We start from the raw sequence: 111,746 nt of genomic DNA, 5'->3' as shown, positions 1-111,746 counted from the left end.
CCCGTACTCGCCTTCGCCGGCATCACGGTCGCCGTGATGCAGACCCTGCTCGTGCCGGTCATCAAGGACCTGCCGACGCTGCTCAGCACCTCCCCGTCCAACGCCACCTGGGTCATGACGTCGACCCTGCTCGCCGGCGCCGTGGCCACCCCGATCATGGGCCGGCTCGGTGATCTGTACGGCAAGCGCCGCATGCTCCTTGCCAGCCTCGCCATCATGGTGCTCGGCTCGCTGATCGCCGGTTTCACCAGCCAGCTCCTCGTGATGATCGCCGGACGCGCCCTCCAGGGCTTCGCCATGGGCGCGATCCCGCTCGGCATCGGCCTGATGCGGGACGAGCTGCCCCGGGAGAAGCTCGGCTCGGCGATGGCCCTGATGAGCTCGTCCATAGGTGTGGGCGGCGGGCTCGCGCTGCCGCTCGCCGCCCTGGTCGCCCAGCACACCGACTGGCACGCGCTGTTCTTCGGCTCGGCGGGCCTCGGCGTGGTGGCCATGGCGCTCACCCTCGTGTTCGTACCCGAGAGCAAGGTCAAGGCGGAGGGCACCTTCGACGTGCTGGGGGCGCTCGGCCTCTCCGCGGGTCTGGTTCTGCTGCTGCTCCCCATCACCAAGGGCAGCGACTGGGGCTGGGGGTCGGCCACCACGCTCGGCCTGCTCGGCGCCTCGCTCGTCGTCCTGGTCCTGTGGGGTCTGATGGAGCTGCGCGTCAAGGCGCCGCTGGTGAACCTGCGGACCAGCGCCCGGCGCGAGGTGCTGCTCACCAACCTCGCCTCCACCATGGTCGGCGTGGCCTTCTACGCCATCTCGCTCGTCCTGCCCCAGCTGTTGCAGCTGCCCGCCGCCACCGGGTACGGCCTCGGCCAGTCGATGGTCGTCGCGGGTCTGTGCGTGGCGCCGCTCGGCCTGACCATGATGCTCACCGCCCCCGTCTATGCCCGGCTGTCGGCCAAGTACGGCCCGAAGACCACCCTCATCCTCGGCATGCTGATCATCGCGATCGGATACGGGGCGGGGCTCGGCCTGATGGACGCGGCCTGGCAGACCATCGTCATCTCGGTGATCGTCGGCGCGGGCATCGGCCTCGCCTACTCCTCGCTCCCGGCGCTGATCATCGGCGCCGTCGACCCGTCCGAGACGGGCGCGGCCAACGGTCTCAACACCCTGATGCGGTCGATCGGCACGTCCGTCTCCAGCGCCGTCATCGGCATGGTGCTCGCCAACACCTCGAAGAACTTCGGCCCCGTCGCCCTTCCCACCATGCACGGCTTCCGCGTCTCGTTCCTGATCGCCACGGGTGCGGTCGCCGGTGGTCTCGCGCTCGCCCTCTTCCTGCCCAGGGGCCGTCCGGCCGGCAAGCCGCAGCTGCGCGCCAGCAGCGAGGAGGACGCGGTCCTCGAGCGCGTCACCGAAGCGCTGGCCGCCTTCCACGGCCGGATCGTGGGCGCGTCCGGCGCGCCGGTGGCCCACGCCAAGGTCACGTTGATCGACCGCCATGGCCGCCAGGCGGGCTCCGCCCACACCGACGAGAGCGGCCGGTACGCGGTCCAGGTCCCCCAGGGCGGGGCCTACGTCCTGGCCGCGACCGCCGCGGGCCACGCGCCGCTGGCCTCCGCGGCCACGCACCACGGGGGCGAAGGCGCGGTGACCGTGGATCTCGCGCTGCCCGTACCCGTCCAGTAACGGCGCGAACCGACGCACAGCGGCCGTCAACTCCCCTGAGATTCCAGGGAAGTTGACGGCCGTTTTGCGCACCTGGCGACGGGGTGCCCGGCGCGTTCGCGCTCGTCCTCGCGGACGCGGTGGCTAAGTCACCGCGAGGGCGAGGCACTTGGGGTCGTGTAGTGGCAGACGCCCCCCTCGACCATCTTCAGGTGGGCGGCCACGACCGGCCGCGCGTCCTTGGCGGCCGCCTTGATCTGCGCGTCCTTGCCCGACTTCAGCTCCTCGTCGATCAGCTTGAGCGCCTGCTGATGACCGGTGCTCTGGACCTGGAGCCAGGCCGTGTCGTACGCCTTCGTGCCGTTCTTCGGCTTCAGCGCGGACAGGCTCTTCTGCTGGTCGGCGCTGCTGTCCTTCGGCAGCGTGATGTTCTTGCTCTTGGCGAGGGTCGCGCCCTTGGCGTCCAGAGCGGTGTGATCACGCACCAGGACGTCGCCGACCTGTTTCACACAACTGCCGTAGGCGTGGGCGCGGGCGTCCTTGCCCGCGGCGATCTCCGCCAGGTTGGCCTGGTGGATGGCCTTGAGGAACGCCGCGTCGGAGCCGGCGGCGGCACTGGGGGTGGGGCTGGCGGCGGCGAACGCGGGCGCCGCGCCGGTGAGGGCGAGGGCCGCGACGGCGGCCGCTGTGGCACAGGTGTGGGTGAGACGCATGGAACCTCCACGTGTCCGTGGACCGGATGAGGGTCGCTTCGTCGTCCGGACGGCACGGAGCGTGTCCGTCGGACTTGGCTCAACGCGAATCATCCTAGGTCCGCGCCACCGAGCCCGCCTGTTCACATCACTCTCCGTGACAAGCGTGGCGGGCCCCTTGGTGTCTTCGGCGGCGCGGGCGCGGTCAGGTGGCGGGGTACGGGGCCGCCTTGAGGCGCCGGGCGAGGTGGCTGGCGTTCGCCGCGAGCGTCGCGGTGGCGGCGGCCGTGGCCTTGGGGGTGCTGTCGAGATCGCGGTAGTCGCTGCCCTGCATGGCCTCGCCCACCCAGTAGGTGACCGCCTGGGGCGCCAGGGAGAAACCGATGTCGTTGAGTCCCTGGAAGACGTCCGCGCTCACCTTGTGCGCACCGTCCTCGTTGCCCACCACGCAGAGCGCCGCGACCTTCCCGAAGACGAGCGGCCTGCCCTCGTCGTCGGTCTCGGACATCTCCGCGTTCAGCCGCTCCATCACCTTCTGCGCCACGCTTGAGGGGTGACCGAGCCAGATCGGTGTGGAGATCAGGAGGATGTCCGCGTCGAGGACGCTGTCGCGGATCTCGGGCCAGGCGTCCCCGTCACCCATGTCGGTCTTCACCCCCGGCTTCACGTCGTGGTCCACGACCCGGATGACCTTCCCGGTCACCCCGTGCTCGGCGAGCGACTTCATGGTCTGCTCGGCCAGGAGCTGAGAACTCGATTCGGCGGGGGACGGGGAGAGGGTGCACACGAGCGCGACGGCGCTCAGCGGGGCGTTGGCGGAGGCATCGGCGTGGGTCTGCTGCGTATCCATGACTGAGCTCCTGCCCCACCACCCGGCGTCCTATCGGGTCGAAAGTACCGAATCCGCGCTCGGCCCCACGACCCGAACGGGCAGGTCACGCCCGGGCTCAGCCGACGCCCGCCGGACGCTGGCTGGGCTTGGCCATGGGCGGCCACCATTCGATGAGGAGCAGGGTGGCGTCGTCCCGCAGGTCGCTGTCCTCGGCGTCGAGGATGGAGTGGATGAGGCGGCGCAGCGACTCGGCGGGCAGCTCGCCGGCGGCGGTGGCCAGGATGATGGAGTCCGTGAAGCGGTCCATGCCGAATTCACCGCCGCAGGAGGTGCGGGCCTCGGTGACACCGTCGGTGTAGAGCAGCACGCGGTCGCCTGGCCGCAGCGCGAGTTCGTGGATGGCTCTCGGATCGTCGCTGAACCTGGCCGGCAGGCCCATGGGGGGCTGCGCGGCCCGTTCCAGCGCGCCGTCCACGACGCGGCCGTCGCGGATCAGGACCGGCGGCGGGTGCCCGCAGTTGCACCAGCTGAACACTCCCGACGCGAGGTCGAGCTGGGTGAGGATGCCAGTGCAGTACTGGTCGGGCAGCCACTGGGCGAGCGCCTGGTCGATGGTCTCGACGAGATCGAGCAGGCCCGCGCCCGCCCGGCGCGCGTTGCGGCAGCCGGCCAGGGCGACCGAGGTCGTCAGGCCCGAGGCGAGGTCGTGGCCCATGGCGTCGAGAATCGTCGCGTGCAGGGTGGACTGGGTGAGTGAATGGTCGAAGGCGTCGCCGCCGATCTCGTACGCCGGTTCCAGGACGGCGGTGGAGATGACGTGGGCGTTGCCGATGGTGCGCGGCGGGAGGAAGGCGCGCAGCATTTCGGCGGGCAGTCGCATGCGCTCGGTCCGTGCCCGGCGGGCGAAGCTGTCGCTGTAGGCGCGCTTGGAGGTGATGGCCATGGCGACGATTCCGGTCAGCATCCGGCAGCGTCGCAGCCGTACGGCGTCCACCGAGCGGGTGCGTACGCCGAGCACCCCCAGGCGTTCGGCTCCGTCCACGACGGGCAGCCACACGCGCAGCTGGCCGGTCCGCACGTCCTCGATGCGCTGGGAGACGTTGCGGTAGCACCAGCCGGCGACGGATGTGTCGATGTCCAGGGTCTCGAGACCGTCGGTGAGCCCGACCAGGCACCGCTGCTGGAGGTCGGTCAGATAGATGGCGACGTCCCCCAGGCCGAACGCCTCCGCGCAGCGGTTGACCAGGATCGGGAGGTCCATCGGCGTCGCGCTGTGCGCCTGGGCCAGCAGCTCCTCCAGCAGCCGCTCCCCGCAACCGGAATCCCAGGAGTCATCCACGCTCATGGCCGACCGCCTCCTCTCGTGAGGCAGTCTCACACCCCCTCCGGCGCCCCGCCTGCCGTGGAGCGCCCGTGGCCTGCGGCTCTCGCGGGGCGACGGCATGAGGCGGGGCGGCCGCCAGGGCCGCCCCGCCTCATGTGGTCGCGTGGGTTCAGATGTTCTCGGCCTGGAACATCCAGGCGTGCTTCTCCAGCTCGGCGGTCAGCCCGATGAGCAGGTCCTGCGTCACCGGGTCCGGCTCGTCGGTGGCCGCGATGCGCTCACGCATCCGCTCCACCACCCGGCCGAGCGCCACGACCAGGACCTCCACTGCCTCGGTGTCCTTGATCCAGCCCTCCGGCACCACGTCGAGCACACTGCTCTCGGCGACCGTGGACGCGCGCCCGTCCGGGTTCAGGCCGAGGGCCGAGGCCCGCTCGGCCACCGTGTCCGAGTACTGGCGCGCCGTGGTGACCACGTCGTCCAGCTGGAGGTGTACGGAGCGGAAACGCGGGCCGACCACGTTCCAGTGCACCTGCTTGGCCGCGAGCGACAGGTCGACCAGATCGACCAGGGCACCCTGAAGGGCCGAGCCGACCACCTTCAGCTGCGCATCGGACAACGAGCTCTTCACGACAGACACTGCTTGCTCCTTCACTGATTTCTTGGTGCCATCCGCCTGGGCCGTCAACGACGGGGTCAGCGGCCCGAGGCTCCGTAGTAGCGGCCGACCAGGTCGCGGTAGGAGGGATCGTCGAGGTGGGTGGCCGGTTCGAACTCCGGCGAGTCCTTGACCTGGTCCCGGGTGAGGGCGACGTGGATCTTCTTGTCGTCCTGGTCGAGCCGGGTGACGGTGCCGGCCGGCAGCAGGACGCGCTTGCCGAAGATCCACGGTCCGGTGTCCACCACGAGGTGCGATGAGCCGACCTCGTCGGAGTGGGTGTCGACCTTCCCGATGCTCCCGTCGGCCGCCTCGACCTTCCAGCCGCGCAGGTCGACGCCGGCGAGGTGGCCGCTGGTGTCCTTGTAACCCCACAGATCGCTGTTCATCACAGGGATGTCCTCTTTCCGTTCGTGGTCGCGCCGTTCGTGGCCGCGGCGGACTCCAGCCGCGGTGTTCGTGTCGGTTGGGACCTGTCACGCTCCGGTCCCGGGGCCTTCTGGAGCGGGAGCTCCCGGGCGTCGAACGCCCGATCAGCGGTGGAAGGCCTCGTTGGCCTTCTCCTTCGCCTCGCGGGTCTCGCCCTTGACCTGGTCGATGCGTCCTTCGGCGGTGAGCCGTTCGTTCCCGGTCAGGCGGCCGATCGCTTCCTTGGCCCTGCCCTTGGCCTGCTCGGCCTTCGCCTCGGCCTTCTTGTCGGCGGACATCTCTTCGCCTCCAGCCTCTGTAGCCCGTATCAATCGCTGTGGACGTCAGTACGCCTGGCCGCTGTGGAGGATTTCAAACGGGCCCGCCCCCGGTGAGGGGGCTTTGGACGGGCCGGTTCGCCGGGTCCGCGCGGCGCTCAGCCCGCGGTCAGGACCTCGGTGAGGAAGGCGTCCATGTCGATCTGTTCCTGCCCGGCCGGCACGACCTCGTAGGTCTTGTCGAGGAAGTGGCGCAGAGCCGGCTCCCACGCGGAGAACACCGCGCGTCCCCACGCTCCGTCCAGGCCGCATCCGGCGAGTTCGATACGCGTCTCGCGGCGGCCTTCGACGGCTTGCGGCGCCACCCGTACGTCCCCGTCGCCGACCGCGCGACGCAAGCCCTGGGCCAGCAGGTCGCGTTCGATCGTCCACACGACGGCGATGTCTTCCTGCAACTCGAAGCAGAGGCCGACCGCGAAGGGGTCGTCCGCCCGGTAGGTCAGCCGTGTGACCACCGGGACGCGCCCGGCCCCGTCGGCCTCCAGGTTCATGAACACGGTCTCGCGCAGGGAACTCAAGGATCGCCTCCAGCATCCGGGCCCGGGCAGGCGTCGGTTCGCGCGGCGAGTGATGAAGCGGCGGCGGGGCCCCGGCCCGCATCGGGGTCCCGCCGCAGGGAGCTCTGGCGCCGGCTCAGACGCGCGCGGTGTTGTCCTCGGACATTCCGGCACGCAGCTTGGTCAAGATGCGCGACAGCAGCCGCGAGACCTGCATCTGCGAGACGCCGAGTTCCGCTCCGATCTCGGACTGCGTCATCTCCAGGCCGAAGCGCATGCTCACGATCCGGCGCTCCCGCTCACTCAGGTCGCCCATCAGCGGCGCGAGCGACTGAAGGTTCTCCACCTTCTCCATGCCCGGGTCGTCCTCACCGAGGAAGTCCACGAGCGTGCGGCTGCGGGCTCCGGCGGCGCTTCCGGCGTCCTCGGAGTCGGCGGACATGTCGAGCGAGCCCGCCGTGTATCCGTTCGCCGCGACCAGGCCTTCGACGACTTCTTCCTCGTCCAGGTCCAAGTGGGCGGCGAGTTCGCGCACCGTCGGGTCGCGGTCGAGGTCGACGGACAGCTTCTCCTTGGCCTTGGCGAGGTCCACGCGCAGTTCCTGGAGGCGGCGCGGCACGTGCACCGCCCAGGTCGTGTCGCGGAAGAACCGCTTGATCTCGCCCACGATGTAGGGCACGGCGAAGGAGGTGAACTCGACCTCGCGCGACAGCTCGAACCGGTCGATCGCCTTGATCAGGCCGATGGTGCCGACCTGGATGACGTCCTCCATCTCGCCGCTGCCCCGGTTGCGGAAGCGGCCGGCGGCGAAGCGCACCAGCGACAGGTTCATCTCGATAAGGGTGTTGCGGGCGTACTGGTAATCCGCCGTGCCCTCTTCGAGCACCTGGAGCCGTTCGAAGAAGACCTTGGACAGTTCGCGCGCGTCCTTCGGCGCCACCTTGCCCGCGTCCTCGATCCAGGGCAGCTCGCCGACACCGGGCTCCGTGGTCGTGGCCGTCGGCCGGTCGGTCAGCTCGCGTTCCGTCGCCTGCGCCGCTGCCATGAGGACAACCTCCCTAGTCGCCAAAACTTTGTCCGTCGAAGCAAGCGCCTGCCCCCGCCGAACCGGATCATGCGTGTCCACATCCAACTGGGTGAAACGGGTTGGATGCGACCGGTCCTCGCGGGGTGCTTTTAGCCGTTTTCGTCCGCTTTCGTGCTGGGGACGTCACGCGCGGGGCAGGGCGACGCAGATGTTCTTGCCGCCGTCGGCGATCGGCGTTATGGCGACGCTCCGGGCCAGATGGCACACCAGGAGCCAGCCGAAGCCGCCCTCGTATCCCCGCAGGTCAGGGACCCGCTCCTGCGGCGGGACGGGGCTGGGGTCGCGCACGCTGACGCGCAGGGTACTTTGGTCGGCTGCCAGTCGCAGCGCGGTGGCACCGCCCGCGTGGCGCAGGGCGTTGGTGACGAGCTCGGAGACGACGAGCACGACGTTCTCGATGGTTTCCTTCGACGGCCTCGGCACCAGCGTGGCCAGGAAGGCGCGAGCGGTGTCACGCGCCTCGGCGGCCGTGGCCGGCCCCGTGTCGGGTGCGACGAGGCCGGGTGGAGGGCCAGTGTTGGCAGGCGGGCGAGCCATGGTCGAAACCCCCAAATGATGGGCTCGTAAAAGTGTGTGCTGATGCTTCTGCCCGCAATCTCCCTGGCCGAACGGTCCCCGTGACGTCCGGTTTCGACCGGTTGTGGATCACCCGGTCCCGCTGGCGGCGCCGGGGTCGGCCTCGGCGGCCTTGGCCACATTGCGGGCCATGCCGCCGAATACGACGGCGTGGAAGGGGGACACGCTCCACCAGTAGGCGTGGCCGAGCAGCCCGCGCGGATGGAAGACCGCCTTCTGCCGGTAGCGGCTGCGCCCGTGCCCGTCCGGTTCCGTACGCATCTCGAGCCACGCGAGTCCCGGCAGCCGCATCTCCGCGCGCAGGCGCAGGAGGCGCCCGGGGACGATCTCCTCGACGCGCCAGAAGTCCAGCGAGTCCCCCACCCGCAGCCGGTGCGCGTCGCGCCGGCCGCGCCCGAGGCCGACGCCGCCCATCAGCCGGTCGAGCCATCCCCGCACCGCCCAGGCGAGCGGGAAGGAGTACCAGCCGTGCTCGCCGCCGATGCCTTCCACCACGCGCCACAGGGTGTCGCTCGGCGCGTTCACGGCGCGCTGCCGGACGTCGGTGTAGAGGCTGCCGCCCGCCCAGTCCGGGTCGGTGGGCAGCGGGTCGCTGGGGACGCCGGGCAAGGAGGCGTTGGACCAGCGGGTGGCGACTTCGGCCTCGCGTACGCGCCGCAGGGCCAGCTCCAGAGCCTGGTCGAAGCCGAGCGGGGCGCCCGGCTCGTCGGGCACGTACCGCGTGATGTCGTGTTCGCCGCAGACCACCTCGTGGCGCAGGGACTCCGCGAGGGGACGGGCGATGGCGCGGGGGACGGGGGTGACCAGGCCGATCCAGTGGCTGGAGAGCCGGGGGCTGAGCATGGGCACGGGCAGGATCAGCCGGTGGGGCAGGCCCGCGACCTTGGCGTACCGCTCCATCATGGCGCGGTAGGTCATGACGTCGGGGCCGGCGATGTCGAAGGTCCGGTTGACGTCCTCCGGCATGCCGGCGCTCGCGACCAAGTAGCGCAGCACGTCCCGGATGGCGATGGGCTGGATCCGCGTGCCGACCCAGCTGGGGGTCACCATGACCGGCAGGCGTTCGGTGAGATAGCGCAGCATCTCGAACGAGGCGGAGCCCGAGCCGATGACCACGGCGGCGCGCAGCACGGTGGCCGGTACGTCGCCGGCCAGGAAGATCCGGCCCACCTCGGCGCGGGAGCGCAGGTGCGGCGAGAGGTCACCCACCGGTACGCCGGCGGGGGTGAGCCCGCCGAGGTAGACGATCCGGCGGACGCCGGCGGCGGCCGCGCCGTCGGCGAAGGTGTGGGCCGCCTCGCGGTCGGTCTTCTCGAAGCCCGCGCCGGAGCCGAGCGCGTGCACCAGGTAGTACGCGACGTCGATGCCGTCGAGCGCGCCGCGCACGGAGGCGGGGTCGGTGACATCGCCCCGCACCACTTCGACCTGGTCGGCCCAGGGCTGGTCGCGCAGCTTCTGGGGGGACCGCGCCAGACAGCGCACCCGGTGTCCGGCCTTCAGGAGCTCGGGCACCAGCCTGCCGCCGATGTAGCCGGTGGCGCCGGTCACCAGACATCTGAGGGGCCGCGCCGCGCCGTGCGCCGTCTCGTCTCCTGAAGCCACCGGGCACCCGCTCTCTGTGCTCGCGCGCCCCCGGCGGGGGCCCGGCTCGTCCGCCGGGTGCCGGGGCGCGTTGTCGACGGGTACACGGTGGCATTCCGGGTCGGGACATCCGCGGACATCGCGTCGTGCGGCGTGCCACCGTGCCCCTCCCTGTCGCCCCGGGTGCCGGGTCAGGGCACGACGACGCGTTCCACCAGGAGCCGTACGGCCGCCGCGATCGACTCGGCGTCGATGCCCGCGAGCCGCAGCTGTTCCTCGGGGCTCGCGGAGGCCGGCATGGTGCGCACCCCGAGCCGCACCAGGCGCGGCACCGGACGGCCGTCGGCGAACGCCTCCGCGACCGCGTCCCCGATGCCGCCCTCGGTCCGGTGGTCCTCCACCGTGACCAGGCAGCCCGTCGCCTCGGCCGCCTCCTGGAGCGTCGCCGTGTCGACGGGCTTGACCGAGTACAGGTCGATGACCCGTACGGCGATGCCCTCCCGGTCCAGGAGTTCACCCGCGCGCAGCGCCTCCTGGACCGTGACGCCCGCCGCGACGACGGTCACCCGGTCCTCGTCGCCGGAGCGCAGCACCTTCGAGCCGCCGGGAGCGAACCGTTCGTCGGGGCCGTAGATGACCGGCGCCTCGCCCCGGCTGGTGCGCAGGTAGCGCACACCGGGCAGGTCGGCCATGGCGGCGACCAGCTGGGCGGTCTGGTTGGCGTCGCACGGATAGAGGACCGTGCTGCCGTGCACCGAGCGGAACATCGCCAGGTCCTCGAGACCCATCTGGGACGGGCCGTCCTGGCCGATGGAGACCCCGGCGTGCGAGCCGACGAGGTTGATCCCCGCCTGGCTGACGGCGGCCATGCGGATGAAGTCGTGGGCGCGGGTGAGGAAGGCGGCGAACGACGACGCGAAGGGGACATATCCACGGGTGGACAGGCCCACGGCGGCCGCGACGAGCTGCTGTTCGGCGATGTAGCACTCGAAGTACCGCTCGGGGTGGGCCTTGCCGAAGGCCTCCGTACGCGTGGAGTCGCCCACCTCGCCGTCGAGGGCCACCACGTCCTCGCGCGCCGAGCCGAGCGCCGCCAGCGCCTTGCCGAACGCGTCACGGGTGGCCACCGAGTCGCCGACGTCGAAGCGCGGCAGGTCGAGAGGGCCGGTGTTCGGATCGTGCCGCTCGGGGGCGGAGGGCGGCGCGGAGACCTCCACGCGGACGAACCGGGGGCCGCCCAGCTCCTCGATCGCCGCGTCGGCGTCCGGCAGCGGCTTTCCGTGGTGGCCTTCGCGGTCCTCGACCTCGGCCACCCCGCGCCCCTTCATGGTGTGCGCGATGACGGCGGTGGGCTGCGAGGCCGTGGAGGCGGCCTCGGCGAACGCCGCGTCCACCGCGTCGATGTCGTGTCCGTCGATCTCGATGGTGTGCCAGCCGAAGGCCTTGAGGCGACGGGCGTAGGCGTCGAGGTCCCAGCCGTGCCGGGTGGGGCCGCGCTGGCCGAGCCGGTTCACGTCGATGATCAGCGTCAGGTTGTCCAGGTTCTCGTACGCCGCGTGCTCGGCGGCCTCCCAGACGGAACCCTCGGCCATCTCGCTGTCACCGGACAGCACCCACACCCGGTAGGGGGCGTGTTCGAGCCGCCGGCCCGCGAGGGCCATGCCGACACCGACCGGCAGCCCCTGCCCGAGGGAGCCGGTCGCCACGTCCACCCAGGGCAGCCGGGGCGTGGGGTGGCCCTCGAAGAGGCTGCCCCGGCTGCGGAACGACAGCAGCTGCTCGTCGTCGATCACGCCCGCCGCGCGGTACATGGCGTACAGGAGCGGGGAGGCGTGGCCCTTGGAGAGGATGAACCGGTCGTTGCCCGGGTGGCCGGGGTTGTCGAAGTCGTAGCGCAGATGCTGGGCGAGCAGGACCGCCGCCAGGTCGGCTGCGGACATGGACGACGTGGGGTGGCCGGAGTTCGCCGCGGCGGCCGCGCGCACGGCGTCCACCCTCAGCTGCTGCCCCAGGTCGGCGAGTTCCAGCGCGGCTTCGCGTTGCATGTCACTCCTTGCGTTCGGCGGCCCGGCGGGCGGACCGGTCGGTTGCGATGGGGATGGCCGGGGAACGGGGACGGCCGGCTCACCCGGCCCCCGGGCGCGCCTTTCGCGGCCGCGCGCGCCGAAGACCCTGTGCCGGGCCGGGTATCCCCGTGCGGCGAGCCCAAACAGTCACATAGTGCCGTCAACCGGAGCGCGCCGCCGGAGCGCGGCCCATCCCCCGCCGCGCCCGCGCGCCCTCACGCATACGGCGGCCGGTGTCCAGGAGGATCGGGTCGGCGGGTCCCGGCCGTCGGGCCCGCCGCCCGCGACCCGCCGCGCCGGCCACCGCGCCGACCCGCCGCGTCCCGCCCCCCGTGGCCGCCCGACCCCCGAGGAGCCGACTCCGTGACCGTGTCCGTCGCCCTGTTCACGTCCGATCTGCGGTTGCACGACAACCCGGTGCTGTCCGCCGCCGTGCGCGGAGCCGATCAGGTGGTCCCGCTGTTCGTGCGGGACGAGGGGGTGCGGGCTGCCGGGTTCGACGCGCCCAACCGCCGGGCGTTCCTGGCCGACTGTCTGGCCGACCTGGACGCCGCTCTGCGCGAGCGCGGCGGCCATCTGGTGGTGCGCGAGGGCGACCTCGTGGCGGAGGTCTGCGCGGTCGTACGGTCGTCGGGGGCCGAACGGGTCCATCTGGCGGGCGGGGTCAGCCGGTACGCCGCCCGGCGCGAGGAGCGGCTGCGCGCGGCGCTCGACACGATCGGCTGCGCCCTGTCGGTGCACGACGCGGTGGTGACGGTGCTCGCGCCGGGCGCCGTCACCCCGTCGGGCGGCGATCACTACACCGTGTTCACGCCGTACTTCCGGCGCTGGTCCCAGCAGGGCGTACGCGACGTGGTGGCGGCGCCGCGCCAGATCTCGGTGCCCCCGATCGCGGCCGGCGATCTGCCTCGGCGCGCCGGGACGGACGGAGTGTCGCCGGGCGTCATGGCGGGCGGCGAGCGCGCGGGCAGGCGGCGGGTGCGGCAGTGGCTCGCGAACGACGTCGCCACGTACGAGGACGACCATGACGACCTGGCGGGCGACGCCACCTCGCGGCTGTCCCCCTTCCTCCACTTCGGCGCGCTGTCCCCGGCCGAACTCGTGCACCTGGCGCGGCGCGAGGGGTCTTCGGGCGCGGAGGCGTTCGTGCGCCAGCTCGCCTGGCGGGACTTCCACTACCAGGTGCTCGCGGCCCGCCCGCGCGCCGCGCATGAGGACTACCGGGCGCGCGGCGACCGCTGGCGCGCCGACGAGCGGGAGATCACCGCCTGGCGCCAGGGACGCACCGGCTATCCGCTGGTGGACGCGGCGATGCGCCAGCTCGCCCACGAGGGGTGGATGCACAACCGGGGCCGGATGCTGGTGGCGAGCTTCCTCACCAAGACCCTGTACGTCGACTGGCGGGTCGGCGCCCGCCACTTCCTCGAACTCCTGGTGGACGGCGACATCGCCAACAACCAGCTCAACTGGCAGTGGGTGGCGGGAACCGGCACCGACACCCGGCCCAACCGGGTCCTCAACCCGGTGATCCAGAGCAAGCGCTTCGATCCGCAGGGCACTTATGTGACGCGCTGGGTGCCCGAACTCGCGGGCCTGGAGCGGGCGTTCATCCATGAGCCCTGGAAGATGAAGGCCGCCGACCGCGCGGCCCTGGACTATCCGCAGCCGGTCGTGGACCTCGCCGAGGGACGCGCCCGCTTCGAGCAGGCACGCGGCGCCTGACCCCGCAGGACCGGGGAAGGACGGGGCCGAAGAGGTGTGGCGCGGGTCACACGCATGGGCCCGCGCGATGGGGGCACTCGCGGCGTAGGCCTTCTCGCGGCCAGGCGCCCCCCGGCCTGGCCCGGCCACGCGGCCCCGCCATTCTCTCCCCCCTCCCGAATGCGCGGGGCCGCCCCCTGTCCGGCGCGAGGGGGTGCGCGCGCCGCGCTGCCCAAACGCCCGCTAGCGCACCGTGACCCCGATGAGGCACGTGTCGTCGTCGGTGTCGGCGTTGGTGTACCGCAGCAGATGGTCGAGCTGGTGCTCCAGCTGGCTGCCCCGGCCCAACTGGCGGGCGCCCTGGGCCACTTGGAGCAGGTTGTCGAGGGAGTCCTGCACCGAGCGGTCGCGGCGCTCGATCAGGCCGTCGGTGTACATCATCAGGGTGTCGCCGGTCTCCAGCTGGGTCCTGCCCTCCTCGTACCGCGCCTGGCCGGTGGCGCCGAGGAGGATGCCGCCGAGCTGGGGCAGCGCGCCCGCCTTGCCGTCGCGTACCAGGACGGGCGGCAGATGGCCGGCGCGGGCCCAGCGCAGTTCGCGCGAGGCGGGATCGTACAGACCGCACACCGCCGTCGCCGTCACGTTGTCGGTGAGGTGGTGGGTGACGGTGTTGAGCCAGGCCAGGAGCTGGGCGGGTCCCGCGCCTGTGGTGGCGAGGCCCCGCAGGGCGTTGCGCAGGGCGACCATGCCGGTGGCCGCCTCGATGCCGTGCCCGGCCACGTCGCCCACGCACAGCAGGACGTGGCCCGAGGGCAGCGCCGCGGCGTCGTACCAGTCGCCGCCGACGAGGTGGTCCTTCTCGGCGGGCCGGTAGCGCACGGCCACGCTCAGGTTGTGCAGGTCCACAGGCCCGTGGTTGGGCGGCATGATGGCCTGCTGCAACCGCAGCGCGAGCCGGTTGCGTTCGGCGGTCTCCTGCTGGCTCTGGGCGAGCTGGTCGCGGGTGGCCGCGAGGGCGACCTCGGTCCAGTGCTGGGCGGAGACGTCCTGGTAGGCGCCGCGTACCGCGACGACGCGGATGTTCTCGTCGAGTACGGGTTCGGCGACCACGCGGATGTGCCGGGCCACGCTGTCGGCGCGCTGGAGCCGGAAGGCGGCGGACGCGGGCCGCTGGTGGTGCAGCAGCGCCCGCAGGAACCGGCCGATGGAGTGGGCGTCGTCGGGGTGGACGTGGGCGGCGAGCTGTTCGAGGGGGATCGGCTCGGAGGTGAGCGGCAGCCCGTGGAGTTCGAAGAGGGAGTCGTTCCAGGCGATCTCGCCGGACAGCAGGTTCTCCTCGAACCCGCCGATGCGGCCCAGGCGTTGGGCGTGCTGGAGCAGGTTCGCCACCCGGGGCGCGCCGTCGTCCAGGCGCCACACCACGAGGACATGGGTGCCCTGGCGGCTGATGCTGACCTGGGCCTGCGTGGTCAGCGCGACGGTGTCGACCACGGCGGCCAGGCGCATGTTCTCGGCGCGGAAGGGCTCCCCGGTGGCGAGGACGTGCTCGATCTTCTCGAAGAGACCGCCCGCCTCGGCGGCAAGTGGGTACGCGTCGAGGAGGCGGGCTCCGGCGATCGCGTTGCGCGGCCTGCCCGCGAAGTCGACGAAGCTCGGATTGACGTGCCGGATCAGGAAGTCGGCGGGGGTGTCCGCGACGTCGAGGAGCGGTTCGAGCACCAGGCACGGGTCGAGCAGACCGTCGGTCAGGTCGAGGAGTTCGCTCACCCTGGCGTCGGCGGGCTGGCGCGGCGAAAGGTCGGAGTCGGGGACGGGGTGGCTCTCCAGGGCGAGCGCGCACAGCTCGGCCAGCACCTGCACCTGACGTTCGATGGACTGGGACTGAAGGGGCAGCCGGCCGGCCCAGCAGATCTCGAGGACGCCGATGATGCGCCCGCCCGTGCCGGCCGGTACCGCTATGCGTCCGCCTCCGAATTCCTGTAGCCCGATGGAGGGCAGGGCCACATCGGCGAGGGCTTCGTACGTCGTGGCGGTCCGGTTGCCGAGCGCCTGCCGTGCCGGGGTGGGGACGCCGGGCGGCACATGGCGCCAGCGCGCCGGTTCCTCGTCGGTGAAGCCCGCGCTGCCGGCCAGGGTCAGGGACTGGTCGGCGTGGGCCGCCCAGATGGCCACGGCGCCGGCGCCGAGCGGTTCCAGGGCGTGCTGAAGGATCGACTGCGCGACGGACTGGGCGTCCCCTGCGGCGAGGGCGCCTGCCTCGGCGCTGCGCAGGCGCAGGCCCACGGAGGCGGTGGGCGGCTGGGTGGCCTCGGCGAGGAAGTCACGCGCCACGTCGGCGATCTTGTCGCGGGTGGCCTGGTTGACGAGGTCAGCCGCCAGTTCGAGCGTGGAGACGCCGGCCTGCGCGGCCAGGCTGTCCAGCTGGGCCGCCGCCTCGACCGGGCTGCACGTCAGGCGCTCGACCAGGATGCCGCTTGCGAGGTCGACGAGCGCGCGGCCCTCCGCCTCGGCCTGGGCGCGCCGCAGCTGGTGGCGCAGCCGCTGGACGGTGTCCGCGAGCCGCCCCACGGCGCTGCCTTCGCCTTCGGGGCCGGCCGCCGGGTGCGGGGCCGACGCGTCGTCTGTCTGCCGGGGGACGGCGGGGCGCAGCTCCGTCCCGGCCGGCGCGGGGTCCGGCCGGGCGGCCCGGCCGTCGCCGTGCTCGTCCCCGGGCTGGTGGGACTTGGACACGAGCTCACTCCTCACGGATCAGGAGGTGGACTTTACGGTGACGACGTGGCGGAAGCGGTGCGGGGCGCGTCAGGCGTGCAACTGCCGCTTGATCCGGGCAATCAGCTCGCCCGCGTCCACGGGCTTGGTGACGTAGTCGCTCGCGCCGGAGGCCAGGCTCTTCTCCCGGTCACCGATCATGGCCTTGGCGGTGACGGCGATGATGGGCAGCTCGATGTGGTCGGGCATCGCGCGGATGGCGGCGGTGGCAGCGTACCCGTCCATCTCCGGCATCATCACGTCCATCAGGATGAGATCGATCGCGGGGTGCGCGGCCAGGGTGTCCAGGGCGATCCTGCCGTTCTCCGCCTGGAGCACCGTCATGCCGTGCACTTCGAGGATTCCCGTGATGGCGTACAGGTTGCGGTCGTCGTCGTCGACCACGAGGACGGTGCGCCCGGCGAGCGACTTGTCGGCGTGCTGGCTCACCACGACCGGCTCGTCGGCCCGCACCAGCGGGAGTACGTCGCCGGGCTGGTCGGCGCTCAGGTGCAGCGCGATGCGCTCGCGCAGTTCGTCGAGGCTGGAGATGAGCTCCAACGGCTGGGTGGCCGCCCGCTTCTGCAGGACCCGCTCCTGGTCGGTGCCCAGGCGCCGGTTGTTGTGCGCGAGCACCGGGACGCCGCGCAGCGCCGCGTCGCGCCCCATGTCCTCGAGGAAGCGCAGGGCCGCGTCGTCCGGCAGGTCGAGTTCGAGCACGACGCAGTGGCACGGCGTGGCGGCCAGCGCCTCGGCGGCCTCGTGCACCCCGACGGCGGCGGTGATCTCCACGGTGCCGCGCGGGTCACCGGGATCGGGGTGGGCGGCGAGGTCGCCGACGGCGCTCTCGGCGACCAGCGACAGCAGGCCGCGCGAGCGCTCCTCGACGACCAGGAGCCGCTTGGGCTGTACGGGTTCGGGGGCGGGGGCCGCCGCGTGCCGCGCGTCGGGCTCCTCGACGGGTTCCACGTGCGGCTCGGCCGCCGGCAGGGCCGGGCGGCCGATCTGTACGTTGAGTTCGGCGTAGTCGGGGCGGGCGACCGGCAGATAGAGCGTGAACGTGCTGCCCTGGCCCAGGGTGCTCTCGGCGGTGATCGCGCCGCCGAGCAGGAAGGCGATCTCGCGGCTGATCGAGAGACCGAGGCCGGTGCCGCCGTACTTGCGGCTGGTCGTCCCGTCGGCCTGCTGGAAGGCGCCGAAGACGGTTTCCAGGTGCTGCGGCGCGATGCCGATCCCGGTGTCCACCACATGGAAGGCGATCACCGGGCCGCCGCGCCGGGCGGCCTCGGGGGCGAGCTGTTCGTCCAGGACCTCGATCCGCAGCTCGACGCCGCCCTTCTCGGTGAACTTGACGGCGTTGGACAGCAGGTTGCGCAGCACCTGACGGAGCCGGTAGTCGTCGGTGAGCAGTTCGGTGGGCAGGGTCGCGGGCGTCTTCACGGTGAACGTCAGGCTCTTCTGGCTGGTCACCGGCCGGAAGGTGACCTCGATGTAGTCGAGGAGCTTGCGCAGCGAGATCCGTTCGGGGCTGACGTCCATCTTGCCCGCCTCGACCTTGGACAGGTCGAGGATGTCGTTGATGAGCTGGAGCAGGTCCGAACCCGCCGAGTGGATGATGCCCGCGTACTCGACCTGCTTGGCGGTGAGGTTGCGGCTGGGGTTCTGGGCGAGCAACTGGGCCAGGATGAGCAGGCTGTTGAGCGGGGTGCGCAGCTCATGGCTCATGTTGGCCAGGAACTCCGACTTGTACTTGGACGCGAGCGACAGCTGGTGCGCGCGGTCCTCCAGCTCCTGGCGGGCCCGCTCGATCTCCAGGTTCTTGGTCTCGATGTCGCGGTTCTGCGCGACGAGCAGTTCGGCCTTCTCCTCCAACTCGGCGTTGGAGGACTGCAATTCCTCCTGCCGGGACTGCAACTCCTGGGAGCGGACCTGGAGTTCGGCCGTCAGACGCTGCGACTCGCCGAGCAGTTCGTCGGTACGGGCGTTGGCCGTGATGGTGTTGACATTGACCCCGATCGCTTCCATCAGCTGTTCCAGGAAGTCCCGGTGGATGGGGGTGAAGGCGTGCACGGCCGCGAGTTCGATGACGCCGAGCACCTGCTCCTCGACCACGATGGGCAGCACCATCAGGCAGACGGGCTCGGTGCTGCCCAGGCCCGAGGAGACGGTCACATAGCCGGACGGCAGGTCGTCGACGGCGATGGTGCGCTTGCTGCGCGCCGCCTGCCCGACGAAGGACTCACCGAGCCTGAAGCGGGAGCCCGGCGCGTCGGCGGGGCGGGCGTAGGAGCCGACCAGGTTGAGGTGGGTCCCCTCGCTCGTCTCCTCGGCGAGGTAGAAGGCGCCGTACTGGGCGGAGACCAGCGGGGTGAGTTCGTCCATGATGAGCTCGGCGACGATCGCGAGGTCGCGGCGTCCCTGCATCAGTCCGGAGATCCGCGCCAGGTTGGACTTGAGCCAGTCCTGTTCCTCGTTGGCCCGGGTGGTCTCGCGCAGGGACTCCACCATGAAGTTGATGTTGTCCTTGAGGTCGGCGACCTCACCGGAGGCGTCGACGGTGATGGACCGGGTCAGGTCGCCCTCGGCGACGGCGCCGGTGACCTCGGCGATGGCGCGGACCTGGCGGGTCAGGTTCCCGGCGAGTTCGTTGACGTTCTCGGTGAGCCGCTTCCAGGTGCCGGACACGCCTTCGACCTCGGCCTGCCCGCCGAGCCGTCCTTCGCTGCCGACCTCGCGGGCGACGCGGGTGACTTCGGCGGCGAACGAGGAGAGCTGGTCGACCATCGTGTTGATGGTCGTCTTGAGCTCCAGGATCTCGCCCCGCGCGTCCACGTCGATCTTGCGGGTCAGATCGCCCTGGGCGACCGCCGTGGTGACCTGGGCGATGTTGCGGACCTGGCTCGTCAGGTTGTGGGCCATGAAGTTGACGTTGTCGGTGAGGTCCTTCCACGTACCGGCGACGTTGGGTACGCGGGCCTGGCCGCCCAGGGTGCCCTCGGTGCCCACTTCGCGGGCCACCCGGGTCACCTCGTCCGCGAACGCGGAGAGGGTGTCCACCATGGTGTTGATGACCCCTGCGAGCGCGGCGACCTCGCCCTTGGCCTCGACGTTGATCTTCTGCGAGAGGTCGCCCTTGGCCACGGCGGTGGCGACCTGCGCGATCGAACGGACCTGGCCGGTCAGGTTGGACGCCATCACGTTGACGTTGTCGGTGAGGTCCTTCCAGGTGCCCGACACACCCCGGACGGTGGCCTGGCCCCCGAGGTTGCCCTCGGTGCCGACCTCGCGGGCCACCCGGGTCACCTCGTCGGCGAAGGCGCCGAGCTGGTCGACCATCGTGTTGATGGTCTCCTTGAGTTCCAGGATCTCGCCGCGCGCGTCGACCCGGATCTTCTGCGACAGGTCGCCCTTGGCGACCGCCGTCGTCACCTCGGCGATCGAGCGGACCTGCGCGGTCAGGTTGTCGGCCATGACGTTGACAGACTCGGTCAGGTCGCGCCAGGTGCCCGACACATCACGCACATCGGCCTGACCGCCGAGCCGCCCTTCGGTGCCGACCTCGCGCGCCACCCGGGTCACCTCGCCCGCGAAGGAGGAGAGCTGGTCGACCATCGTGTTGATGGTGTCCTTCAGCTCAAGCACCTCGCCGCGCGCGGTGACCGTGATCTTCTGCGACAGGTCGCCCTTGGCCACGGCGGTGGCGACCTGGGCGATCGAACGGACCTGGGCGGTGAGGTTGCCGGCCATGCCATTGACGGAGTCGGTCAGGTCACGCCAGGTGCCGGATACGCCCTTCACATCCGCCTGGCCGCCGAGGATGCCCTCGGTGCCGACCTCCCGCGCCATGCGGGTGACCTCGTCGGCGAACGCGGAGAGCTGGTCCACCATCGTGTTCACGGTGTTCTTCAGCTCAAGGATCTCGCCCCGGGCATCGACGGTGATCTTCTGCGACAGGTCGCCGCGCGCCACGGCGGTGGTCACCTGGGCGATGTTGCGGACCTGGTCCGTCAGGTTGCCGGCCATGAAGTTGACCGAGTCGGTCAGGTCGCGCCAGGTGCCGCCCACGCCGGGCACCTGGGCCTGGCCGCCCAGGCGGCCCTCGCTGCCCACCTCGCGGGCCACCCGGGTGACTTCGTCGGCGAACGCGGAGAGCTGGTCCACCATCGTGTTCACGGTGTTCTTCAGCTCAAGGATCTCGCCCCGGGCCGCCACGTCGATCTTCTGCGACAGGTCGCCCTTGGCCACGGCGGTGGCGACCTGCGCGATGTCACGGACCTGGCTCGTGAGGTTGCCCGCCATCGCGTTGACCGAGTCGGTCAGGTCCTTCCACGTGCCCGAGACCCCGGGCACATCGGCCTGGCCGCCGAGCCGGCCGTCGGTGCCGACCTCGCGGGCGACGCGGGTCACCTCGGAGGTGAAGAGCGAGAGCTGGTCGACCATGCCGTTGAACACGGTGGCGATCTCGCCGAGCAGGCCGTCGGCCTCGCCGGGCAGCCTCGTACCGAAGTCACCGTCGCGCACGGCGGTCAGACCCGCGAGGAGCTGGCGCAGTTCCGGTTCACCGACCTGGGCGGCGGGGCTTGCCCCGGCGGTGCGCTGCTGAACAACGTCGGACTTCGTTGAGCCAGTCATCGATCATCGCCTCCGTCATACGCCGGGCCCGCGGCCCGTCTCTCCCGCCCAGTCGGTGGGCCGTTGCCACGAAGACCTCACTGGATCCCCACCGCACGTACACGCACCGCCGAGGAGGTTATCCCACTGTTCGGACCGCCCGGGCCGGGGCGTACGAACTGCGGGATCCGGGGCGTCACCTGCGAGTGCGCCGCAGCCGAGGGGGCCATCGTCAACTCCCTTGCCCACGGCGGCTCGCGCGCGCCTCGCGGGGGTGACCCGCCCGTGACCCCGATGTGAGCGGGGGAACGGTCCGGGGTAACTTGAACACGTTCAAATTCGGATCCCGCACCGGCCGGCGCACGCCGCCTCGACGGGATCCCGTCACCGACCGCTCCGAAGGCGAGTACGCAGATGGTCATGGGCACGTTGCTCGTATTGCTGATCCCGGGTGTCCTCCCCCTCTGCCTGATCGGCCTGATCGTGGTCATTTTCGCCGTCGCGGCGTCCTTCTTCCTCGTGAGCAAGGAGAGGAGGGCGGGGTGCTTGTTGTTGTCCATCACCGTCCTGGTGGTGCTCTTCCTCTTCCCCGCAGGGGCGATCTGGGCGTCGGCTTCGTGAGCCGGCCCGACGGAGAGTGGCGAGAACACGCCCGTGCGATGAACCTCTTGTCGACTCTTCCCTGAGCCGAATGAGGGAGAGCTCACCGGTCCGTTCGCGCGGGGGCGCATGCGCCGTCATCACTGACGGTGTGTCAGATTCAGTATTTGGTCACGTGTGGGGTTTTTCCACCCCGGCGGCACAAGCGCAGGCCAGAGTGTGTGCGTCCGGCCGAACCAGCGCCGGGCATCCGCACGATTGGCGCCACCACGCTCCTGTGGAGGGCGCCGCGAATCAGGGGTTCACATGTCTCCTCGTTCCATCAGCCGTGTAGCCGCACTCACCCTGGCCGCCGCCGGCCTCGCCGCGACAGCGGTTGTTCCGGCCACCGCGGCGGCCAGGCCGACTCCGCACTCGCCCGTCGTTCTGGGAGCGATCCAGTACGACAGCCCCGGGCGTGACGACCGCTCCCAGAAGAGCCTCAACGCCGAGTGGGTCACCGTCACCAACAAGGGCCGCCACGCCGTGAACCTGAAGGGCTGGACCCTGACCGAGCGGCGCTCCCACCTGACGTACACGTTCCGCGACCTGCGTCTCGGCGGCCACCAGTCGGTGCGGGTCCACACCGGCAGGGGTCACAACACCGGGCGCGACGTCTACCAGGGGCGCCGCGACTACATGTGGGACAACAACACGGACAGCGCCGTCCTGCGTGACGCCCACAAGCGCACGGTGGACGTCAAGTCCTGGCGTCACCGCTGATCCGCTGATCGCTCCACACCAGTGGTGACGGGCCGGTGCCCGGCGTCCCGCGAGGGGTGCCGGGCACCGCGCTACCACTGGCGGCCGCGCTGATCGTGTGGAACGCGGCGCCCGCCGGCGGCCGGGCCGGAGCGCGGCCCGCCGGTCCGGCCCGGCCCGCCGGTACGGCATCGACGTCCGGGGCGCGACCGGCGTGGCAGCAGCAGGCTCGGGCGGCACCGGAGACCGGGGCGCGGTGCGCGGGAGAACCGGCGCTGCCGGCACACGGCCGGGCCGGCTCGCGCCCGCGTTCCGCCGGCCGTGAACACGCGTCCGGTGCGGCTCCCCCGATCCCTAGAGTCGCCCGCATGACGATCACGGAACGCGGCGCTACAGGGAGTGCGGTGACGACACATGCGGAGGTGACCACACGTACGGTCGTCTACGCGGCCGACGGCCTCACGATGACCGCACATCTCGCGCTCCCGGCCGGTACGGGGCGCGGGCCTGCGGTCCTGGTGGGACCCGAGGGAATGGGGCTGAGCGACGTCGAGCGCCGCCGGGCCGACGCGCTCGCCGAGCTGGGATACGTGGCGCTCGCCTTCGACCTCCACGGCGGTCGCTATCTGAGCGACCCCGAGGAGATGCGGGCGCGTTGCCTGCCCATGCTCGCCGACCCCGACCGGTTGCGGGACATCGGCCACGCGGCCCTGGACGTGCTGCGCGCCGAGCCCCGGACCGACCCCGACCGGATCGCTGCCATCGGTTACGGCACCGGCGGCGCGATCGCGCTGGAACTGGGGCGCGACGGAGCGGGCCTGCGTGCGATCGGCACGGTCAACGCCCTCACCACCGGCCGGCCCGGCGAAGCGGCGCGCATCGACTGTCCGGTGTGGACCGGCGTCGGTTCGGAAGACCCGATCATGCCGCCCGCCCAACGGGACGCGTTCGCCGCCGAGATGCAGGCGGGGGGTGTGGACTGGCGTCTCACCGTGTACGGCGGCGCCCTGCACGCCTTCCACCACCCGCCGGTCGACCACCCCGCACCCGCGGGCGTAGGCCACCACCCTCTGCACGCACGGCGCGCCTGGCGTGACGTCCTGGATCTGCTGGCGGAATGCGTACCGACGACGGACACGACCCTGGGCGCCGAACGGGCCGACGGGAAGGGCGAGTTGGGAGTCGCCCCATCATGCCCCGTCGCCCACTGAGCGACCCGGCCGCACCTTTCGAGTGCGGGCCGGGTGTGGCCGGTCGCGCAGTTCCCCGCGCCCCCTGAATGGCGTGGTGTTCGGGTGCGGGTCGTGGTCGCTTCTCGCGCAGTTCCCCGCGCCCCTGACAGCGCTCCTGCTGAGGCATACCCAGCCTGTCATGGGGGTCCCCCCTGGCCCTGAGACCTTGGGGGAGTTTGAGGACGAGCGCCCTTCAGGCGCGAACGGGCTCTGGGGCGGAGCCCCGGGCGGGGCCTGAGGCGGAGCCCCGGGGCTGTTCCTTCCACCCCCGGAGGGTTAGGGAAGGGGCGGGGAGGGGCCAGAACCGGGGTCGGGGCGGAGCCCCGGGGGCGCCGGCTCGGCGGGGTCTACACGTGGCCCCGCGCCATGGCGATCAAGCGGTCCACGACCTGCCGGCCCGACGCCCGCAACCCGTCGTGCTCCCACTCATTGGTCACCCACGCCCGCACCGAACCCACCGCGTCAACCGTGGCCAGCGAGTCAGCCGTGTCGACGTACATGTCGTCGTGGTAGACGGCGGCGAACACCGGAACCCGGTTGGCCGCGAGGACGTCAGGGGCGTACAGGTCCGGCCAGTCCGTGCGCCGGGCCAGCAGGTCGGCCGTCTCGCGCAGCGGGCGCAGCGCCGGGTCCGTGTCGTACATCCAGGGGTAGATCATCTCCCCGGTGAACAGCACGGGGGCGCCGTCCGCGAGGGCCTTGGCGGCGTCGAACTCGGGGAACTCCGCGCGCACCCGCTCGGCGGCCCAGCCGGTCGGGCCCGGATCCACCGACCGCTGCCCGTAGATGGTTTCCTGGAGCACCGCGTAGAGAGGGCCATCGGCGAAGGAGAGCTTCGCCTGGGCGCCGGCCAGGAAGGTGTCGGAGAGCTCAGGGCCCGCGCTGCCCTGGATCCAGGCGTCCTCCAGCAGGTAGTGCAGAAGGTGGGAGCCGTTGCCGCTGCCCAGCACGATGCCCAGTGCCTGGAAGGCCTCGACGGTCAGGGTGCCGCCGTCGGGCAGGCGGGCCGGCGCCTCGATCAGGTGCTCGGCGATCCGGCGGACGGCTTCGACGTCCTCGGGGTAGCGCGCGTAATGGGCGGCGTTCTTGCGGGCCACCCGCGGGTAGGCCGCCCGGTAGACGTCCGTCGCGCTGCTGCGCAGTCCCGCGAGTCCGCCGGTGATCAGCGCCTCGCGCAGCCCTTCGGGGGCGAGCGAGAGGTAGGTGAGCGTGCAGAACCCGCCGAAGCTCTGCGCGAGCAGCGTCCACCGGCCCTCCTCACCGAGCAGCCGGCGCCTGATCAGTTCGGCGTCGCGGACGATCGAGTCGGCGCGGAAATGGCAGAGATAGTCGGCCTGTTGGGCCGCGCCGCCGCGCAGGGGAAGCGTCTGCCGGTTGGCCGGGGTGGAACGCCCGGTGCCACGCTGGTCGAGGAGCAGGACGCGGTAGTCCTCCAAGGCCCGGTCGAGCCAGCTGTCCCGGCCCACCGGCCGCCCCGCGCGCCCGCCGGGGCCGCCCTGGAGGTAGAGCAGCCACGGCAGTTCGGCGTTCTCCTGGCCGGCCGCGACCACCTCGCGCGCGTAGACCTCGATCTGCTCGCCCTGTGGCGCGTCGTGGTCCAGCGGCACCTGGAAGAAGTGGTCGGTCAGGACGGTACCCGGCTGTCGGATCACGACGGACATGAGACTCCCTTGTCTACGGTCTGCACTGGCGCGGCTGGCACGGCTCGTGGGCGTACGCCCTGGTGACCGCGTACGCCTCGGTGTCCACCCGCGTACCGTAATTGACGCTGGGCCCCTGGTGTCAGGGGGTGGCGGGGACGGGCTCCGGCGGGGGCCTGCGGCCATCGCGAGGTTCGGTGCTTCACGAAGTGCGAAGCGCTGTGATTTACGGAGTGCGACGCCCCATTCTGTACGAACTGTACGAAGCGCGGCGCCCCCTTGTGCACGGACTGCGGCGCCCCGTGGTGTACGAAGTGCTACGTGACCGAAGAGAACCAGCCACCCACCGTCCGCGTCTTCATAGCGCTCGCCCCGCCCGACGAGGCGAAGGCCGAGCTGGCTCGCGCCCTCGCGCCCGCGTATGAGGCCTATGCGCGGCTGCGCTGGAACCGCGTCGAGGACTGGCACATCACGTTGGCGTTCCTCGGGGAGCTCCCGGCCACGACCGTCCCGCTGCTGCGCCGGCCGCTCGCGGCACTCGCGGCGACGCGGCCCGCCCTGCGGCTGTCGCTGCGCGGCGGCGGGCACTTCGACGAGCGGGTGCTGTGGAGCGGGATCGAGGGGGAGGTGGACGGGCTGCACCGGCTGACGGCCGAAGTGCGCGGCGTGGTCAAGGAGTGCGGCGTCGTCTTCGAGGACCGTCCGCTGCGGCCGCATCTGACGCTGGCCCGCGCCCGCCGCGACGATCTCTCGAGCGTGGTGAAGGCCGCCGACGGCCTCGCTTCCTTCGCCGGCCGGCCGTGGGCGGCCGAGCGTCTGCACCTGGTCGCCAGCAATGTGGGCCGGGGCCCGGGGCCGATCCGCTACCGGGACATCGCGGCGTGGCGCTTCGGCGGCGAGCGCTGAGCCGTACGCGGCGTCATGCGACGGGTACTTGGCGGACGCCGAGCAGGTGGTCCATGGCCAGCTGGTCGAGGTGTTCGAAGGCCATGCCCCGCTCCCCCGCCGCCTCCACGTCGAAGTCCTCGAAGGCGGTGCGGTCGCCGAGCAGGCCCGCCAGGCCGTCCTCGGCGGTGGGCCGGGCCAGGTCGTCCAGGCGTGCGGCGCGCAGCGCCTCGGCCACCTCGGGGTCGGCGCGGAACGCGGCCGAACGCTCCTTCAGGATGAGGTAGTTACGCATGTTGGCGGCCGCCGACGCCCACACGCCGTCGATGTCCTCGGTGCGCGGCGGTTTGAAGTCGAAGTGCCTCGGCCCCTCGTAGCCGGCCGATTCGAGCAGGTCCACCAGCCAGAAGGCGTCGCGCAGGTTGCCCGAGCCGAAGCGCAGGTCCTGGTCGTACTTGATGCCGGACTGGCCGTTGAGGTCGATGTGGAAGAGTTTGCCGGCCCACAGGGCCTGCGCGATGCCGTGGGTGAAGTTGAGACCGGCCATCTGCTCGTGGCCCGTCTCGGGGTTGACGCCGACCAGGTCGGGACGTTCCAGGCGTTCGATGAAGGCCAGGGCGTGTCCGATGGTGGGCAGCAGGATGTCACCGCGCGGCTCATTGGGCTTGGGCTCGATGGCGAAGCGCAGGTCATAGCCTTGTTCGGTGACGTACTGGCCCAGCAGGTCGAACGCTTCCCTCATCCGGTCGAGGGCGAGGCGCACGTCCTTGGCCGCGCCGCTCTCGGCGCCCTCCCTGCCGCCCCAGGCGACGTAGGTGTGCGCGCCCAGCTCCACGGCCAGGTCGATGTTGCGCAGGGTCTTGCGCAGCGCGTACCGGCGGATGTCGCGGTCGTTGGCGGTGAACGCCCCGTCCTTGAAGACGGGATGGGTGAAGAGGTTGGTGGTGGCCATCGGCACGACCATGCCGGTGGCGTCGAGGGCCTGCCGGAAGCGTTTGACGTGCGCCGCGCGCTCGGTGTCCGAGGAGCCGAAGGGGATCAGGTCGTCGTCGTGGAAGGTCACGCCGTACGCGCCGAGCCCCGCGAGGCGGCGTACGGATTCGGCGGGGTCGAGGGCCGGGCGGGTCGCGTCGCCGAACGGGTCCCGGCCCTGCCAGCCCACGGTCCACAGCCCGAAGGAGAACTTGTCCTCGGGGGTCGGAGTGAAGCGTTCCGTCATCTTCCTCGCCGCCTTCGCGCGGGCCGTCCGACGATCGTCCGGCTATTTGTTTTCTGACTTACCAAATAGTGCATGATCGCCCTCCCTTCCGTAACCCCACCCCTTCCCCTAATTTGGTTGTCCTGTTTTGTTGGACAGCCATGCAAATGGCCGTCCGGTGGCTCCGCACCCCCGTCGGATCCCCTTCCTTCCCACTCAAGTCCGCCCAAGACCGCACGAGACCGCACGAGCCCCCACGAGAGGTGCCCCCGGATGCCGCACAGCCCGGTCGTCATCGGTGTCGACAGCTCCACCCAGTCCACCAAGGCACTGTTCGCCGACGCCGTCACGGGCAGGACGCTCGCGGTGGGACGGGCCCCGCACCGCGTCACCGGCACCGCGGGCGCCCGGGAGGGCGATCCGCTGGAGTGGTGGCAGGCGCTGCGTTCGGCCGTCGCGGCGGGCCTGAAGGAGTCGGGCGCCCCCGCGTCCGCCGTCACCGGCATCGCGGTCGCGGGCCAGCAGCACGGCCTGGTGGTCCTCGGCCCCGACCGCCGGCCGCTGCGCCCTGCCCTGCTGTGGAACGACACCCGCTCGGCCCCGCAGGCCCGCGCCCTGGTGGACGCGCTCGGCGGCCCCGGCGTCTGGATTGGGCGCACCGGCTCCGTGCCGGTGGCCGCGGTGACCGCCGCCAAGTGGCAGTGGCTGCGCGAGAACGAGCCCCGGGCCGCCGAGCGCTGCACGGCGGTCCGGCTGCCGCACGACTTCCTCACCGAGCGGCTGGCCGGCGTCGCCGCGACCGACCCCGGCGACGCGTCGGGCACCGGCTGGTATGCGGCCGCGACCGGTGCGTACGACCGGGAGATCCTTCAACTCCTGGCACTGGAGGAAGAGTTGCTGCCGGTGGTCGCCGCGACAGGTGGCACCCGGGTCGGCTCCCTCACCGCGCGCGCCGCCGACGAGCTCGGCCTTGCGGCCGGTGTCGCGGTGGCCGCGGGGACCGGCGACAACATGAGCGCCGCCGTGGGTCTCGGACTCGGCGGCGCCGGGCTCCTCGACCACCCCGTCCTGAGCCTCGGCACCTCCGGCACGGTCTTCGCGGCGACGCGCGCCACGCCCGCCGATCCCGCGCTCAGCGGCTTCGCCGCGGCCGACGGCGGATACCTGCCCTTGGCGTGCACGCTGAACTGCACGCTCGCCGTCGACCGGATCGCCACACTGCTGGGGCTCGGCCGCGACGAGGCGGAGCCCGGCGGCGAGGCGGTGCTGCTGCCCTACCTCGACGGCGAACGCACCCCCGACCTTCCTGGCGCCTCCGGACTGCTCACCGGTCTGCGCCATGCCACCACCTCTCGGCAACTCCTGGGCGCGGCCTACGAAGGCGCCACCGTCACCGTGCTGCGCGCGCTGGACCACGTCCTGCGCGCCTGCGGCCTCGACCCGGCCTCCCCCGCCGTCGCGGCCCGCCCCCTGCGACTCATCGGCGGCGGGGCCAGGGGGCGCGCCTGGGTCGAGACGGTGCGCCGGCTCTCGGGGCGCCCGCTGATCGTCCCGGCCGCCACGGAGCTGGTGGCCATCGGCGCGGCCGCGCTCGCCGCGGCGGCCGCCTCCGGTGACGACCCGGTGGCCGTCGCCCGCGCGTGGGGAACGGGCGAGGGCACGGAACTGCCGCCTCTGGAGCGGGACTTGGCGACCTGGGACCGCGTCGTCACCGTGCTCGACGGCGCGGCGGCCACGCTGCTCGACCGCCCGCGTCCCCGGCGTACGGAATGAGCGCGCGCCTTCGGCGAACGCCCGGCCCGTACGGGCTCACGACCCGGCGCCCCGGCCCGCGCGCATCCGATCCGGCCACGCGCGGGCCGGGACAGAAGGTGACACGTCAGCGGCGGCGCCGGGGCGCGGGGGCGGGCCACCGCGATCCTGGCCGATCAGCCCGTCGCGGCCACCTCCAACCGCCGCGGCACACCTTGTCCGAAACTCGCACCATTACGGAACGTCACAGAAGTGCGATCATCGATTCGGCGGGGCATGAGGACTACCAGGGGGTTTTCCATACGCTCCCACTTCGCGCCCCTGCAAGAGGGTCACGGAGAGTGATAATCCTCCGAGTGTCGACGACGTGGCGCGCACTCGGGACACAAGAGACAGGCAGGCACGACGTGGGCGCAGACGAACTCGCCTTCTGGCTGCGGGCGCGCACCGTGGGCAGCACCATCATCATCGAACTGCACGGCGAGCTGGACATGCTGGCGCACAGGGAACTCGGCCCGCGCATCCGCACGTTGGTGTGCCGGGGGGACGCCGACGTGGTCGTGGACCTGACGGCCGTGACCTTCCTGGACGCCGGCGGCATCCGGCTCCTCCTCGCCATCCGCGACCAGGTGGCGCGGCGAGACGGTGTCCTGCGGCTGATACGCGGCACCCCGCGCATCTCCTGCATACTGCGGATCGTCCGGCTCGACGCCGCCTTCACCATGCTCGACGCGCTCCCGCACGCCCTGGCCGAAGACGCGGACGCGGACGCCGTGGGCGGAGGAAGACCCATCGGGTAACGCGCGGTACTGCTCGCACCGCGCGCGCTCGGCACGACACGGCTCCTGCCCCGGGGGGCACAGGGGCCCGTGCCCCGGGCGCCCGTGGGTTAACGCGGTACCGCGCACTCGGCACGACGGCAAGGGCCACACCCTCCCGGGGCACGCGCCGGCGCATGCCCTGGGCGCCCCCTCGGCTAACGCGGTCCCGCGCGCCCAGCACGACGGCACGAGCCACACCCGCCCCGGCCGCACACCGGCGCATGCGCGCCCTACCCGCCGACCGGGCCACACCCCGGCGCGTGCCACGCCACGACGTGCCCCCGCGCCGCACAATCCTCGGTTCGCCTACGCCGTGGACCCCGCGCGGCCCCCGGCGCGGTCGGACGCGCGGACCGCCCGTACCAGATCGGCCACCAGGGCGGCCCGCTCGGCCATGGTGTCCACCACCACGTATTCGTGGTCGGCATGGGCGCCGCCGCCCACCGCCCCCAGTCCGTCGAGGGTGGGCACCCCGAGGGCCGCCGTGAAGTTGCCGTCGCTGCCGCCGCCGACCGCCCTGCCTTCGAGTCCGGGAGCGAGCCGCTGGGCCAGCGCGAACAGTTCCTCCGACGCGGACTCGGGCATCGGGGGCCGGCCCACGGACCCCTCGACCCTGATCTCCGCCTCCGCCAGACGCGGGACGAGCCCCGCGAAGGCGGCCTCGATCCGCTCCTTCTCCTCGGCCGACTCGACCCGGACGTCGACCACGACAGTGGCTCGCGCGGGCACCACGTTGTCCAGCGTTCCCGAGGACGCGACGGTCGGAGTGACGGTCGTGCCGATCTCGGGCCGTCCGAGCGCCGCGATGTCCAGGATCTGGTGGGCCGCCTCCACCAGGGCGTTGACCCCGGCCGCCGGTTCGAGGCCCGCGTGCGACGCCCGGCCGGTGATGATGACCTGGAAGGTGCCGCAGCCCTTGCGGCCGGTCTTGACGCCGCCCCCGTCGGCGGCGCCCTCGCACACGAGCACCGCGCCGCAGGCAAGAGCGCGTTCCTCGATGAGGGCGCGCGACGAGTGGGACCCGACCTCCTCGTCGGCCGTCACCAGGATCTCGACCCCGGCGCGGTCATCCAGCGCCGCCACCGCGTGAACGGCCTGCACGAGACCGCCCAGCATGTCGAAGACGCCCGGGCCGGTCGCGTGTCCGTCCCTCACCCGGAACGGACGGCGCTCCAGGGTGCCGATCGGGAAGACGGTGTCGTGATGACCGAGGATCAGTACGCGTGGCTCGCCACCACCGGACCAGTGCACATGGGGTCCCGCCTCGCCCTCCACGAGCCGCGCCCTGCCGCCGAGCCGGTTCTCGATGACGGCGGCGACCGTGGCGGCCGAGGCAGCGAGGGCGCCCTGATCGCGCGAGGGGGACTCGACCTCGACCAGCGTCCTCAAATCCTCGATCATCGCGTCCACACTCACCGGAACAGCCCTGTGCATCGTCATGCGGCCAGGCTAATGGGCACTCGGATCGCGTCCCCGAGCGCCCGTCGCGCCCCACTCACTCGAATGAGGATTTGTCGATAGGGGGCGGCCATGGGGGTACTCGTCCAATGAGGCCCCAAGCGGCGACGTACGGCATGCAGAGGTGAGTGATGTGACCGCACCCGAGGACCGGAGCACACCCGAGACCGGGCCGGAGCAGGACGACCGGACCACGTTGATCGGCGTCCGGACCCGAGGCGATGCGGACCTGGCGCTGAAATACCTCACGACGCGGCCCGAGACGCCCGCCCAGTTCGCGCTGGGCGCGGCCGCCGCCTACCGCTGGTCCCTCGGCCACTCCGACCGCGCGCCCGTCACCGGCTCGGCGGCGAGGGACCTGCCGGACCTGACGCTCCTGACCGCCGAAGTGGACGCGGCCGTCGTCCAGCTCGAAGACCCCACGTCTGAGGGCGGCGTCCGTGACTTCACCCAGGGCGTGCACGACGCGCTCGCCTGGCTGTGCGGCTACAGCGACCAGCGGATCTGAGAGGCCCGCCGGGCCTCCCCCGGCGGGCCCACCCACCCGGGTGCCGGGCGCGGGCGGCGCGCCGGCTCAGGACGCGTCGGTGCGCGAGAACACATGCTCGTCCAGGATCAGCCCGATCGCGACGGCCACCGGGATGGCGACCAGCGCGCCGACGATGCCGAGCAGCGCGCCCCCGAACAGCACGCCCACCACGGTGACCAGCGGATGGACGTCGACGGCGAAGCGCATCACGCGGGGCACGATCAGATAGTCCTCGGCGACCCGGAACGCGACATAGAAACCGGCGGTCGCCAGCGCCACCGGCAGCGAAACGGAGAGCGCCACCAGGCTGACGACGAACCCGCCGATGGTGGTGCCGACGATGGGGATGAGATCCATCAGGGCGATGAAGACTCCGAGCGCCGCCGGATAGGGCACACCGGTGACCACGCACCACAGGAAAGTGGCCAGGCCCGCGATCACCGAGGTGAGCACATTGCCGAGCATGTAGCGGCCCACCCGATTCAGGATCTCGTCGGTGACCTCGCGGGTGTGCGGGCGTTTGGTGGCCGCGACGAAGCGCAGGCAGAACCGCTTCAGGGACGGCAGGAAGGCCATCACGTACACCGTCACCACGATGACGACGACCGCTGAGGTCACCGCGCCCACCACGACCCGGCCCGCACCGAGCAGACCGCCCGCGAGCCCGGCGGCGCCACCGGACGAGAACTGCTGCTTGATCTTGTCGACTACGTGGTAGCGGTCCTCGAATCTGCCGAGCGCCGAGTTGTGGTCGTGCACCTCGCGCAGCCAGCCGGGCACCGCCTTGACCAGCGCGTTCACCTCGTCGGTCACCGGCGGGACCACCAGCGCCAAGAACCCCGCGAACAGCGCGAGGATGACGACGAGGACGACGAGGACGGCCCAGCCTCGGCGCACCCGGTGGCGGGTGAGCCAGGCGACGACCGGTTCGAGGGCCAGGGCGATGAACACGGACAGGAGCAGGAGGGTCAGAAGACTGCCGACCTCGAGGACGGTCTGGACGGTCAGCCACGCCAGCGTCGCGCCGAGGCCGACGGCGAATCCCACCGCGAGCCAAGAGCCGCCGCCGACCACGGTCCGTCTGCCGGGACGCACGCGCGGGGAGTTCGCCGGGGGCCCGGCCGCCGGCCGCTCGGGGCCGCCGCCCTCAGGCCCGGCCGTACTCACCGGGGCCCCCGGAACTGCCCGGCGCGGGCGAGGCGCAGGCGCGTGATGCGTGCATCTGCCGGTACCTCTCTTCGAGACCGTGGCGGGGGCGGGGCCCCGGCCCGCGCGGGCCCTGGCCTTGGGCGTCAGGACAACGTGGCCGCCGGTGCCTCTTCCCCAGTGACCCTAGCCAGGTATCCCGTCACCGGCCTCGTATGCCGCCCGCCTGACCGCCATCCGGCTGAGCCTCGCAGGCCGGCCGTCAGCTCGTACGCCCGTGGGCCGCGGGCATGGCCGGCTCTTGCCCGGGGCGGTGATTGACCCCGGATCAGCCGGGTACTGGAGGGGCCCGGGAGGATCGGTTCTTCCGGCACTCCCCGACGGCCCAGGCACCGCGCGCCGTCGTCGGCGCGCCGGTCGGCGGTGCTTTCATGAGCAGGCCCGAGAACCGGGCCTGACAGCTGATCACGGGTCGGGGTCGAGGTGATGCAGGGATGGGCCGAGCGGCGGCCGTGACCGCGGAAGTGCTGCTGTGGTGGTTGCTCCTGACGGGCGGCTGGCTCGTCCTCATCAGCACGGTGGACGCCCTTGAGGTTCTTGTGGGAGCTTTGGCCGGCCTGCTCGCCGCCGTGGCGGCGGCCGGTGCGCGCCGGGCGATGAGCGGCTGGTGAACGGCTGGCTCGTGGCGGCGACGGCCCTGCTCGCGGCGGGGTTCGGCCCCGTGGTGTGGGGGGTGTCGACCGGCCCGCTCGAACGCCGGGTGGTCGCCCAGAACTTCGGCACATCCGTGGTGTGCCTGGTCATGCTGCTGCTCGCGCAGGCGTACGCGCGGCCCTCGTACGTCGATCTCGCGCTGGTCCTTGCCGTGCTCGGGCCGGCCGGCACCCTGGTGTACGCGCGGCTGCTCGCCGAGGACCTTGACGACCGTCCCCCCCACGCCAACCTGCTGACCGCGGTGGCGGCGGTGGCCACCGGGGCGGTGGTGGTCGCGGCGTGCGTGGCCACCGGGCCCGGCCGCGCGATGGTCAAACTGCTCCTGATCGGGGTGCTGCTCGTGGCCGGGAACGTGATCGCCTCGCGGGCCCTCGCGGGCGGCTTTCCCGCCTTTCCCTCGGGCGGGGGCGCCGCGAAATGACCGACGCCCTGATCCTGGTCTCGCTGCTGCTCGTCGCGGCGTCGGCGACCGCCGCCGTGGCCGTGCGCGATCCGGCCCGTCAGGCGCTGGTGCTCGCGGTGCTCGGTCTCGCGCTCGCCGTCCTGTTCACGGTCCTCCAGGCCCCCGATGTCGGCCTGTCCCAGCTGGCGGTGGGCTCCGCGCTCACCCCGCTGCTCATCCTGCTGTCCGTACGCAAGGTGCGCCGGCGCGGACAGCACAAGGACGGTGACCAGTGAGCCGCAGGACGCGCCGCTGGGTACTCGCGGTGGGCATGCTCGCGGTCGCCGCCCTCTACGCCGCCGCCGCGCTGCGCATGCCGCACTTCGGGGGCGGACACCACCCCTACGGCGACCGCGCGGTGGCCGCCGCCCTGTCCCGGCACACCGCCAACGTCATCTCCTCGGTCAACTTCGATCTGCGGGCCTTCGACACCCTGGGCGAGGAGAGCATCCTGTTCGCCTCGGTGCTGGGCACGGTCGTGCTGTTGCGTCAGACCCGCGACGAGCGCGAGGTGGCGCCGGCCCCGGCCGAGGTCGCCGCTCCCGTACGCCGCTACGCGCTGATCATGCTGCCCGTCGCGCTCCTGAGCGGCCTGTACGTCATCGCGCACGGCCAGCTCAGTCCCGGCGGCGGCTTCCAGGGCGGGGTGGTCGTGGCGACCTCGCTGCACCTGTTGTACATCGGCGCCGATTACCACGCCTTGGAGCGGATCCGTCCGGTCGGCCTGTACGAGGTGGGTGACGCGGCGGGCGAGGCCGCCTACCTCGTCCTCGGCGTCGCCGGGCTGCTCGGTGGTTCGGCGTTCCTCGCCAACACCCTGCTTCCGTACGGCACGTTCAACACGCTGGCCTCGGGCGGAACGGTGCCGCTGCTGAACGCGGCGGTCGGCATGGAGGTGGCCTGCGCCGTGGTGGTGCTGCTCGCCCGCTTCCTCGACCAGGCGGTCGAGATCGAGGACGGCGACGTCAAGAAGGGCGGGAACGGATCATGAGCGGGGGCGCGAGGCCACAGTGATGTCCACAGTTCCGTATCTCGTCGCGGGCTGGATCTTCCTGGTGGGGTGCTACGGGCTCGCCACCAGCCGCCATCTGGTGCACGCCGTGGGCTGCCTGACGGTGTGTCAGTCCTCGACCTATGTGCTGCTGCTCGCCACGGGCTACCGCAAGGGCGGGACGGCCGCCGTCTTCTCCGACATCGAACCGAGCTCACGGCCCCTGGTGGACCCCGTCGTGCAGGCCCTGGCCCTTACCGATGTCGTGGTGGGCGCCACGGTCACCGCGCTGCTGCTGGCTCTGGTGATACAGGTCGCCAAACGTCACGGCACGGTGAATCCCGACGAACTGTCGGAGCTGCGCGGATGAACCACCTGCTCCCCCTGGTCGTGGCGCTGCCCCTGCTCGGCGCGGCGGCGCTCGTGGCGGCCGGGCGGCGCCTGCCGCGCCTCGCGGCCGAGCTGACCGGCTGCGCCGTCGCGGCCGCCACGGCGGGGCTCGCCACCGCGCTGTTCCTCAACTCCTCGGCCGGCGCCGTCGAATGGGTCGGCGGCTGGCGGCCCGAGGGCGGCGAGGGCGTGGGCATCGTCCTGGTCGGCGACGGGCCCGGCACCGGCGTCGCCGCCCTCGTCTCCGTCCTCGTCGTCTCCGTCCTGGTCTACTCCTGGCGGTACTTCGACGAGCCCCCGCAGCGCCACGCGGGCTCCTTCCCCGCCCTGGTGCTGCTCTTCCAGGCCGGCATGTGCGGCTTCGCGCTCACCGGCGACCTCTTCAACGCCTTCGTCTTCTTCGAGCTGATGAGCGTCGTGGCGTACGCCCTGACCGGCTACCGCGTCGAGGAGGCGAAGGCCGTCCAGGGGGCGCTCACCTTCGGGGTGCTCAACTCGCTTGGCGCGTACGCCACGCTGACCGGGATCGTGCTGCTGTACGCGCGCACCGGCGAGCTGGGCATGCGGCAGATCGGGCAGCACCTGGACGCACGCGGAGGGCCTGACGCGCTGGTCCTCGCGGGCTTCGCGCTCGTCCTGACGGGGCTCCTGGTCAAGGCGGCGGCGCTGCCGTTCCACTTCTGGCTGCCGGACGCCCACGCGGTGGCGCCCACACCGGTGTGCATGCTGCTCTCCGGCGTCATGGTCGAGCTCGGCGTGTACGGGACGTGGCGGGTGTACGCGACGGTGTTCGCGGGGCCGGGCGGCGTTCCGGCCCCGGACGCCGAACGCGCCCTGGTGGTGCTCGGCGTCCTCACCGCCCTCGTCGGCGCGCTGATGTGCTGGCAGCAGCGGCACATCAAACGGCTCCTCGCGTACTCGACGGTCGCGCACACCGGCCTCTTCCTGGCCGGCGTCGGCCTCCTGAAACCGGAGGCGACGGTCGGGGTGGCCCTGTACGTCCTGGGTCACGCGGGCGTGAAGGCGGCCCTGTTCGCCTGTACCGGCATCCTGCTCGACCGCTACGGCAGCGTGGACGAGCACGAACTGCACGGCCGCGCGCGGGAGTTGCGGGTGGTCGCCGTGCTGTACGCGGTCGGCGCGCTGGCCCTCGCGGGGCTTCCGCCCTTCGGCACGGGCCTCGGCAAATCGATCACGGAGAAGGCGGGGGGCGCGGGGTTCACCGTGCTGTTCGTGGCCGTGTCGGCGCTCACCGGCGGCGCGGTGCTGCGGGTGACGGCGCGGGTGTTCCTCGGGCTCGGGCCACGGCCGTTGGGCGACCCGGGGTACGAGACGGGCGGAGGGGGTGAGGAGCCGGAGACGCGGGGCCGGATCGTCCTGGTACCGGCCACGATGGTCGCGGTGCCCGCCGTACTGCTCGCGGGGGCGCTGGCCGCAGGGCTCGTCCCGGGTGTGGCCTCGGCGGTGGGCCGTTCCTTCGACGCGGGTGCGCCCCACACGCCGCACTGGTCCCTGCCCGGCGTCCTGCTCGGGCTCGCATCGGCCGTGCTGGCCCTCGGCCTCGCGGGCGCGGCGGTGCGCGGACCCGCGCGCCGTGAGCCGTCCCCGTGGACGGCGCCCCTGCGCCGGCTGCACTCCGGCCACATCGGTGACTACGTGGCCTGGCTGCTCGTGGGCACCGCCCTGCTCGGCGGCCTGGCCCTGCCGGGCGTCCTCACCGGCTGACCGGCCCCTTGGCGCCGCTCCCCCGCAACGCACGCACGACGGCCCCTCACGCGCTCTGGGTGCGCGGGAGGGGCCGTCATGACGCGGGGCCTGATCACGCCCGGGTCACATGGGGTCGATGCCACGCCCCTCGGACGCCATCCGGCTCTGCTCCTTGAGGTGCCGCGCCTTCTCCTTCAGACGTTGGCGCTCCTCCGGCTCGGTGGCGCGCTCCGCGGCCTGTTCCAGCTCATCGGCCTTCTGCCGCATCTGGCGGGCGCGGGCACCGAACTCGTCTGCGACGCTCATGATCACTCCTGGACTCGGGTGGGTGGTACAGCTGTGCCCAGCCAAACAGCGCCCCGCCCGCCCCGCATCCCGAACAGTCACACATTGTTACATTTCGGGGCAGAGCGCAGCCATTCGAGTAATTTTCCGCCCGCCTGTCATGACGCCTTGATCGCGGGTAAGCGCTCGCCATGACCACCTTCGCTTCCTCACAGATCCTGGCTTCCGGTTCGACGTCCTGGCTGTTCACCGGTGTGGGCGTCGTCATCGTCGCCGTCCTTCTGGGCACGTTCTGGTTCGGCAGCCGGCGCGCGGCGCGCAAGCCGACGCCTCCGCAGGAGCCGCAGCCCCGCTCGGAGTCCTGGGACACCCCCGATTCCGCGCAGGCGCCGGAGCGTTCAGATCCGCCGAGCCGTCCGTAGGCCCGGCCGCGCGGCGTCCGCCGGCCCGCTCATCCGCCGGCCCGCTGGGAATGGGCCGCCCGGTCGGAGAGGTCACTCAGCCGCAGGGGCCTCGCCGGCGGGTCCGGTACGACCAGCCGCGTCTCGGTCCGCCCCTCGGAGGTGACTCGCAGCAGTTCGCCGGGTTCCATCAGGCGCCAGCTGGGATGCTCGTCCATGGGCTCGCTGGCGACGACACACGCCGGGGCGTCGGCCAGGTCCCCGGACTGCACGCGCAGACGGCCACCGCTGCCACTGTGGTCCAGGTGCCGGACCCCGTGCGGGCCGCCCGGCTCACGCTCCAGTACGTACAGCTCGTGCGTGGCGGGGTAGCGCAGGGCCCACAGCTCGTCCACGGTCGCTAGGACGAAGTTGAGGGAGTACACCGGCAGTTGGGCCGCGGCCCAGCGCGCGGCGCGCTCGATGCCGAGGCCGATGTCTCCCCCGGCGTCCCGGATCTCCCGTGTGATGAGCGCGAAGAACCGCTCGGAGTCCGTCTGACCGCGCACCAGGGACAGATCGGGGCCGAGCCGCGCCTCAAGGGCGGGCAGGTCTTCGATCACCCCGTTGTGCGCGAAGAGACGCCCCTCCTGCTCGAAGGGGTGGGTGTTGGCCTCGCTCAGGTCGCCGGTCGAGGCGAGGCGGATGTGGGCGAGGAAGGTCGCCGAACAGATTTCCCGCGCCTCACGGGCGAAGTCCCGGTCCTGGTACGCCGCGTCCGGTGCCTTGCGGACCTGGGGCGCGCCGTCGGCGTCGAAGTAGCCGAGCCCCGTGCCGTCCGGGTCGCGGTGGCTCTGGACCGAGAGGCTGTCGGGGGCGTCGAGCAGCCAGAAGGTGGCGTGGCTGCGGCGCGGGGCGCTGCTCAGTCCGAACAGACGACACATGCTGACGCCACCTCCGCTCGCGCGGCCGGGACCGGCCCCGTGCGGGCATCGTGCCCGCAGGGGCCGCCGAGCGCAACGCGCGCGGGCCCGGCGGCTCTAGCTGGGGGTGCTGAGGGTGAAGGTGGCCCCGTCGGGGTCGCTCAGGCGGACCCAGGGGCCGGCGGGTGAGATGCCCTCGGCGAGGATCGTCGCACCGTGCCGACGGGCCGTGTCGGCATGGGCGCCGGGGTCCTTGACGGTGAAGTGGGTGTGCCAGTGCGGGCGCAGGCTCGGATCGGGTGCGGCCTCGACCGCCCCCGACGTCAGCCGTGCCACCACATGCCCGCCGTGGCGCAGGACGACCTCGTCGTGCTCGTAGCGCACATCGCAGCAGCCCGGCCGCTCGCACGCCCAGTCCAGGACCTCCCCGTAGAAGATCGCCGCGTCGAAGGCGTCCCTGGTCTGCAACCGCGGCCAGGCCGGCGCCGTGTCGCGCCACGTCTCCCACTGCGACACGAGCGGCCCCTGCCACAGCCCGAACACCGCACCGTCCCGGTCCGCCGCCAGCGCCCCGCGCCCGGTGTGCAACGCGACCGGGCCCACCGCCACCGTGCCCCCGCGCTCACGGATCCGGGACGCGGTCACATCGGCGTCCTCCACCGCGAAGTACGGCGTCCAGGCCACCGCGACCTGGAGCGCGGGGGCCAGCGCGCCGATCCCCGCCACCGGCACCCCGCCCGACGAGGCGATACGGAACTGCTCACCCAGCGCCCCCGAGCGGAACGTCCAGCCGAAGACCGTGCCGTAGAAATCGAGCGCGGCACTCAGGTCCCGCGCCATCAGGCTCACCCAGCACGGCGCCCCGAACACCGGCGCGCCGGAGCCGAGTCGGGCCGTGGAGTCTGTTGATGGGGGCGTCAAGAAGGGCCTCGCTTCCAGGTGTGCGACACACCGCTCATGGTCTTTCCCACTATCGCGCCGAAGCGCCTTGGATGCTTGTCGGCCGCGCGGAGCCGACAAGCATCCAAGGCCCTTCGGCGCCGTCCGGCGTTGTTCGCGCGGCGCGGCACTGATCGGTCCTTCACCAACCCATGACCCGCGCGGGCCCAACGGGTCTCGTGTTGCGGATGCCGCCGTACGGGTCATGCTGGAGGCATCCGCGCTGTGCTCACCTGGCTACTTTTAGTAGCCCTTGCGTGGTTGCGGACGCGGGAGTGGCCGGCGAGCCGCTCCCGCCGACAAGGGAGCCGTAGTGGTAAGCAACGACAGTCCCCGCCAGTACACCTTGAGCCTGCACGCGACGCCGGAGCGCATACCGCAGATCCGGCGCATCGTCGCCGCTCATCTGCGCCACTGGCGATTGGAGAACATCATCCAGCCCGTCAGTCTGGGCGTGTGCGAACTGCTCACCAACGTCCACCGCCATACCCCGGGCGATCAGCCCTGCGTCCTTGAACTGCGGTGGGCCCGTGGGCAGTTCGCGGCGTCCGTGGCCGACAGCGACCCGCGTCTGCCACGCCTGCACGGGCCCCAGCCCTTCGCCGAGCGCGGCCGCGGCCTCGCCCTGGTCGCCCACCTCAGCGACAGCTGGGGCACGCACCCCACCGCCGGCGGCAAAGTCGTGTGGTTCACGCTCACCGCCCAGCCGCAGGCGCTGCGCCCGCTGCGCGCCCTGCCGCCGACGCCGGTCCTGAGCACCACCGTGAGCGTCGCCGAGCTGCCGCCCCGGGAGCCCCGGGCCCCGGCGCGGCCGTCGCTCTCCGACCAGTGGTGCCTCAGTGACGCCTGAGAAGCGGGCGGCGCCGGCGGCTGATGGTCCCAACCCGTCCGGCGCCTGCGTTCCTCCGTACGCGAGGAACGTACAGGCGGACTACCACGGGGCGGGCGGAGGAAACCTCCGCTCTTCCACGGGTCCACCTTCGTGCGGGGAACACGCGCGCGGGGGGAAGGCGTCCCGCGCTCGGCGGGATGCCTTCCCCCTGCGGACGGCGCCGCCCAACCAGGCGCCTCAGGACGCGAGTTGGTCGACCAGGGTCTCGCAGAACGCCTTCAGGTCGTCCGGCTTGCGGCTGGTGATGAGGGTGCTCGGGCTCGACGTGCAGACCTTGACCTGCTCATCGACCCAGGTGCCGCCGGCGTTGGTGATGTCGGTGCGCAGGCTGGGCCACGAGGTGAGGGTGCGGCCGCGCAGCACGTCCGCCTCGACGAGCGTCCACGGTGCGTGACAGATGGCCGCCACCGGCTTGCCCTGGTCGAAGAAGCCCTTGGCGAAGGCGACGGCGTCCTCGTCCATGCGCAGCGCGTCGGGGTTGGCCACGCCGCCGGGCAGTACCAGGGCGTCGTAGTCGTCCGGCCGTGCCTGGCTCACCGTCCGGTCCACCGGGAAGGTGTCGGCCTTGTCCAGGTGGTTGAAGGCCTGGACGTGACCGGAGTCGGTGGAGACCAGCTCCGGTGTGTGGCCCGCCTCCTTCACGGCCTTCCACGGTTCGGTCAGCTCGACCTGCTCGATGCCTTCCGTGGCCACGAGAAATGCCACCTTCATGGTGTCGCTCCTTTTCTGAGTTCACCGCGCGGATCGCGGTGGGGTTCATGTCCTGTCGCGGTACCGGCGCACCGCCCATCCGGCGGCGGCCAGCGCGCCCAGGGCCCCGCCCAGGCTCAGGACGGGGTGCTGGGCCGTCATGACCTGGTACGAACGGGCGTGGGACCGGTCGTCGAAGATGCCGTGGGCGCCGTGGTCGTCGCCCGGCGCCTTGTCGAGGGGCTGCCACAGATTGCCCCGCGAGGTCTCCGGCTTCAGGTCCTTGCGCTGCTGCGAGTCGTATCCGGTCCGGGCCAGATAGCGGTCGAGCAGCGCGGGCACGAAGCGGTTGGCCCAGACGGTGGCGACCGTGGAGGCGCCGACGTAGTACTGCTTGCGGCCGGGGTGGTCGGCGGCGAACACCACGGCCCGCGCGGCGACCTCCGGCTGATAGATGGGCGCCACGGGCTGCGGATGCCCCGAAAGGCGCGACCGTACCCAGGAGAACTGGGGCGTGTTGACCGCGGGCATCTGGACGACCGTGATCCGTACCCGGCTCTTGTTGTGGAGGAGTTCGGTACGCACGGACGAGGTGAACCCGTTCACGGCGTGCTTGGCCCCGCAGTAGGCGGACTGCAACGGGATGGAGCGCTCCCCCAGCGCGGAGCCGACCTGCACGATCGTTCCCCGGTCACGGGGAACCATGCGCGAGAGCGCGGTCTGCGTGCCGTGCACGAACCCGAGGTAGGTCACCTCGGTCACCCGCCGGAACTCGTCGGCGGAGATCTCGTCGAAAGGCGCGAACACCGAGGTGAAGGCGACATTCACCCACACGTCGATCGGTCCGAAGGCCGCTTCGGCGTCTTCGGCGGCCTTCTCGACCTGGTCGGCGTCCGCGACGTCCACGGGGAGCGCGAGGGCGCGCCCGCCGAGCTCCTCGACTTCCGCCGCGGCCGCTTCGAGCCCGGCCTCGCCACGGGCCAGCAGGGCGATCTGCGCGCCGCGCTCGGCGAACATCCGGGCGGTGGCGCGGCCGATGCCGGCGCTCGCTCCGGTGATGACGACGGTCTGGGGCATGGCATTCCTTTCGGGACGCGGCGGCGGTCGTGCGGCTCGGGCCGCCCGGTCAGCCGGAGCGGTGCGGCTCGGCGTCGGCGGTCTTGAAGGTCAGTCCGTGGCCCGGGGCGCCGTCGGCCCCGGGGGTGAGGCGACCGCCCTGGGGGTCCAACGCCCCGTCGAACCACAGGGATTCGATGCGGACGTGGTCGTGGAACCACTCCAGGTGGCGCAGGTTGGGTACGGCGCGGGCGGCCGCGGCGTGCGCGTGCGGGGCGCAGTGACCGGAGATCTCCAGGCCGAAGGCCTCGGCGAGCGCGGCGGCCCGCAGCCAGACGGTGAGGCCGCCGCAGCGCGTGGCGTCCGCCTGGAGGCAGTCCACCGCGCCGGCCCGCAGCATGTGCCCGAAGTAGGCGAGGGTGTAGCCGTATTCACCGGCCGCCACGTCCACGACGGTGCCTGCCCTGACCCGGGCGAGGCCGTCGAGGTCGTCGGACGGGACGGGCTCCTCGAACCAGGTGACGCCGTGATCGTCGAGGAAGCGGGCCATCCGGACGGCCTGTTTGACGGTGTAGGCGCCGTTGGCGTCGACGTACAGCTCGGTGGCGTCGCCGATGGCCGCGCGCGCCTTGGCGATCCGCTCGCGGTCGCGGTGCCCGGCGCTGCCCCAGGACTCCCCGATCTTGATCTTGACGCGGGGAATGCCCTGGTCCTCGGCCCAGTGGCGCAGCTGGCGTTCCTGTTGCCGGTCGTCGTACGTGGTGAAGCCGCCGCTCCCGTACACCGGGACGTGGGGGACGGCCGGGCCGAGCAGGTGCGCCAGCGGGAGGCCGAGCAGGCGGGCCTTGAGGTCCCACAGCGCGATGTCCACGGCGGAGATCGCGCCGGCGACCAGACCCGGGCGGCCGTCGTTGCGCACCGCCCGGGTCATCGCCTCGTTCAGGCCCGGCACGTCCCAGGCGGGGCGGCCGGTGACCACGGACGCCAGATGGCCGCGGACGTACGCCGCGGTCTCCGGCGCCCCGTAGGTGTAGCCGAACCCGGTGGTGGCGCCGGAGCGGGCGTGGACCACGACCAGGGTGGTCCTGTCCCACGCCAGGGTTCCGTCGCCCTCCGGCGCGTCGGTGGCCAGCGTGTAGGCGGCCGCCTCGATCGCGTCGACCGAGGGGGCCGCACCGGCCGGTGCGGATGGGGTCACTCGTCGCCGTCCGGGTGGCGGTGGCGGGTGCCGGGGAGCATTTCCTGGACCTTGGCCTTGAGGCCCTGGCGGATCATCCCGGCGCGGTCGCTGTCGCCCTTGAGGACGGAGGCGGCCGCCGCCTCGATCTGGTCGAGCGAGGCGTGCGGCGGGATCGGCGGCACGGCCGGGTCGGTGCGGAAGTCGATGACGAAGGGGCGGTCGGCGGCGAGCGCCTGACGCCACGCCCCTTCGACCTCGTCCGGCTTCTCCACGCGGACGCCGCCGAGGCCGATGGAGCGCGCGAAGTCGGCGTAGGCGACGTCGGGCAGGGACTGGGACGGCAGGAATTGCGGGGCGCCCGACATGGCGCGCATCTCCCAGGTGACCTGGTTGAGGTCCTGGTTGTTGAGGACCGCGATGACCAGGGTGTGGTTGCTCCACTCCTGCCAGTACTTGCCGGCCGTGATCAGCTCGGCGAGCCCGTTCATCTGCATGGCTCCGTCGCCCACGATGGCGATGGCCGGGCGGTCGGGGTGGGCGAACTTGGCGCCGATCACATACGGCACGCCCGGTCCCATGGTGGCCAGGGTGCCCGAGAGCGAGCCCCGCATGGCGCCGCGCATCCGCAGGTGGCGGGCGTACCAGTTGGCGGCGGAGCCGGAGTCGGCGGCCAGGATCACGTTGTCGGGGAGCAGGGCGTCGAGGGCGTGCACCACGTATTCGGGGTTGATGGGATCGGCGTCGACCGCGGCGCGCCGCTCCATCACCTCCCACCAGCGGGCGGTGTCCTTCTCGATCTTCTTGCGCCACTTGTCGTGCTTCTTGCGCTTGAGGAGCGGGATGAGGCGCCTGAGGGTGCCGGCGGAGTCGCCGACGAGGTTGACCTCGAAGGGGTAGCGCAGGCCGATCATCTGGGGGTCGATGTCGATCTGCACCGCGCGGGCCTGGTCGAGTTCGGGCATGAACTGGGTGTAGGGGAAGCTCGATCCGATGACGAGCAGGGTGTCGCAGTCCTGCATCATCTCGTAGCTCGGCCGGGTGCCGAGCAGGCCGATGGAGCCGGTCACATACGGCAGGTCGTCGGGCAGCGCGTCCTTGCCGAGCAGGGCCTTGGCGACGCCGGCGCCCAGGACGTCGGCGATCTGCTCCACCTCGACGCGGGCATTGCGGGCGCCCTGGCCGATGAGGATGGCGACCTTCTCACCGGCGTTCAGGACCTCGGCGGCCCTGGTGATGTCCTCGTCCGCCGGGACGGGGGCGTAGGAGGCCATGCCGAGGCTGGAGGGCACCATCTTGAAGGCGTGCTGGGGCGGGGAGTAGTCGAGTTCCTGCACGTCGGCGGGGATGATGACGGCGGTCACCGTGCGCTGGGCGCGGGCGACGCGCATCGCGCGGTCGATGACGTTGGGCAGCTGCTCGGGGACCGTGACCATCTCGCAGTAGGCGCTTGCCACGTCCTTGTAGAGGCTCAGCAGGTCGACTTCCTGCTGGTAGGAGCCGCCCATGGCGCTGCGGTTGGTCTGGCCGACGATCGCGACGACGGGCACATGGTCGAGTTTGGCGTCGTAGAGGCCGTTGAGCAGGTGGATGGCGCCCGGCCCCGAGGTGGCGGCGCACACGCCGACCTTGCCGGAGAACTTGGCGTAGCCGACCGCTTCGAAGGCGGCCATCTCCTCGTGCCGCGCCTGGATGAACTGGGGCTTGTTCTCGGCGCGCCCCCAGGCGGCGAGCAGGCCGTTGATGCCGTCACCGGGGTAGGCGAAGACGTGCTCGACGTCCCACTCGCTCAGTCGCTTCAGGACGTAGTCGGAGACTTTGATCGACACGGGGGCTGCCTTTCGCTGTTCGTTCACTGGGTGCTGGGGGTGTGGGGGCAAATGGGCGTAATGGCAAGGGAGTTGGCCACACGGGAGTTGGCCGCACAGGTCACCTGCGGCGTCGGCGGGTCCAGGTGTAGAGGGCGGCCGCGCCGGCGCCGAGGGCGAGGCCCGCCGACGCGGTGGCGAGCCGTGCGTCCCTGGCCGACGGCTCGGGGCGGGCGGCCAGCTTCTCGGGGTGGTCGGCGGGCAGCGGTCCGTCGAGGCCGAGAGCCAGCGCCTCGGCCAGGTGCAGCGCGCGGCGCCCGGTGTTGCCCTGCTCGATCTGGGTGCGGCAGCTGAATCCGTCGGCGACGACCAGGGTGCTGGGGGCGGCGCCTCGGACGGCGGGCAGGACGCCCAGCTCGCCGATCTTCATGGACACGTCGTAATGCCCCTGCTCGAAGCCGAAGTTGCCGGCGAGGCCGCAGCAGCCCTCGTCCAGGACGTCCGCGTCCAGGCCCATGCGGCGCATCAGCTCACGGTCGGCGTCGTCCTTGAGGACGGCGTGCTGGTGGCAGTGGGTCTGTACCAGAGCGGTCCGGGCGAGGGCGGGGGGCCGCCAGTCCTCAGGGGCTCGCTGGAGCAGGAATTCGGCGAAGGTCTTGAACTGCTCGGCCAGACGCCGTACGTCCTGGTCGTCCGGCATCAGTTCCGGCGCGTCGGCGCGGAAGACGGCGGTGCAGGACGGTTCGAGGCCGATGATCGGCGTGCCCGCCTCGGTCCAGGGCCGCAGGACGTCGAGGGTGCGGTGCAGTACGCGGCGAGCGGCGCCGAGCTGCCCGGTGGAGATCCAGGTGAGCCCGCAGCACACGGCCTTGGTGGGGACGGCGACGTGGAACCCGGCGCTCTCCAGGACCCGTACCGCCGACTTGGCGACGTCGGGGTGGAAGTAGGTGGAGAACGTGTCGGGCCACAGGACCACGGTGCGTTCGTCGGCCGGGTCTGGTTCGGGCAGGCCGCGCGCGGTCCACCACTGAAGGAACGACTCCTCGGCGAACGCGGGCGCCTCGCGCTCGGGCGCCACACCCGCGAGCCGTTTGCCGAGCGGGGCGAGGAGCGGCGCGTGCGCGAGGGCGTTGACGACGCGGGGCGCGAGCCGGGTCAGGCGGGCCCACACGGGCAGCCAGCCCATCGTGTAGTGGGCGGCAGGGCGCGGCCGGCCGGCGTAGTGGTGGGCGAGGAATTCGGCCTTGTAGGTGGCCATGTCGACGCCGGTCGGGCAGTCGGACTTGCAGCCCTTGCAGGCCAGGCACAGATCGAGCGCGTCGTTGACGGCGGTGGAGCGCCAGCCGTCGGTCACCGCCGAGTCGGCGTGGCCGTCCAGCATCTCGAACAGCAGCCGCGCGCGGCCGCGTGTGGAGTGCTCCTCCTCGCCGGTGGCCCGGTAGGAGGGACACATGACGCCGCCGGAGTGGGTGCGGCAGTTGCCGATCCCCACGCAGCGCAGGACCGCCCGGTTGAAGGAGCCGTTGTCGTCGGGGAAGGCGAAGTGCGTGTCGAGTTCCCGTGGCCGCCAGCGCGGGCCGAGCCGCAGGTTCTCGTCCGTGCGGTACGGGCTCACGATTTTGCCCGGGTTCATCCGCCCGGTGGGATCGAACAGGGCCTTCATCTCGCCGAAGGCCGCCACCAGCGGTTCACCGAACATCCGGACCAGCAGCTCCCCCCGGCCCTGCCCGTCGCCGTGCTCACCCGACAGCGAACCACCGAAGGAGGCCACCAAGTCGGCCGCGCGGAAGAGGAATTGACGGAAGGCGGCCACCCCTTCGGCGGTCTTCAGGCCGAACGGGATGCGGGTGTGCACACAGCCCTGGCCGAAGTGCCCGTACAGCGACGGGTGGTCGTAGTCGAACTCCTCGAACAGCTTCCTGAGTTCGCGCAGATAGTCGCCCAGGCGCTCGGGCGGCACCGCCGAGTCCTCCCAGCCCTCCCAGGTCTCCCGCTCGTCCGGCGGCCGCGCGGTCACACCGAGCCCGGCCTCGCGGGCCTTCAGCATCTCCTGCTCGCGCGTGGTGTCGTCGGAGAACGCCACCGAGGCGTCCTTCTCGTCCCGCCCGAGCGCCCGCAACAGGTCATGGGCCTGGCCGTCCACCTCGTCCTGGCTGTCGCCGGTGAACTGCACCAGCAGCCAGCTCTCGCCCTCGGGGAAGCTCTCCAGGGATTCGAGGTAGGCGTGCTCCTCGCGCATGAGCTGCGCCATCCGCCCGTCGAGCGCCTCCAGTTGGGAAGGCGAGCTGTGTTCGAGCAGACGCGGCACGTCGTCGGCGGCGGCGCAGATGTCGCTGTAGCCGAGCACGAGGATCGCGTCGCACGGCGGCACGGGTACGAGATCGAGCTCGGCGCGCAGCACCGTCACGAGCGTGCCCTCGCTGCCGACCAGGGCGCGGGCCAGGTCGAAGTCGTTCTCCGGCAGCAGCGAGTCCAGGTTGTAGCCGGAGACCCGGCGGGGGATCTTGGGGTAGCCGCGCCTGACCTCCGCCAGGTTGCGGTCGATGAGGTCCTTGAGCCCCTGGTAGATCTCCGCACGACGGCCGCCCTCGGCGACGATGGCCTCGAACTCCTCGGCCGTGGTGGGGCCGACCCACATCCGGGTGCCGTCATAGGTGAGCACTTCGAGCCGGCGTACGTTGTCGACGGTCTTGCCGTACGCCTGCGCGGACGCGCCGCAGGAGTTGTTCCCGATCATCCCGCCGAGCGCGCAGTGGGTGTGGGTGGAGGGTTTGGGGCCGAACTTCAGCTTGTGGGGCGCTAGTTGACGGTTGAGTTCGTCCAGGACGAGGCCGGGTTCCACCACGCAGGTGCGCCGGTCGGGGTCGACCGAGACCAAGGCGTCGCAGTACTTGGTCCAGTCGATGACGACCGCCGTATTGGTGCACTGCCCTGCCAGGCTCGTGCCGCCGCCGCGCGACAGGACGGGAGCGCCGAACTCCGCGCACACCGCCACCGCCTCGACGGCGGCGTCCACCGAGCGGGGCACGACCACGCCGATCGGGACCTGGCGGTAGTTGGAGCCGTCGGTGCTGTAGGCGCCACGACTGCCCGCGTCGAACCGCACCTCGCCGTCGACCCGCTCACGCAGAGCCCGCTCAAGACCCGCGCCGTCCAGCTCCGCGTCCTCTCCTCGCGCGTCCAGTTCACGGCCGGCCGAAGCGGGGCTGTCGGGCATGTGCATCACTCCAGTCCTCGTCTTCGGCCGTCGCTCCCCCCGCGCCCGGCGAGTACCCGTGAGCGGGGTGCCCACACCCTCCCTACGGCTACCGGACGCCGGTCGCCCCCGCCACTCGGCCGGCCGCCGCCGCTCGCGCGTGCGGGGGCCCGGCGCCCCGCCTAGGGTGGCAGGGGACGGGGTCCCCAGTGCCGGACGAACTCGCGGCCCCGGGACGGTTTTCCCGGGCCCACTTCGGCCACCCGGAGAGGGACGCGTCGCGTCCCGCACCCGTGAGGAGTCCCCATGACGGAATACGGCTACTTCCTGTCCAGCGAGGAACACACGCCCGCCGAGCTGGTGGAGCAGGCCCGAATGGCGGAGCAGGCCGGGTTCACCTCGCTGTGGATCTCCGACCACTACCACCCGTGGAACGGCGAACAGGGGCAGAGCCCGTTCGTCTGGTCGGTGATCGGTGCGCTGTCCCAGGCGGTCTCCCTCCCGGTGGAGACCGCCGTGACGTGCCCCATCGTCCGGATGCACCCCGCCGTCGTCGCCCAGGCCGCGGCCACGAGCGCCGTACAGCTGGGAGGGCGCTTCCGGCTCGGGATCGGCAGCGGGGAGGCCCTGAACGAGCACATCCTGGGCGACCCCTGGCCGGAGGCCGCCGTCCGCCTGGAGATGATGGAGGAAGCCGTCCGGGTGATGCGTCAGCTCTTCACCGGCGAGCAGGTCAGCCACCACGGCAAGCACTACACGGTGGAGAACGCGCGGCTCTACACCGTGCCCGACGAGCCCGTTCCCATCGACGTGTCCGCCTTCGGGCCGCTCGCCGCCGAGGTTGCGGGACGGATCGGGGACGGTTTCATCACGATGGCGCCCGACGCCTCCGCCATCGAGCGCTTCCGGCGCAGCGGGGGCGGCAGCAAACCGGTGATGGCCGGGCTCAAGGTCTGCTGGAGCACCGACGAGGAGGAGGCGCTGCGCACCGCGCACCGCCTGTGGCCCAACGAGCAGCTGCCGGGCGAGCTGGCCCAGATCCTGCCCACCCCGGCCCACTTCGAGCAGGCATCCGAACTCGTCACCACCGACCGCGTACGCGAGAACGTCACATGCGGACCTGATCCGGACGCTCATGTCGCGGCGGTCAAGGGGTATGTGGATGCCGGGTTCGACACCGTCTACATCAACCAGATCGGCAAGGACCAGCAGGGCTTCTTCGACTTCTACCGCACCAAGGTGCTGCCCCGGCTCGGCTGAGCGGGACCAGAAGCGACGCGGCCCGCACAAGGACGCACAAGGACAGCGACGCACCGACCACGGGAGTGACATGACCCGCCCGCACCAGCACGACACCGGCTCCGCCCCGTCCCACCCCGACAGCGCGATCGGCGAAGTCCTCAAGGAGTTCGAGGACGCGCAGACGCGTGACCCCAAGGAGGCGGGACGCAAGGACGCCCACGACGGCGAGGCGGGGGACGCGCTGACGCCGAACGAGCACGCGCAGGAAGAGGCGTCCGACCGCTGAGGCGCGGCGCCGCACCGCGAAAGGACGCCTGCCGGGGCTCTGGTCCTCGGCAGGCGTCCTTTCGCGGTATGCCCTGCTGTTGGGGAGGCGCGGCCGCCGTTGTTGGGGTGGGCGCCGCCTTCCTCAGCCCTGGCGTTCCATCTGGGCGAAGATGCTCGTGTCCAACTGGGAGAGGAGTTCGGCGGGGTCGCGGTAGACGGCCGCCGCGCCCGCTTCTTCGAGGTCCGCGCGGGGAATTCCCCCGGCGAGCAGCGCCACGGCGCGCACGCCCGCGGCCGATGCCGCCTTCATGTCCCAGATCGTGTCCCCCACGAACACCGCGTCCGAGGACGTGGCCTCGGCCAGCTCAAGGGCCCGCTCGACGGGGTCCGGGGCGGGTTTGCCCTCACTGACGTCGTCCGCGCTGGCCACGCCCGCGATGACGTCGTCGGCGTCGATGGCGCGGCGCAGGGCCTTCAGTTCGGGCCCGCCCGCCGATGTGGCCAGGACGATGCGCCAGCCCCGCCCGGCGAGCTCGCGCAGCAGCCGGCGCGCCCCGTCGAGGGCGGGCAGGCGCTCGAAGTAGGTGCCGTACAGGGTGGTGTGCGCGGCGTTCAGCGTCTCGTCCTGGTCCCGGTCGCGGTCCTCGCCGAGCAGATGCCCGATGAGGTCGTCGGAGCCGAGCCCGACCGCCCGGTGGATGTCACGCATCGTCACGTCGTGCCCCGCCTGGCGGAACGCTTCCCACCAGGTGACCACGTGCAGATGGTTGGTGTCGACGAGAGTGCCGTCGACGTCGAACAGCGCCGCACGTGCCATGCGTCTTGCCTTTCGTTACGTGCCCGGGTTGGTCCCGCTCCCCTGCCGATCATGCCGTGTGTCCCGGCCCGCGACATCCGCGGACCGGGAAACGGTTCATGCCGCGCGCCGCTGCCCCGGTAGGTCCTCGGACGCACGCCGCGTGTCCGGCTCGGACGCCTCGTCCTCCGCCAGATCCGGCACGGCGGCCAAATGGCGGCCCCGTGGCGCCTCGGCCGGCTCGTCCCCGCCCAGCAGGAACTCTTCGTATCTGCCGAGCCCCAGGACGGCCATCAACAGCAGGATGGGCAGGAAGACGGCTATGAGGACCACGGCAACTCCTCGTACGGGAGACGGGTCTGCCCGGACCGGGTTGCCCGGAACGCGCGATTGAAACCTGCCGGGCGCAAGTCGTTCCCAGGGCGCATCCTGGCCGCGTACGCCCCGCGACAGCGGGTACTCGGCGAGCCGTCGGCGGCGGTCCTTGCGCGGACGGAGGTTTTGGCCGCAGCAGATCGGCAAAGGGTGGAATATGGTGCAAATCGGCTACACAATGATGACCGAGCAAGCAGGCCCCCGCGCCCTCGTCGAAGACGTGGTCGCGGCCGAGCGTGCGGGCTTCGACTTCTCCGTCACCTCCGACCACTACTTCCCGTGGCTGGAGTCGCAGGGACACGCGCCCTACGCGTGGAGCGTCCTGGGCGCGGCGGCGCAGGCGACGAGCCGGATCCCGCTCATGACCTACGTGACCTGTCCGACGGTCCGTTACCACCCGGCGGTCGTCGCCCAGAAGGCCGCCACGATGCAGTTGCTGTCGGAGGGCCGCTTCCGCCTCGGCCTGGGCTCCGGCGAAAACCTCAACGAGCATGTCACGGGCGCCGGTTGGCCCTCGCCGCAGGTGCGCATCGGGATGCTCGAAGAGGCCGTCGAAATCATCAGGGACCTGTTCACCGGCGAGACCGTCAACCATCAGGGCACGTACTTCGACGTGTCCAACGCGCGCCTGTGGGACATCCCGGACGAGCTGCCGCCGATCGGCGTCGCGGTCTCGGGCGAGCGGTCCTGCGCGCTGGCGGGGCGCCTCGCCGACCTGGTGATCGCCACCGAGCCCAAGAAGAAGCTGATCGACGCCTTCAACCGGCACGGCGGCCAGGGCAAGCCCCGGGTCGGGCAGTTGCCCGTCTGCTTCGACACCGACCGGGACGCGGCGATCGCCCGCGCCCACGACCAGTTCCGCTGGGCGATGGGCGGCTGGCCGGTGAACTCCGAACTCCCGGGCCCCTCGGGCTTCGCGGGCGCGACGAGCTTCGTGACCCGTGACGACGTCGCGGACGCGATCCCGTGCGGCGACGACGTCTCGGCCTTCGTCGAGGCCGTACGCCCCTACGTCGAGGCCGGGTTCACGGAGGTCGCGCTCGTCCAGGTGGGCGGCGACCACCAGCGCCCGTTCATCGAATGGGCCGAGCAGAAGCTGCTTCCCGCGCTGCGCGAACTCTGACCGAGGACGACACCCGTAACGACGACACCCGAGGAGACCCATGCCCATCGCGACGTACTGCCTCGTGGCCCTTGACTGTCCCGATCCCCAGGCGCTGGCCGCCTTCTACGCGGCGGTGCTCGGCGGCGAGGTGAAGAACGACAACGAGGACTGGTACGACCTGTACGCCCCCGGCGGCCACCGCGTCTCCTTCCAGCGGGCGCCGGGTCTCACGCCACCGGAATGGCCGCGCGGGGACCGCAACTCCCAGCAGCTGCACCTGGACTTCACCGTCCAGGACATGGAGGCGGCCGAGCAGCAGGTCCTCTCCCTCGGCGCCACCCCGCTCGATCTCGACGACCGCGGCGGCGAGCGCGGTTTCCGCGTGTACGCGGACCCGGCGGGCCACCCCTTCTGCCTGTGCCGGGCGTGACGCCCCACCCATCCCGCCGAAGCGGGCGCGCGGCCCGCCCGGGGCCCGCTCCTCCCACCGTCCTGTCCGGGCGCCAGCCCACTGAGCCAGAAGCACGGAGAACAACGTGAACGACACCTCCACCCCGGCCTCCCCCGACTCCCCCGACCTCGTACAGGTCATGCTCGCGGAGTGCTCCGCGGCCGACGCGGACGCGGTCTTCGAGGTCCTTGGCGCCCACTTCACCTCCGACCGCGCGGGCGTCGTGCCCCACCGCGACGAGGGGCCGCAGCCGGCCGCGTGGACCGGAAGCTTCTGTGTCGACCACGCTCCCGAGCAGGTGGCGGGGGTCCTTCTGTCCGGACCCGTCACCGCCGAGTTGCAGGGCGGCCCGGTGGCGGTCGAGCGGCTGCGCCGCACGCTGGCCGCGGCCTTCGCGGTCGAGGCGGCGGGCAGCGCGGCGGGCGACCAGGAGGTCGACGTCCAGCTCCGGCTCACGAACGCCTAGGGGGTGTCTGGTGGATCAGGGTCGGTCAGGGCGCGGCGTCTGGTGCGGTGCATCGCAAGGCGCCGGAGCGTCTCGATAGCGGAGCTATCGGGGCGATTCGGCAACGCCGCGAGGTGCCGTGCCAGACGCCGCGCCCCCGGCCATGGTCCACCAGACACCCCCTAGCCGCCACCGTCACCCCAGGACCGGCGCCGGGTTCGCCGAGGTTCGCCGCGTTCGAACAGGTCCCTTTCGGGCGCGCGGACCTACTCTGGTACAAGGAGCGGCAACCCTTCCACGAGAGCGGAGGACATCATGATCGTCCTCGGAGTCATCCTGCTGGTCGTCGGCTTCGTGGCCGGCATATCCATCCTGTGGACCATCGGCGTCATCCTCGTCGTCCTCGGCGTCATCCTGTGGATCCTGGGATCCGTGGGTCACGCGGTCGGCGGCCGGCGGCACTACTGGTAACGGCCCCAGGCGGATGCACGGGCGGATGTACTCCGTCCGCCGCACGAGAAGCGCCCCGGGGACCGTGTCCGCCTGGCAGCGGCACGGTCCCCGGCGCGCGCGTCACAGGCCGATGACGACCAGGGCCGTGTCGTCGGTGGCGCCGCCGACCGGGATCAGATCGGCCAGGACGGCGTCCGCGAGCGCTTCGGGACCGGCCCCGTGGTGGCGGGTGAGGGAACCGGCCAGCCGCTGGAGGCCGGTGTCGATGTCCTCGTCGCGGCGCTCGATGAGCCCGTCGGTGTACAGGACCAGGCTGGACCCCGCCGTGAAGGGGATCGTGGCCTGCGGCCGGGCGACCGGTTCCGGACGGGCGCCGAGCGGCGGGTCCGTCGCGGCGTCCAGGAAGCGCACGGCGGCGTCCGGACGCACCAGCGCGGCGGGCGGGTGTCCGGCGCTGCTGTAGGTCAGCGTGTGGCTGCTCCAGTCGATGACCGCCTGGAAGACGGTGGCGGACTCGGCGCCGTCCACCGAGCGGGCGTACAGACTGAGGACGTCCAGGGCGCGCGCGGGCCCCTCGGCGACCAGGGACGCGGCGCTCAGGGCGCTGCGCAGCTGCCCCATCACCCCGGCGGCGGCCAGGCCGTGCCCGACCACGTCGCCGACGGCGACGGCGAGCCGGTCGCCGGGCAGCTCCGCCAGGTCGTACCAGTCCCCGCACACGTTCAGGGCGCCGACGGCGGGCCGGTAGCGCACGGCCGCGGTGCGCTGTCCCAGCGGGCGGGGCACGGGCAGCATGGCGGCCTGAAGGGAGAGAGCGATCTCGTGTTCCCGGGAGTGGGCCTGGCGCAGCCGCTCGTTGACCTCTTGCAGTTCCCTGGCCCGGTTGTACAGTTCGGCCTCCAGGCCCCTGGCCCGGTCGCCGTCACCGGCGGCGCCGGCTCCGCCACGGGCACGGATGAGTTCGGTGACCTCTTCCACCCGGTGCAGGATCAGGACCACTTCGCCGTCCGGGCCGCGGATGGGGGTGTTGACCGGGCTGAAGTACCGCTCCTCCCACACCCCGGGCCGGGTGGGGTCCTCCACGTCGTAGCGTTGCAGCGCCATGGTGTCGCGCTCGCCGGTGGCCGCGACCCGGCGCAGCGAGGCGCCCAGGTTGCGCATGCCGCTGGCGCCCGGGTCGTCGGGGTTGTCGGGAAAGACGTCGAAGAGGTAGTGCCCGACCAGCTGCTCGCGGGTCCGGCCCGTCATCGTGGTGAACGCCCTGTTCACATCGGCGTACACGAGGTCGGTGGTCAGCAGGGCCACCGGGGCGGGCAGGGCCCGGAACACCGCCTCGTAGTGGATGCCGGACCCGTTCACCTTGCACCTGCCCGCGCGACGCCGCCTGGATCTCGTGCCTTTCACGATAGGCGGCATCGGCCCGCCGGGCTTGCCGGACGGGCCTGCCACGGCCGTCGTCAGCGGAACTCGGCCGTGTGCTCCAGGGCCCACCGCGCGAAGGTCCCGGCCGGGCGGCCGGCAAGACGCTCCACGTGATCGGTGACGCGGCGCGAGGCGGGTCGCCGCTCGGAGGCGGCGACCAGTGCCTCCACCAACGGCTCGGGGCGGCCGTCCGCGAGCATCCGCGATCGCGCGAGGCCGGGGGCGAGTGCCACGAAGCGCAGATCACGCCCGAGCGCCGCGCCGAGACGCGCCACCTGCCCGGCCCGCCCCAGCACCTCGGGGCCGGTCAACACGTGGGGCCCGGCGCCCAGTCGACCGCGATCGTCGAGCAGGACGGCCACGGCGGCGTCCGCGACGTCGCGCTCGTCGACGACGGCCGTGGGGGCCATGTCCGGGCCCGAGACGACATCGCCCGCCCGTACCTGTGACGCCCAGCCACGGGCGTTGGAGGCCAGCGTGTCACTCCGCAGCACCACGGGGCGCAGCCCTGCGTCATGCAGCAGGGCTTCTATCTCCGCGTGCACCCGCACGATGGGATCGCTCTGCTCAGCGGCTTCGTCGTCCACCGCAGAGGACGACAGATAAACGACGCGCGGCGCCGCCGCGGCGAGTTCCGCGATCAGGGCGTGGGCGGGTGCGGATGTGAGCAGCGGCCAGATGACGAAGACGGCGTCGATGCCCACCAGCGCCCGGCGCACCGCGCCGGGATCGGTGAGGTCACCGGCCACCCACTCGGCTCCCGGGCGCGCGGCGCCCCGCTCACGCGTGAGGCAGCGTACGCGCGCGCCCCGCACGGCGAGGCGGGCGACGATCTCCCGGCCGAGGTTGCCGGTCGCGCCGGTGACCAGGATGGATGGGCTGTGCGGGGAGGCCGTGGGCCCCTCGGTGTCAGGCATGATCGAGACGTTAGGGGTTCAGGTCGACATGAAGGCAAGGCGCTTACGGTGAGAACGATCGGGGATGTGGCGACGGAACTCGGCGTGGAGCCGCATGTGCTGCGGCACTGGGAACAAGTGGGAGCACTCACCGTGCGCCGCGACGGCAACGGCTACCGCGTGTACGACGAGAGCGCGCTGGACGCGGCGCGTACGGTCTTGAAGCTGCGCCGGGTCGGTCTCTCCCTGCCCGAGGTCACCGCCGCCATGGCGCCGACGAAGGCGGCGGCGCAGGCGGTCGTCAGGGCGAAAATGGCAGCGCTCGAGGAGGAAATCGCCCACCGTCGGCAGGCGATCACGTTCCTTCGGCACGCCGCCGAGTGCCGGCACCGCTATCTCGACGAGTGTCCGGACTGCGCGGCCTTCGTCCGCGACGCGTGAGCCGCAGTGCCGTGCAGCGCGCCGGCCGGCAGCGGCGGCGGGGCCGGCTCGCGGGTATGACGCGAAGCGCCCGCGCTTCCCATCGCCGGGGTGCGGCGGTGGGAAGCGCGGGCGTCGGTCGTTCAGGGGCGTCCGGTCAGAGCACCGGGACCGGGTAGGTCGGGTACTCCACCCCGGAGACGTGCTGGACGACGCGGATGACCTGGCAGGAGTAGCCGAACTCGTTGTCGTACCAGAGGTAGAGGATCGCGTTGTCGCCGTCGACCTTGGTCGCCCCGGCGTCGACGATCGAGGAGTGGCGCGAGCCGACGAAGTCCATGGAGACGGCGTCGGGAGCGGTCGTGAAGTCGATCTGGCGCTTCAGCGGGGAGTGCAGGGAAACGTCGCGCAGGTGGTCAAGGACCTCCTCGCGGGTGGTCTCGCGGCCCAGGCGCAGGCTGAGGATGGCGATCGACACGTCCGGCACGGGCACGCGGATCGAGCTGCCGGTGATGGGCGCCTTGAGGTCGGGCAGCGCCTTGGCGACGGCCGACGCGGCGCCGGTCTCGGTGATGACCATGTTCAGCGGCGCGGAGCGGCCCCTGCGGTCGGCCTTGTGGTAGTTGTCCAGGAGGTTCTGGTCGTTGGTGAAGGAGTGGACGGTCTCCACGTGGCCGCGCAGCACGCCGTACTCGTCGGCCATGGCCTTCAGCGGCGGCACGATCGCGTTGGTGGTGCAGGAGGCGCAGGACAGGATCTGCTCGTCCGGCTTGATGGTGTCGTGGTTGACGCCGTGGACGATGTTGGGGACGTCGCCCTTGCCCGGGGCGGTCAGGACCACCTTGTCGATGCCGGGGCGCAGGTGGTTCGAAAGTCCCTCGCGGTCGCGCCACTTGCCCGTGTTGTCGATGAGGATGGCGTCCTTGATGCCGTACGCCGTGTAGTCGACCTCGGACGGGTCGTTCGCGTAGATCACCTTGATGGTGTTGCCGTTGGCGACGATCGTGTTCGTCGCCTCGTCCACCGTGATGGTGCCCTGGAACTGGCCGTGGATGGAGTCGCGGCGCAGCAGCGAGGCCCGCTTGACCAGGTCCGCGTCGCCGCCTCCCCGCACCACGATGGCGCGCAGGCGCAGGCCGTTGCCCGAGCCGGACTTCTCGATGAGCAGGCGGGCGACGAGGCGGCCGATGCGGCCGAAGCCGTACAGGACGACATCGCGGCCGGCCCGGCGCTCGATCTTGTTCTCGCCGGTGGCGCCGGTGACGGCGTCCGCGGTGAACTCCTCGATGGACAAGCCGCGGTCGTCCGCCTTGTAGGTGGCGGCGAGCATGCCGATGTCGATCTGGGAGGGACCGAGGTCGAGGGTCGTCAGAGCCTGGAGGAACGGCAGCGTCTCGGTGACCGAAAGCTCCTCGCCGGCTATCTGGCGGGCGAATCGGTGGGTCTTCAGAATGCTGACCACCGACTTGTTCACCAAGGAACGGCTGTGCAGCAGGATCGTGACGTCCCGCTCCCGGTGCAGCTTGCCGATGATGGGGATCATCGACTCCGCGATCTCCTCGCGGTTCTTCCAGTTGGTGAACGAGTCGTCATTGACAGTCACGGAAGTTCATCTTTCGAGCTAGGCGGCGCTCATATGCTAACCCCCTGCCCTTTTGATCGTTCAAGCGGTGTCCCCGCGAACGGGGCGGCCTTGTCGGCGGGGGCCCGGTCCCCGCGCGGGGACCGGGCGCGGGCGTCTAGCCGAGGGTCCAGCGCTGGAGCGCGGAGCCGGTGTCGGGCTGCTGGGTGACGAGCGCCCCGTCGGTCGTGGCTGCCGTGGTGAGGAGCAGCCCGCTGGCCTTGGACGCGACCGTGTAGCGGCCGTCGGCCGTGGCGGTCACCGACCAGTGCTGGTTGGCGCCGCCGGTGCAGGGCCACTGGATCACCTCGGCCCCGGCGGCGCGGGAGCTCGCGGTGACGTCGGCGCAGAGCTTGGATTCGCCGTTGACGATCTGGTAGCTGCCGTCGGGCTGCCGGGTGAAGACCCAGTTCTGGTTGGCTCCCGCGTTGGGGCTCCAGGTGATGAGCTGGGCGCCCTGTTCCGTCGAGTGGCCCGGGTCGTCGAGCGCCTTGCCCGAGGCCGTGAGGGTGTGGGTGCCGTCGAGGGATCCCCCGCTCGCCGGACCGGTCGGGGTGAGGCCGAGGGTCTGCTCCGCGGCGGTGCGCGAGCCGCCGACCGCGCTGCCGGTGGTGTCGCTCCAGCTGCGGACCGGGGTGGTCTCGGCGAGCCGGCCGGGCCGCGCCGAAAGGCCGAGCACGAGCCCGCTGTAGCGGTTGACCAGGCGGTAGGAGCCGGTGGAGGTGACGGGCACGACGAACCACTGCTGGCCGACCGTGGGCCCGCCCGCCCCGGCGGCCGCCAGCACCGGCTTCGCGCCCCACGCGCGCCCGGACTTGGGGGTGGTGGGAACGCCGAGGAGCTTGCCGGTGGAGGCGGCGGCGATGCGGTACGAGCCGTCGCCGTTGGAGGTGAACACCCACGGCTGAAGGGCCGACCGGGTGGCCGCCGGGTCGGAGGTGACCGAGACGCCGTCGGCCGCCTGGGCCAGGACCCGGCCGTCCCCGCTCGCGATCCGGTAGGCCTTGGTGACGTCGACCGGGGGCGCGGCGGGCGCGGACGAGCCCACCGTGATGTCCACGTACTCGCCGTCGGCGCCACCCTGGCAGTCGATGGAGCAGTACGACCTGAAGGTCTTGCCGACGATGGTGGAGCTGGTGCGGTTGGCGCCGTCGAGGAACCAGCGGTACCAGGAGTTGTTGGTGTAGCCGCCGGTGTCCCCTATGAGGTGCCATTTCTGGCTGGTGAGGTCGTCGGTGGCGTAGATGCGCTGCGGCGCCGTCCCGTTGACCGCCTCGGGCTCGCCGATGTAGAGGCCCAGGTAGGCGTTGTAGGTGATGTTCATGACGAACAGCGGTGATTTCGGCGGCAGTTGACCGGCCGCGATCTGCTGGGCCACCGTGCCGGCGTGGGAGGGGTCGTAGTCGCCGGCCACCGGGGTGTACCCCGTGGAGCTCGCGCCGTCGACCGGCACCATGTTGCTCTCCAGGCCGCCCACGCCCGGCTGCGACCAGTGCCCGTCGTACCACTTCTGCCAGGAGCCACGTGCCATCTTCGAGGAGATCGGCGCGCGGGCGACGTGCGCCAGACTGTCCTGCCAGTTGCCGCCCTTGGCGACGACGCGCGACCCGTAGTAGACGTAGAAGTAACCCGAAGCGGTGTCGACGAAGAGCCGTTGGTCGCCGTCGCCATAGGAGTACGTCTCGTGCGGGAACTGCGTGGTGTCGCCGCGCTGAGTGCTGTACGGCGAGGTGATGGCGTGGTCCTTGATGGTCCAGGTGCGGCCCTGGTCCTTGGAGAGCGCGTAGTCGATCGCGTCGAAGTGGATGCCGTCGGAGAACGGCGCCGGCGTGAACTCGTTGTGGACGAGCCCGTACCAGTCCCCTGTGTCCGGGTCGACCCACACGCCGGAGAGGTCGCAGTAGTTCTTCTGCGAGTAGCCCGCGTTGCCGACCGCGTACGTGGCCTCACGGCCGGTGGGGCTGTTGTCGCAGCGCCAGGTCGTGTCGTTGTTCTTGTCGGCGGGGTTGGCCGGGTTCACGGCGTCACTGATCGCGCTCGACCGCGCGGCGCCGTCCATGTCGGTGCCGGTGAAGAAGTCCCAGTACCGGGGGTCCTTCGCGCCGTACAGGGCGGCGGACTGCTGGAAGTAGAAGGTGCCGTCCTTGTCGACGTAGACCGAGGCGGGCGTGTCCGTCGGGTGCGTGTACGGCACGGGTGTCCCGACGCTGACGCTGTACGTGACGTCGTGGGGGACGCTGTGCTTGACGTCGTGGGGCGCGGCGGCGGCCGGCGGCGCCACCGAGCCGGCCAGCGCCAGGGCGGCGGCGCCGAGGGCCGCGGCCACTGCTCTGAAGGTGGGGGAGGACACGGGCGCTCCTTCTGTGACGGCCCACGGGTGTGGGGGTGGGGAACGGCGCGCGCCGACGGCCTGGCCGCCCGCGTGCTGCGCAGTCTGTGCACCGCGGCGGCCACCGTCCACGGACATCCGTCGGCCGGGCTTGGACTTTTGTCGCCCGGGCGCGGCCCGGCGCCGCAGACGTCCGCCCCCGCCCGCCGCTTGAATATGCCAAATACGTGCGCTACTGAGCCACGGGCCGGAATACCTGGCCGAAAACTGACTCGCGACCCACGGATTCACATCCCCGCATCCCCTTACTAAAAGGCACGGAACCAGATATTCCGGACGATGAGTTTCGAGGCGCCTAAAGGATGAGTAAGGTGTGGGTCGCTGTCGGTGAACCCGCACATGACCTCGGGCCCGGCTGAATTCCGCATGCGGGGATTCGTAGGCGCGGGGTGTCGTCCGCGGGGACACAGGGAGAGGATCGTGGCTGCCGGCTCGTTCGAGGGACACTACGTGTGGCATCCGGCGGCCGACGATCGCGAGCTGGCACGGGCGTGCACCGATGTGCGGGCCGGCCGCTACCTGGGCGCCCACAACGTCCTCCAAGAGGCGCGCGGGGACCACGAGTTGCGCGCGCACCGCTCCTTGGTGCTGGCCTCCGAGGCGGCCGACTCCGACCTGGCGGAGCGCTGGCTGACCGAGGAACCCGGCCCGGAGGCCGCCCTGTTGGCGGCGCGGGTGGCGATGATCCGCGCGCTGCGCTCGGCCGACGCGAGGGACGCCCGCGCCGACGCGCTGCTGCGCATGGCGCAGGCGGCCTGTGTGCGGGCGGCGCGGCTGCTGCCCCAGGACCCCACGCCCTGGGTGGCCCAACTCGCCCTGGCCCGCATCGACGGCCCCCGCGACGCGGCGCCCAGAGGACTCCTGACGGCGCCGCCCGGGCCCTGGCAGCTGTTCGCCCATGTGCTGCGGCTCGACCCCTGGCACCGCGAGGCCCACCACCGCTTCCTGGCGTGCTTCTTCACCCGCAACGGCGGTTCGGCGAGCGCCCGTTGGGATGTCGCCTCCTTCCTCAGCCACCGGGCGCCCGCCACCTCGGCGCTGCGCCTGCTGCCGCTCGTCGCGCTGGTCGAGGACTACGATCCGAGCGCGCTGCTGGCCGACCGCACCTGGCAACAGCCGCAATGGGCCTCCACGGCGCTCGGGATTTACCACAACTGGTTTCCCCAGGCGGCCCGTTATCGGTTCACGCCCGTTCTTGACCTCGCCTATCTGGCACACGCCCTGTTCATGGCGAAGCGGGAATTCGAGGCGCGGGAAGTCCTGACGGCCATGGGCCCCTACGCCTCGCGCATGCCCTGGAGCGTGTTCGGCGATCCCGGGGAGCAGCTGAACCGGGCCCGCAAGTCCTGCGGGCTGCCGACCCCCGCACCCACCTGACCTCGGCCTCTGTGAACGGCCCGCCCGCGAGCACGCTTCTTTTCACCCCAAGGAAAGGTTGCCCCTGTGTCCGAGCAGACGTCCACCACCCGCTCGTCGAGCAGACCGGCGGAAACATCCGCCACCTTCGACGACGACGCCACGCTCCATGCGATGGGATATCCACGGAAACTCACCCGTAGATTTCACGCGTTCGACAATTTCGCCATATCCTTCACCATCATCAACATTATCTCCGGCATCTTCTCCGCCTTCGGATTCGGAATGGGGGCGGGCGGCCCCCGGATTCTGGTCTTCGGCTGGATCGGCGTCTCGGTGATGGTGCTGTTCGTGGGCGCGGCGATGGGTGAGATCGCGTCCGCCTACCCCACCAGCGGCGCCCTGTACTTCTCGGCGGGCAAGCTCGCCAAGCGGCACCGTGGGGCCTGGTCCTGGTACACGGGATGGCTGAACTTCGTCGGCCAAGTAGGCGGCACGGCCGCCACCAACTACGCCGCCGCCACCTTCATCCAGGCCTTCGTCTCCATGCAATGGCCGTCCTACGAGGGGACGCCGCAGCAGACGGTCGGCATCGCCACGGCGATCCTGCTGATCCAGGCGCTGGCCAACACCTACACCGTGCAGCTGGTCGCCGTGGTGAACCGGATCTCCGTGTGGTGGCTCCTGATCGGCATGGTGGTCATCGTCGTCGCCCTGACCGTGAAGCCCGGATCGCACCAGCCGGTCTCGTTCGCGACGCACTTCGTCAACAGCACCGGCTTCGACAACGGTCTGTACGCCGCGATGCTCGGCCTGCTCGTCACCAGCTGGACGTTCACCGGCTTCGACGGCAGCTTCCACATGTCCGAGGAGACGGTGAAGGCCACCGTCAACACGCCCAAGGGCATCATGCGCGCCATCCTCTACTCGGCGCTCGCCGGCCTCGTCCTCATGCTCGCCCTGGTGTACTCGATCCGTGACTACGCGAGCGAGATCGCCGCGTCGGCGCCGCCGGTGCAGATCCTCGTCGACGCGCTCGGCCTCGGCATGGCCAAGCTGCTCCTGCTGATCGTCATCGGCGCCATGCTGTTCTGCGGGCTCGCCAACATGACCAGCAACACCCGGCAGATCTTCGCCTTCTCGCGGGACGGCGCGATGCCGGGCTCGCGCTGGTGGCACTCGGTCTCGCTGCGTACGCGTACGCCCGTGAAGGCGGTGTGGCTCGCGGCCGCGTGCGCCCTGGTCCTGATCATCCCGGGCTGGTGGTCGCACACGGCGTTCACGGCCATCGTCAGCGTCAACGTGGTGGGCCTGTACCTGGCGTACGGCGTGCCCATCTTCCTGCGGCTGCGCCTGAAGGACTTCGAGCCGGGCCCCTGGAACCTGGGCCGCTACGGCAGGCCGGTGGCGGCGGTCGCCGTGGTGTGGATCGTGCTCAGCAGCGTCCTGTTCATGCTGCCCCAGGTCTCCCCCATCACCGCGGACTCCTTCAACTACGCGCCGATCGCGCTCGGCGTGGTGCTGCTCATCGCCACCATCTGGTGGTTCGCCACCGCGCGCCGGCGCTTCCAGGGGCCGGTCAGCTACGGCAGCCCCGACGAGGTGGCGGCGATGGACCTCATCTGAGGACACCGCCCGGGGCCGGGGGCGACGCGGGGTGCGGTTCCTCATCCGCTCGCGGCTGCCGCGAGCCGTCGCTCCAAGGGGGTGCGAAAGCTCGGTTTGACGCGCACGTCGGCGAAGAACGCCGTCAGCCGGGCCGCCTCCGCCGCGATCGCCTCGCGCGCCTCGCGGCCCACCCCTTGGCGCGTCAGGAGTTCCGTGACGATCTCGCCGTCGGGACGCTGGGCCCAGCCGCCCACGACACGGCCGTTCCACCACACGCTGGGCCCGATGTTGCCATTGGTGTCGAAGAGCTGGGACGTGTACGCGGCGTCGAGGTACCAGTCGCGGCCGCGCCAGCCCATCGGGGTGGGATCGAGCGCGGGCAGCAACGCGGCCCAGGGCTCCGGTTCGGCGGGGGGTTCCAGGTGGGCGGGCAGGGCGTGGCCCGCGCCCTCGTCGAGGTCGGCCGCCACCGCGTCGGTGCGGGCCAGCGCCTTGCGGGTGTCGGTCAGCGTCCAGCCCGTCCACCACTTGACGTCCTCGGTGGTGGCGGGACCGTAAGCAGCGAGGTAGCGGGCGGCCAGGCGCGCCTTGGCCTCGTCGGCCGGCAGCTCGGGGTGCGGTTCGGCGGGGATCCAGCGGTACTGGCTGGAGGCCCAGGTGCCGAGCGGGCGGCCGCGCCGGATGCGCCCCTCGGCGGCCATCACACCGAGGAAACGGCTGGTGATGCGCGGCCGCGCCTCGTACGGCTTGCCCTCGGACTGGACGATCTGCGCCTTCAGGTCCGGTACGTCGTCGGCGATTTGGGCCGCCGTCGCCTCGCCGCGCCGCTCAAGCGCGGCGAGGACCGCCTCCTCGGTCCGGGCGAACCAGCGTGCGTCCAGGCCCAGTTGTTCCTGAAGCACTTTGGTCAGGTTGCGGCGTTCGCGGGCCGCGACCGCGCGGGCGGTCGAGGCGTCCACGACGGGAGCGAGTTCGCGCGGGACCACGAACATCGTGCGCCGCATGCAGAGCATCCGCACCAGCGTCCGGTCCTCGTACAGCGCCCGCTCGAGCTCCGTGACGGAGGGGGTCTGGAGGCGGGCGGCGACGGAGAGATACACGGAGGCGGGGTCGGTGGCGTGCAGACCGAGCAGCGCCTCGGCCACCGCCTCCGGGGTGGCGGCGCGGGCCGCCGGCGCCAGCAGGTGGCGGGCGCCGAGGCGCGCGCGGCGCTCCTCGGCGGTGATCTTCCGACGCGTGTGGGTCATGGTTTGAGACTAGCGACCACACCCGCCGTCGCGTTCAGGCCGTCCAGGATCGTCGGCGCCATGCTCGTACCGGCCAGAAAGAAGCCGAGCAGCGCACAGACGATCGCGTGCGAGAACTTGAGCCCTCCGCTCCGCAGGAAGATCACCGCGAGGACCACGAGCAGCAGGACCACCGAGATCGAAACAGCCATGACGAGCCTCCTCCACCGCGCCGGCATCCCGGCGTTCGGGCGTCAGTGTGGCGGAGGAGGTGCCGGGATCCCGGCCAAGACATGTCCGCCGTACGGGTGTTGACTGCGCGTGACCTCCGGCGCGCGGCGCCCGGGGCGAGTTGGTGTCAGCCGCGTGCCTGCGGCGGCGGCGCGGCCCAGGTGACCGTGCGGTCGCACCAGTCGGCGATGAGGTCCCGGTCGTGGCCGACGGCCAGCAGGGCGGCGCCCGTCGCGCCGCGGTAGGTCTCCACCGCCTCGATCAGGGCGGCGGCGGTCGGTGGGTCCAGGAGGGCGGTCATCTCGTCGCAGATCAGCAGGCGCGGCCTGAGCACCAGGGCGCGCGCGAGGCAAGCGCGTTGGAGGTCGCCGTCGCCGACCTCGCCGGCGCTACGGGTCAGGAGGGCGCCGCCGAGGCCGACGGCCTGGGCCAGTTCGTCGACGCGCTCGCGGATCTCGATGCGCCGCCCGGTCGCCTTCAGCGGTTCTGCGATCAGGTCGCGCAGCCGCACGCCCGGGTCCGCGGGGCGCCGTGCCCCCTGGTGGACGACGCCCACGGTGGTGCGCAGGGCGCGCGGCACGCTGTCCACGACGGGAACGCCGTCTACGACGACCCTTCCCGCGTCCGGCCGGTGCAGCAGGGCGGCGACCCTGGCCAGCGTGGATTTGCCGCACCCGCCGGGTCCCAGCAGCCCGACCGCCTCGCCGCGCCCCACGGCGAGGCTCATGTCCCGCACGACGGGGCGGCCCCGCTCATAGCCCGCGGTGATGTTGCTGAGTTCAAGCACGACGGGAGTCCTCCCAGGGGGCGTGCCATCCCGGCCATATGCCGGGTATGACCCTGAAGGAACGTTCCGTCAGGCGCACCCCAGGGTACGACGCGGTCACCTCGCCCGAAATGGCCATGCCCCGATCCGGGCGGGCGCGCGGGGAACCGCGCGCTCGGCCCGGTACGGCCCGTGCCCGTGGCGCGATCCCGTGCGCCCCCTCCCCGGACGCCCTCAGGGCGCCCGCAGATCGACGAGCTCCGCGATCGCGGACCGGTGCTCGCCCGCCGAACCCAGCGCGATCTGAGACGATTTGGCGCGCTTGAGGTAGAGATGGGCGGGGTGCTCCCAGGTCATCCCGATCCCGCCGTGCAACTGCACGCACTCCTCCGCCGCCCGCACGGCGACCCGCGCGCAGTACGCCTGGGCCAGCGCCACCGCGAGCGGCATCTCCGGGCTGCCGCTCGCGAGCGCGTCCGCCGCGTTGCGGGCGGCCGCGCGCGCCGAGACGACCTCCAGCCAGAGCTGCGCCATGCGGTGCTTGAGCGCCTGGAAGGAGCCGACCGGCCGGTTGAACTGCTTGCGCTCACGGGTGTACGCCACCGTCTCGGCCAGACACCACTCGGCGACCCCCAGCTGCTCGGAAGCCAGCAGCCCCGCCCCGGCGAGCAGGCCACGCCGCACGGCACCGGGCGTGGCGTCCCCTCCTGCCAGGAGCGTGCCGCTCGCGCCGTCGAGGGTGACGGTGGCGAGCGGGCGGGTCAGGTCGAGCGGGGTCAGCGGGGCGATCGTGGCGTCGGCCGCGTCCACGGCGTACAGACCCTGTTCGGTCGGCACGATCAGCACGTCGGCCGTGGCCGCGTCGGCCACCGCGGAAACGGTGCCGGCCGGCGTCGCGAGGAGCCGGACCGAGCCGGGACCCGAGGCGAACGGCACGACGAGCGCGGCCGTCCGGTGCCCGCTCGCCAACTCCCCAAGGAGCGCGGCCACTTGGGTGTCCTTCTCCGGACCCAGTGCCATAAGGGTCTCGGTGGCGATCACGGAGCTGGTGAGGAACGGGACCGGCGCCACCGCGCGCCCGGTCTCCTCAAGGACCACCGCGGCCTCCCGGTGCGAGGCGCCCTGCCCGCCCAGCTCCTCGGGTACGAGCAGCCCAGCGAGGTCCATCCCGGCGCCGAGCGCGCGCCACAGCTCGGGGTCGCAGGGCACGTCGGACTCGGCGCGCGCGAGCGTGGACGCGGCGTCGGCGCGGCCGGCGAGCAGGGCCCGTACGGCAGCCCTGAGGTCGTCCTCGGCCTCGGAGTACAGCAGGTCGGGGGTGGCTTCTTCGGCGGGCTGCGCTGTCTGCGCCTTCATCGGGCCAGGTCCTTCCAGGCGACGTCCTTGTCATTGCGCGGCTCGGCGGGCAGCCCGAGGACACGTTCGGCGACGATGTTCAGGAGCACTTCGCTCGTGCCGCCCTCGATCGAATTGCCCTTCGAACGCAGATAGCGGTAGCCGGCGTCGCGCCCGGTGAAGTCGACGAGTTCGGGCCGGCGCATCGTCCAGTCCGAGTACAACAGGCCCTCAGCCCCGAGGAGTTCGACCTCAAGGCCGCTGATGTCCTGGTTGAGGCGCGCGAAGGCAAGCTTCATGCCGGAGCCCTCGGGCCCCGGCTGGCCCGCGACGAGCTGCTGGCGCAGTCGCTCGCCGGTGAGCCGGGCGACCTCGGCCTCGACCCACAGGGTGAGGAGGCGCTGGTGCAGGTCGTGGGTGCGCAGCTCGGGCCGTTCGCGCCAGACCCGCGCGACCGGACCGATCATTCCGCCCTCACGCGGGATGCGCATGCCACCGATGGAGACCCGCTCGTTCATGAGGGTGGTCTGGGCGACCTTCCATCCCTCGCCGACCTCCCCGAGCCGGTGCGCGTCGGGGATGCGCACGCCGGTGAGGAACACCTCGTTGAACTCGGCCTCACCGGTGATCTGCCGCAGCGGCCGCACCTCGACGCCGGGGTCGCTCATGTCGCAGATGAAGTAGCTGATGCCCCGGTGCTTGGGCAGCGCCGGGTCGGTGCGGGCGATGAGGATGGCCCAGCGGGCGAGGTGCGCGCTCGACGTCCACACCTTCTGTCCCTCAACGACCCAGGTGTCCCCTTCGCGCACCGCCCGGGTGCCGAGGGCCGCGAGGTCGGAGCCGGCGCCCGGCTCGCTGAAGAGCTGGCACCAGACCTCCTCGCCCACCCACAGCGGCCGCAAGAAGCGCCGCTTCTGCTCCTCGGTGCCGTACTTGAGGATGGTCGGCGCGGCCATGCCGAGGCCGATGCCGATCCGGCGCGGGTCGTTGTCGGGCGCGCCGGCCGCCGCGAGCTCGGCGTCCACGACCGGTTGCAGGGAGCGCGGCGCGGCAAGACCGCCGAGACCCACGGGGTAGTGCACCCAGGCGAGCCCGGCGTCGAAGCGCGCCTTGAGGAAGTCGAGCGGTTCGGTGTCGGCGGGCGGGTGCGCTGCCAGCAACTCCCGCGTACGCGTGCGCAGTTCGGCGGCGTCGGTCATCGGGCGGCTCCTTCCGTGAGGACGACCACGCGGCCGGTGGTCGTACCGTCGGCGACCCGCTGCACGGCGGCCGCCGCGTCCTTGAGCGGAACCCGCTCACTGATGAGCGGCTTGATGGCGCCCTCCGCGGCGAGGCGGGTGAGCTGATCGTGGCAGCGCGCGATCGACGCCGGGTCCTTCTGCGCGTACAGACCCCAGTGCAGCCCGACGATCGAGTAGTTCTTCACCAGGGCGTGGTTGAGCGCGGGCGCGGGAACGGAGCCGCTGGCGAAGCCGACGATCACGATCCGTCCCTCGAAGGCGACACACTTGGCGGACTTGGCGTACGCGTCACCGCCGACCGGGTCGTAGATGACGTCGGCGCCACGGCCCCCGGTCGCCTCCTTGACGGCGGCCACGATGTCCTCGCTACGCCGGTCGATGACGAGGTCGCAGCCCAACTCCCGTGCCACTGCGGCCTTTTCGGGCCCACCCACCACGCCGATCACACGCGCGCCGGCCGCCTTGCCCAGCTGCACGGCCGCGCTGCCCACTCCCCCGGCGGCTGCGTGCACGAGCAGCGTCTCGCCCTTCTGGAGGTGGGCCCTGCGGTGCAGGCCGAAGACTCCGGTCTGGTAGCCGATGTGCAGGGCGGCCGCCTCGGCGTCGTCCAGGGCGCCGGGCGCGGGCAGCAGCGCCGCCTCGTCGGCGACGACGTACTCGGCGAGGCCGCCGTGCGGCAGCGCCGGGTTGGCGATCACCCGGCGGCCGTCCTCGGTCTCCCCGCAGATCTCGACTCCGGGCGTGAACGGCAGCGGCGGGCGGATCTGGTACTGCCCCCGGCAGAGCAGCGCGTCGGGGAAGTTGATGTTGGCGGCCCGCACCCTCAGGAGCACCTGCCCCGGGCCCGGCACGGGCCGGTCGATGTCGTCGAGCCGCATCACCTCGCCCGGCTCGCCGTTCTCGTGCACTCGCCATGCCTGCATTCGGGGGCCTCCACACGCCGGGCGCGATACGGGCTGCGTACCGCTGAGTACGTTCCACTGCTCGCGAGCATACTAAGCGGTCGCTTGCCGCAAGGGAATCATCCTGGCGCACCGGTCCGGGTGCCGCTTGACGCCTCCTGGCATCTTTTGCCGCCGGCCCGCGCACGGGCATGGCGGTTTGTGGCGGCAGCCGGTAGGGATGCGCCCATGACCGACGCCGCCGCACCGCCGCCGCGCCCCGCGTACCCGGGTCTGCCCGCGCCGCCGCCGCTCGGCGCGTGTGCGCTGCCGCCGGGTACGTACGAGGGCAGTGTCGTCCTGGTGACCGGGGGCGGGTCGGGGCTCGGCAGGGCGATGGCCGCCGAGTTCGCGCGGCTCGGCGCCGATCTCATGATCGTGGGCCGCTCGGCCGACCGGCTCAGGGCCGCCGAACGCGAGCTCGCGGCGCTCGGCGGACGCGTGGCGGGCGCGGTCTGCGACATCAGGGAGCCGGAGCGCGTGGCCGAGGTGTTCGACGCGGCGGAGCGCTCGCTCGGCCTCCCCTCGGTCCTGGTGAACAACGCGGCGGCCAACTTCCCTTCTCCTGCCGAGGACTTGACGCCGAATGCCTGGCGGGCGGTCCTCGACATCACGCTGACCGGCACGTGGTTCATGACGCGCGAGTTCGCCCGCCACCACCTCGCGGCCGGCACCCCGGGCTCGGTCATCAACATCGGCGCTTCCTACGCCTGGACCGGCGGCCCGGGTCACGCGCACTCGGCGGCGGCGAAGGCGGGCGTACGCAATCTCGTGGAGACGCTGGCCGTGGAGTGGGGCCCGTACGGCATTCAGGTCAACGGCCTCGTGCCGGGTCTGATGCCCCACCCCGACCTGCCGGAACCGGTCCGCGCCACCCTGGAGCGCGCCGACGAACGGGGCGAACTCCCCTCGCGCCAGCCCGCGTTACGCGTCGGTCAGCCACGTGAGCTCGGCTGGGCGGCCACCTTCCTTGCCTCACCGTACGCCCGTTTCATCAGCGGCCACACCCTGGTGGTGGACGGCGCGAACTGGCAGCGGCGGGCCCTGGTGTCGCCGCCGGTGAGCAGCGTGCGGGAGCAGTTGGGGCGCGGGCCGTTCGGCGCGTAGGCCTCCTGACCCTCACATCCCCTCGAAGGACGGCGGGCGCTTGGCGGCCTTGGCCGCGTACCCCTCACGGGCGTCCCGCGAGGTGAGCGTGAGGGCGGCGGCCAGAGCCGTCCGGTCGAGGGCTTGGGCGAGGCCCGCGTCGGCGAAGGCGTCGATGTCACGCTTGACGGCACGGACGGCGAGGGGCGCACGGCTCGCTATCTCGTCCGCCGTCTCCCGCGCCGTCCGCTCCAACTCGCCGACAGCAACGCCCTGTTGGAGCAGGCCGATCCGTTCGGCGGTGGCGGCGTCGATCCGCCGGCCGGTGAGGGCGAGCAGCTTGGCCCAGCCCGCGCCCGCCTCGCGTGCGATCCGCAGATCCCCTCCGGCGTCCACGGCCACGCCGATGCCGGTCTCCGGGAGCGCGAACACGGCGTCATCGGCGGCGAACCTGATGTCGGCCATCAGCGCCAGTTCGAAACCGAAGCCCAGACAGTAGCCCTGGACGGCGGCGATGACCGGCTGGGGCAGTCCGGCGAACGCCGCGAACCGCTCATGGGCCCAGCGAACGCCTTCGTAGTACTGGTACGCGCGTTCGGCCGGGGAGCGTCCGGTGATGTCACCGCCGGGCTCCTTGACGTCGATGCCCGCGCAGAAGGCACGTCCCTCGGCGCGCAGCAGTACGGCCCTGATGGACTCGTCGAAGCGGACGCGGTCGGCGAGCAGGCCCAGTTGACGGGTCGACTCCCAGCTCCATCCGTTGAGCCGGTCGGGGCGGCACAGGGTGAGCACGGCGAGACCGGAGCCGGTGACGTCGAGCCGGATGCGTTCCTCTCCGTCGGCGACCCGCCGGTCCAGGGTGTCGATCATCACCCCTCCACTTGCCTATGCTGACCACCCGTCAGGTCTGTCGAGACTAAGGGACTCCCCCGTGCGGCGCACCCCTGCGACGGTGACCCCGTCCGGGCCGGGTGAACTTCCGGCCCGGGGTTGGCCGAGCGCTCGCGATCCGTTGGGCGGATGTTCACCGGTTTCCTCCGCCGCCCTCATCACAGGGCGCGAGACTCACTGGCAGGTCCACGTCACAGGTCTCAACCGACGGCTCTGGAAGGGGCGTTCATGACCGAGTTGACACGACGCAGACTCCTGGGATCGGCAGCCGGAGCACTCGGCGGAGCCGCGGCGCTCTCCCTGCTGCCACCCAGCATCCAGAAGGCGGTCGCCGCGGGTGCGCCGCGCCGGGGCTCGCTGCGCGACGTCGAGCACGTCGTCATGCTGATGCAGGAGAACCGCTCCTTCGACCACTACTTCGGGACCCTCTCGGGGGTGCGCGGGTTCAGCGACCCCGACGCCCTGAAGCTTCCCGGCGGGCGGTCGGTGTTCTACCAGCCCGACGCGTTGAACCCCAAGGGCTATCTGCTGCCCTTCCACCTGGACACCCACAGCACGAGCGCCCAGGCCATCCCCTCCACCAGCCACGCCTGGGCCGTGCAGCACCAGGCGTGGAACGGCGGGAAGATGGACCAGTGGCTGCCCGCGCACCGCAAGGCCGACGGCGCCAACGGGCCCTACGTGATGGGCTATTACACGCGCGAGGACATCCCGTTCCAGTTCGCGCTCGCCGAGGCCTTCACCATCTGCGACAACTACTACAGCTCCGTCCTCGGCCCCACCTGGCCCAACCGGCTCTACTGGATGACCGGGAGCATCGACCCGGCCGGCACCGAGGGCGGCCCGGTGATCAGCAACTCCGCGCCCAGCCCCTACCGGTGGACGACGTACGCGGAGCGGTTGCAGGCCGCCGGGATCAGCTGGAAGGTCTACCAGCAGGACGACGACTACGGGTGCAATCTGCTGGAGCAGTTCCAGGCCTTCCGCGAGGCCAAGCCCGGGTCCCCGCTGTACGAGCGCGGGGTACGTCCGCAGCCCGTGGGCACGTTCGAGGACGATGCCCGGGCCGACCGGTTGCCCGCGGTGTCCTGGATCATGCCGACGAGTTACCAGTCCGAGCACCCGGACTATCTGCCGGCGGCCGGCGCGGACTTCGTGGCGCAGAAGATCGAGGCCATCGCCTCCAACCCGAAGGTCTGGGCGAAGACCGCGTTCATCCTCAACTACGACGAGAACGACGGCCTGTTCGACCATGTGGTCCCGCCGACCCCGAAGGCCGGCACCGCGGGCGAGTTCGTCGGCGGGCTGCCCATCGGTGGCGGATTCAGGGTGCCGGCCATCATCATCTCGCCGTGGACGGTGGGCGGCTGGGTGGCGAGCGAGGCGTTCGACCACACGTCGGCGCTGCGCTTCCTCGAGCAGTTCACGGGGGTCAAGGAGCCCAACATCACGGAGTGGCGCCGGAGTACGTTCGGTGACCTGACCTCGGCGTTCCGGTTCAGCACGGGTGCGCCTCAGGCGCCTCGGCTGCCGGACGACACGGCGGAGCAGCTGGCGGAGGCGAAGCGGGAGGTGGCTACGTTGCCGAAGCCGGTGTTGCCGGGGGCGGCGCAGTCCTTTCCCCGGCAGGAGCGGGGGCATCGGCCGCACGTATAGCCATCCGGCGGTGGGGAGGATGGCACGCGGGCGTCCGGCTCCCCGGGGCTCCGCCCCGGACCCCGTCGCGCCTTAAGGGCGCTCGCCCTCAATCGCCGGACGGGCTGGGTATGCCCATGCGGGCCAGCACGAGCCCCGCCAAGGGGCGCGGGGAACTGCGCGCCCAGCCCAGCACGGCCCGCAGCCAGGGTCCCTGGGGCTCCGCCCCAGACCCCGTTCGCGCTGAAGGCGCTCGTCCTCAAACGCCGGACGGGCTGAGGTTGCCGATGCGGGCCAGCACGAGCCCCGCCAAGGGGCGCGGGGAACTGCGCGCCCAGCCCAGCACGGCCCGCAGCCGAGGCCCCCGGGGCTCCGCCCCAAACCCCGGACCGGCTGAGGTGACCAGTGCGGGCCAGCATGACCCCTGTCAGGGGCGCGGGGAACTGCGCGCCCAGCCACGCACGGCCCGCAGCCGAGGCCCCCGGGGCTCCGCCCCAAACCCAGGACCGGCTGAGGTGATCAGTGCGGGCCAGCATGACCCCTGTCAGGGGCGCGGGGAACTGCGCGCCCAGCCACCCACGGCCCGCAGCCGAGGCCCCCGGGGCTCCGCCCCAAACCCCGGACCGGCTGAGGTGACCAGTGCGGGCCAGCATGACCCCCGTCAGGGGCGCGGGGAACTGCGCGACCAGCCACCCACGGTCCGCAGCCGAGGGCCATGGGACTCCGCCCCAAACCCAGGACCGGCTGAGGCGGCCCGTGCGGGTCAGCGCCGAGTGGCCAGGGGCGCGGCCAGTCACGCGCGGTCTCACGGGGTTGCCGTGGGGGACGGGGGCTGGGCTCGTTGGGGGAGGAGGGGCTTGCAGAGCGCGAAGGCCTGGGCCGTCTTCGGGTCCGTGGTGTTCAGGCCCCGAAGACCTCCCCCCGCCCCGCCCGGTGACGCCGACGGCAGAACCACCCCGTGGTCCCCCAGGCAACTGGTGAACGCCTTCATCGCGGTGCTGCCCGCACCCCCGCCCCGCCCCCCATTGAACTGCGGCCGCACACTCGCACAGGCCTGCGCCGCCTGGCGCTGGGCCGGGTCGGCGGACGCACCGCCTCCGAAGCCGCCGAAGCCGCCGCCTCCCCCGCCGGGCCGCCGGGCGGCGCCGCTGGGCCTGCCCGAGCCGTTGGGGTGCCCGCTGCCGCTCGGCCGGGGCGCCATCGTGACGCCGTGCTGCGCAAGGCACTGCCGGTAGGCCTCCATGCCCTTGGCCGCCGATGCGGACGCCGACGCGGAGGGCTTGGCCTGCGACGCGGAGGGGGAGCCCGTCGATGACGAGCAGGCCGCGAGCAGCAGACCGCACGCCGCGAACGTGGCGGTGGAAACGGCGGCCCGCACGACGAGCGAGGTGCGCGCGGGGGCGGGCCGGCGCTTGGTCCAGGTCATGTCCGGTGTCTCCTCGGTGCGTTGGGCGGACGACGGCCCGGCCCCGGTGGGCACGCCGTCGGCGACCCACGACTGAACCGCACCCGGGTGGGTGCCCCCGGTGGAAGAGCTGGGAGTTTCCTGGACGCCCGGTCCCCCGCGCGGCTCATGCACCACGCGGGGTGATCCGGTACATACCCCTTCTGCCGCCCCGCGCCTTTTGCCGGGCCCCGGCGCTCCCAGGGAACTCCCAGAAAGCTCCCAGGGGTTCCAAAGTGCGGGCGGCCAGGATCCGGCGTCATGAAGGTGCTCCCACGACGGCGCAGAGCCGTCCTGATCAACTCGGTGCTCGGTGTGGCCGTCCTCGCGGGCGCCGGCGGCGCCTACGCGGCGGTGACCAGCCATGACGCCGCTCCCGCTCGCGGCGACGCGAAGAGCGTCACGGTCACCAAGGGCACGGTCCTGGCCACCGTGTCCGGCTCGGGGTCCCTCGCCTCGCCCAGCGACGCCGGGGTGAACTTCACCACCGGCGGCAAGCTCACCGAGGTCGACGTCAAACCGGGTGACAAGGTCACCGCGGGCCAGCTCCTCGGCAAGGTGGACGCCACCGCGGCCAGGGAGACCCTCTCTCAGGACGAGGCGTCCCTGACGGCGGCCCGGGCCAACCTCACCAAGGTGCAGGCGGGCCAGCCGAGTTCGGGCGCCGCCTCCGGTTCGGGCAGCGGTTCGTCCGCGCGCGGCACGGCCGGCGCCGCGCCCACCCCCGCCGCCTCCCCCACCGTCGACTCCGCGCAGCTCGCCCAGGCCGAGGCCCAGCTCACGCAGGCCCAGAACGCGGTGGACGCGGCGCAGCGCGCGGTGGACGGGACAAGGCTCACGGCCCCGGTCTCGGGGACCGTGGCCTCGGTGTCGGCGAAGAAGGGCGACACCGTCGCCGGTACCGGCGGCAACGCCGCCGGCGGCAGCGGCGGTTCGGGCGGCGGCTCCAACTCCGGCTCGGCAAGCGCCAGTTCGTCCTCGTCATCGGCCCTGTCCGGTTTCGTGGTGCTCACCAACCCCACGGGGATGCAGGTCACCGCCAACTTCTCCGAGGCCGACGCGCTCAAGCTGAAGCCGGGTCAGGCGGCCACCGTCACCCTCAACGCCGAGTCGGGCACGGTGCTCAACGCCAAGGTCCTGTCGGTGAGTTCGCTGCCCGTCAGCGGCGGCTCCGGCTCCGGCGGGGGCGGCAACAGCGCCTCGGGAAGCGCCGTGCAGTACGCGGCCACCCTCACCATCACCAGCCCCACCACCGATCTGCGCACCGGGCTGAGCGCGAGCATCCAGGTCGTCACCGGCGAAGCCTCCGGCGCCCTGTCGGTACCGACGGCCGCCGTGAGCGGAAGCGGCGCCAACCGCACGGTGACCGTGGTCAAGGCGGACGGCAGCACCGAGCGCACCGCCGTGACGGTGGGCCTTGAGGGCGACACCTCTGACCAGATCCTGAGCGGTCTGAGCGAGGGCGAGAAGGTGCAGCTGGCGAGCGTGTCGGCGACGGGCAACGGCGGGTTCCCGAGCGGCGCCTTCCCCGGCGGCTTCGGCGGCGGTGGCGGGCGCACCCGTGGCGGCGGCGGTGCCGGCGCAGGCGCAGGCGGCGGAGCCGGTGGCGGCTCGCGCGCCGGCGGGGGCGGCGGCGGGGGTGGCCGCGGATGACGCCGCCCCTGTGGCCGCGCCGGAGCGCGGCGCTGCCCGAGCCCGCGCCGGACGACGGACCCTGGGACCCGGCGCCGGTCATCGAGGTGCGCTCGCTGATCAAGACGTACGGTCATGGCGACGCGGCCGTCCACGCGCTCAGCGGGCCGGCCGACCCGGTAAGCGGCCGGGCGCTCGGTCTGGAACTGGTCGTGGAGCAGGGCGACTTCGTGGCCGTGATGGGCAGCTCGGGGTCGGGCAAGTCGACCCTGATGAACATTCTGGGGTGCCTGGACGTGCCGACGTCCGGGCGGTACCTCCTGGACGGCATCCACGTCGGCGGGCTCGACGAGCGCCAGCTCTCGCTGGTGCGCAACCGCAAGATCGGCTTCGTCTTCCAGTCGTTCAACCTGGTGCCGCGTACGCCCGCGCTCGCCCAGGTCGAGCTGCCGCTGGCGTACGCGGGAGTGAAGCCGGCCGAGCGGCGCCGTCGTGCCGAGGCCGCGCTCACCCTGGTCGGGCTCGCCGACCGCATGGACCACCGGCCCAATGAACTCTCCGGCGGTCAGCAGCAGCGGGTGGCCGTCGCCCGGGCCCTGGTCACCTCGCCCGCGATGCTGCTCGCGGACGAACCCACCGGAAACCTCGACAGCCACAGCACCGAGGACGTGCTCGGCGTCGTGGACCGGCTGAACGCGGCGGGGCGCACCGTCGTCCTGATCACCCATGAGGACGAGGTGGCCCGGCACGCCAAGCGGGTGGTCCGCCTCGTCGACGGAAGGATCGTCGAAGACGTGCGACAGGCTCCCGCCGACGGGCCCCCGCCCGCCCTGCGCGAGGGCGGCTTCCTGGTCGGAGGCGGCCGGTGAACCCCTTCGAGACGCTGCGCTTCGCCTTCGGCGGGCTCGCGGCGAACAAGGTGCGCTCCGCCCTGACCATGCTGGGGGTGCTGATCGGCGTGGCCGCGGTCATCGTGCTCCTCGCGGTGGGCAACGGATCCTCGCAGGCCGTGAAGGACTCGATCGAGAAGCTGGGCACCAACGCGCTCACGGTGTCCTCGGGCGGCGGCTTCGGCGGTTCGCGCTCGGCCACCGTGACCAAGCCGCTGACCGTGGACGACGCCAGGGCGCTCGCCGATCCGGCGTCCGCGCCGCACATCGAGTCCGTCGCCCCGGAGACCACCACCTCCCAGACCGCCCTGTACGAGGGCACCTCGCACGCCGTCGGCCAGGTCGTCGGGACCTACCCGGCGTACTTCAAGGCCTCCAACAGCAAGGTGGCCAAGGGCGACTACTTCAGCTCCGACGACGTACTGGGCTCGCGCAAGGTGGCCGTGATCGGCTCGACCACGGCGACCGACGTGTTCGGCACGGCCGACCCGGTCGGCAAGAAGATGACGCTGGGCGGCACCCCGTTCACGGTGGTCGGCGTGCTCGCCACCAAGGGCGGCACCGGGTTCCAGGACCCGGACGACGTGGTGGTGGCGCCGCTGCCGACCGTGCAGAACGCCTTCACGGGCTTCGGTTCGCTCGGCCAGATCCTCGTGGAGGCCACGTCGGCCGACGCGACGACGGCGGCGCAGAACGAGATCACCACCGTCCTGATGGGCCGGCACGGCCTCAAGGACCCCTCGGCGCTGGACTTCCGGGTCAGCAGCCAGGCGTCCCTGCTCAGCACACAGGCGGACACCAACAAGACGTTCACGGTGCTGCTCGGCGCGGTGGCGGCGATCTCGCTGCTGGTCGGCGGGATCGGCATCACCAACATCATGCTGGTGACGGTGACCGAGCGGACCCGCGAGATCGGCATCCGCAAGGCGATCGGCGCGCCGCGCGGCGTCATCCTCGGGCAGTTCCTTGCCGAGTCCACACTGCTTTCGCTGATCGGTGGCGGCCTCGGGGTCGCGGCGGGTCTGATTGGCTCGCACTTCACCATCGCCGGCATCAAGCCGGTGATCATCCCCGAATCCGTCGTCGGTGCCTTCGCGATCGCCGTGGCGATCGGACTGTTCTTCGGCGGCTACCCGGCCAACCGCGCCGCGAGCCTGCGGCCCATCGAAGCGCTGCGTCACGAATGAACCCCATGTACGAGCAGGGAGAGGACATGTTCGGCAACGCCGATACTGTGCAGAGCGCCCGCCCCGAGGCGGCCGGCGGCCCGGAGGACATCCTCGCCGAACCACCGGACACGCGGGACATTTCCGCCGAGCTCAGCGCGCCGCCACGGCCGCGGCTGCCCTGGCTCACGCTGCTCCTGTCGGGCGGCCTGGTGGCGGGCGTCGCCTTCGCGGGCGGCGCCCTGGTGGAGAAGAGCCAGGACCAGGGCTCGTCCGCGACGCAGCGCACACCGGCCGCCTCCGGCCGCGCCGGCGCCACGGGAACCGGCCAGCGCCCCGCCTTCGGCTCCGGGCAGGGCGCAGCGAGCGGCCAGCGCCAGGGCGGCGGCGCGGGGGCGGGCGCGGCGGGCGGTCTGACCATCGGTACGGTGAAGCTCGTCGACGGCAGCACCATCTACGTCACCGACACCCAGGGCAACGTCGTCAAGGTCACCACCGCCGGCAGCACCCAGGTCACCGAGGCCAAGAGCGGCAAGGTGTCCGATCTCCAGCCCGGCCAGACGGTCACCGTACGCGGCAGCCAGAACGCCTCGGGGGACGTCGCCGCGACGACCGTCACCCAGGGCGGGGCGGGCGGTTTCGGCGGCGGCCGGGGCTGACCGCGCCCGGGCCCACACCGCCACGAGGAGGAAACCGATGGCTCTGACGGACGCAGCTGCACCCGAGGCGAGCCTGCTGGTCGTCGACGACGAGCCCAACATCAGGGAACTGCTCTCGGCCTCGCTGCGCTTCGTCGGCTTCCGGGTCGTCTCGGCGGCGACCGGGGCCGACGCCCTGGCCGCCGTCGCCAAGGAGCGTCCCGATCTGGTGGTGCTCGATGTGATGCTGCCCGACATGACCGGGTTCGCGGTGGTGCGCAGGCTGCGTGAGGAGGCCGGTGGCGGGACGGGCCCCGACCACCTACCAGTGCTCTTCCTCACCGCCAAGGACGGCGTCGACGACAAGATCAGCGGTCTGACGGCGGGCGGCGACGACTACGTCACCAAGCCGTTCAGCCTGGAGGAACTGATCGCCCGGATCCGCGCGATCCTGCGCCGCACCGGCGGCCCGAGCGGCGAGGGCCGGCTGGTGGCGGGCGATCTCGAACTCGACCCGGTGGGCCACCAGGTGCTGCGCGCCGGGCGGCCGGTCTCGCTCTCGCCGACCGAGTTCAAGCTGCTCGCCTATCTGATGACCAACGCCGACCGGGTCGTGTCCAAGCCGCAGATCCTCGACCATGTGTGGGCGTACGACTTCGGGGGCGATCTCAGCATCGTCGAGTCCTACATCTCCTATGTGCGCCGCAAGGTCGACTCCGGGGCGGACGGCGCGCCCAAACTCATCCACACCGTGCGCGGCATCGGCTATGTGCTGCGCCGCCCGCAGGCCTGAGGGGCCCGCCCGATGCCGAGGTATCCGCGGGCGTGGCTCAGGCACCTGCCGCGACGTTTCTCCGCGCTGTCCCTGCGCTCCCGGCTCGTGCTGCTCGCCATGGCGCTGGTGGCGCTCGGTCTGACGGTGAGCGACACCGTGGTGCTCAGTTCGGTACGTGCCCAGTTGGTCCAGCGGGTGGACCAGCAGCTGGACCGGTTCGGCGACTCCGTCGCGCACCGGGTCGGCGTCGAGGGCACCCCCACACCCAGGCCCGGCCGTACGGGGGGCGGCCGGGCCTGGCTCCCCAGCCAGTACGTGATCGCCTTCGCCGCCGACGACGGGAAGGTGACCGAGCAGTTCCGTCAGCCCGTCGCGGCGGGCGATCCCCGGCCGCTGTGGCCGTCGATGGACGCGCGGGCACTGCGGGCGCGCATGGGCAGGCCGTTCGAGGTGCCAAGTGATCACGGCGGCGGCAGCTGGCGGGTGCTGATCGTGCCGGTGGACAGCCAAGATCCGGCGCTGCCCGCCGGTGTGGTGGTGGCCGCGCCACTGGAGGAGGTCTCCTCCACGGTCGACCACCTGGCCACCGCCTTCCAGCTCATCGGTGTCGTCGTGGCGCTGCTGCTGGGGGTCGCCGGCTGGTTCGCGGTCCGGGCCGGGCTGCGCCCGCTGCGCCGCATCGAGGCGACCGCGGTGGAGATCGCCGCGGGCCGCCCGCTGTCGCACCGTATGCCGGACGCCTCACCGAGCACCGAGGCCGGCCGGCTCACCAGCGCGCTCAACGGGATGCTCGCGCAGCTCGAATCGGCGTTCGCGGCGCGCGCCGAGTCGGAGGAGCAGATGCGGCGCTTCGTGGCGGACGCCAGCCACGAGCTGCGCACCCCGCTCGCCGGCATCCGGGGCTTCGCCGAGCTGTACCGGATGGGCGCGCTCGCCGACGAGGCCGACGTCAAGCGCACCATGGCCCGGATCGAGAGCGAGGCGGTGCGCCTGGGCGGTCTGGTGGAGGATCTGCTGACCCTGGTCCGCATGGACGCGCAGCGTCCGCTTCAGCTGGCCCCGATGGATCTGCGTACCCTCGCGGTGGACGCCCTGCACGACACCGGGGCCCTCGATCCGGCGCGCGAGGTGACGCTGACCGGGCCCGGTGGCGAAGGGGCGCCGGGTCCCGCCCCCGTACTCGGCGACGAGGCGCGGCTGCGGCAGGTCGTCGCCAACCTCGTCGGCAACGCGGTCGCCCACACGCCGTCGGGCTCTCCCGTACGTATCGGGGTGGGCACCCACGAAGGACACGGCGTCATCGAGGTCGCCGACGCGGGTCCGGGGCTCACCCCCGAGCAGGCGGCCCGGGTCTTCGAGCGGTTCTACCGCGTGGACGCCTCCCGCAGCCGCCAGACCGGTGGCGGCGCGGGGCTCGGCCTCGCCATCGCGTCGGCGCTCGTGCAGGCCCACGGGGGCCGGGTGGAGCTGACGACCGCGCCGGGCCGGGGCGCGGTGTTCCGGGTGCTGCTGCCCGGCGCCGCCTGAGCGGATCCCTCCCACTCCCCCGGACCGGCCCGAGTGCGGCCGGGGCCAAGGGCTCCTAGCGTGGGTCCATGATCCGGTTCGAGCAGGTCAGCAAGGTGTACCCGGACGGCACCCGGGCCGTCGACGACCTGTCCTTCGAGGTCGCAGAGGGCGAACTGGTCACGCTCGTCGGCCCGTCCGGGTGCGGCAAGACGACCACCATGATGATGGTGAACCGGCTCATCGAGCCGACGTCGGGGCGCATCCTGGTCGACGGGGAGGACATCGCCACCCTGGACCCGGTCAAGCTGCGCCGCCGCATCGGTTACGTCATCCAGCAGGTCGGGCTCTTCCCGCACCGTACCGTCCTCGACAACACCGCGACCGTCCCGGCGCTGGTGGGGTGGAAACGGGGCAGGGCCAGGACGCGGGCGGCGGAACTGCTCGATCTCGTCGGGCTCGACCCCGCGACCTACGGGCCGCGCTACCCCGCTCAGCTTTCCGGCGGTCAGCGCCAACGCGTGGGCGTGGCCCGGGCGTTGGCGGCGGATCCGCCGGTGCTGCTGATGGATGAGCCGTTCGGCGCGGTCGACCCCGTCGTGCGCGAGCGTCTGCAAAACGAATTCCTCGGCCTTCAGGCGACGGTGCGCAAGACGGTCCTGCTCGTCACGCACGACATCGAGGAGGCGGTCCGGATGGGCGACCGGATGGCGGTGTACGGCTCAGGACGCATCGAGCAGTTCGACACCCCGGCCTCGGTCCTGGGCGCGCCCGCCACCTCCTACGTGGCTCAATTCGTCGGCGCGGACCGGGGGTTGAAGCGGCTGTCGGTGACGACCGTCGAGCCGGACGATGTGGAGCAGCCGCCGGTCGTACGCCTCGACGAGCCCGCCGGGGCCGCCTCGGCCCGGCTGCGGGCCGAGGGCGCGCGCTGGGCGGTGGTGCTCAACGAGGAAGGCGACCTGCACGGGTGGGTCGGCACGGAGGAGCTTTCGTCGGCCGGACCGGGCGCGGTCGCCAATCTGGCCCGGCGCATGGAGGCGTGGGTGCCGGTCGGCGCCCCGCTCAAGCAGGCGTTCAGCGAGATGTTGCAGTACGACGCGGGCTGGGTCGCGGTACTGGACGGCGCACGCTTCGTCGGCGTCCTGACCCCGGCGAAGCTGCATGAGGCGCTGCGGCGGTCGGTGGACGCGGATGCGCTGGGGGTGGAGCGGACGGAGGTCGACTTCGACTCCGTCGCGGATGCGTGAAGGGGGTGAGGGGGGCTCCAGGGGCTCCGCCCCAAGCCCGGGCGGGCCCCGGGGCGCCGGTCACCCCCCTCGGATCAGCCCCTTGGCCTTCAGGTACGTCCTCGCCACGTCCTGCGGCAGCCGGCGCCAGCTGTCGACCTGTTCGTTCAGCCGGGCGAGGTCCGCGGTCGTGAGCACGGTGTTGAGTCTGCCCAGCGCGTCCGTCACGCCCTTGCCGCCCGCCCGCGAGCGATTGACCACCGGTACGACGCAGTCCGCGTTCTGGAGGTGTTTGTCGTCGGCGAGCAGCACCAGGCCGAAGGCGTCGAGCGTGGCGTCCGTCGTGGTGGTGAGGACCATCTGGTCCTGACCGCTCTGCACGGCCTGCTTGGCCTGGGTGGTCCCGACCCCCTTGGGGTCGACCGCCGTGACGTCGATGCCGTACGTCTTCTTCAACCCGGGCTCGCAGTACGGGCGTTGCACGCACTCGTCCCCCGCCGCGAGCCGCACCGGAAGCTTCGCGGCGCCGAGGTCGCTGAGTGTCCTGAGCCCGTGCCGGCGCGCGTAGGTCCGCGCCACCGCGAAGGCGTTCTGGTCGACGGCCCTGCCCGGGTCGAGGACGGTCAGACCGCGCGGCCCGGCGAGGGCGCGCAGGGCCGCCATGGTGCGGCCGATGTCGGGTGAACCCACGGGCTCGGCGTCGGCGCCGTGGGTCTTGGCGTTCAGCCAGTCGGCGAAGGTCGCCGCGTACTCGGCCACCACGTCGATCTGGCCGCTCTCCAGGGCGGGTTCGTAGATCTCCCGGTTGGTGACCGAGAGGATCTTCGTGTGGTAGCCGGCCTGGTCAAGGAGGAGCGCGTACATCTGCGCCAGGAGGTCGCTCTCGGTGAATCCGGCCGAGCCGATCGTCAGATGCCCGCTGTCGCCGGGCGGCGCGGTCACCGAGCCCTGCTGCTCCAGGCTCGGGCCGCCCGCGCAGGCCGTGACCGCGATCAGGGCGAGGACGGCGGGAAGCAGGCGCGGCCTCATCCTGTCCCGCCTCTGGCCCACTGCGGGGCGAGACGCTGGACGGCTTCGAAGATCCCCTCGACGACGAGCGCGAACACCGCCACGAGGAGGGCGCCCGCGACCACTTGCGGCGTCGAGGCCAGGTTGAACCCGGCGGTGATGATCCGTCCGAGACCGCCCCCGCCCGCGAGGGCCGCGAGCGTGGCGGTCGCGACGAGCTGGACGGCGGCGACGCGTACGCCGGTGAGGATCAGCGGCAGCGCGAGCGGCAGCTCGACGCGGAGCAGGAGCTGGCGCCCGGTCATGCCCATGCCCCGAGCCGCCCGCACCACGTCGCGGTCGACCTCGCGCATGCCGACGTAGGCGTTGGTGAGCAGGGGCGGTACGGCGAAGAGGATCAGGGCGATGATGGTCGGCCACTCGCCGTGCCGGCCCAGCGGGGTGAGCAGGAGCAGGACGAGGACGGCGAAGGTGGGCACGGCGCGCCCCACGTTGGAGACGTTGACGGCGAGCGTGCCGCCCTTGCCCAGATGGCCGAGGACCAGCGCCACCGGCAGCGCGATGAGACAGCTCAGGACGAGGCACAGCGCGGTGAGCCAGAGGTGTTCGCCGAGCCGGTGCCAGACGCCGTTCTCCCCCGACCAGTGGGCGGCCGAGGTGAGCCAGGACCAGGCGTCGGCGAGTGTCGTCATGACGGCGCCGCCCGCGTCCAGGGGGTCAGCAGCCGCTGGACGGCGAGCAGCGCGAGGTCGGCGGCGACGGCGATCAGCACGCACAGGACCGACGCGGTGAGCACCTGCGCCTTGAAGTAGGTGTTCATGCCGGCGTAGATCAGATTGCCGAGCCCCCCGTAGCCGACGATGGCGCCCACCGTCACCAGGGACACCGCGGAGACGGTGGCGATGCGCAGCCCCGCCATGGCGGCGGGCAGGGCGAGCGGAAGCTCCACCGCCAGGAGCAGCCGTACCGGTCCGTAGCCCATGCCCCGGGCCGCCTGCCGGGTGTCCTCGGGCACGGCGCGCAGGCCGGCCAGGATGTTGCGTACGAGCAGCGTCAGGGAGTACAGGACCAGGCCCGCGACGACGATCGAGGCGGAGAGTCCGTACACGGGGAGCAGCAGCGAGAACATGGCGAGGGAGGGGATGGTGTACAGCACGGTCGTCACGCCGAGGACGGGGCCCGAGGCCCAGCGCCAGCGGCGGGCGGCGATGGCCAGGGGCACCGCGATGATCAGGCCGAACAGCACGGAGAGCGCCGTGAGCTGGAGGTGCTGGAGCACCGCGTCCCACAGGATGTGGCGGCGGCTCGACAGGTAGGCGCCGCAGATCCAGTCGTTGTGCGCGAGGCAGTCGTCGGGAGGCGCGGTCACCCGTCCATTGCAGCCGGGGCCCGGCCCGGCCGCCCGTCCTGGTGCGCTGTTCGGGGCACGCGTTGAGTTACCCGGACGAAAGGGGCAGGCTTGAGGTGAACGCGGCCGGACGCCACCGGTACCTCAGCGCACCCGCCCGGCCCGGGAGAGGTGAGTGTCATGCGCGTACTGCTGAAGGCTCAGCTCGATACCCACAAGGCCAACGAAGCCATCCGCGACGGCACTCTGCCCAAGCGCATGCGGACGATGATGGAGACGCTGCGCCCCGAGGCCGCCTACTTCACCGCGGAGGGCGGCTCCCGCACCGCGCTGATCGTCTTCGACCTCGCCGACCCGTCGGGGATCCCGAAGGCCGTCGAGCCGCTGCTCCAGGACCTCGACGCCAAGGTCGACCTCTCACCGGTCATGAACGGGGAGGACCTGGCGAAGGGACTCGCGGCGCTCGGCTGAGCGTCGCGGCGCCCGCGGCACCGGGCCGGGCCCCACGGGTGGCCCGGCCCCGCCGTGTCACAGGCCCGCGTCGCAGCAGCCGTCGCGCCGCATCAGCCGGCCCACCGCCAGCCAGTCCTCGCCCCGCGCGGCCGCGTGCCTGTCGTGCGGCTCGAAGGCGGCGACCAGATCGGCCGTCGTGTAGGGCACGCCTCCCCTGAGCGTCCCACTCGTGCGCACCAGGGAGTCGAAGTCGTCGAACGGGTCGCCGTCGATGAGGGTGAGGTCGGCGAGCTTGCCGTGCTCGACCGTGCCGAGGTCCTTGTCGAGACCGAAGAGCCTGGCCGGGTGGACCGTCGCGGTGCGCAGGGCCTCGACCGGCGAGAACCCGCCCCTGTGCAGGGCCCGCAGTCCCAGGTGCAGGGAGAGTCCGACGGGGACGAGGGGCTGGTCCGTGCCGAGCGCGATCAGTCCGCCCCCGTCCATGACGCGGCGGTAGACGTCCGTCTCGGTGCGCAGGGTCGCCAGTTGGGCCTCGGTGGGCGGCGCGGTGGCCGCCGTTCGCACGGCCTGGGTGTCCCACGGCGGCATGACGGCGGTGACCCGGGGATCGTCGGCGAGCGCGGGGTCGGCGCCGAGCAGGGGCGCGGAGGTGAACGGCGTCATGATGAGGGCGAAGTTGACGCCACGGGCCGTGTAGATCTCGACGACATCCTCGTAGGCGTGTCCGGTCGCCGAGGTGGCGTGCCCGAACTCCGCGCGCTGGGTGGCGAGCAGATGGGTCGTCAGGTCCTGGCCGACCTCGACGCCGGGGGAGACCAGATGGCTTCCCGAGCGCACCCCAAGACGCTCGTGCGCGAAACGTGCCGCCTCTTTCATGAGCCAACTGGGCGCCCGGACATAGGTTTTGACGAAGTCCCAGTCCAGGGCCGCGCCCCGCTGGAGGGAGCGCTCAAGGCCCGCCTCGGTGCGGTGGGCGCGGCCCATGCTGTACGCGACGCGCGCGCCGTCGAGCAGTTCCCCCGTGGTCAGCAGGCGCGGCCCTGCGAGCTGCCCGGTGGCCACGGCCTCGCGGATGCGGGCCTGCTCGTAGGCGAATCCGCCGAGCGACACGGCGGTGGTGATGCCGTAGGTGAGCTGGCCGACGGTCTGACGGCCGCCGTACGTGCTCTGCCAGGGGTGGGTGTGGGTGTCCCAGAGTCCGGGCACGACGGTCCCGCCGGAGGCGTCGATGGTCCGCAGGGCGCCACGTGCGCGGTGGGCCTCGACGGAGGCGACGCGTCCGTGGGACACCACGATGTCGACGTCCTCGCGCACCGTTTCCCCGGTGCCGTCCCAGAGCCGTCCGGCGTGCACCACGACGTCGGCGGGGGTCGGCCTGCGCTGGTCGAGCGCCACCCGCACGGTGTGCGCCGCTCCCCCCTCGACCCCGATCAGACGCAGCCGCGTCCCCGACAGGTACAGCAGCGTCCTGGAATCGCCCGACCAGGAGGGATGGTCGGCTGGTTCGGTGGTGAGGGCGCGCGGCGGACCCTGCGGGGTGCCGTCGGGGGCGACGGGCAGCACCTGGAGGGCGGATTCGACCACGACCGCCATCCACCGTCCGTCGGGCGACCAGACGGGCCCCGAGTCGTAGCGGTCGGCGATGGAGACGTGCGGGGCCACGGCATGCAGATGGTCGGCCCCTGTGACGGTGTCGACGACCCGGATGACGTTGTAGCCCTCACGGAAGCGCAGGTTCAGGCGGTTGCGGTCGCAGAGCGCGACATGGCGTCCGTCGGGCGACCAGCTGGGCCGGCCGGGCAGTCCGCCGCCGCCGAGCGGCGCCACCAGGACGCGCTCGGTGCCGCTCGCGAGGTCGCGCACGACGAGCCGGCCCGACATGTCGATGGCGGCCAGCCGCTTCCCGTCGGGCGAGAGCGCCGGATGCACGCGGCCGCCCGTGGCGATGGCGCTCTCGGCACCGGTGGCCAGATCCCGTCGGTAGACGCCGAGCAGCCCGTCGCGGTCGTCGGCGTACAGCAGGGAGCGACCGTCGCGCGCCCAGACCGGTCCGAGCAGATAGCCGGTGGGCGCGGCCTTGCGCAGCCGCACCGGCGGGCGGCCGCCCGAAAGGTCGGCCAGCCAGAGCGAGTTGAGGGCGGCGAAGGCCACCTGCTTGCCGTCGGGCGACAGCGCGGGCAGATGGATGCCGCGCACCGGACGCACCCGTTCCTCGCCGAGGTCGTACGACTTGACCCGGTATCGCGGCCGGTCCACGGGCAGCGCACCGTGGAACGCGATGGCCTCGGGGTCGGCCGGCCGCTCGGGGCGTACGAGCGTGAAGCGGCCGTCCAGGGTGAGCAGCAGTTCCCCATCCGCCGTCCAGCGCGGTGGCATCGGGGCGATGTCGCCGGCGACGGGCACGGCCTTCGCGTCGACGACCAGGACGCAGGAGGCGTTGGGCGCGGCGGTGGTGCGCAGATAGGCGAGGCGGCGGCCGTCGGGTGCGAGGGCGGGGGTCATGACCTGGGCGTTCTCGCTCTCGGTGTGCTCCACCGTGACCGCTTCCCCGCCGTGCGCGGGGACGGCGGCGATGGTGCGGGCGTCCACTCCGAGTCCGAACGGCGTGGTGACGGCCTTGGCGCGGACGAACAGGATCCGCTTGCCGTCGGGCGACCACGTCGGGTCGAAGTCCTCCCACGCGGCGTCCTGGAGCGGGCCCTCCTGCCCGGGGAGCCCGGTGAGGCGGGTGACGCGGCCGGAGTCCAGGTCCAGGACGTGGATGCGGTAGGCGCTGCCCGTCACCGGGTCCCCGCCGCGTTCGGAGGCGAAGGCGATGCGAGTGCCGTCGGGCGACCATGCCGGGCCCCGGTCGTCCCAGGGGCCTTCGGTGCGTTGGCGCACTTCGGAGCCGTCGGGCCGCATGGTCCAGATGTGGTAACCGCCGCCCTGGTAGGCGCAGAACGCGATGAGCGAGCCGTCCGGGGAGTGGGTGGGGCGGGTCGGTTCGAGCCCGGCCGGTGTGAGCGGCCTGGCCTCGCCGCCGGCCCTCGGGAGCGACCACAGGACGTCCTGGACCTCCGCGATCAGCCGGTCTCCGGCGGGCGAGAGGCTGGCCGCGCCGTTGGTCGCGGCGGTGAAGGACAGCGAGAGGCCGGTGCGCGGCGCCGCAGGCGCGGGCACGGCGCCGACGGCGCTGACGACCCCGGCCGCGCCTGCGGCCGCGAGGAGTTGACGGCGGGAGAGGGTGAGGGGCGAGCGGGAGGCGGTGGTGTCACGGTCCATGACACAGCACGCTCGCGCACCGCACGGCGCACGGGCAACACCGCCATTCCCGCCATCCGGGTGCGGCGGCGGACGGGGGCGCCGACGGGCCCGCGCGTCCGGTCAGGGCCGCCTTCGCGGCGCGCGGCCAAGACGGCGCAAGACGGAGCAAGACGGCGGCGGACAGCGCCCGGCATGAGCGGCGTTGCGGCGGACGGGTGATATTCGGCGGGTGTCGCGGCGCGGCTCGGGCGCGGCGGGCGCGGACGTGAAAGAGAGTCAGACACAGGTCCGGTTTGTATGACAATCATCCCAACCAGAGGAAACGCTCATGCCTGCCGCAGCACTTCACGCCCTCACCCGGCCGCGCGCCCGGGTCACCGCCGTCGCCGCCCTCACTCTCGCGGCCGCCGCGCTCACCGCCGCCCCCGCCGCCTTCGCCGCACCCGGCGACAACGGCGACATCAAGATTCACGCGGTGGGTACGCCCTTCACCGACCCGCGCGACGAGCCGAAGGTCTGCAACTTCTACCTCGACGCCTTCGACTTCGACGCCGCGCCCGGCACCAGCTGGAACGCCACCACGGAACCGATCAGGGCGGGCGGCCCCTCGCTCTCCAGCACCATCCAGCTCGTGTCCGGCACCGGTCACACCCCTCCGCTCACGCTGCCCAACGGGCAGTACAAGCTCAGCTGGAACGTCGTCGGCGGCAAGGGCCCGGGCAAGCAGAAGATCTTCACCGTCGAGTGCCCGGTGTCCGCACCGCGCGCCGCGATCGACGGACACAACGGCCCGCCGCACACCAGGCCGCACGGCGGGGTGCCGGCGGGCGGCGGCGGTCTCGCCGAATCCCCGGGCATCCCGCAGGCGGGGGCCGTGGCAGGCGTAGGACTGGTCGCGGTCGCCGGGGTGCTCTACATCCGCCGACTCCGCCGCCGCACCGATGGCGCAGCGTAGAAGCACTCCCATCGCCCGGCACCGGACGCGCGCCTACCGCCTGACGCGGACAGCGGCCCTGGCCCTGTCCTTGGTGGTGGGCGGCGTCTGGTGGGCGCAGGACGACGGGGCGGGGCCGCCGTCCGCCGCCGGGCCGAGGGAGGCCGAAGTGGCCGCGGCCCCGGCGGGCGACAGCCGGGGCGCGGTGTCCCCGCCCGCGCGCCCACGACCGAGCCCGCCCGCGCCGGCCGCGCTGCCGCCGTCGCGCGCGATGTCGCTGGCGATTCCCTACCTCGGCATCGAGGCACCGGTCGTCGCCCTCGGCCTCGACGCGCAGCACCGGCTCGCCACGCCTCCCGTCAACAACCCGAAGGTCGTGGGCTGGTACGGCGACGGTCCCTCGCCCGGCGAGACGGGCACCGCCATCGCCGTCGGGCACCGCGACACGCGGACCGGTGCCGCCGTCTTCGCGAACCTCAGGGTGCTGCGCCCCGGCCGCGTCATCGAGGCCCGGCGCGCCGACGGCAAGGTCGCCGTGTACACCGTGGACCGGGTCAAGACGTACGAGAAGGCGCACTTCCCCGACCAGGAGGTGTACGGGCCCGCGAGCCGTCCGGAGCTCCGGCTGATCACATGCAGCGGCCGCTTCACGCACAAGGCGGGCTACGAGAGCAACCTCGTCGTCTTCGCCCACCTCGCCCAGGTGCGCACCGCCCCGCCCACCACAGCCGGCGCGCCCGCGCCGACGAAACGCCGGTAGGCCCCAGGGACGCACGGCCCCCGCACCAGGCGGCCGGAAAGCGCCCCTTGGGGCTCCGGGGCGTTTCCGTGGCCATTGACACTCCTGTCAATGACATGGACATTACTAGTCGCTCATCCGGTCCCCGCCGCCCCACCCAGACGGCATCGAACCGCGCTCCACCCCCCACCCTCGTCACATCCATGACGCACGGTCCTGGAGGAGCCCTATGAACCGACGCAGATCCACCCTGGCCACCGCCATCCTGTTCGCGACCGCCGCCGCGCTCGCGTCCACGCGCGGCGCCCAGCCCGCCGCCGCCCATGCCATCCCCTCCCCCACCGCCATCCCCTCCCCCGACGCGCCCCACCGGGGCACGGTCGCCGGCGCGCGGACGCCGGACCACGATCCCGCCCGGGACCGCGCCGTCGCGGCGCTCAAGCAGGGGCGCGCAGGCGGATTCCGCAAGGAGGACGCCGAGCCCACGCACAACTGGTGGGGCGTCTTCCCCCGGCCCGGCACCCACGACGGCATCACCGCGACCCACACCGTCGACCCCTCCTACCGGGTCACCGACGCCGACAACTTCACCTACGCGCCGACCACCAAGGCGCAGAACTCGTGCATGGAGGTGGTCACCGCCTACTGGAACAGCGGCGACGAGATATGGGCGTGGGACTGGTGCGGGGCGGGCGGCCCGACCAAGACGGTCGCCGTCGACGCGGCCTTCAAGGCCAAGTACACCCAGCCCGCCGGCAAGGAACTCGCCTACAGCGTCCAGCTGGTGCGCGACAGCGCCGCCACCAACACCTGGTCCTCCTACCTGTACAACTACCGCTCCGCGCAATGGGAGTTGCTGTACCGCAAGTCCGGCCAGGACCAGAGCGGCCTCGATCACGGCTGGGACATGTTCGAGATCTACGCGAGCGTCAACCCCGCCACCGGCGCCGGCTACTACTGCTCGCAGGCCCGCGACACCGTCTTCGACAGCAGCTCCATACAGCTGCGCCAGGGCGGCACCTGGAAGCCCGCGAGCCCGGCCGACGCGCCGTGGACCGAACAGAACCCGGACGGCGCCGACTTCCTGTGCCCCGGCCTGAACTTCATCCAGGCCGGCGCGGACGACCACTGGACGGTGCGCCAGTAACCCCGGCGCGGGGGCGGCATGTCGTGCGGTCACGGCTCTGGGAACCTCAGGTCCGTCCCGCTACCCTCCGCGCATGATTTCCACGGTTGTCTGGGGCACCGGCAACGTCGGCCGTGCGGCGATACGTGCCGTCCACGCCCACCCCGCGCTGCGGCTCACGGCCGTCCTCGTCCACGACCGGGCCAAGGTGGGCCGCGACGCGGGTGAACTCGCCGGTATGGAGGCCAGGTTGGGCGTACCGGCCACCGACGGCATCGAGGCGGTCCTGGGCGCAGGGCCACGGGCCGTGGTGTACGCCGCTTCCGGCGACACCCGGCCCGACGACGCGCTCGCCGATGCCTGCCGGGCGATCCGGGCGGGCGCCGTGGTGGTCACCTCCGCGCTGTACCCGCTCTACGACCCCGTCGGCGCCCCGCCGGAGTTCCGGGACCCGGTGCTCGCCGCCGTCGCGGCGGGCGGCGGGTCCCTGTTCGTCTCGGGTGTCGACCCGGGCTGGGCAAACGACGTACTGCCGTTGCTCGTCAGCGGCCTCGGCAGCACCGTGGACGCGATCCGCTGTCAGGAGATCTTCGACTACTCCACCTATGAGCAGGAGGAGTCGGTCCGCCACCTCATCGGCATGGGCCACCCCATGGAGTACGAGCCCCTGATGCTCGCCCCTTCCGTCCCGGCCATGGTGTGGGGCGGCCAACTCCGGCTCATGGCACGTGCGTTGGGCATCGAACTCGACGACATCGACGAGACCGTGGAGCGCCGTCCCCTGAGCGCGACGGTGCGCACCCGCACGATGGGCACCTTCACGGCGGGCACCCAGGGCGCGGTGCGGTTGGAGGTGCGGGGCATCGTCGGCGGCGAGCCACGTCTGGTGATCGAGCACATCACCCGTATCCACCCCTCCTGCGCCCCCGACTGGCCCGCGCCGCCCGACGGCGGTGACGGGGCACACCGCGTCGTCATCGAGGGGCGACCGCGCATCTCGGTCACGGTCGAGGCGAGCGACGAGGGCGAGAACCGGTCGGCGGGCGGCAACGCCACCGCGGCCGGCCGTCTGGTCAACGCCATCGACTGGCTCGCGGCGGCCGGGCCCGGCCTCTACGACGCGCTCGACGTCCCGCTGCGTCCGGCAGCCGGGGGACTGGGAAGGAAGCAACGATGAGGATCGACATCCCCGAGGGTCAGGAGCCCATCGGGTACGTGTGGGGCGACATGGTCCCCGGCATCGGGCCGGCCGCCGCCAACTTCTCCCTGTCCGTCTACGCCCATACCACCCTCGGGCTGCGGGAGTTCGAGGCCGCGCGCCTGCGCGTCGCGCAGATCAACGGCTGCCGGTTCTGCCTCGACTGGCGCACCGACCGGGACGGCGAGAAGGTCGAGGAGTCGTTCGCCGACGCGGTCGCCCAGTGGCGCACCACCGACGCCTTCGACGAGCGCACGCGCCTCGCGGCCGAGTACGCCGAGCGCTACGCCGTGGACCACCACGGGCTCGACGAGGAGTTCTGGGCGCGGATGACCGCGCACTACAGCCAGGTGGAGATCGTGGAGCTGAGCATGAGCATCGGCTCCTGGCTCGCGTTCGGCCGGCTCAACCATGTGCTCGGTCTCGACACCGTGTGCGTCCTTCCCACCACCTGACAACAGGGCCGTCCGGCACCCGGGCGGCCCCGCATCGCGCCGTCACGCGAGATCGACGGCGATGATCTGCTCGATGTTCCGTTCGGCGAGCGCCGTGATGGTGACGAAGGGATTGACGCTGGTGTTGCCCGGGATCAACGAGCCGTCGATGACGTACAGGCCCGGATACTCTTGCAGGCGGCCGTAGTTGTCGGTCGCTCTGTCGAGTACCGCGCCGCCCAGCGGGTGGTAGGTGAGGGTGTCGTTCCAGACCTTGTAGACGCCGAACAGATCGGTGCGGTAGATCGTCCCCTCCGTGGCGTTGATCTTGTCGAAGATGGTTTTGGCCATGTCGATGGACGCCTGCTTCCAGGCGGTCCGCCAGTCCAGGTCCACCTGGCCGGTCGCGGGGTTCCAGGAGAACGTGCCCCGGTTGGGGTTCTTGGTGATCGACAGGTAGAACGAGGCGTACGTCTCGATGCCGGTGGGCAGCGGGGCGACCTCGGCGAAGGCGCCGCCGGCGTTCCAGTTGTCGATGCCGCCGCAGGGGATCGCGGCCTGGACCTGGCCGGTGGGGTCCCACAGATAGTTGGCGCGTCCGCACATGACGTTGCCGTTGTCGCCCCAGCCACGGCCCACTTCGCCGTTGAGGCGGGGCAGCGCGCCGGTGGCCTTCAGTGTGACCAGGAGCTTGCTGGTGCCGACGCTGCCGGCCGCGAAGAACACCCGGTCGGCGGTGACGGTTTTGGTGGCGGTGACGTCGCCGCCGGTGTTCAGCTGCTCGATGACGACCGTGTAGCCGCCGCCCGGGCCGGGCGACACCGAAGTGACCCGGTGCAGCGGGGAGATGGCGACCCTTCCGGTCGCCCCGGCTTGGGCCAGGTAGGTCTTCTGCAACGACTTCTTGCCGTAGTTGTTGCCGTACAGGATCTCGCCCGCGACGGCCGACTTGGGCACAGTTCCGGCCGCCTCCTGCTTCATGTAGTCCCAGTCGTACACATCGGGCACGAAGGTGAAGGGGAAGCCGGAGCGCAGGGCCTGCTTGCGGCCGACGCGGGCGAACTGGTAGCAGTCCACCGTGTCGAACCAGGCCGGGTCGATGAGCCCCGAGCCGAGTCCCGCGTTGGCGCGCGGATAGTAAGTGGCGTACATCTCATCGGGGTTGACCGACGGCAGGATGGCGCCGAAGTTCTCCCGCTTGGGCGTGACCGCCATGCCCCCGTTGACGAGCGAGCCGCCGCCGACGCCGCGCCCCTGGTAGACGGTGATCCCGCCGAAGTCCTCGGCGTCCAGGATGCCGGTGTAGCGGGGGATCGACCGGTCGATCGGGATGCCGAAGAAGTTGCTCAGCGGCTGCTTCGTCCTGGTGCGCAGCCAGTAGGAACGGTAGTCCGGCGCGGTCGTGGCGCAGAAGATCTTGCCGTCCGAGCCCGGGGTGTCCCACGCCATCCCCATCTCGATCATCTGCACGTCGACACCGGCCTGGGCCAGCCGCAGGGCCGCGACCGAGCCGCCGTAGCCGGTGCCGATCACGAGGGCGGGGGCGTGCGCGCCGTCCCCGATGGACGCGGTCCGGGCGAGGGGCCGCGCCTGGGCCACGGCGCCATGACCGAGGAGAGCCGCCGCCCCGAGAAGAGAACCTGTTCCAGCGATGAATCTTCGGCGTGATACACCCTGGGAACCCGTATGATGCATGGTAGTGTCACTCATGTGACATTCCTCACTCTCGACGAGTGAGAACAGGTTCTACTGGCGCGCGCATGATATGTCACTAGATACCAAGTGGTAACTTCCGGCCGGTACGCGCCCTTGCGCCGGACTGTCCGCTCTGATCCGCGGCAGCCACGGGAGAGCGAATATAGAGCCGCCGTGAGGGCCCGGGCATGCCCGTCACAGGCCGTGGCGCCGGTCGCCGAGCACCACCTCGCAGACCTCGCGCTCCAGCTGCGCGGAGAACGGTTCCAGACGGGCCCGGACAGCCCGGCGGGTCTCCTCCGCAATCAGATCGGCGTTGATCGCCGCCCCGGCCCGCACACCGGCGGCCGCCGCTACGACGACCTGGTCCAGCGGGCTCGCGACATTGCCCGCCACCCACACACCGGGCACCTCGGTCGCGCCGGTCGCATCGGCCGGAATGTGGTTGCCGATGACGGCGCCCGCCATCTCCAGGTCCGCCGGCTCAAGGCCGAGCGAGCCGAGCACTCCCGCGCGCGCCACCAACTTCGTTGTCACCGCGAGCACCTGACGGGGCATCAGAGTGCCGCTGGCCAGACGCACCCCGTGCAGGCGCCCCTCCCTCGTCTCCAACGCGGTCACCTCGCCGACCACGACGCGTACGCCCCGGGTGGCAAGCTCCTCGTACTGCTGGTCGTCGGGATCGTCCATGGTGTGCAGGAAGAGCGTGACGTCGTCGCTCCACTGCCGCCACAGCAGGGCCTGGTGCACGGCGAGCGGCCCGGTGCCAAGGACGCCGATCGCCCGGTCCCGCACCTCCCAGCCGTGGCAGTAGGGGCAGTGCAGCACATCGCTGCCCCACAGCCCGGCGAGTCCGGGAACATCGGGGAGCTCGTCGACCAGGCCCGTGGTGACCAGGAGGCGGCGGGCGCGCACCTCCTGTCCGTCGGCGAGGCGGACCCGGAAACCGTCCCCGTCGCGCTCGGCGCCGGTCGCCGTGCCGCTCAGGAACTGCCCGCCGTAGCCGAGCACTTCGGCACGGCCCGTCGCCAGGAGTTCGCCCGGCGCCACACCCTCGCGGCCGAGATAGGCGTGGACGCCGTGGGCCGGGGCGTTGCGGGGCTCGCCCGCGTCGATCACCAGGACCGAGCGCCGGGCCCGGCCCAGGGTGAGCGCCCCGCTCAGTCCGGCCGCTCCGCCCCCGATCACCACCACGTCATGGATCTCCCGACGGCCATCCTCGACAGCACTGTTCATCGCGTGTCCCCTTCGCCCATCCCTGTGCGGTACCTCCGCTGCCGCGATGCTGCGTCCACGCGCATCCGATTGACAACGCAACTTGCCAATACGGCAACAGGAAGGCCGCCGGGCCGAGGGGCCACGGATCAGGGGCGGCGGCGGGGTTTGGCGCGCTTGGCGCCGCTCTTCGGTGCGGCCGCCCCGCCCCGCGCGTTCTTGCCGCCGGACTTGCCAGCGGTCTTGCCGGACGACTTGCCCGCGGCGGCCTTGCGCGGCGCGCCGCCCTTGTCGGCACGCTTCTGCTTGGGCTGGGGCGGCGTCGGCGTACGGCCTCGGGTGCTGTTGACGGTGCGGCCACGGACGATCCCGATGAATTCCTCCACCAGGTCGGGTGTGACCTCCTCCTCCGCCCACGACAGCGCGATCCGGGACTCGGGTACGCCCGTGACCGTCCGGTAGGTGAGGTCCTTGCGGTGGTAGAGGCGCGCGAGCGACTGCGGCACGACAAGGAGCCCGATCCCGGCCGCCACCAGCTCGACGGCGTCCTCGGTGGTGGCGGGACGCTCAAGGGCGGCCCGGCCCGGGGGGCGCTCCCAGTCCAGGGTGTCATCGAGCGGGTGCAGCACGATCTCGTCGGCCAGCTCGTCGGCGGAGACCTCCTCGACCGCGGCGACGAGGTGGCCCTTGGGGACCACGACGACCGTCGTCTCGGTGTACAGCGGGATCGCGCTGAGATCCGTACGGTCGATCGGCAGCCGCACGAAGCCCGCGTCTGCCTCGCGGGCGCGCAGCACGTCGGGCGCCTGGGCGGCGGAGACCGTGGCGAGGGTGAGGGGGACGTCCGGCAGCCGCTCGTTCCAGATCCGCACCCACTTGCTCGGCGTCACACCCGGAACGTAGGCGAGCCGGAACGATGGGGGTTCTTCCGAGCCTGTCACCCCGCCAGGTTACCGGTCGTGGTCGGCGGGATCGCACACGCTCGCTACTCTGGACCCATGACGTCGCACCAGACCACCCAGACGATGAAGCCCGCCACCGCGGCGAAGAAGCTGGGTGTGTACCTCGAGGCCACCCCCGCCGAGTTCCAGGAGGGCGTGGTCTCGCGCACCGAGCTCAACGCGTTGCAGAGCGACCCGCCCCAGTGGCTCCAGGACCTGCGACGCACCGGCCCGCACCCCCGCCCGGTGGTCGCGGCCAAGCTCGGCGTCTCGATCGCGGGTCTCGCGCGCGGCGGAGTCACCGACGCCCTCACCACGGAGCAGATCGAGGCCCTGAAGCAGGAGAACCCGGAGTGGCTGCGCAAGGAGCGCGCCACCCAGGCGGAGGTCCGCAAGGAGACCGTTCGCATCAAGGAGAAGCAGAAGGAGAAGAGCGCGCAGCAGACCGAGGAGCCCCGGGGCCCGCGCGCCTGATCCCCCGGCGTCCAGACGCCACCCGTTTTCCCGTCGTACACCCAGTGCCGCCGTCCAGTCGCCTTGCGACCGGTCGGCGGCATTCGGCGTACGGGGCCGCGACTTCCCGGCCCGGGCTTCTGCCCGACCTGGTCAACTCGCCCTGCTCACCGGGGAGTCACGCGTTTCTGACGCGGTGTCAGGCGCCTCGGCTGTCCCCGAGTCGGGGTTGCGCAAGCCGGGGGTCGCCATTGTGAGCGTGGCGACATAGGCAGTGGAGGCTGCGCAGCCCAGACTGGACAGTTTCAACTGAAGATCCTACGGTGGCCGCATGGCAAGCACCCCCGGCGTCCCAGTCACCCCGGGCGCCACGGACACCCCGGGCGCCCCGGAGGACACCTCCGCCGAGATCTCCACGTCCGCCGTCCGCGCCGCGCGCGATCTGCGGGTGGTGTTCAGCAGGCTGCGGCGCCGGCTGCGGGAGGTCGCGGACCACAGCCAGGACCTCACCCCCTCGCAGGTCTCCGCGCTGACCCTCATCGACAAGGGCGGGGCGGCGTCGGCGAGCGCGCTCGCGGCGACGGAAGGGGTGCGTCCCCAGTCGATGGCCGCCACCTTGGCGGCGCTCGACCAGCGGGGCCTGATCCAGCGCAGCCCCGACCCCGAGGACGGCCGTCGTCAGCTGGTCACCCTGACCGGGGCGGGCCGCGAGCGCGCCGAGGGCAATCGCCAGGCCCGCGCGGAATGGCTCACGCAGGCGTTCCAGGAGCGTTACACGGAGCAGGAGCGCGCCACGATCGCCGAGGCCATGGCCCTGCTGGAACGCCTCGCTCAGCCGTGAACCGTGGTCCGTCGCCCGTGCTCCGTGGCCCAACGCCCGTCGCCCGTCGGCTGTCGCCCGCGAACCGTGGTCCGTGACCGCATGGCCACCGCACCGGTCCGGCCCGCCCCGCCCGCGCGCCCACCACCGCTTCGGGCAAGGCCGCCGGGACCGGCCCGGCACCACCACCACCACCACCACCACCACCACCAAGCAGCTCCCCCAGAGGCACGAAAGGCACCACCATGGCTCTCACCACACTCGACCCGCGCACCGCTCTCGTCGCCATCGATCTCCAGCGCGGCATCGTCGCCATGCCCACGGAGCCCCACACCACCGCCGACGTCGTGGCGCGCACCGCCGAACTCGCCGACGCCTTCCGTTCGCAGGGGCTGCCCGTCGTCCTGGTCCGCGTCTCGCTCGCCCCCGACGGGGCCGACGCCGCCCCCGGCCGCACGGAGGCCGGCCAGGGCCGTGGCGGCGCACGCCCCGAGGGCTGGGACGTCATCGTCGACGAACTGGCCGGGCACCCCGGCGACATCACCGTCACCAAGCGCAACTGGGGCGCCTTCCACGGCACCGACCTGGACGTGCAGCTCCGCCGCCGAGGCATCACTCAGATCGTGCTGACCGGCGTGGCCACCAGCATCGGGGTGGAATCGACCGCGCGCGCGGCCCACGAGCACGGCTACCACGTCACTCTGGCCACCGACGCCATGACCGACATGAGCGCGGACGCCCACCAGCACAGCGTCGAGCGGATCTTCCCGCGCCTGGGTGAGACCGGCACCACGGCGGAGATCGCCAACCTCCTGGCCAAGCTCCCGGTCTGACGCGGGTCGCCGCTCTCAGGCGTCCTGCGCCGGATGTCCGGCCTCGATGCCCGCGCTGTCGCTCAGCCGGAACACCTCCGCGTCCCCTGATGGCGCGGGGGCCTCGGCCTCCAGGGGGCTGAGCAGGAAGCCCATGTGGTCGCCGCCGTCCGTACGTTCCTCCACCCGGCCCACGAACCAGGCCGGGGCGTCGTCGAGCAGAACCGTACCGGCGGGGCCCTCGTGCCAGGCGACATCGGCGAACTTGTCGCACTCGTCACCCGTAAGCCCGCCGAAGTGCTCCGCGAGTCCGTACTGCGCGCGGCTCAGCTGGTGCACGGCGAGAAAATCGGCCGAACGGGCCACCCGGTACGTCCTGTTGGCCTTCGACAGCCACACCATGAACCGCACGGGCACCATGGAGCACTGCGAGGCGAACCCCACCAGGCACCCGGCGCGCTCCTGGCCCGTGGTCGCTGTCACGACGTACATCGGACAGTCCAGGCGGTCGAGGAACCTCTCCATCGCACTCTCCACGGCACTCACCTGTTCCAACCCCTCGTCTCGTGGTCCGCACACTGTGTCCGGCCGGGCCCGGCGACGCCACCCCGTATGCCACCGGTACCCCGAACGGCTGAAAGAAGCGAGGAAGCCGCCGCCTTGAGTGTAGGACCGGCGGCCGGGGGCACCCGGGAGCTCGGCGAGCGAAGACGGGCACCGCACCAGCGGCGCCCGCCGTCCGCACCCCGCCACCACCGACCATCCGAAGGGAATGCTCCACCATGGAGAACATCTGGGCCTACCCGGAGGCTGCCGCCTACCAGCCCGGTACCGACCTGACCGGGTTCAAGGTCGAGGCGACCGACGGAAGCATCGGCAAGGTCGACAAGTACTCGGAGGAGGTCAGCTCCTCGTACATCGTCGTCGACACCGGCCCCTGGATCTTCGGCAAGCACGTCCTGCTGCCGGCCGGCGTCCTGACGCGTATCGACGCGGTCGAGAAGAAGATCTACGTCGCCTGCACGAAGGACCAGATCAAGGACTCCCCCGAGTTCGACAAGGAGAAGCACCTCGGGGATCCCACCTACCACGACCAGGTGGGTGGCTACTACGGGCGTCCGCACATGTGACGTCCCCGCCTTCCGCGATGCCCGGCCGTCCCGAGCGGCCGGGCATCGCCATGTGTACCTCAGGGACGGATCCGCAGGTGTGTCTCCGGGACGGATCCGTCGGTGCGTTCGTCTCAGGCGGACGCGTCCTGGGTGGCGGACGCCGGCCGCGCGCCCGGCGGCGCGTCCGTGATGTCGAGGAAGACGTGCTGTGCCTCCGGCCACGCCTCCACCACGGCGGCCTTGATGCGCTCCGAGACCACCTCGACCTCCTCGCTGTCGAGTCCGGGCCGCAGATCGATCCGCGCGGCCACCAGCGTGGAGTCAAGGCCGAGCCGCATCGTCAGGAGGTCGGCGACGTTGTCGATCTCGGGCTGCTCGTCGAGCAACGCCCGGATGCGGCGCCGCAGTTCGGGATCGACGGCCTCGCCTATGAGCTGGTCGCGGGCCTCCTTGCCGAGCCGGTACGCCACGTACACGAGGAGGAGCCCGATGGCCATCGACGCGGACGCCTCCCACACCACCTGGCCGGTGACCATGTGCAGGGCCATGCCCGCCCCGGCCAGCAGGACGCCGAGCACCGCGGTGCCGTCCTCGGCGACGACGGTGCGCAGGGCGGGATCACTGCCGATGCCGCCGCTCTGGCCGCGCACCTGGTACAGCGCCCGCAGGAGCGAGCCACCCTCGGCCACGAGGGCGACACCCAGGACGGACAGGCCCACGATGTACCCGCCGGTGGACTCCTGCTCATGATCGTTCAGCGCCTGGACTCCCTGGAAGAAGGAGAAGCAGCCGCCCATGACGAAGATGCCGACGGCGGCGAGCAGCGACCAGAAGTAGCGCTCCTTGCCGTAGCCGAAGGGGTGGCGCTGGTCGGCCGGACGCCGGCTGCGGCGGAGCGCGGCGAGCAGGAAGACCTCGTTCATGCTGTCGGCCACGGAGTGCGCCGCCTCGGAGAGCAGCGCGGGTGACCCGGCCAGCACTCCGGCGGCCGCCTTGGCCGCGGCGATCAGGAGGTTGGCCGCGAGCGCCACCAGGACGGTCAACCGGGTCTTGCGGTCCTTCTTGTCCACGGTCACTTCTCCATACCTATGCCACCGCCCAGTCCATGCCGCAGTCCATGCCGCAGTCCATGTCGCAGTCCATGTCGCAGTCCATGTCGCAGTCCGTGTCGTAGTTCGTGACGCCGTCCATGACGTCTCGTCGGACAACAGTCCCTGGGGGCGGTGCGGCCCGCCCCCAGGGAAGCCACGCGCGGCAGGTCACCGGCGGGCGTTGCTCCGGGAGCCCTCGTAGGCGCGGCGCTTGCGCGCGGATGCCGCCTCCTCGGGGTCCTCCGGCTCTTCCTCGTCCGCCTCTTCGGCGTCCTCGGCGTACTCGCCCTCCACGGGCTCCGCGTCGCCGTCCGCGTCCTCGTCCTCGTACTCCTCCTCGACGGGCTCCTCGTCCTCCTGCGCGTACTCGTCCTCGTCGTCCTCTTCGTACTCCTGGGCGGGCTCTTCGTCGGCCTCGTCGCCCTCAATCTCGTCGTCGTACGCCTCGGGGTCCTCTGGGTCCTCCGGGTCCTCGTCGGAAGCGGGACCGCGCTCGGCGCCCTCCGCCTCCTCCCCTCCGGGCTCGTCCTCGTCGGCGTCCTCGCGGCAATCGCTCTGCTCGGGCTCCCGCTCCTCCTCCTCGGCGACCGCGTCCTCGTGCGAGACCACGACCTCGCCGTCCCTGATCTCGCCGCGCCAGCCGCCCTCTGCCTCGCCGAGCAGCGCGGTGTGGCGGGCGAAGTTCTTGAGGTCGAGGCGGGCGCGGCGGCCCTGGGCGCGCCAGATGTTGCCCGTCTTCTCGAACAGTCCCTTGGGGTAGTACTCCATGACCAGGAGCACCCGGGTGAGGTTTTCGCCCAGCGGGTGGAAGGTGACGACGCCCTTGACGGTCCCCTTGGCGCCCTCGGAGGTCCACGCGATGCGCGCGTCCGGCACCTGTTCGGTGGTGTGCGCCTTCCAACTGCGGGTGGACCAGAAGACCTTGACCTTCCAGTCCGACGTCGTGTCGTCGGCGACGGTCGCGCTCTTGACGCCCTTGGCGAAACTGGCGAACGACTGGAACTGGGTCCACTGGTCGTAGGCGTCGCGCACCGGCACGCCCACGTCGACGGACTCCATGATCACGGTCGGCTTGCGCCCGGCGCCGCCCTTCTTGCGGCCGCCGCCGAGTCCCTTGAGCATGTCCTTGGCGTTGTCCTTGAGGTGGGAGGCGCCCATCTCCACGGCGGCGCGCACGGGGCCCTTGCCTTCGGCGACCTTGCGGCCGCCTTCGAGGGCCAGCTTGGCGAAGCCGGGGCTGCGGCCCTCGGCGATGTCGGTGAGCTTGACCGTGGTCTCGCCGAGCTTGTGCCCCATGCCCACGAGAAGCCGCTCGCCCTGGGCGAGCAGATAGGACTGAAGCTCCGACTTGAGCCGGTCGGCGGCGGGGCTTGAGGTCAGCGGGTTCTTCGTCTCAGCCACGGTCGCCCTCCCCCTTGCCGCCGCGCCGGCTCGCCGTCTTCTTGGCGGGTGCCCGCTTCGCCGTGCGCTGCGTCGACTTGGCCGTCTTCTTCGCCGAAGTCGCCTTGGACGAGGCTGACTTGGCGGCCGCTCCGCCGGCCGGGCGGGACTTGGACGACGCCTTGTCATCCGCGTCGGACGACCTGGACGAAGACCGGCCCGAGGAACGTGAGGAGGACCGGGACGAGGACCGGCGCGCGGTCGACTTGGCGGGGGCCCCGCCGCCCTCGTCCGGCTGCTCCTCGTCGTCCTGCTCGCCCTTCTCGTCCTGCTCGTCCTTCTCGTCGTCGGATTCGACCACGCCGGGGATGACGCCCGACATCCGGTCGTGCACGTCGAGGGTGCGATCGTGCAGCCGGTCGGCGAGCCCTTCTATCTGGCGGTTGATGAGCGCGCCCGTCGCGGCCTTGCCTACCCCGCGCAGGTCCTCCCTCAGCTGGTCGCCGATCTCCTTGAACTGCGGGTTGTCGGCCAGTTGCGCCGCCGCGAAGTCCGCGATCGCCCGTGGGCTCAATTGCAGGCGTTTACCCATGACCAGCGTGCCGATGCCGAAGGCGAGTTTGGCCTTCTTCGTACGCCCGAGCAGATAGCCCGCGCCCACCGCGAGCCCCAGTCCCAGCCGATTGTTCATGTCAGACCTGTCCTCTCCTCATCTGTCTCGCGACAAAGAGCCCGGGGAAGGACTCATCACACCGGGTAGCCAACAAGGCCAGAGCCAAACCCTGGGACGAGAGGGTGCGCCGGGGCCCACGGGCCGCGTCAGGGGTGGACGCCTCGCGTCGGGGCCACCCCACGGCGTCCGATTCCCGCAGGTCACCGCAGGCCCGGCGGGTCGCCGCCGGAACGCCTGCCGCGCTTGACGAGCCGTCAGCTTCTGCGGTGCAGGACGGCGGACAGATGGTGTTGCAGGGGGTTGCCGATCGCGGCCAGGTCGTGGGTGAAGGTCAGGGTCTCGCCGTCGGGCAGTTCATAGCGCCTCCGGGTGGCGTCGACCTCCTTGGCCGTGGGGGTGAGCGCCACCTGCCCGGTACGGATGTCCACCGTGCCGGCCGCGGCGACGCCGACCGCGATCTCCGCGATACCGGTGGGCTGGGTGATCAGGGCCTCCACGCGGCCATCGGCCTGGAGCCGCCACCAGCCGCTCTCGCGGGCCGAAGGGCGCAGGGGCGCGCCGTCGGCGCCGATGAGCCAGGCCCGCGCCTCGTAGCGCAGAAAGGGACGGCCGTCGTGGGTGAAGGTGACCTCCTGCTCGTACGCGAAGTCCCCCTCCAGAGTCGGATAGCCGCCCTCGCCGCGTCCGAACCAGGTGCCCAGAAAGCCGGTAACGGGCGCGAGCAGTGCGTGCGGGGCGGGCGTCCCGTCCGGGCGGTGGGCGTCGGGGTATGGGTATGCCGGTGCGGGGCCGGGGTGGGCCGCTGCGGGGTCGGTCACGGTGTGCGCTCCTGAGGTCGGGTCCGGTGCCGGACCGAAGCCTAGGGGCCCCATCCCCGGGCGACCCGCCCGCGACCACCGAAACGCGGCGCGCTTCCTCAACCTGCCTCAAGGAGCCGGGGGTTGGCTCAACCTGCCTCAAGGAGCCGGGGGTTGGCCTCGGCCCCCTCGGTGCTGAGGAGGACGACGGTCGAGCCGGGGCCGAGCCCCAGCGTCGTACGGCGTTGTTCGGCGCCCGCGCCGCTGAGCACCGCCCGCATTCCGGCGAGCGCGGCCGCGCCGCAGGGACCCGAGGACACGCCGAGGGATGCCAGACGGGCCACCGCGTCGGCCGTGGCCGGATCCGGAACGGCGACCGAGGCGTCCAGGCCCGCGCGGAGGTAGGGCCAGGCGATGCTGGAGGGGGTGCCGCAGTTCAGGCCGACCATCGCGGTGTCACCCGTGGTGATGCTGGCGCGTGCCCCGCGCATGAGGCCGCGCAGCACGCAGGCGGCGGCCTCCGGTTCCACCGCAAGGAGCGCCGGAGAACGCCGGCCGGGCGCAAGGCTCCGGTAGTGCCGCACCACGGCCTGGGCCAGCGATCCCACGCCGACCGGCACGGCGACCAGATCGGGCCCCTCGCCCACCCCGCGCGCGGCCAACTGCTCGTCCAGTTCGGCGCAGAGGGTGGAGTAGCCCTCGACGATCCAGCCGGGGATCCGCTCGTAGCCGGGCCAGGCCGTGTCCTGGACGAGGACCGCGTCCGGCGCGGCGGCCGCCTCCGCCGCACGGCGTACCGCCTCGTCGTACGGTCCGGCCACCTCGCTGATCCGCGCCCGCTCGGCGGCGATGGCGGCCACCGCCCGGGGATGGACACCGCGCGGCACGAAGACGTGGGCCCGCTGCCCGAGGCGATGCGCCATGCGGGCCACCGCGCGGCCGTGGTTGCCGTCGGTGGCGGTCACCAGCGTGATGCGTCCCGTCCCTTCGCCGCGCGTGGCCCGTTCATCGAGCACACGCCGGATCGCCCAGGACGCCCCCAGCGCCTTGAACGAGGGCAGCCCGAGCCGGCACGACTCGTCCTTGACGAACACACGACCCAGGCCCAACTCCCTCGCCAGGGCCGGTAGTTCGACCAATGGAGTGGGCTCGTAGTCGGGCAGCCCGGCGTGGAAGTCGCGCGCACCGGACGGCGCGGGCTCGCACCGCCAGGCGCGGCCGCCGTGCCGGGCTGACCAGAACAGAGGGAGCGGCCCGGTGGCGAGGTGAGCGGCGTCGCGAGGCATCCGACCAGGGTGCGACACTCCCCCGCGTTCGGTCCAGCCCCGGCCGCTCCAGGCATGCCGGTCCGCGCTCACCCACGGGCCCACCCGCCACTCCCGGCCACAGGCACCAACTCAACTCCCCCGGCATCACCACCTCTTGACGATATGCATTCACGGACGTTATAACTTCTAACTAACGGCAAGCGCTATAGGCAGCCAGTCGCGACTGACGGCCGCCGAACACGTCCGCGCCCTTCACCCGGCCGCCGAGTCCGTACGCATACCGCCCACCACCTACCGCCCACTGTCCACTGCCCACTGCCCTGACAAACGTTGACTTCCGACTGTGACCAGGAGAGCCCTATGTTCACCCTCCGCAGCACCGGCGCCCGCGCCGCCTTCGTCTCCCTCCCGCTCGTGGCCTCGCTCCTCGGTGCCGCCGTGGCGCCGGCGGGGGCTTCTTCGCGCTCAGCCGCCTCGCTCACCTGCCGGGGCCAGGGCGTCGATCCCGACGCCCGCGTCCGCTACCGGACCGAGACAGTGATCCATGCGCCGCTGAGCACCATCTGGAAGGTGCAGACGGACGTGACGCGCTGGCCGTCCTGGCAGGGCGCCGTCAAGACCGCCGCCCGTCTCGACCACGGTCCGCTCCGAGCCGGATCGGCGTTCCGGTGGACGACCCCCGTGCCGCCCAACCCCGCGACCCCCGCCACCAGCCTGGACATCACCTCCACCGTCAAGCAGATCAAGCACGCCTCCTGCATCCGCTGGACCGGGCCCGCGATCGGTGAGGGGCTGCACATCGACGGCGTCCACGTGTGGAACTTCACCAAGGTCAAGGGCGGTGTCCTCGTACGCACCGAGGAGACCCACACCGGTCCGCAGGTGGACGCGAACGTCCCGGCCGCGACCGGCCTCCTCCGCGCGGGTCTCGACGCGTGGCTCAAGGATCTGGCGAACGTCGCGGAGGCCCGCGCGGCCGCCGGGCAGGCCTGACCCGCCGAACCCACCGGGCCCCGCCCCCGCCGACCCATGTTCCGCGCCCGCCCCCGCCGGACCGGACCGGACCTGCGAGGGCGGGCCGGACGGGCCGGTCTCCGCCCGTGCCGTCAAGGTAAAGTTGACGTCGACAACGCCGGGAACGGCCAGGTTCGTACCCTTCGCGGCACAGCCGGACGGCACTCCCGCGACTACTGCCGTGCCGGGGCCGACACCGCCCCCGGTGCGGACCGAAGCCGCAGGAGAAGGCGTGCGCGTGACCCCGGTGGCCCGCGCCGCCTCCTGCCCACCGTGACGCCTCACCCCTGAGCGACCGGCCCCGCCCCCAGGAACGCCGCCGACGCGAGCGGCCCGCACGTCGGCGGCAGGCCTGTTCGCCTCGTTCACGATGGCCGTCACCATCTCCGTCGTCGGTGGCCGGCGCGCCATGATCTCGGCGGCCACCGGCGCCGTGGCGCTGGTCATGGCGCCGCTCTACCGCGAGCACGGCTTCGGGCACCTGGTCGCCGCAGTGATCCTTACCAGTGTTTTCGACTCGGCGCAGGCGGGGGTCGAACCCGGCGACCGGGTCGCTTTCCGCCCGTTCATCGCTCCCGCGCCGTTCGTCCGGACGTACCTCGCGGTCCGCCCGGGGCCTGCGTCGCGCCGCCTCAGCGCCCTTCTGGACGCCCGCCGACCCTTCGTCGCAGCGGAGGCCTCTTTCCTCAACACCCCCGATACGGCTACTTGTTGGGGTCCCGGAAGCGGCCGAACGCCTTGGTGAGCGCGGTCAGCGGAGAGGCGTCCGCCTTCAACGGCCGTGGCACCGGCGTCCGCAGGAGCCCGTCGCCGCCGCTCGTCTCGGCCAGCGCGGCCTGCGCCGCCTCCGCCGCTTCCCGGTACAGGTCGCGCGACGTCGTCATCGCGTCGAGCGCTTCGGCGTACTTGGTGACCATGGCCTGCGCGTGCACCAGTTCCTCGTCCGGCGTCAGCAGGTGCCAGCCCTGGCGCAGGCGCGTCAGGGCCCGCTCGGCGTCGGCCGGCATCGGACGGGGCAGAACGCTGAACTCCTTGATGCGGTCGAGGAGTTCGGTGGGCTGGGAGCCGTCGAGGAAGACCGTGCGCACGGTGTAGCGCTCCGCGTCGTACTCGGGCCCCTGCCCCGCCGACGGCAGGACGACGGCGCCGCCGCGCGGCATCCGCACGCTCAGCTCCCGCTTCATCGCGAAGTCGGCGATCTGCGCCTGCTCCGGCGTGCCCCGGTGCTCGATCACACGATGGCGCAGGCTCGGCGGCAGGAACGTCGAGATGGGCTGCTGCCCCTTCACGTCCGGCGTCATCGCCTCGTGCACCACGACATGGATGTACCAGCTCTGACGGGTGCAGTCCCGCAGCAGGTGGCGCAGCTCGTCGTCGTCCTTGGGCAGATGGTTGGTCGTCCGCAGACGCAGGTCCGCCACCGTGTCGTGGTCCCAGGCGACGCGGTCGCTGTCCGGCCAGAACATGGTGGCGGGCGAGAGCCAGTTCATGTCCCACGCGCACTCGGCCTCGGCGGCGAGCACCCAGGTGACGCCCTCACCCTCCTTGCGCCGGGACTCGGGGTCGTACGTGGTGAGCTGCGCGCGCACCGGCACGTCACCGGCCACCCGCCAGCGCGCCTCGAAGACACGCCGGGCCAGCGGGCCGGGGTCGGCGGACTCGTCCCTGGGGTGCAGGACGGTGGAGCGGGCCGCCTCGGCGGGGTCGAGATCCAAGAACGCGTCCAGCACCCCGGCCGCCTGGAGGGCGATCAGGTTGCGGCGCACGTCGAGCTCGGGCTCGGGCCCGAAGTGGCGCCCGCGCCCCAGCCACGCGGTGTCGGGGACGGTGGTTGCGGAGCTGCTGTTTTTGGCCATGGATTCGTTCTGTGGGTGATCGGGGCCCGACCAGTATGGTCGCTCAGCCCCGTGTTGCAACGCGGTACCCCGCACACGGCCACGTCACGCCTGCCCTTGCTCCCCCGAAGTCCGAAATGACCCCTGCGCCCGGCCCGGCCCGGCGTCAGGCCGGGGCAGGGACGCCGAGGTCACGGGGCCAAAGAGGCCAAGGTCACAGCCGATGCCTCTGCTGCTCCTTTGTGGAACTGCCCTAGCATCCGAGCATGACGGTCCTGCCTGACGACGGGCTCTCTCTGGCCGCCGAGTTCCCTGACGCGACCCTTGAGCAGTGGCACAGCCTCGTGGCTGGTGTCCTGCGCAAGTCGGGCAAGGAAGCCTCCGGCGAGGCAGCGGAGGACGCCCTGTCCACCGCGCTGGAGGACGGGTTGCGCACCCGTCCCCTGTACACCGCGCACACCACCGCGCCCGACGCAGCCTCTCCCGGCCTCTCCGGTGCCCCCGGCTTTCCCGGGTTCGCTCCCTTCGTACGGGGGAGCAGGCCCGAGGGCAACACGGCGAGCGGCTGGGACGTACGCCAGCAGCACACGGTCGGCGACGGCCCCACCGTGCTCGCGGATCTGGAGAACGGCGTCACCTCGCTGTGGCTGGTGCTCGGCGAGGGCGGCTTCCCCGTGTCCTCGCTCGGCCGGGTCCTCGACGGCGTCCATCTCGACCTGGCGCCCGTCGTGCTCGACGCGGGCCGTGATGTCGAGGCCGCCGCAGGGGAGTTGCTGCGACTGTACGAGGAGCGGGGCCTCGCCAAGGACGCCGCGCGCGGCAGCCTCGGCGCCGACCCGCTGGGCCACCAGGCGCGTACGGGCGAGGAGTTGGACTTCGCGCCCACCGCGTCGCTCGCCCTGCGCTGCGCCGAGCAGTACCCGGGCCTGCGGGCGCTGACCGTGGACGCGCTGCCCCACCACGAGGCCGGCGGTTCGGCCGCGCAGGAACTGGGCGCCTCCCTTTCGGCCGGCGTCGCCTATCTGCGCGAGCTGACCGACGCCGGGCTCAGCGTCCAACAGGCCTGCGGGCAGCTGGAGTTCCGGTACGCCGCGAGCGCCGACCAGTTCCTGACGATCGCCAAGCTGAGGGCGGCGCGCCGGCTGTGGGCGCGGGTCGCCGAGGTCTGCGGGGCGCCGGGGGCGGGGGCGCAGCGGCAGCACGCCGTGACCTCTCCCGTGATGATGACGCGCCGCGACCCGTGGGTGAACATGCTGCGCACCACGCTCGCCACGCTCGCGGCCGGAGTGGGCGGCGCCGACGCCGTCACGGTGCTGCCCTTCGACCACGCGCTCGGCCTTCCGGACGCCTTCGCCCGGCGCATCGCCCGCAACACCTCGACGATCCTGATCGAGGAGTCGCATCTGTCCCGGGTGATCGACCCGGCGGGCGGCTCCTGGTACGTGGAGCGTCTGACCGATGAACTCGCCCACGCGGGCTGGGAGTTCTTCCGCCGTCTCGAAGGGCTCGGCGGTCTCGGGGCGGCACTGCGCTCGGGCGAGCTCGGCGCGGACCTGGCCGCCACCTGGCGCGAGCGCGGCACGCGCCTGGCCAAGCGCCGCGAACCGATCACCGGGGTCAGCGAGTTCCCGCACCTGGACGAGCGCCCGGTGGAGCGCGAGCCGCAGCCCGCGCGCCCGTCCGGCGGACTGCCCCGGGTGCGGCGCGACGAGGCGTACGAGGCGCTGCGCGCCCGCTCGGACGCCCACCTCGCGGCGACCGGGTCCCGGCCCAGGATCTTCCTGGCCACGCTCGGCCCCGCCGCCGCCCACACCGGGCGCGCCACGTTCGCGGCCAACCTGTTCCAGGCGGGCGGCATCGAGGCCGTCACCGAGGGCGCCTTCGAGGACAGCGGCGCCACGGAGGCCTGTCTGTGCTCCAGCGACGCGGTGTACGAGGAGCAGGCAGAGGACGCCGCCCGCTCGCTCGCCGACGCCGGCGCGCGGCACGTCTTCCTCGCCGGGCGCCCCGGGCAGCTGACCGGTGTGGACTCCTACGTCTTCGCGGGCTGCGACGCCGTCGCCGTACTCACCGCCACCCTCGACCGCATGGGAGTGTCCTGATGGGAATCCCCGACTTCTCCGGAATCGAGCTGGGGAGCCCGTCGGCCGACGGCGGCGCCGAAGCGTGGCACGACGCCGCCCGGGCGGCGGCCGGCGGCGCCGCGCCGCTGTGGGAGACCCCGGAGGGCATCGCGGTCAAGTCGCTGTACACCGGCCATGACCTGGAAGGTCTCGACTTCCTCGACACCTACCCGGGCATCGCCCCGTATCTGCGCGGCCCGTACCCGACGATGTACGTCAACCAGCCCTGGACGATCCGTCAGTACGCGGGTTTCTCCACGGCCGAGGAGTCCAACGCCTTCTACCGACGCAACCTCGCGGCCGGCCAGAAGGGCCTGTCGGTCGCGTTCGACCTGCCCACCCACCGCGGGTACGACAGCGACCACCCCCGAGTGACCGGTGACGTCGGCATGGCGGGCGTGGCGATCGACTCCATCTATGACATGCGCCAGCTCTTCGACGGCATTCCGCTGGACAAGATGACGGTGTCGATGACGATGAACGGCGCCGTACTGCCGGTGCTCGCGCTGTACATCGTGGCGGCGGAGGAGCAGGGGGTGCCGGCCGAGAAGCTGGCGGGGACCATCCAGAACGACATCCTCAAGGAGTTCATGGTCCGCAACACCTACATCTATCCGCCGAAGCCGTCGATGCGGATCATCTCCGACATCTTCGCCTACACCTCGCAGCGGATGCCGCGCTACAACTCGATCTCCATCTCGGGTTACCACATCCAAGAGGCCGGTGCCACAGCCGACTTGGAGCTCGCGTACACCCTCGCCGACGGCGTGGAGTACATTCGCGCCGGGCGCGAGGCAGGCCTGGACGTGGACGCGTTCGCGCCCCGGCTCTCCTTCTTCTGGGCGATCGGCATGAACTTCTTCATGGAGATCGCCAAGCTGCGCGCGGCCAGGCTCCTGTGGGCGAAACTGGTCAAGCAGTTCGACCCGCAGAACACCAAGTCGCTTTCCCTGCGCACCCATTCACAGACGTCGGGCTGGTCGCTGACCGCGCAGGACGTGTTCAACAACGTGACGCGTACGTGTGTGGAGGCGATGGCGGCGACGCAGGGCCACACCCAGTCGCTGCACACCAACGCCCTCGACGAAGCGCTCGCGCTGCCCACCGACTTCTCGGCGCGCATCGCCCGCAACACCCAGCTGCTGCTCCAGCAGGAGTCGGGCACGACGCGGGTCATCGATCCCTGGGGCGGCAGTGCCTACGTCGAGAAGCTGACCCACGACCTCGCGCGCCGTGCCTGGCAGCACATCCAGGAGGTCGAGCGGGCCGGCGGCATGGCCAAGGCCATCGACGCCGGGATCCCCAAGCTGCGGATCGAGGAGGCGGCGGCGCGCACCCAGGCCCGTATCGACTCCGGCCGTCAGCCGGTCATCGGCGTCAACAAATACCGCGTGGAGAGCGACGAACAGATCGACGTGCGGGCCGTCGACAACTCCTCCGTGCGCGCCCAGCAGATCGAGAAGCTGCGCCGCCTGCGGGCCGAGCGCGACGAGCGGGCCTGCCAGGACGCGCTGGACGCGCTGACCCGCGCGGCCGGCGGCGAGGGCAACCTCCTGGAGCTGGCCGTGAACGCGGCCCGCGCCAAGGCGACCGTCGGTGAGATCTCCGACGCACTGGAGAAGGTGTACGGCCGGCACGCGAGCCAGATCCGTACGATTTCCGGTGTGTACCGCGACGAAGCAGGCCAGTCCCCCTCCGTGGAGCGCACCCGCGCCCTGGTGTCCGCGTTCGAGGAGGCCGAGGGGCGCCGCCCGCGCATCCTGGTCGCCAAGATGGGCCAGGACGGTCACGACCGGGGTCAGAAAGTGATCGCCACGGCCTTCGCCGACCTCGGTTTCGACGTGGACGTCGGCCCGCTGTTCCAGACTCCTGCCGAGGTCGCCCGCCAGGCCGTCGAGGCGGACGTGCACATCGTCGGTGTCTCCTCGCTGGCGGCCGGACACCTCACCCTCGTACCGGCCCTGCGCGAGCAGCTTGCCGAGGAGGGCCGCGAGGACATCATGATCGTGGTGGGCGGTGTGATCCCGCCGCAGGACGTGCCGACGCTGCTGGACATGGGCGCAGCCGCCGTGTTCCCGCCCGGGACGGTGATCCCGGACGCGGCGCACGACCTGGTACGCCGCCTGGCCGCCGACCTCGGGCACGAGCTGTGATCGATGTCGACGCCTATGTGAAAGGGGTCC

General features: G+C 72.1%; 102 protein-coding genes and 1 pseudogene (2 of these 103 cut by a window edge). 50 read left to right on the top strand and 53 right to left on the bottom strand.

What is annotated here, in order from left to right; all coding sequences use genetic code 11:
* A protein-coding gene (locus ACFYM2_RS11280) for an MFS transporter (RefSeq protein ID WP_388835324.1) crosses the window boundary here: on the top strand, nt 1–1,680 show its 3' portion. 57 nt of this gene lie to the left of the window's left edge; the window shows 1,680 of its 1,737 coding nt (coding positions 58–1,737); its start codon lies beyond the left edge, outside the window; its stop codon occupies nt 1,678–1,680.
* 128 nt (nt 1,681–1,808) lie between these two features.
* On the opposite strand, the gene ACFYM2_RS11275 is transcribed toward ACFYM2_RS11280, so the two are convergent.
* From ACFYM2_RS11275 to ACFYM2_RS11225, 11 genes are all read right to left on the bottom strand, one after another.
* Nucleotides 1,809–2,372, bottom strand: a complete 564-nt coding sequence (locus ACFYM2_RS11275; RefSeq protein WP_358997330.1) for a DUF4142 domain-containing protein — start codon at nt 2,370–2,372, stop codon at nt 1,809–1,811.
* Nucleotides 2,373–2,556: 184 nt separating this feature from the next.
* On the bottom strand, nt 2,557–3,201 hold the full coding sequence (locus ACFYM2_RS11270) for a flavodoxin family protein (RefSeq protein WP_388835321.1): 645 nt from the start codon (nt 3,199–3,201) through the stop codon (nt 2,557–2,559).
* A gap of 97 nt (nt 3,202–3,298) precedes the next feature.
* Entirely contained in the window at nt 3,299–4,528 is a 1,230-nt protein-coding gene (locus tag ACFYM2_RS11265; protein ID WP_388459698.1) for a PP2C family protein-serine/threonine phosphatase, read from the bottom strand.
* Between the two features lie 148 nt (nt 4,529–4,676).
* Nucleotides 4,677–5,147 carry a DNA starvation/stationary phase protection protein gene (locus tag ACFYM2_RS11260; protein ID WP_350234123.1) on the bottom strand — a complete coding sequence of 157 codons (471 nt, stop codon included), beginning with the start codon at nt 5,145–5,147 and terminating at the stop codon, nt 4,677–4,679.
* Nucleotides 5,148–5,203: 56 nt separating this feature from the next.
* Complete coding sequence (locus ACFYM2_RS11255; protein WP_358997338.1) at nt 5,204–5,554, bottom strand: PRC-barrel domain-containing protein; 351 nt, start codon at nt 5,552–5,554, stop codon at nt 5,204–5,206.
* Between the two features lie 144 nt (nt 5,555–5,698).
* Nucleotides 5,699–5,872: a CsbD family protein gene (locus ACFYM2_RS11250; RefSeq protein WP_350234121.1), complete on the bottom strand. Its 174-nt coding sequence runs from the start codon at nt 5,870–5,872 to the stop codon at nt 5,699–5,701.
* A gap of 137 nt (nt 5,873–6,009) precedes the next feature.
* The gene (locus ACFYM2_RS11245) at nt 6,010–6,429 is read right to left on the bottom strand and encodes an SsgA family sporulation/cell division regulator (RefSeq protein WP_388459699.1); all 420 of its coding nucleotides are present in this window, start codon (nt 6,427–6,429) and stop codon (nt 6,010–6,012) included.
* Between the two features lie 115 nt (nt 6,430–6,544).
* Complete coding sequence (locus ACFYM2_RS11240; protein ID WP_388459700.1) at nt 6,545–7,453, bottom strand: RNA polymerase sigma factor SigF; 909 nt, start codon at nt 7,451–7,453, stop codon at nt 6,545–6,547.
* Between the two features lie 165 nt (nt 7,454–7,618).
* Nucleotides 7,619–8,032, bottom strand: a complete 414-nt coding sequence (locus tag ACFYM2_RS11235; RefSeq protein WP_388835318.1) for an ATP-binding protein — start codon at nt 8,030–8,032, stop codon at nt 7,619–7,621.
* Between the two features lie 108 nt (nt 8,033–8,140).
* The gene (locus ACFYM2_RS11230; RefSeq protein WP_388835315.1) at nt 8,141–9,673 is read right to left on the bottom strand and encodes an SDR family oxidoreductase; all 1,533 of its coding nucleotides are present in this window, start codon (nt 9,671–9,673) and stop codon (nt 8,141–8,143) included.
* Nucleotides 9,674–9,843: 170 nt separating this feature from the next.
* Nucleotides 9,844–11,697, bottom strand: a complete 1,854-nt coding sequence (locus tag ACFYM2_RS11225; RefSeq protein WP_388835312.1) for a transketolase — start codon at nt 11,695–11,697, stop codon at nt 9,844–9,846.
* A gap of 384 nt (nt 11,698–12,081) precedes the next feature.
* Here ACFYM2_RS11225 and ACFYM2_RS11220 point away from each other — a divergent pair, with 384 nt between their 5' ends.
* Nucleotides 12,082–13,440, top strand: a complete 1,359-nt coding sequence (locus ACFYM2_RS11220; RefSeq protein ID WP_388835309.1) for a cryptochrome/photolyase family protein — start codon at nt 12,082–12,084, stop codon at nt 13,438–13,440.
* 222 nt (nt 13,441–13,662) lie between these two features.
* On the opposite strand, the gene ACFYM2_RS11215 is transcribed toward ACFYM2_RS11220, so the two are convergent.
* Together ACFYM2_RS11215 and ACFYM2_RS11210 are read right to left on the bottom strand one after the other, a co-directional pair.
* Nucleotides 13,663–16,149: a SpoIIE family protein phosphatase gene (locus ACFYM2_RS11215; RefSeq protein WP_388835306.1), complete on the bottom strand. Its 2,487-nt coding sequence runs from the start codon at nt 16,147–16,149 to the stop codon at nt 13,663–13,665.
* Nucleotides 16,150–16,218: 69 nt separating this feature from the next.
* Nucleotides 16,219–20,799 carry a HAMP domain-containing protein gene (locus ACFYM2_RS11210; RefSeq protein WP_388835303.1) on the bottom strand — a complete coding sequence of 1,527 codons (4,581 nt, stop codon included), beginning with the start codon at nt 20,797–20,799 and terminating at the stop codon, nt 16,219–16,221.
* A 399-nt stretch (nt 20,800–21,198) separates the two neighbouring features.
* On the opposite strand from ACFYM2_RS11210, the gene ACFYM2_RS11205 reads away from it, so the two are divergent.
* The 3 genes from ACFYM2_RS11205 (at nt 21,199) to ACFYM2_RS11195 (ending at nt 23,330) form a co-directional block, all read left to right on the top strand.
* Nucleotides 21,199–21,399: a hypothetical protein gene (locus ACFYM2_RS11205; protein WP_358997366.1), complete on the top strand. Its 201-nt coding sequence runs from the start codon at nt 21,199–21,201 to the stop codon at nt 21,397–21,399.
* A 285-nt stretch (nt 21,400–21,684) separates the two neighbouring features.
* A complete protein-coding gene (locus ACFYM2_RS11200) occupies nt 21,685–22,140 on the top strand; it encodes a lamin tail domain-containing protein (protein WP_358997369.1) in 456 nt (151 codons plus the stop codon).
* A 347-nt stretch (nt 22,141–22,487) separates the two neighbouring features.
* The gene (locus ACFYM2_RS11195; protein ID WP_388835300.1) at nt 22,488–23,330 is read left to right on the top strand and encodes a dienelactone hydrolase family protein; all 843 of its coding nucleotides are present in this window, start codon (nt 22,488–22,490) and stop codon (nt 23,328–23,330) included.
* A 368-nt stretch (nt 23,331–23,698) separates the two neighbouring features.
* Here the strand turns inward: ACFYM2_RS11195 and ACFYM2_RS11190 are convergent, their stop codons facing one another.
* A complete protein-coding gene (locus tag ACFYM2_RS11190; protein ID WP_388835297.1) occupies nt 23,699–25,012 on the bottom strand; it encodes an alpha/beta fold hydrolase in 1,314 nt (437 codons plus the stop codon).
* Nucleotides 25,013–25,312: 300 nt separating this feature from the next.
* Here ACFYM2_RS11190 and thpR point away from each other — a divergent pair, with 300 nt between their 5' ends.
* Nucleotides 25,313–25,897, top strand: coding sequence for an RNA 2',3'-cyclic phosphodiesterase (gene thpR / locus ACFYM2_RS11185; RefSeq protein WP_358997377.1), 585 nt, complete (start codon nt 25,313–25,315; stop codon nt 25,895–25,897).
* A 13-nt stretch (nt 25,898–25,910) separates the two neighbouring features.
* On the opposite strand, the gene xylA is transcribed toward thpR, so the two are convergent.
* Nucleotides 25,911–27,095: a xylose isomerase gene (gene xylA, locus ACFYM2_RS11180; RefSeq protein WP_358997379.1), complete on the bottom strand. Its 1,185-nt coding sequence runs from the start codon at nt 27,093–27,095 to the stop codon at nt 25,911–25,913.
* A gap of 252 nt (nt 27,096–27,347) precedes the next feature.
* Here xylA and xylB point away from each other — a divergent pair, with 252 nt between their 5' ends.
* Together xylB and ACFYM2_RS11170 are read left to right on the top strand one after the other, a co-directional pair.
* Nucleotides 27,348–28,847, top strand: a complete 1,500-nt coding sequence (gene xylB, locus ACFYM2_RS11175) for a xylulokinase (protein WP_358997382.1) — start codon at nt 27,348–27,350, stop codon at nt 28,845–28,847.
* Nucleotides 28,848–29,233: 386 nt separating this feature from the next.
* Nucleotides 29,234–29,626, top strand: a complete 393-nt coding sequence (locus ACFYM2_RS11170; protein ID WP_388835293.1) for an STAS domain-containing protein — start codon at nt 29,234–29,236, stop codon at nt 29,624–29,626.
* Between the two features lie 327 nt (nt 29,627–29,953).
* Here ACFYM2_RS11170 and ACFYM2_RS11165 read toward each other — a convergent pair whose 3' ends face one another.
* On the bottom strand, nt 29,954–31,087 hold the full coding sequence (locus ACFYM2_RS11165) for a M20 family metallopeptidase (RefSeq protein ID WP_388835290.1): 1,134 nt from the start codon (nt 31,085–31,087) through the stop codon (nt 29,954–29,956).
* Nucleotides 31,088–31,238: 151 nt separating this feature from the next.
* On the opposite strand from ACFYM2_RS11165, the gene ACFYM2_RS11160 reads away from it, so the two are divergent.
* Entirely contained in the window at nt 31,239–31,613 is a 375-nt protein-coding gene (locus tag ACFYM2_RS11160) for a hypothetical protein (protein WP_358997389.1), read from the top strand.
* A 66-nt stretch (nt 31,614–31,679) separates the two neighbouring features.
* Here ACFYM2_RS11160 and ACFYM2_RS11155 read toward each other — a convergent pair whose 3' ends face one another.
* A complete protein-coding gene (locus ACFYM2_RS11155; protein ID WP_388835287.1) occupies nt 31,680–32,729 on the bottom strand; it encodes an AI-2E family transporter in 1,050 nt (349 codons plus the stop codon).
* Between the two features lie 545 nt (nt 32,730–33,274).
* Between ACFYM2_RS11155 and ACFYM2_RS11150 the strand changes: the two genes are divergently transcribed.
* Genes ACFYM2_RS11150 through ACFYM2_RS11125 form a run of 6 tightly spaced genes read left to right on the top strand, consistent with a single transcriptional unit; the run spans nt 33,275 to nt 37,042 of the window.
* The gene (locus ACFYM2_RS11150; protein ID WP_350234099.1) at nt 33,275–33,451 is read left to right on the top strand and encodes a hypothetical protein; all 177 of its coding nucleotides are present in this window, start codon (nt 33,275–33,277) and stop codon (nt 33,449–33,451) included.
* Complete coding sequence (locus ACFYM2_RS11145) at nt 33,448–33,915, top strand: MrpF/PhaF family protein (RefSeq protein ID WP_358997395.1); 468 nt, start codon at nt 33,448–33,450, stop codon at nt 33,913–33,915. Before ACFYM2_RS11150 ends, ACFYM2_RS11145 begins: the two co-directional genes overlap by 4 nt.
* Entirely contained in the window at nt 33,912–34,172 is a 261-nt protein-coding gene (locus ACFYM2_RS11140) for a Na(+)/H(+) antiporter subunit B (protein ID WP_388835284.1), read from the top strand. The genes ACFYM2_RS11145 and ACFYM2_RS11140 overlap by 4 nt, the downstream gene beginning before the upstream one ends.
* Entirely contained in the window at nt 34,169–34,927 is a 759-nt protein-coding gene (mbhE, locus tag ACFYM2_RS11135) for a hydrogen gas-evolving membrane-bound hydrogenase subunit E (protein ID WP_388835281.1), read from the top strand. Before ACFYM2_RS11140 ends, mbhE begins: the two co-directional genes overlap by 4 nt.
* Nucleotides 34,928–34,949: 22 nt before the next feature.
* Nucleotides 34,950–35,297, top strand: coding sequence for a sodium:proton antiporter (locus ACFYM2_RS11130; protein WP_388835278.1), 348 nt, complete (start codon nt 34,950–34,952; stop codon nt 35,295–35,297).
* Nucleotides 35,294–37,042: a complex I subunit 5 family protein gene (locus ACFYM2_RS11125; RefSeq protein WP_388835275.1), complete on the top strand. Its 1,749-nt coding sequence runs from the start codon at nt 35,294–35,296 to the stop codon at nt 37,040–37,042. The genes ACFYM2_RS11130 and ACFYM2_RS11125 overlap by 4 nt, the downstream gene beginning before the upstream one ends.
* Nucleotides 37,043–37,147: 105 nt before the next feature.
* Here ACFYM2_RS11125 and ACFYM2_RS11120 read toward each other — a convergent pair whose 3' ends face one another.
* Nucleotides 37,148–37,330 carry a DUF6381 family protein gene (locus tag ACFYM2_RS11120; RefSeq protein ID WP_358997406.1) on the bottom strand — a complete coding sequence of 61 codons (183 nt, stop codon included), beginning with the start codon at nt 37,328–37,330 and terminating at the stop codon, nt 37,148–37,150.
* 170 nt (nt 37,331–37,500) lie between these two features.
* On the opposite strand from ACFYM2_RS11120, the gene ACFYM2_RS11115 reads away from it, so the two are divergent.
* Nucleotides 37,501–37,731 (top strand): DUF6479 family protein, encoded by a 231-nt coding sequence (locus ACFYM2_RS11115; RefSeq protein WP_358997409.1) that lies wholly within the window; start codon nt 37,501–37,503, stop codon nt 37,729–37,731.
* Between the two features lie 29 nt (nt 37,732–37,760).
* On the opposite strand, the gene ACFYM2_RS11110 is transcribed toward ACFYM2_RS11115, so the two are convergent.
* Complete coding sequence (locus tag ACFYM2_RS11110; RefSeq protein WP_388835273.1) at nt 37,761–38,633, bottom strand: class II glutamine amidotransferase; 873 nt, start codon at nt 38,631–38,633, stop codon at nt 37,761–37,763.
* A 96-nt stretch (nt 38,634–38,729) separates the two neighbouring features.
* A complete protein-coding gene (locus ACFYM2_RS11105) occupies nt 38,730–39,452 on the bottom strand; it encodes a VOC family protein (RefSeq protein ID WP_388835269.1) in 723 nt (240 codons plus the stop codon).
* A gap of 412 nt (nt 39,453–39,864) precedes the next feature.
* On the opposite strand from ACFYM2_RS11105, the gene ACFYM2_RS11100 reads away from it, so the two are divergent.
* A complete protein-coding gene (locus ACFYM2_RS11100; protein WP_358997416.1) occupies nt 39,865–40,401 on the top strand; it encodes an ATP-binding protein in 537 nt (178 codons plus the stop codon).
* Nucleotides 40,402–40,620: 219 nt separating this feature from the next.
* Here the strand turns inward: ACFYM2_RS11100 and ACFYM2_RS11095 are convergent, their stop codons facing one another.
* From ACFYM2_RS11095 to ACFYM2_RS11075, 5 genes are all read right to left on the bottom strand, one after another.
* The gene (locus ACFYM2_RS11095; RefSeq protein ID WP_388459710.1) at nt 40,621–41,154 is read right to left on the bottom strand and encodes a type 1 glutamine amidotransferase domain-containing protein; all 534 of its coding nucleotides are present in this window, start codon (nt 41,152–41,154) and stop codon (nt 40,621–40,623) included.
* A 45-nt stretch (nt 41,155–41,199) separates the two neighbouring features.
* A complete protein-coding gene (locus ACFYM2_RS11090; protein ID WP_388835266.1) occupies nt 41,200–42,210 on the bottom strand; it encodes an SDR family oxidoreductase in 1,011 nt (336 codons plus the stop codon).
* Between the two features lie 49 nt (nt 42,211–42,259).
* Nucleotides 42,260–43,387, bottom strand: coding sequence for an enolase C-terminal domain-like protein (locus tag ACFYM2_RS11085; RefSeq protein ID WP_388835263.1), 1,128 nt, complete (start codon nt 43,385–43,387; stop codon nt 42,260–42,262).
* Nucleotides 43,384–45,195: a thiamine pyrophosphate-requiring protein gene (locus ACFYM2_RS11080; RefSeq protein ID WP_358997427.1), complete on the bottom strand. Its 1,812-nt coding sequence runs from the start codon at nt 45,193–45,195 to the stop codon at nt 43,384–43,386. The genes ACFYM2_RS11085 and ACFYM2_RS11080 overlap by 4 nt, the downstream gene beginning before the upstream one ends.
* A 100-nt stretch (nt 45,196–45,295) precedes the next feature.
* Complete coding sequence (locus tag ACFYM2_RS11075) at nt 45,296–48,391, bottom strand: FAD-binding and (Fe-S)-binding domain-containing protein (RefSeq protein ID WP_388835259.1); 3,096 nt, start codon at nt 48,389–48,391, stop codon at nt 45,296–45,298.
* A gap of 285 nt (nt 48,392–48,676) precedes the next feature.
* Here ACFYM2_RS11075 and ACFYM2_RS11070 point away from each other — a divergent pair, with 285 nt between their 5' ends.
* A complete protein-coding gene (locus tag ACFYM2_RS11070) occupies nt 48,677–49,630 on the top strand; it encodes an LLM class F420-dependent oxidoreductase (RefSeq protein ID WP_388835256.1) in 954 nt (317 codons plus the stop codon).
* A gap of 70 nt (nt 49,631–49,700) precedes the next feature.
* The gene (locus tag ACFYM2_RS11065; protein WP_358997433.1) at nt 49,701–49,898 is read left to right on the top strand and encodes a hypothetical protein; all 198 of its coding nucleotides are present in this window, start codon (nt 49,701–49,703) and stop codon (nt 49,896–49,898) included.
* Nucleotides 49,899–50,021: 123 nt separating this feature from the next.
* Here ACFYM2_RS11065 and ACFYM2_RS11060 read toward each other — a convergent pair whose 3' ends face one another.
* Together ACFYM2_RS11060 and ACFYM2_RS11055 are read right to left on the bottom strand one after the other, a co-directional pair.
* A complete protein-coding gene (locus ACFYM2_RS11060; protein ID WP_358997436.1) occupies nt 50,022–50,696 on the bottom strand; it encodes an HAD family hydrolase in 675 nt (224 codons plus the stop codon).
* Nucleotides 50,697–50,792: 96 nt separating this feature from the next.
* Nucleotides 50,793–51,008, bottom strand: a complete 216-nt coding sequence (locus ACFYM2_RS11055) for a hypothetical protein (protein ID WP_388459716.1) — start codon at nt 51,006–51,008, stop codon at nt 50,793–50,795.
* A 199-nt stretch (nt 51,009–51,207) separates the two neighbouring features.
* On the opposite strand from ACFYM2_RS11055, the gene ACFYM2_RS11050 reads away from it, so the two are divergent.
* From ACFYM2_RS11050 to ACFYM2_RS11035, 4 genes are all read left to right on the top strand, one after another.
* Nucleotides 51,208–52,173 carry an LLM class F420-dependent oxidoreductase gene (locus tag ACFYM2_RS11050; RefSeq protein ID WP_388835252.1) on the top strand — a complete coding sequence of 322 codons (966 nt, stop codon included), beginning with the start codon at nt 51,208–51,210 and terminating at the stop codon, nt 52,171–52,173.
* A gap of 40 nt (nt 52,174–52,213) precedes the next feature.
* Nucleotides 52,214–52,585, top strand: a complete 372-nt coding sequence (locus ACFYM2_RS11045; protein WP_358997445.1) for a VOC family protein — start codon at nt 52,214–52,216, stop codon at nt 52,583–52,585.
* A gap of 106 nt (nt 52,586–52,691) precedes the next feature.
* Complete coding sequence (locus ACFYM2_RS11040) at nt 52,692–53,072, top strand: hypothetical protein (RefSeq protein ID WP_358997447.1); 381 nt, start codon at nt 52,692–52,694, stop codon at nt 53,070–53,072.
* A gap of 294 nt (nt 53,073–53,366) precedes the next feature.
* Nucleotides 53,367–53,522 carry a DUF6131 family protein gene (locus ACFYM2_RS11035; RefSeq protein WP_359002506.1) on the top strand — a complete coding sequence of 52 codons (156 nt, stop codon included), beginning with the start codon at nt 53,367–53,369 and terminating at the stop codon, nt 53,520–53,522.
* A gap of 102 nt (nt 53,523–53,624) precedes the next feature.
* On the opposite strand, the gene ACFYM2_RS11030 is transcribed toward ACFYM2_RS11035, so the two are convergent.
* The gene (locus tag ACFYM2_RS11030; RefSeq protein WP_388835249.1) at nt 53,625–54,863 is read right to left on the bottom strand and encodes a PP2C family protein-serine/threonine phosphatase; all 1,239 of its coding nucleotides are present in this window, start codon (nt 54,861–54,863) and stop codon (nt 53,625–53,627) included.
* A gap of 98 nt (nt 54,864–54,961) precedes the next feature.
* Nucleotides 54,962–55,843: an SDR family oxidoreductase gene (locus ACFYM2_RS11025; protein WP_388835246.1), complete on the bottom strand. Its 882-nt coding sequence runs from the start codon at nt 55,841–55,843 to the stop codon at nt 54,962–54,964.
* Nucleotides 55,844–55,891: 48 nt separating this feature from the next.
* Between ACFYM2_RS11025 and ACFYM2_RS11020 the strand changes: the two genes are divergently transcribed.
* On the top strand, nt 55,892–56,263 hold the full coding sequence (locus ACFYM2_RS11020; RefSeq protein ID WP_388835243.1) for a MerR family transcriptional regulator: 372 nt from the start codon (nt 55,892–55,894) through the stop codon (nt 56,261–56,263).
* A gap of 136 nt (nt 56,264–56,399) precedes the next feature.
* On the opposite strand, the gene ACFYM2_RS11015 is transcribed toward ACFYM2_RS11020, so the two are convergent.
* Nucleotides 56,400–57,845 carry a glyceraldehyde-3-phosphate dehydrogenase gene (locus tag ACFYM2_RS11015; RefSeq protein ID WP_359002498.1) on the bottom strand — a complete coding sequence of 482 codons (1,446 nt, stop codon included), beginning with the start codon at nt 57,843–57,845 and terminating at the stop codon, nt 56,400–56,402.
* Nucleotides 57,846–57,981: 136 nt separating this feature from the next.
* Nucleotides 57,982–60,213: an RICIN domain-containing protein gene (locus tag ACFYM2_RS11010; RefSeq protein ID WP_359002496.1), complete on the bottom strand. Its 2,232-nt coding sequence runs from the start codon at nt 60,211–60,213 to the stop codon at nt 57,982–57,984.
* Between the two features lie 459 nt (nt 60,214–60,672).
* Here ACFYM2_RS11010 and ACFYM2_RS11005 point away from each other — a divergent pair, with 459 nt between their 5' ends.
* Both ACFYM2_RS11005 and ACFYM2_RS11000 read left to right on the top strand, forming a co-directional pair.
* On the top strand, nt 60,673–61,629 hold the full coding sequence (locus ACFYM2_RS11005; protein WP_388835239.1) for a hypothetical protein: 957 nt from the start codon (nt 60,673–60,675) through the stop codon (nt 61,627–61,629).
* Nucleotides 61,630–61,782: 153 nt separating this feature from the next.
* A complete protein-coding gene (locus ACFYM2_RS11000; protein WP_359002509.1) occupies nt 61,783–63,234 on the top strand; it encodes an amino acid permease in 1,452 nt (483 codons plus the stop codon).
* A 41-nt stretch (nt 63,235–63,275) separates the two neighbouring features.
* Here the strand turns inward: ACFYM2_RS11000 and ACFYM2_RS10995 are convergent, their stop codons facing one another.
* The 6 genes from ACFYM2_RS10995 to ACFYM2_RS10970 all read right to left on the bottom strand — a co-directional run bounded on the left by ACFYM2_RS10995 (nt 63,276) and on the right by ACFYM2_RS10970 (nt 68,938).
* Nucleotides 63,276–64,463 (bottom strand): winged helix DNA-binding domain-containing protein, encoded by a 1,188-nt coding sequence (locus tag ACFYM2_RS10995; protein ID WP_359002492.1) that lies wholly within the window; start codon nt 64,461–64,463, stop codon nt 63,276–63,278.
* The gene (locus ACFYM2_RS10990; protein WP_359002490.1) at nt 64,460–64,654 is read right to left on the bottom strand and encodes a hypothetical protein; all 195 of its coding nucleotides are present in this window, start codon (nt 64,652–64,654) and stop codon (nt 64,460–64,462) included. Before ACFYM2_RS10990 ends, ACFYM2_RS10995 begins: the two co-directional genes overlap by 4 nt.
* 146 nt (nt 64,655–64,800) lie before the next feature.
* Complete coding sequence (locus ACFYM2_RS10985) at nt 64,801–65,460, bottom strand: ABC transporter ATP-binding protein (RefSeq protein ID WP_388835236.1); 660 nt, start codon at nt 65,458–65,460, stop codon at nt 64,801–64,803.
* 213 nt (nt 65,461–65,673) lie between these two features.
* Entirely contained in the window at nt 65,674–66,795 is a 1,122-nt protein-coding gene (locus ACFYM2_RS10980; protein ID WP_388835233.1) for an acyl-CoA dehydrogenase family protein, read from the bottom strand.
* Complete coding sequence (locus ACFYM2_RS10975) at nt 66,792–67,973, bottom strand: acyl-CoA dehydrogenase family protein (protein ID WP_388835230.1); 1,182 nt, start codon at nt 67,971–67,973, stop codon at nt 66,792–66,794. Before ACFYM2_RS10975 ends, ACFYM2_RS10980 begins: the two co-directional genes overlap by 4 nt.
* On the bottom strand, nt 67,970–68,938 hold the full coding sequence (locus tag ACFYM2_RS10970; RefSeq protein ID WP_388835227.1) for an NADPH:quinone oxidoreductase family protein: 969 nt from the start codon (nt 68,936–68,938) through the stop codon (nt 67,970–67,972). The genes ACFYM2_RS10975 and ACFYM2_RS10970 overlap by 4 nt, the downstream gene beginning before the upstream one ends.
* 207 nt (nt 68,939–69,145) lie before the next feature.
* On the opposite strand from ACFYM2_RS10970, the gene ACFYM2_RS10965 reads away from it, so the two are divergent.
* Entirely contained in the window at nt 69,146–70,063 is a 918-nt protein-coding gene (locus ACFYM2_RS10965) for an SDR family oxidoreductase (RefSeq protein ID WP_388835224.1), read from the top strand.
* Between the two features lie 12 nt (nt 70,064–70,075).
* Here the strand turns inward: ACFYM2_RS10965 and ACFYM2_RS10960 are convergent, their stop codons facing one another.
* Entirely contained in the window at nt 70,076–70,912 is an 837-nt protein-coding gene (locus tag ACFYM2_RS10960) for an enoyl-CoA hydratase/isomerase family protein (protein WP_388835221.1), read from the bottom strand.
* A gap of 249 nt (nt 70,913–71,161) precedes the next feature.
* Here ACFYM2_RS10960 and ACFYM2_RS10955 point away from each other — a divergent pair, with 249 nt between their 5' ends.
* A complete protein-coding gene (locus tag ACFYM2_RS10955; RefSeq protein WP_388835218.1) occupies nt 71,162–72,589 on the top strand; it encodes an alkaline phosphatase family protein in 1,428 nt (475 codons plus the stop codon).
* A gap of 784 nt (nt 72,590–73,373) precedes the next feature.
* On the opposite strand, the gene ACFYM2_RS10950 is transcribed toward ACFYM2_RS10955, so the two are convergent.
* On the bottom strand, nt 73,374–73,994 hold the full coding sequence (locus tag ACFYM2_RS10950; protein ID WP_388835215.1) for a hypothetical protein: 621 nt from the start codon (nt 73,992–73,994) through the stop codon (nt 73,374–73,376).
* A gap of 279 nt (nt 73,995–74,273) precedes the next feature.
* On the opposite strand from ACFYM2_RS10950, the gene ACFYM2_RS10945 reads away from it, so the two are divergent.
* The 7 genes from ACFYM2_RS10945 (at nt 74,274) to ACFYM2_RS10915 (ending at nt 81,869) form a co-directional block, all read left to right on the top strand.
* Complete coding sequence (locus ACFYM2_RS10945) at nt 74,274–75,665, top strand: efflux RND transporter periplasmic adaptor subunit (protein WP_388835212.1); 1,392 nt, start codon at nt 74,274–74,276, stop codon at nt 75,663–75,665.
* Nucleotides 75,662–76,513: an ABC transporter ATP-binding protein gene (locus ACFYM2_RS10940; protein WP_359002471.1), complete on the top strand. Its 852-nt coding sequence runs from the start codon at nt 75,662–75,664 to the stop codon at nt 76,511–76,513. Before ACFYM2_RS10945 ends, ACFYM2_RS10940 begins: the two co-directional genes overlap by 4 nt.
* Nucleotides 76,510–77,721, top strand: coding sequence for an ABC transporter permease (locus tag ACFYM2_RS10935; protein WP_388835209.1), 1,212 nt, complete (start codon nt 76,510–76,512; stop codon nt 77,719–77,721). Before ACFYM2_RS10940 ends, ACFYM2_RS10935 begins: the two co-directional genes overlap by 4 nt.
* A gap of 5 nt (nt 77,722–77,726) precedes the next feature.
* Nucleotides 77,727–78,359, top strand: coding sequence for a hypothetical protein (locus ACFYM2_RS10930; RefSeq protein ID WP_388835206.1), 633 nt, complete (start codon nt 77,727–77,729; stop codon nt 78,357–78,359).
* Between the two features lie 37 nt (nt 78,360–78,396).
* Nucleotides 78,397–79,131: a response regulator transcription factor gene (locus tag ACFYM2_RS10925; RefSeq protein ID WP_359002465.1), complete on the top strand. Its 735-nt coding sequence runs from the start codon at nt 78,397–78,399 to the stop codon at nt 79,129–79,131.
* Between the two features lie 12 nt (nt 79,132–79,143).
* Nucleotides 79,144–80,640, top strand: a complete 1,497-nt coding sequence (locus tag ACFYM2_RS10920; protein ID WP_388835203.1) for a sensor histidine kinase — start codon at nt 79,144–79,146, stop codon at nt 80,638–80,640.
* Nucleotides 80,641–80,708: 68 nt separating this feature from the next.
* Entirely contained in the window at nt 80,709–81,869 is a 1,161-nt protein-coding gene (locus tag ACFYM2_RS10915; protein ID WP_359002461.1) for a betaine/proline/choline family ABC transporter ATP-binding protein, read from the top strand.
* A 60-nt stretch (nt 81,870–81,929) separates the two neighbouring features.
* Here ACFYM2_RS10915 and ACFYM2_RS10910 read toward each other — a convergent pair whose 3' ends face one another.
* Genes ACFYM2_RS10910 through ACFYM2_RS10900 form a run of 3 tightly spaced genes read right to left on the bottom strand, consistent with a single transcriptional unit; the run spans nt 81,930 to nt 84,225 of the window.
* Nucleotides 81,930–82,877, bottom strand: a complete 948-nt coding sequence (locus ACFYM2_RS10910) for an ABC transporter substrate-binding protein (protein ID WP_359002459.1) — start codon at nt 82,875–82,877, stop codon at nt 81,930–81,932.
* Nucleotides 82,874–83,548 (bottom strand): ABC transporter permease, encoded by a 675-nt coding sequence (locus ACFYM2_RS10905; protein ID WP_359002457.1) that lies wholly within the window; start codon nt 83,546–83,548, stop codon nt 82,874–82,876. The genes ACFYM2_RS10910 and ACFYM2_RS10905 overlap by 4 nt, the downstream gene beginning before the upstream one ends.
* Complete coding sequence (locus ACFYM2_RS10900; protein WP_350234046.1) at nt 83,545–84,225, bottom strand: ABC transporter permease; 681 nt, start codon at nt 84,223–84,225, stop codon at nt 83,545–83,547. Before ACFYM2_RS10900 ends, ACFYM2_RS10905 begins: the two co-directional genes overlap by 4 nt.
* Nucleotides 84,226–84,384: 159 nt before the next feature.
* Here ACFYM2_RS10900 and ACFYM2_RS10895 point away from each other — a divergent pair, with 159 nt between their 5' ends.
* Entirely contained in the window at nt 84,385–84,675 is a 291-nt protein-coding gene (locus ACFYM2_RS10895) for a hypothetical protein (protein WP_359002455.1), read from the top strand.
* 57 nt (nt 84,676–84,732) lie between these two features.
* Here ACFYM2_RS10895 and ACFYM2_RS10890 read toward each other — a convergent pair whose 3' ends face one another.
* Nucleotides 84,733–87,921, bottom strand: a complete 3,189-nt coding sequence (locus ACFYM2_RS10890; protein WP_388835200.1) for an amidohydrolase family protein — start codon at nt 87,919–87,921, stop codon at nt 84,733–84,735.
* A gap of 310 nt (nt 87,922–88,231) precedes the next feature.
* On the opposite strand from ACFYM2_RS10890, the gene ACFYM2_RS10885 reads away from it, so the two are divergent.
* The 5 genes from ACFYM2_RS10885 to ACFYM2_RS10865 all read left to right on the top strand — a co-directional run bounded on the left by ACFYM2_RS10885 (nt 88,232) and on the right by ACFYM2_RS10865 (nt 92,355).
* Nucleotides 88,232–88,858: a hypothetical protein gene (locus ACFYM2_RS10885; protein ID WP_359002451.1), complete on the top strand. Its 627-nt coding sequence runs from the start codon at nt 88,232–88,234 to the stop codon at nt 88,856–88,858.
* Nucleotides 88,845–89,597: a class F sortase gene (locus ACFYM2_RS10880; RefSeq protein ID WP_359002449.1), complete on the top strand. Its 753-nt coding sequence runs from the start codon at nt 88,845–88,847 to the stop codon at nt 89,595–89,597. The genes ACFYM2_RS10885 and ACFYM2_RS10880 overlap by 14 nt, the downstream gene beginning before the upstream one ends.
* Before the next feature lie 208 nt (nt 89,598–89,805).
* Nucleotides 89,806–90,723 carry a carbohydrate-binding protein gene (locus ACFYM2_RS10875; protein WP_388835197.1) on the top strand — a complete coding sequence of 306 codons (918 nt, stop codon included), beginning with the start codon at nt 89,806–89,808 and terminating at the stop codon, nt 90,721–90,723.
* Nucleotides 90,724–90,796: 73 nt separating this feature from the next.
* Entirely contained in the window at nt 90,797–91,879 is a 1,083-nt protein-coding gene (locus tag ACFYM2_RS10870; RefSeq protein WP_388835194.1) for a dihydrodipicolinate reductase, read from the top strand.
* Complete coding sequence (locus ACFYM2_RS10865) at nt 91,876–92,355, top strand: carboxymuconolactone decarboxylase family protein (RefSeq protein ID WP_359002443.1); 480 nt, start codon at nt 91,876–91,878, stop codon at nt 92,353–92,355. Before ACFYM2_RS10870 ends, ACFYM2_RS10865 begins: the two co-directional genes overlap by 4 nt.
* A gap of 42 nt (nt 92,356–92,397) precedes the next feature.
* Here ACFYM2_RS10865 and ACFYM2_RS10860 read toward each other — a convergent pair whose 3' ends face one another.
* From ACFYM2_RS10860 to ACFYM2_RS10850, 3 genes are all read right to left on the bottom strand, one after another.
* On the bottom strand, nt 92,398–94,044 hold the full coding sequence (locus ACFYM2_RS10860) for a GMC oxidoreductase (protein WP_359002441.1): 1,647 nt from the start codon (nt 94,042–94,044) through the stop codon (nt 92,398–92,400).
* A 180-nt stretch (nt 94,045–94,224) separates the two neighbouring features.
* Nucleotides 94,225–95,265, bottom strand: coding sequence for an NAD(P)/FAD-dependent oxidoreductase (locus ACFYM2_RS10855; RefSeq protein ID WP_388835190.1), 1,041 nt, complete (start codon nt 95,263–95,265; stop codon nt 94,225–94,227).
* Between the two features lie 128 nt (nt 95,266–95,393).
* Complete coding sequence (locus ACFYM2_RS10850; protein WP_359002437.1) at nt 95,394–96,185, bottom strand: LysR family substrate-binding domain-containing protein; 792 nt, start codon at nt 96,183–96,185, stop codon at nt 95,394–95,396.
* Between the two features lie 57 nt (nt 96,186–96,242).
* On the opposite strand from ACFYM2_RS10850, the gene ACFYM2_RS10845 reads away from it, so the two are divergent.
* The 3 genes from ACFYM2_RS10845 to ACFYM2_RS10835 all read left to right on the top strand — a co-directional run bounded on the left by ACFYM2_RS10845 (nt 96,243) and on the right by ACFYM2_RS10835 (nt 98,291).
* The gene (locus ACFYM2_RS10845; protein ID WP_359002435.1) at nt 96,243–96,659 is read left to right on the top strand and encodes a DUF5997 family protein; all 417 of its coding nucleotides are present in this window, start codon (nt 96,243–96,245) and stop codon (nt 96,657–96,659) included.
* A gap of 310 nt (nt 96,660–96,969) precedes the next feature.
* A complete protein-coding gene (locus ACFYM2_RS10840) occupies nt 96,970–97,479 on the top strand; it encodes a MarR family winged helix-turn-helix transcriptional regulator (protein ID WP_388462327.1) in 510 nt (169 codons plus the stop codon).
* 224 nt (nt 97,480–97,703) lie between these two features.
* Nucleotides 97,704–98,291 carry a hydrolase gene (locus ACFYM2_RS10835; protein ID WP_388462329.1) on the top strand — a complete coding sequence of 196 codons (588 nt, stop codon included), beginning with the start codon at nt 97,704–97,706 and terminating at the stop codon, nt 98,289–98,291.
* 15 nt (nt 98,292–98,306) lie between these two features.
* On the opposite strand, the gene ACFYM2_RS10830 is transcribed toward ACFYM2_RS10835, so the two are convergent.
* The gene (locus tag ACFYM2_RS10830) at nt 98,307–98,795 is read right to left on the bottom strand and encodes a flavin reductase family protein (protein WP_359002508.1); all 489 of its coding nucleotides are present in this window, start codon (nt 98,793–98,795) and stop codon (nt 98,307–98,309) included.
* A gap of 257 nt (nt 98,796–99,052) precedes the next feature.
* Between ACFYM2_RS10830 and ACFYM2_RS10825 the strand changes: the two genes are divergently transcribed.
* Nucleotides 99,053–99,400, top strand: coding sequence for a PRC-barrel domain-containing protein (locus tag ACFYM2_RS10825; RefSeq protein WP_359002429.1), 348 nt, complete (start codon nt 99,053–99,055; stop codon nt 99,398–99,400).
* 113 nt (nt 99,401–99,513) lie between these two features.
* Here the strand turns inward: ACFYM2_RS10825 and ACFYM2_RS10820 are convergent, their stop codons facing one another.
* The 5 genes from ACFYM2_RS10820 to ACFYM2_RS10800 form a co-directional block, all read right to left on the bottom strand.
* On the bottom strand, nt 99,514–100,452 hold the full coding sequence (locus ACFYM2_RS10820) for a cation diffusion facilitator family transporter (protein ID WP_359002427.1): 939 nt from the start codon (nt 100,450–100,452) through the stop codon (nt 99,514–99,516).
* Between the two features lie 189 nt (nt 100,453–100,641).
* Nucleotides 100,642–101,874 carry an SRPBCC family protein gene (locus ACFYM2_RS10815; protein ID WP_388462331.1) on the bottom strand — a complete coding sequence of 411 codons (1,233 nt, stop codon included), beginning with the start codon at nt 101,872–101,874 and terminating at the stop codon, nt 100,642–100,644.
* The gene (locus ACFYM2_RS10810) at nt 101,867–102,544 is read right to left on the bottom strand and encodes a DNA primase (RefSeq protein WP_388462333.1); all 678 of its coding nucleotides are present in this window, start codon (nt 102,542–102,544) and stop codon (nt 101,867–101,869) included. The genes ACFYM2_RS10815 and ACFYM2_RS10810 overlap by 8 nt, the downstream gene beginning before the upstream one ends.
* A 236-nt stretch (nt 102,545–102,780) precedes the next feature.
* Nucleotides 102,781–103,344, bottom strand: coding sequence for an FABP family protein (locus ACFYM2_RS10805; RefSeq protein WP_359002421.1), 564 nt, complete (start codon nt 103,342–103,344; stop codon nt 102,781–102,783).
* Nucleotides 103,345–103,472: 128 nt separating this feature from the next.
* Nucleotides 103,473–104,609 carry a diaminopropionate ammonia-lyase gene (locus ACFYM2_RS10800; protein ID WP_359002419.1) on the bottom strand — a complete coding sequence of 379 codons (1,137 nt, stop codon included), beginning with the start codon at nt 104,607–104,609 and terminating at the stop codon, nt 103,473–103,475.
* 342 nt (nt 104,610–104,951) lie between these two features.
* On the opposite strand from ACFYM2_RS10800, the gene ACFYM2_RS10795 reads away from it, so the two are divergent.
* Nucleotides 104,952–105,584: an SRPBCC family protein gene (locus tag ACFYM2_RS10795; protein WP_388835186.1), complete on the top strand. Its 633-nt coding sequence runs from the start codon at nt 104,952–104,954 to the stop codon at nt 105,582–105,584.
* A 364-nt stretch (nt 105,585–105,948) separates the two neighbouring features.
* Nucleotides 105,949–106,120, top strand: a pseudogene (locus ACFYM2_RS10790) (sodium-independent anion transporter); the annotation flags it as partial.
* Nucleotides 106,121–106,309: 189 nt separating this feature from the next.
* Here ACFYM2_RS10790 and ACFYM2_RS10785 read toward each other — a convergent pair.
* A complete protein-coding gene (locus tag ACFYM2_RS10785) occupies nt 106,310–107,461 on the bottom strand; it encodes a hypothetical protein (protein WP_388835183.1) in 1,152 nt (383 codons plus the stop codon).
* Between the two features lie 245 nt (nt 107,462–107,706).
* Between ACFYM2_RS10785 and ACFYM2_RS10780 the strand changes: the two genes are divergently transcribed.
* The 3 genes in view from ACFYM2_RS10780 to meaB are tightly spaced (each overlapping or abutting the next) and all read left to right on the top strand, a layout consistent with a single transcriptional unit that may run on beyond the window.
* A complete protein-coding gene (locus ACFYM2_RS10780) occupies nt 107,707–109,542 on the top strand; it encodes a methylmalonyl-CoA mutase family protein (RefSeq protein ID WP_388835180.1) in 1,836 nt (611 codons plus the stop codon).
* Entirely contained in the window at nt 109,542–111,716 is a 2,175-nt protein-coding gene (gene scpA / locus ACFYM2_RS10775) for a methylmalonyl-CoA mutase (RefSeq protein ID WP_388462257.1), read from the top strand. The genes ACFYM2_RS10780 and scpA overlap by 1 nt, the downstream gene beginning before the upstream one ends.
* Nucleotides 111,713–111,746 carry the beginning of a methylmalonyl Co-A mutase-associated GTPase MeaB gene (meaB, locus tag ACFYM2_RS10770; RefSeq protein WP_388462259.1) on the top strand. Its footprint extends 950 nt past the window's final position, so 34 of the gene's 984 nt are visible here — the first part of the coding sequence; the start codon lies at nt 111,713–111,715; its stop codon lies off the right edge, out of view. Before scpA ends, meaB begins: the two co-directional genes overlap by 4 nt.

The sequence above is a fragment of the Streptomyces sp. NPDC006711 genome (genome assembly GCF_042869775.1).
Lineage (GTDB): Bacteria > Actinomycetota > Actinomycetes > Streptomycetales > Streptomycetaceae > Streptomyces.
This window is presented reverse-complemented; position numbering and strand designations above follow the sequence as displayed.

What these genes read in the sequence shown, in the direction of transcription:
- ACFYM2_RS10930 (WP_388835206.1), top strand. Translation starts at nt 77,727, where the DNA reads ATGTACGAGCAGGGAGAGGACATGTTCGGCAACGCCGATACTGTGCAG.
- ACFYM2_RS10870 (WP_388835194.1), top strand. Translation starts at nt 90,797, where the DNA reads ATGATTTCCACGGTTGTCTGGGGCACCGGCAACGTCGGCCGTGCGGCG.
- ACFYM2_RS10855 (WP_388835190.1), bottom strand. Translation starts at nt 95,265, where the DNA reads ATGAACAGTGCTGTCGAGGATGGCCGTCGGGAGATCCATGACGTGGTG.
- ACFYM2_RS10845 (WP_359002435.1), top strand. Translation starts at nt 96,243, where the DNA reads ATGACGTCGCACCAGACCACCCAGACGATGAAGCCCGCCACCGCGGCG.
- ACFYM2_RS10965 (WP_388835224.1), top strand. Translation starts at nt 69,146, where the DNA reads ATGACCGACGCCGCCGCACCGCCGCCGCGCCCCGCGTACCCGGGTCTG.
- ACFYM2_RS10945 (WP_388835212.1), top strand. Translation starts at nt 74,274, where the DNA reads ATGAAGGTGCTCCCACGACGGCGCAGAGCCGTCCTGATCAACTCGGTG.
- ACFYM2_RS10925 (WP_359002465.1), top strand. Translation starts at nt 78,397, where the DNA reads ATGGCTCTGACGGACGCAGCTGCACCCGAGGCGAGCCTGCTGGTCGTC.
- ACFYM2_RS10995 (WP_359002492.1), bottom strand. Translation starts at nt 64,463, where the DNA reads ATGACCCACACGCGTCGGAAGATCACCGCCGAGGAGCGCCGCGCGCGC.
- ACFYM2_RS10795 (WP_388835186.1), top strand. Translation starts at nt 104,952, where the DNA reads ATGTTCACCCTCCGCAGCACCGGCGCCCGCGCCGCCTTCGTCTCCCTC.
- ACFYM2_RS11105 (WP_388835269.1), bottom strand. Translation starts at nt 39,452, where the DNA reads ATGGCGCGGGACCTGAGTGCCGCGCTCGATTTCTACGGCACGGTCTTC.
- ACFYM2_RS11090 (WP_388835266.1), bottom strand. Translation starts at nt 42,210, where the DNA reads ATGCCCCAGACCGTCGTCATCACCGGAGCGAGCGCCGGCATCGGCCGC.
- ACFYM2_RS11125 (WP_388835275.1), top strand. Translation starts at nt 35,294, where the DNA reads ATGAACCACCTGCTCCCCCTGGTCGTGGCGCTGCCCCTGCTCGGCGCG.
- ACFYM2_RS10960 (WP_388835221.1), bottom strand. Translation starts at nt 70,912, where the DNA reads ATGATCGACACCCTGGACCGGCGGGTCGCCGACGGAGAGGAACGCATC.
- ACFYM2_RS11050 (WP_388835252.1), top strand. Translation starts at nt 51,208, where the DNA reads ATGGTGCAAATCGGCTACACAATGATGACCGAGCAAGCAGGCCCCCGC.
- ACFYM2_RS11075 (WP_388835259.1), bottom strand. Translation starts at nt 48,391, where the DNA reads ATGCCCGACAGCCCCGCTTCGGCCGGCCGTGAACTGGACGCGCGAGGA.
- ACFYM2_RS10915 (WP_359002461.1), top strand. Translation starts at nt 80,709, where the DNA reads ATGATCCGGTTCGAGCAGGTCAGCAAGGTGTACCCGGACGGCACCCGG.
- ACFYM2_RS11120 (WP_358997406.1), bottom strand. Translation starts at nt 37,330, where the DNA reads ATGAGCGTCGCAGACGAGTTCGGTGCCCGCGCCCGCCAGATGCGGCAG.
- ACFYM2_RS11045 (WP_358997445.1), top strand. Translation starts at nt 52,214, where the DNA reads ATGCCCATCGCGACGTACTGCCTCGTGGCCCTTGACTGTCCCGATCCC.
- ACFYM2_RS11165 (WP_388835290.1), bottom strand. Translation starts at nt 31,087, where the DNA reads ATGACGATGCACAGGGCTGTTCCGGTGAGTGTGGACGCGATGATCGAG.
- ACFYM2_RS11235 (WP_388835318.1), bottom strand. Translation starts at nt 8,032, where the DNA reads ATGGCTCGCCCGCCTGCCAACACTGGCCCTCCACCCGGCCTCGTCGCA.
- ACFYM2_RS11270 (WP_388835321.1), bottom strand. Translation starts at nt 3,201, where the DNA reads ATGGATACGCAGCAGACCCACGCCGATGCCTCCGCCAACGCCCCGCTG.
- ACFYM2_RS10980 (WP_388835233.1), bottom strand. Translation starts at nt 66,795, where the DNA reads ATGAAGGCGCAGACAGCGCAGCCCGCCGAAGAAGCCACCCCCGACCTG.
- ACFYM2_RS10860 (WP_359002441.1), bottom strand. Translation starts at nt 94,044, where the DNA reads ATGAGTGACACTACCATGCATCATACGGGTTCCCAGGGTGTATCACGC.
- ACFYM2_RS10955 (WP_388835218.1), top strand. Translation starts at nt 71,162, where the DNA reads ATGACCGAGTTGACACGACGCAGACTCCTGGGATCGGCAGCCGGAGCA.
- ACFYM2_RS11065 (WP_358997433.1), top strand. Translation starts at nt 49,701, where the DNA reads ATGACCCGCCCGCACCAGCACGACACCGGCTCCGCCCCGTCCCACCCC.
- ACFYM2_RS10840 (WP_388462327.1), top strand. Translation starts at nt 96,970, where the DNA reads ATGGCAAGCACCCCCGGCGTCCCAGTCACCCCGGGCGCCACGGACACC.
- ACFYM2_RS10830 (WP_359002508.1), bottom strand. Translation starts at nt 98,795, where the DNA reads ATGGAGAGGTTCCTCGACCGCCTGGACTGTCCGATGTACGTCGTGACA.
- ACFYM2_RS11070 (WP_388835256.1), top strand. Translation starts at nt 48,677, where the DNA reads ATGACGGAATACGGCTACTTCCTGTCCAGCGAGGAACACACGCCCGCC.
- ACFYM2_RS11275 (WP_358997330.1), bottom strand. Translation starts at nt 2,372, where the DNA reads ATGCGTCTCACCCACACCTGTGCCACAGCGGCCGCCGTCGCGGCCCTC.
- ACFYM2_RS10920 (WP_388835203.1), top strand. Translation starts at nt 79,144, where the DNA reads ATGCCGAGGTATCCGCGGGCGTGGCTCAGGCACCTGCCGCGACGTTTC.
- ACFYM2_RS11000 (WP_359002509.1), top strand. Translation starts at nt 61,783, where the DNA reads ATGGGATATCCACGGAAACTCACCCGTAGATTTCACGCGTTCGACAAT.
- ACFYM2_RS11140 (WP_388835284.1), top strand. Translation starts at nt 33,912, where the DNA reads ATGACCGACGCCCTGATCCTGGTCTCGCTGCTGCTCGTCGCGGCGTCG.
- ACFYM2_RS10970 (WP_388835227.1), bottom strand. Translation starts at nt 68,938, where the DNA reads ATGCAGGCATGGCGAGTGCACGAGAACGGCGAGCCGGGCGAGGTGATG.
- ACFYM2_RS11110 (WP_388835273.1), bottom strand. Translation starts at nt 38,633, where the DNA reads ATGTGTCGTCTGTTCGGACTGAGCAGCGCCCCGCGCCGCAGCCACGCC.
- ACFYM2_RS11150 (WP_350234099.1), top strand. Translation starts at nt 33,275, where the DNA reads ATGGGCCGAGCGGCGGCCGTGACCGCGGAAGTGCTGCTGTGGTGGTTG.
- ACFYM2_RS10835 (WP_388462329.1), top strand. Translation starts at nt 97,704, where the DNA reads ATGGCTCTCACCACACTCGACCCGCGCACCGCTCTCGTCGCCATCGAT.
- ACFYM2_RS10950 (WP_388835215.1), bottom strand. Translation starts at nt 73,994, where the DNA reads ATGACCTGGACCAAGCGCCGGCCCGCCCCCGCGCGCACCTCGCTCGTC.
- ACFYM2_RS11210 (WP_388835303.1), bottom strand. Translation starts at nt 20,799, where the DNA reads ATGACTGGCTCAACGAAGTCCGACGTTGTTCAGCAGCGCACCGCCGGG.
- ACFYM2_RS11255 (WP_358997338.1), bottom strand. Translation starts at nt 5,554, where the DNA reads ATGAACAGCGATCTGTGGGGTTACAAGGACACCAGCGGCCACCTCGCC.
- ACFYM2_RS10990 (WP_359002490.1), bottom strand. Translation starts at nt 64,654, where the DNA reads ATGGCTGTTTCGATCTCGGTGGTCCTGCTGCTCGTGGTCCTCGCGGTG.
- ACFYM2_RS11025 (WP_388835246.1), bottom strand. Translation starts at nt 55,843, where the DNA reads ATGCCTGACACCGAGGGGCCCACGGCCTCCCCGCACAGCCCATCCATC.
- xylB (WP_358997382.1), top strand. Translation starts at nt 27,348, where the DNA reads ATGCCGCACAGCCCGGTCGTCATCGGTGTCGACAGCTCCACCCAGTCC.
- ACFYM2_RS11195 (WP_388835300.1), top strand. Translation starts at nt 22,488, where the DNA reads ATGACGATCACGGAACGCGGCGCTACAGGGAGTGCGGTGACGACACAT.
- ACFYM2_RS10785 (WP_388835183.1), bottom strand. Translation starts at nt 107,461, where the DNA reads ATGGCCAAAAACAGCAGCTCCGCAACCACCGTCCCCGACACCGCGTGG.
- ACFYM2_RS11190 (WP_388835297.1), bottom strand. Translation starts at nt 25,012, where the DNA reads ATGTCCGTCGTGATCCGACAGCCGGGTACCGTCCTGACCGACCACTTC.
- ACFYM2_RS11115 (WP_358997409.1), top strand. Translation starts at nt 37,501, where the DNA reads ATGACCACCTTCGCTTCCTCACAGATCCTGGCTTCCGGTTCGACGTCC.
- scpA (WP_388462257.1), top strand. Translation starts at nt 109,542, where the DNA reads ATGGGAATCCCCGACTTCTCCGGAATCGAGCTGGGGAGCCCGTCGGCC.
- ACFYM2_RS10875 (WP_388835197.1), top strand. Translation starts at nt 89,806, where the DNA reads ATGAACCGACGCAGATCCACCCTGGCCACCGCCATCCTGTTCGCGACC.
- ACFYM2_RS10905 (WP_359002457.1), bottom strand. Translation starts at nt 83,548, where the DNA reads ATGACGACACTCGCCGACGCCTGGTCCTGGCTCACCTCGGCCGCCCAC.
- ACFYM2_RS10780 (WP_388835180.1), top strand. Translation starts at nt 107,707, where the DNA reads ATGACGGTCCTGCCTGACGACGGGCTCTCTCTGGCCGCCGAGTTCCCT.
- ACFYM2_RS11035 (WP_359002506.1), top strand. Translation starts at nt 53,367, where the DNA reads ATGATCGTCCTCGGAGTCATCCTGCTGGTCGTCGGCTTCGTGGCCGGC.
- ACFYM2_RS10895 (WP_359002455.1), top strand. Translation starts at nt 84,385, where the DNA reads ATGCGCGTACTGCTGAAGGCTCAGCTCGATACCCACAAGGCCAACGAA.
- ACFYM2_RS11225 (WP_388835312.1), bottom strand. Translation starts at nt 11,697, where the DNA reads ATGCAACGCGAAGCCGCGCTGGAACTCGCCGACCTGGGGCAGCAGCTG.
- ACFYM2_RS10910 (WP_359002459.1), bottom strand. Translation starts at nt 82,877, where the DNA reads ATGAGGCCGCGCCTGCTTCCCGCCGTCCTCGCCCTGATCGCGGTCACG.
- ACFYM2_RS10865 (WP_359002443.1), top strand. Translation starts at nt 91,876, where the DNA reads ATGAGGATCGACATCCCCGAGGGTCAGGAGCCCATCGGGTACGTGTGG.
- ACFYM2_RS11130 (WP_388835278.1), top strand. Translation starts at nt 34,950, where the DNA reads ATGTCCACAGTTCCGTATCTCGTCGCGGGCTGGATCTTCCTGGTGGGG.
- ACFYM2_RS10890 (WP_388835200.1), bottom strand. Translation starts at nt 87,921, where the DNA reads ATGGACCGTGACACCACCGCCTCCCGCTCGCCCCTCACCCTCTCCCGC.
- xylA (WP_358997379.1), bottom strand. Translation starts at nt 27,095, where the DNA reads ATGACGGAACGCTTCACTCCGACCCCCGAGGACAAGTTCTCCTTCGGG.
- ACFYM2_RS10825 (WP_359002429.1), top strand. Translation starts at nt 99,053, where the DNA reads ATGGAGAACATCTGGGCCTACCCGGAGGCTGCCGCCTACCAGCCCGGT.
- ACFYM2_RS11240 (WP_388459700.1), bottom strand. Translation starts at nt 7,453, where the DNA reads ATGGCAGCGGCGCAGGCGACGGAACGCGAGCTGACCGACCGGCCGACG.
- ACFYM2_RS11265 (WP_388459698.1), bottom strand. Translation starts at nt 4,528, where the DNA reads ATGAGCGTGGATGACTCCTGGGATTCCGGTTGCGGGGAGCGGCTGCTG.
- ACFYM2_RS11200 (WP_358997369.1), top strand. Translation starts at nt 21,685, where the DNA reads ATGTCTCCTCGTTCCATCAGCCGTGTAGCCGCACTCACCCTGGCCGCC.
- ACFYM2_RS10885 (WP_359002451.1), top strand. Translation starts at nt 88,232, where the DNA reads ATGCCTGCCGCAGCACTTCACGCCCTCACCCGGCCGCGCGCCCGGGTC.
- ACFYM2_RS11060 (WP_358997436.1), bottom strand. Translation starts at nt 50,696, where the DNA reads ATGGCACGTGCGGCGCTGTTCGACGTCGACGGCACTCTCGTCGACACC.
- ACFYM2_RS10880 (WP_359002449.1), top strand. Translation starts at nt 88,845, where the DNA reads ATGGCGCAGCGTAGAAGCACTCCCATCGCCCGGCACCGGACGCGCGCC.
- ACFYM2_RS10800 (WP_359002419.1), bottom strand. Translation starts at nt 104,609, where the DNA reads ATGCCTCGCGACGCCGCTCACCTCGCCACCGGGCCGCTCCCTCTGTTC.
- ACFYM2_RS10940 (WP_359002471.1), top strand. Translation starts at nt 75,662, where the DNA reads ATGACGCCGCCCCTGTGGCCGCGCCGGAGCGCGGCGCTGCCCGAGCCC.
- ACFYM2_RS11095 (WP_388459710.1), bottom strand. Translation starts at nt 41,154, where the DNA reads ATGAAGGTGGCATTTCTCGTGGCCACGGAAGGCATCGAGCAGGTCGAG.
- ACFYM2_RS10975 (WP_388835230.1), bottom strand. Translation starts at nt 67,973, where the DNA reads ATGACCGACGCCGCCGAACTGCGCACGCGTACGCGGGAGTTGCTGGCA.
- ACFYM2_RS11250 (WP_350234121.1), bottom strand. Translation starts at nt 5,872, where the DNA reads ATGTCCGCCGACAAGAAGGCCGAGGCGAAGGCCGAGCAGGCCAAGGGC.
- ACFYM2_RS11205 (WP_358997366.1), top strand. Translation starts at nt 21,199, where the DNA reads ATGGGCACGTTGCTCGTATTGCTGATCCCGGGTGTCCTCCCCCTCTGC.
- ACFYM2_RS10810 (WP_388462333.1), bottom strand. Translation starts at nt 102,544, where the DNA reads ATGAACAATCGGCTGGGACTGGGGCTCGCGGTGGGCGCGGGCTATCTG.